The sequence below is a fragment of the Nonomuraea angiospora genome, assembly GCF_014873145.1.
GTDB classification, from domain to species: Bacteria; Actinomycetota; Actinomycetes; order Streptosporangiales; family Streptosporangiaceae; genus Nonomuraea; species Nonomuraea angiospora.
On record NZ_JADBEK010000001.1, the window covers coordinates 7,941,947 to 8,051,180 of the forward strand.

The 109,234-nt window shown below is 69.3% G+C and carries 119 protein-coding genes, 4 tRNA genes, 1 pseudogene and 2 riboswitches (2 of these 126 cut by a window edge); of the genes and pseudogenes, 50 read left to right on the forward strand and 74 right to left on the reverse strand.

Going from position 1 to position 109,234, the window contains the following annotated elements:
* From H4W80_RS36245 to H4W80_RS36260, 4 genes are all read left to right on the forward strand, one after another.
* On the forward strand, positions 1-232 hold the final stretch of the coding sequence (locus H4W80_RS36245) for a PadR family transcriptional regulator (RefSeq protein ID WP_192789183.1). It extends 341 nt beyond the left edge of the window; 232 of the gene's 573 nt are visible here — the last part of the coding sequence; its start codon lies off the left edge, out of view; its stop codon occupies positions 230-232.
* Positions 233-342: 110 nt separating this feature from the next.
* Positions 343-720 carry an SgcJ/EcaC family oxidoreductase gene (locus tag H4W80_RS36250; RefSeq protein WP_192789184.1) on the forward strand — a complete coding sequence of 126 codons (378 nt, stop codon included), beginning with the start codon at positions 343-345 and terminating at the stop codon, positions 718-720.
* Positions 717-1,052: a hypothetical protein gene (locus tag H4W80_RS36255; RefSeq protein ID WP_192789185.1), complete on the forward strand. Its 336-nt coding sequence runs from the start codon at positions 717-719 to the stop codon at positions 1,050-1,052. Before H4W80_RS36250 ends, H4W80_RS36255 begins: the two co-directional genes overlap by 4 nt.
* 10 nt (positions 1,053-1,062) lie before the next feature.
* Positions 1,063-2,022, forward strand: coding sequence for a GNAT family N-acetyltransferase (locus tag H4W80_RS36260; protein WP_192789186.1), 960 nt, complete (start codon positions 1,063-1,065; stop codon positions 2,020-2,022).
* Here H4W80_RS36260 and H4W80_RS36265 read toward each other — a convergent pair.
* From H4W80_RS36265 to H4W80_RS36275, 3 genes are read right to left on the reverse strand one after another with little or no spacing between them, the layout of a single operon-like run.
* Positions 2,009-2,392: a Rieske (2Fe-2S) protein gene (locus H4W80_RS36265; RefSeq protein WP_192789187.1), complete on the reverse strand. Its 384-nt coding sequence runs from the start codon at positions 2,390-2,392 to the stop codon at positions 2,009-2,011. The genes H4W80_RS36260 and H4W80_RS36265 overlap by 14 nt on opposite strands.
* A gap of 37 nt (positions 2,393-2,429) precedes the next feature.
* A complete protein-coding gene (locus tag H4W80_RS36270; protein WP_192789188.1) occupies positions 2,430-3,821 on the reverse strand; it encodes a sensor histidine kinase in 1,392 nt (463 codons plus the stop codon).
* Positions 3,818-4,489: a response regulator transcription factor gene (locus H4W80_RS36275; RefSeq protein ID WP_192789189.1), complete on the reverse strand. Its 672-nt coding sequence runs from the start codon at positions 4,487-4,489 to the stop codon at positions 3,818-3,820. The genes H4W80_RS36270 and H4W80_RS36275 overlap by 4 nt, the downstream gene beginning before the upstream one ends.
* A 124-nt stretch (positions 4,490-4,613) precedes the next feature.
* Between H4W80_RS36275 and H4W80_RS36280 the strand changes: the two genes are divergently transcribed.
* Positions 4,614-5,135, forward strand: coding sequence for a hypothetical protein (locus H4W80_RS36280; RefSeq protein WP_192789190.1), 522 nt, complete (start codon positions 4,614-4,616; stop codon positions 5,133-5,135).
* A gap of 1 nt (position 5,136) precedes the next feature.
* Here H4W80_RS36280 and H4W80_RS36285 read toward each other — a convergent pair whose 3' ends face one another.
* Entirely contained in the window at positions 5,137-6,213 is a 1,077-nt protein-coding gene (locus tag H4W80_RS36285) for an Rv3169 family protein (protein WP_192789191.1), read from the reverse strand.
* A gap of 148 nt (positions 6,214-6,361) precedes the next feature.
* The gene (locus tag H4W80_RS36290) at positions 6,362-6,784 is read right to left on the reverse strand and encodes a YtxH domain-containing protein (protein ID WP_192789192.1); all 423 of its coding nucleotides are present in this window, start codon (positions 6,782-6,784) and stop codon (positions 6,362-6,364) included.
* Positions 6,785-7,019: 235 nt separating this feature from the next.
* Between H4W80_RS36290 and H4W80_RS36295 the strand changes: the two genes are divergently transcribed.
* Together H4W80_RS36295 and H4W80_RS36300 are read left to right on the forward strand one after the other, a co-directional pair.
* A complete protein-coding gene (locus H4W80_RS36295; RefSeq protein ID WP_192789193.1) occupies positions 7,020-7,556 on the forward strand; it encodes a peptidylprolyl isomerase in 537 nt (178 codons plus the stop codon).
* Between the two features lie 824 nt (positions 7,557-8,380).
* Complete coding sequence (locus tag H4W80_RS36300; RefSeq protein ID WP_225963853.1) at positions 8,381-9,265, forward strand: rhomboid family intramembrane serine protease; 885 nt, start codon at positions 8,381-8,383, stop codon at positions 9,263-9,265.
* Positions 9,266-9,299: 34 nt separating this feature from the next.
* On the opposite strand, the gene H4W80_RS36305 is transcribed toward H4W80_RS36300, so the two are convergent.
* A complete protein-coding gene (locus H4W80_RS36305) occupies positions 9,300-9,545 on the reverse strand; it encodes a cell division protein CrgA (protein WP_192789194.1) in 246 nt (81 codons plus the stop codon).
* A 143-nt stretch (positions 9,546-9,688) separates the two neighbouring features.
* Here H4W80_RS36305 and H4W80_RS36310 point away from each other — a divergent pair, with 143 nt between their 5' ends.
* From H4W80_RS36310 to H4W80_RS36320, 3 genes are read left to right on the forward strand one after another with little or no spacing between them, the layout of a single operon-like run.
* Positions 9,689-10,291 (forward strand): class E sortase, encoded by a 603-nt coding sequence (locus H4W80_RS36310; RefSeq protein WP_192789195.1) that lies wholly within the window; start codon positions 9,689-9,691, stop codon positions 10,289-10,291.
* 1 nt (position 10,292) lies between these two features.
* Complete coding sequence (locus H4W80_RS36315) at positions 10,293-10,451, forward strand: hypothetical protein (protein ID WP_192789196.1); 159 nt, start codon at positions 10,293-10,295, stop codon at positions 10,449-10,451.
* Positions 10,448-11,020, forward strand: coding sequence for an anthranilate synthase component II (locus H4W80_RS36320; RefSeq protein WP_192789197.1), 573 nt, complete (start codon positions 10,448-10,450; stop codon positions 11,018-11,020). The genes H4W80_RS36315 and H4W80_RS36320 overlap by 4 nt, the downstream gene beginning before the upstream one ends.
* 144 nt (positions 11,021-11,164) lie before the next feature.
* On the opposite strand, the gene pknB is transcribed toward H4W80_RS36320, so the two are convergent.
* The 7 genes from pknB to H4W80_RS36355 form a co-directional block, all read right to left on the reverse strand.
* Positions 11,165-13,039, reverse strand: a complete 1,875-nt coding sequence (gene pknB, locus H4W80_RS36325) for a Stk1 family PASTA domain-containing Ser/Thr kinase (protein WP_192789198.1) — start codon at positions 13,037-13,039, stop codon at positions 11,165-11,167.
* A gap of 83 nt (positions 13,040-13,122) precedes the next feature.
* Positions 13,123-14,472, reverse strand: a complete 1,350-nt coding sequence (locus tag H4W80_RS36330; RefSeq protein ID WP_192789199.1) for a protein kinase domain-containing protein — start codon at positions 14,470-14,472, stop codon at positions 13,123-13,125.
* Between the two features lie 21 nt (positions 14,473-14,493).
* Complete coding sequence (locus H4W80_RS36335) at positions 14,494-15,954, reverse strand: peptidoglycan D,D-transpeptidase FtsI family protein (RefSeq protein WP_192789200.1); 1,461 nt, start codon at positions 15,952-15,954, stop codon at positions 14,494-14,496.
* Complete coding sequence (locus H4W80_RS36340) at positions 15,951-17,345, reverse strand: FtsW/RodA/SpoVE family cell cycle protein (RefSeq protein ID WP_225963854.1); 1,395 nt, start codon at positions 17,343-17,345, stop codon at positions 15,951-15,953. The genes H4W80_RS36335 and H4W80_RS36340 overlap by 4 nt, the downstream gene beginning before the upstream one ends.
* Positions 17,346-18,641: a Stp1/IreP family PP2C-type Ser/Thr phosphatase gene (locus H4W80_RS63930; protein ID WP_192789201.1), complete on the reverse strand. Its 1,296-nt coding sequence runs from the start codon at positions 18,639-18,641 to the stop codon at positions 17,346-17,348.
* Positions 18,638-19,108: an FHA domain-containing protein FhaB/FipA gene (locus H4W80_RS36350; RefSeq protein ID WP_192789202.1), complete on the reverse strand. Its 471-nt coding sequence runs from the start codon at positions 19,106-19,108 to the stop codon at positions 18,638-18,640. The genes H4W80_RS63930 and H4W80_RS36350 overlap by 4 nt, the downstream gene beginning before the upstream one ends.
* A gap of 17 nt (positions 19,109-19,125) precedes the next feature.
* Positions 19,126-19,866: an FhaA domain-containing protein gene (locus H4W80_RS36355; protein ID WP_185069709.1), complete on the reverse strand. Its 741-nt coding sequence runs from the start codon at positions 19,864-19,866 to the stop codon at positions 19,126-19,128.
* 199 nt (positions 19,867-20,065) lie between these two features.
* Here H4W80_RS36355 and H4W80_RS36360 point away from each other — a divergent pair.
* Positions 20,066-20,148 (forward strand) — tRNA-Leu (locus tag H4W80_RS36360).
* A gap of 323 nt (positions 20,149-20,471) precedes the next feature.
* Here the strand turns inward: H4W80_RS36360 and H4W80_RS36365 are convergent.
* Entirely contained in the window at positions 20,472-21,494 is a 1,023-nt protein-coding gene (locus H4W80_RS36365) for a hemolysin family protein (protein ID WP_192789203.1), read from the reverse strand.
* On the reverse strand, positions 21,491-22,840 hold the full coding sequence (locus H4W80_RS36370) for a hemolysin family protein (protein ID WP_225963855.1): 1,350 nt from the start codon (positions 22,838-22,840) through the stop codon (positions 21,491-21,493). Before H4W80_RS36370 ends, H4W80_RS36365 begins: the two co-directional genes overlap by 4 nt.
* Before the next feature lie 242 nt (positions 22,841-23,082).
* On the opposite strand from H4W80_RS36370, the gene H4W80_RS36375 reads away from it, so the two are divergent.
* Complete coding sequence (locus H4W80_RS36375; protein WP_318787225.1) at positions 23,083-24,375, forward strand: LCP family protein; 1,293 nt, start codon at positions 23,083-23,085, stop codon at positions 24,373-24,375.
* A 6-nt stretch (positions 24,376-24,381) separates the two neighbouring features.
* On the opposite strand, the gene H4W80_RS36380 is transcribed toward H4W80_RS36375, so the two are convergent.
* The gene (locus H4W80_RS36380) at positions 24,382-25,038 is read right to left on the reverse strand and encodes a GOLPH3/VPS74 family protein (protein WP_192789204.1); all 657 of its coding nucleotides are present in this window, start codon (positions 25,036-25,038) and stop codon (positions 24,382-24,384) included.
* 23 nt (positions 25,039-25,061) lie between these two features.
* On the opposite strand from H4W80_RS36380, the gene H4W80_RS36385 reads away from it, so the two are divergent.
* From H4W80_RS36385 to H4W80_RS36405, 5 genes are all read left to right on the forward strand, one after another.
* Complete coding sequence (locus H4W80_RS36385; protein ID WP_192789205.1) at positions 25,062-25,667, forward strand: TenA family protein; 606 nt, start codon at positions 25,062-25,064, stop codon at positions 25,665-25,667.
* Positions 25,668-25,713: 46 nt separating this feature from the next.
* Positions 25,714-26,592: an Fpg/Nei family DNA glycosylase gene (locus H4W80_RS36390; protein ID WP_192789206.1), complete on the forward strand. Its 879-nt coding sequence runs from the start codon at positions 25,714-25,716 to the stop codon at positions 26,590-26,592.
* 5 nt (positions 26,593-26,597) lie between these two features.
* Positions 26,598-27,008: a winged helix-turn-helix transcriptional regulator gene (locus H4W80_RS36395; protein ID WP_192789207.1), complete on the forward strand. Its 411-nt coding sequence runs from the start codon at positions 26,598-26,600 to the stop codon at positions 27,006-27,008.
* On the forward strand, positions 27,005-27,328 hold the full coding sequence (locus tag H4W80_RS36400; RefSeq protein ID WP_185069715.1) for a rhodanese-like domain-containing protein: 324 nt from the start codon (positions 27,005-27,007) through the stop codon (positions 27,326-27,328). The genes H4W80_RS36395 and H4W80_RS36400 overlap by 4 nt, the downstream gene beginning before the upstream one ends.
* A gap of 54 nt (positions 27,329-27,382) precedes the next feature.
* Positions 27,383-27,498, forward strand: a riboswitch (TPP riboswitch).
* Positions 27,489-28,820, forward strand: coding sequence for a purine-cytosine permease family protein (locus tag H4W80_RS36405; RefSeq protein WP_192789208.1), 1,332 nt, complete (start codon positions 27,489-27,491; stop codon positions 28,818-28,820). Its footprint overlaps the riboswitch before it by 10 nt.
* Here the strand turns inward: H4W80_RS36405 and H4W80_RS36410 are convergent.
* Complete coding sequence (locus H4W80_RS36410) at positions 28,789-29,358, reverse strand: methylated-DNA--[protein]-cysteine S-methyltransferase (RefSeq protein ID WP_192789209.1); 570 nt, start codon at positions 29,356-29,358, stop codon at positions 28,789-28,791. The two genes, H4W80_RS36405 and H4W80_RS36410, sit on opposite strands and share 32 nt — an antisense overlap.
* 94 nt (positions 29,359-29,452) lie before the next feature.
* Between H4W80_RS36410 and H4W80_RS36415 the strand changes: the two genes are divergently transcribed.
* Both H4W80_RS36415 and H4W80_RS36420 read left to right on the forward strand, forming a co-directional pair.
* Positions 29,453-31,303 (forward strand): PAS domain-containing sensor histidine kinase, encoded by a 1,851-nt coding sequence (locus H4W80_RS36415; protein WP_318787226.1) that lies wholly within the window; start codon positions 29,453-29,455, stop codon positions 31,301-31,303.
* A 281-nt stretch (positions 31,304-31,584) separates the two neighbouring features.
* Complete coding sequence (locus tag H4W80_RS36420; protein WP_318787227.1) at positions 31,585-32,016, forward strand: ATP-binding protein; 432 nt, start codon at positions 31,585-31,587, stop codon at positions 32,014-32,016.
* On the opposite strand, the gene H4W80_RS36425 is transcribed toward H4W80_RS36420, so the two are convergent.
* The 3 genes from H4W80_RS36425 to H4W80_RS36435 all read right to left on the reverse strand — a co-directional run bounded on the left by H4W80_RS36425 (position 32,000) and on the right by H4W80_RS36435 (position 33,090).
* Entirely contained in the window at positions 32,000-32,641 is a 642-nt protein-coding gene (locus H4W80_RS36425; protein ID WP_192789212.1) for a YidC/Oxa1 family membrane protein insertase, read from the reverse strand. The genes H4W80_RS36420 and H4W80_RS36425 overlap by 17 nt on opposite strands.
* Positions 32,642-32,719: 78 nt before the next feature.
* Positions 32,720-32,920, reverse strand: a complete 201-nt coding sequence (locus H4W80_RS36430) for a DUF6412 domain-containing protein (RefSeq protein WP_192794451.1) — start codon at positions 32,918-32,920, stop codon at positions 32,720-32,722.
* On the reverse strand, positions 32,917-33,090 hold the full coding sequence (locus H4W80_RS36435) for a hypothetical protein (protein ID WP_185079462.1): 174 nt from the start codon (positions 33,088-33,090) through the stop codon (positions 32,917-32,919). The genes H4W80_RS36430 and H4W80_RS36435 overlap by 4 nt, the downstream gene beginning before the upstream one ends.
* 94 nt (positions 33,091-33,184) lie before the next feature.
* Between H4W80_RS36435 and H4W80_RS36440 the strand changes: the two genes are divergently transcribed.
* Together H4W80_RS36440 and H4W80_RS36445 are read left to right on the forward strand one after the other, a co-directional pair.
* On the forward strand, positions 33,185-33,883 hold the full coding sequence (locus H4W80_RS36440) for a response regulator transcription factor (RefSeq protein WP_192789213.1): 699 nt from the start codon (positions 33,185-33,187) through the stop codon (positions 33,881-33,883).
* Positions 33,883-34,986: a sensor histidine kinase gene (locus H4W80_RS36445; RefSeq protein WP_192789214.1), complete on the forward strand. Its 1,104-nt coding sequence runs from the start codon at positions 33,883-33,885 to the stop codon at positions 34,984-34,986. Before H4W80_RS36440 ends, H4W80_RS36445 begins: the two co-directional genes overlap by 1 nt.
* 41 nt (positions 34,987-35,027) lie before the next feature.
* Here the strand turns inward: H4W80_RS36445 and H4W80_RS36450 are convergent, their stop codons facing one another.
* Positions 35,028-35,438, reverse strand: coding sequence for a hypothetical protein (locus tag H4W80_RS36450; RefSeq protein ID WP_192789215.1), 411 nt, complete (start codon positions 35,436-35,438; stop codon positions 35,028-35,030).
* A gap of 187 nt (positions 35,439-35,625) precedes the next feature.
* Here H4W80_RS36450 and H4W80_RS36455 point away from each other — a divergent pair, with 187 nt between their 5' ends.
* From H4W80_RS36455 to mptB, 3 genes are all read left to right on the forward strand, one after another.
* On the forward strand, positions 35,626-35,973 hold the full coding sequence (locus H4W80_RS36455) for an STAS domain-containing protein (RefSeq protein ID WP_192789216.1): 348 nt from the start codon (positions 35,626-35,628) through the stop codon (positions 35,971-35,973).
* A 760-nt stretch (positions 35,974-36,733) separates the two neighbouring features.
* Complete coding sequence (locus H4W80_RS36460) at positions 36,734-37,468, forward strand: glycosyltransferase family 2 protein (RefSeq protein WP_192789217.1); 735 nt, start codon at positions 36,734-36,736, stop codon at positions 37,466-37,468.
* 156 nt (positions 37,469-37,624) lie between these two features.
* Positions 37,625-39,490, forward strand: coding sequence for a polyprenol phosphomannose-dependent alpha 1,6 mannosyltransferase MptB (mptB, locus tag H4W80_RS36465; protein WP_318787228.1), 1,866 nt, complete (start codon positions 37,625-37,627; stop codon positions 39,488-39,490).
* 35 nt (positions 39,491-39,525) lie between these two features.
* Here the strand turns inward: mptB and H4W80_RS61510 are convergent, their stop codons facing one another.
* Positions 39,526-41,853 (reverse strand): hypothetical protein, encoded by a 2,328-nt coding sequence (locus tag H4W80_RS61510; protein ID WP_318787229.1) that lies wholly within the window; start codon positions 41,851-41,853, stop codon positions 39,526-39,528.
* Between the two features lie 1,122 nt (positions 41,854-42,975).
* On the opposite strand from H4W80_RS61510, the gene H4W80_RS36475 reads away from it, so the two are divergent.
* The 4 genes from H4W80_RS36475 (at position 42,976) to serS (ending at position 47,094) form a co-directional block, all read left to right on the forward strand.
* Positions 42,976-44,166 (forward strand): glycosyltransferase 87 family protein, encoded by a 1,191-nt coding sequence (locus H4W80_RS36475; protein WP_318787230.1) that lies wholly within the window; start codon positions 42,976-42,978, stop codon positions 44,164-44,166.
* A gap of 22 nt (positions 44,167-44,188) precedes the next feature.
* Complete coding sequence (locus tag H4W80_RS36480; RefSeq protein WP_318787231.1) at positions 44,189-44,608, forward strand: DUF4446 family protein; 420 nt, start codon at positions 44,189-44,191, stop codon at positions 44,606-44,608.
* 147 nt (positions 44,609-44,755) lie between these two features.
* Positions 44,756-45,676, forward strand: coding sequence for a prephenate dehydratase (pheA, locus tag H4W80_RS36485; protein ID WP_192789218.1), 921 nt, complete (start codon positions 44,756-44,758; stop codon positions 45,674-45,676).
* 155 nt (positions 45,677-45,831) lie between these two features.
* Positions 45,832-47,094: a serine--tRNA ligase gene (serS, locus tag H4W80_RS36490; protein ID WP_192789219.1), complete on the forward strand. Its 1,263-nt coding sequence runs from the start codon at positions 45,832-45,834 to the stop codon at positions 47,092-47,094.
* Here serS and H4W80_RS36495 read toward each other — a convergent pair.
* Together H4W80_RS36495 and H4W80_RS36500 are read right to left on the reverse strand one after the other, a co-directional pair.
* Positions 47,058-48,413 carry a hypothetical protein gene (locus tag H4W80_RS36495; RefSeq protein ID WP_192789220.1) on the reverse strand — a complete coding sequence of 452 codons (1,356 nt, stop codon included), beginning with the start codon at positions 48,411-48,413 and terminating at the stop codon, positions 47,058-47,060. The genes serS and H4W80_RS36495 overlap by 37 nt on opposite strands.
* A gap of 140 nt (positions 48,414-48,553) precedes the next feature.
* Positions 48,554-48,757, reverse strand: coding sequence for a cold-shock protein (locus H4W80_RS36500; protein WP_093173019.1), 204 nt, complete (start codon positions 48,755-48,757; stop codon positions 48,554-48,556).
* A gap of 250 nt (positions 48,758-49,007) precedes the next feature.
* Here H4W80_RS36500 and H4W80_RS36505 point away from each other — a divergent pair, with 250 nt between their 5' ends.
* Positions 49,008-49,778: an HAD family hydrolase gene (locus H4W80_RS36505; RefSeq protein WP_318787232.1), complete on the forward strand. Its 771-nt coding sequence runs from the start codon at positions 49,008-49,010 to the stop codon at positions 49,776-49,778.
* A 23-nt stretch (positions 49,779-49,801) separates the two neighbouring features.
* Here H4W80_RS36505 and H4W80_RS36510 read toward each other — a convergent pair whose 3' ends face one another.
* Both H4W80_RS36510 and H4W80_RS36515 read right to left on the reverse strand, forming a co-directional pair.
* Positions 49,802-50,317: a bacterial proteasome activator family protein gene (locus H4W80_RS36510; protein WP_192789222.1), complete on the reverse strand. Its 516-nt coding sequence runs from the start codon at positions 50,315-50,317 to the stop codon at positions 49,802-49,804.
* Positions 50,318-50,322: 5 nt separating this feature from the next.
* Positions 50,323-51,279, reverse strand: coding sequence for an NAD(P)H-quinone oxidoreductase (locus H4W80_RS36515; protein WP_192789223.1), 957 nt, complete (start codon positions 51,277-51,279; stop codon positions 50,323-50,325).
* A gap of 114 nt (positions 51,280-51,393) precedes the next feature.
* Here H4W80_RS36515 and H4W80_RS36520 point away from each other — a divergent pair, with 114 nt between their 5' ends.
* Positions 51,394-53,520 (forward strand): nucleotide-binding protein, encoded by a 2,127-nt coding sequence (locus H4W80_RS36520; protein ID WP_318787233.1) that lies wholly within the window; start codon positions 51,394-51,396, stop codon positions 53,518-53,520.
* Between the two features lie 10 nt (positions 53,521-53,530).
* Here the strand turns inward: H4W80_RS36520 and H4W80_RS36525 are convergent.
* Positions 53,531-53,617 (reverse strand) — tRNA-Ser (locus tag H4W80_RS36525).
* 36 nt (positions 53,618-53,653) lie between these two features.
* Here H4W80_RS36525 and H4W80_RS36530 point away from each other — a divergent pair.
* The gene (locus H4W80_RS36530) at positions 53,654-53,995 is read left to right on the forward strand and encodes an STAS domain-containing protein (protein WP_192789224.1); all 342 of its coding nucleotides are present in this window, start codon (positions 53,654-53,656) and stop codon (positions 53,993-53,995) included.
* A 42-nt stretch (positions 53,996-54,037) separates the two neighbouring features.
* Here H4W80_RS36530 and H4W80_RS36535 read toward each other — a convergent pair whose 3' ends face one another.
* Genes H4W80_RS36535 through H4W80_RS36560 form a run of 6 tightly spaced genes read right to left on the reverse strand, consistent with a single transcriptional unit; the run spans position 54,038 to position 58,670 of the window.
* Entirely contained in the window at positions 54,038-54,883 is an 846-nt protein-coding gene (locus H4W80_RS36535) for an NUDIX hydrolase (protein ID WP_192789225.1), read from the reverse strand.
* A 12-nt stretch (positions 54,884-54,895) separates the two neighbouring features.
* Positions 54,896-55,636 (reverse strand): M15 family metallopeptidase, encoded by a 741-nt coding sequence (locus tag H4W80_RS36540; protein WP_225963856.1) that lies wholly within the window; start codon positions 55,634-55,636, stop codon positions 54,896-54,898.
* 29 nt (positions 55,637-55,665) lie between these two features.
* Positions 55,666-56,205, reverse strand: coding sequence for a universal stress protein (locus H4W80_RS36545; RefSeq protein WP_192789226.1), 540 nt, complete (start codon positions 56,203-56,205; stop codon positions 55,666-55,668).
* Positions 56,156-56,458: a hypothetical protein gene (locus H4W80_RS36550; RefSeq protein WP_192789227.1), complete on the reverse strand. Its 303-nt coding sequence runs from the start codon at positions 56,456-56,458 to the stop codon at positions 56,156-56,158. The genes H4W80_RS36545 and H4W80_RS36550 overlap by 50 nt, the downstream gene beginning before the upstream one ends.
* Complete coding sequence (locus tag H4W80_RS36555; RefSeq protein ID WP_192789228.1) at positions 56,455-56,868, reverse strand: hypothetical protein; 414 nt, start codon at positions 56,866-56,868, stop codon at positions 56,455-56,457. Before H4W80_RS36555 ends, H4W80_RS36550 begins: the two co-directional genes overlap by 4 nt.
* Positions 56,865-58,670 carry an MDR family MFS transporter gene (locus tag H4W80_RS36560; RefSeq protein ID WP_192789229.1) on the reverse strand — a complete coding sequence of 602 codons (1,806 nt, stop codon included), beginning with the start codon at positions 58,668-58,670 and terminating at the stop codon, positions 56,865-56,867. The genes H4W80_RS36555 and H4W80_RS36560 overlap by 4 nt, the downstream gene beginning before the upstream one ends.
* A gap of 110 nt (positions 58,671-58,780) precedes the next feature.
* Between H4W80_RS36560 and H4W80_RS36565 the strand changes: the two genes are divergently transcribed.
* The 3 genes from H4W80_RS36565 (at position 58,781) to H4W80_RS36575 (ending at position 61,883) form a co-directional block, all read left to right on the forward strand.
* Entirely contained in the window at positions 58,781-59,326 is a 546-nt protein-coding gene (locus tag H4W80_RS36565) for a TetR/AcrR family transcriptional regulator (protein WP_192789230.1), read from the forward strand.
* Positions 59,327-59,466: 140 nt separating this feature from the next.
* Positions 59,467-60,795: a glycoside hydrolase family 6 protein gene (locus H4W80_RS36570; protein ID WP_192789231.1), complete on the forward strand. Its 1,329-nt coding sequence runs from the start codon at positions 59,467-59,469 to the stop codon at positions 60,793-60,795.
* Positions 60,796-60,902: 107 nt separating this feature from the next.
* Complete coding sequence (locus H4W80_RS36575; RefSeq protein WP_192789232.1) at positions 60,903-61,883, forward strand: LLM class flavin-dependent oxidoreductase; 981 nt, start codon at positions 60,903-60,905, stop codon at positions 61,881-61,883.
* A gap of 225 nt (positions 61,884-62,108) precedes the next feature.
* Here the strand turns inward: H4W80_RS36575 and H4W80_RS36580 are convergent, their stop codons facing one another.
* Together H4W80_RS36580 and H4W80_RS36585 are read right to left on the reverse strand one after the other, a co-directional pair.
* On the reverse strand, positions 62,109-62,510 hold the full coding sequence (locus tag H4W80_RS36580; protein ID WP_192789233.1) for a hypothetical protein: 402 nt from the start codon (positions 62,508-62,510) through the stop codon (positions 62,109-62,111).
* Between the two features lie 40 nt (positions 62,511-62,550).
* On the reverse strand, positions 62,551-63,294 hold the full coding sequence (locus H4W80_RS36585) for a PAS domain S-box protein (RefSeq protein ID WP_192789234.1): 744 nt from the start codon (positions 63,292-63,294) through the stop codon (positions 62,551-62,553).
* A gap of 143 nt (positions 63,295-63,437) precedes the next feature.
* Here H4W80_RS36585 and H4W80_RS36590 point away from each other — a divergent pair, with 143 nt between their 5' ends.
* Positions 63,438-64,223, forward strand: coding sequence for a MerR family transcriptional regulator (locus H4W80_RS36590; RefSeq protein WP_192789235.1), 786 nt, complete (start codon positions 63,438-63,440; stop codon positions 64,221-64,223).
* A 4-nt stretch (positions 64,224-64,227) separates the two neighbouring features.
* Here H4W80_RS36590 and H4W80_RS36595 read toward each other — a convergent pair whose 3' ends face one another.
* On the reverse strand, positions 64,228-64,887 hold the full coding sequence (locus tag H4W80_RS36595) for a macro domain-containing protein (protein ID WP_192789236.1): 660 nt from the start codon (positions 64,885-64,887) through the stop codon (positions 64,228-64,230).
* Positions 64,888-65,090: 203 nt separating this feature from the next.
* On the opposite strand from H4W80_RS36595, the gene H4W80_RS36600 reads away from it, so the two are divergent.
* Positions 65,091-66,707 carry an ADP-ribosyltransferase domain-containing protein gene (locus H4W80_RS36600; RefSeq protein WP_192789237.1) on the forward strand — a complete coding sequence of 539 codons (1,617 nt, stop codon included), beginning with the start codon at positions 65,091-65,093 and terminating at the stop codon, positions 66,705-66,707.
* A 105-nt stretch (positions 66,708-66,812) separates the two neighbouring features.
* Here the strand turns inward: H4W80_RS36600 and H4W80_RS36605 are convergent, their stop codons facing one another.
* From H4W80_RS36605 to H4W80_RS36625, 5 genes are all read right to left on the reverse strand, one after another.
* The gene (locus H4W80_RS36605) at positions 66,813-67,205 is read right to left on the reverse strand and encodes a hypothetical protein (RefSeq protein ID WP_192789238.1); all 393 of its coding nucleotides are present in this window, start codon (positions 67,203-67,205) and stop codon (positions 66,813-66,815) included.
* Positions 67,206-67,358: 153 nt separating this feature from the next.
* The gene (locus H4W80_RS62995) at positions 67,359-68,543 is read right to left on the reverse strand and encodes a PucR family transcriptional regulator (RefSeq protein ID WP_192789239.1); all 1,185 of its coding nucleotides are present in this window, start codon (positions 68,541-68,543) and stop codon (positions 67,359-67,361) included.
* 165 nt (positions 68,544-68,708) lie between these two features.
* Positions 68,709-69,611, reverse strand: a complete 903-nt coding sequence (locus H4W80_RS36615) for an aminoglycoside phosphotransferase family protein (protein ID WP_192793959.1) — start codon at positions 69,609-69,611, stop codon at positions 68,709-68,711.
* A 75-nt stretch (positions 69,612-69,686) separates the two neighbouring features.
* A complete protein-coding gene (locus H4W80_RS36620) occupies positions 69,687-72,839 on the reverse strand; it encodes an AfsR/SARP family transcriptional regulator (RefSeq protein ID WP_192789240.1) in 3,153 nt (1,050 codons plus the stop codon).
* Positions 72,840-73,045: 206 nt separating this feature from the next.
* Complete coding sequence (locus tag H4W80_RS36625) at positions 73,046-73,216, reverse strand: hypothetical protein (RefSeq protein WP_192789241.1); 171 nt, start codon at positions 73,214-73,216, stop codon at positions 73,046-73,048.
* A gap of 84 nt (positions 73,217-73,300) precedes the next feature.
* Between H4W80_RS36625 and H4W80_RS36630 the strand changes: the two genes are divergently transcribed.
* Positions 73,301-74,302: a LysR family transcriptional regulator gene (locus H4W80_RS36630; RefSeq protein ID WP_192789242.1), complete on the forward strand. Its 1,002-nt coding sequence runs from the start codon at positions 73,301-73,303 to the stop codon at positions 74,300-74,302.
* 325 nt (positions 74,303-74,627) lie between these two features.
* Here H4W80_RS36630 and H4W80_RS36635 read toward each other — a convergent pair whose 3' ends face one another.
* The 4 genes from H4W80_RS36635 to H4W80_RS36650 all read right to left on the reverse strand — a co-directional run bounded on the left by H4W80_RS36635 (position 74,628) and on the right by H4W80_RS36650 (position 77,438).
* The gene (locus H4W80_RS36635; RefSeq protein WP_192789243.1) at positions 74,628-74,921 is read right to left on the reverse strand and encodes a hypothetical protein; all 294 of its coding nucleotides are present in this window, start codon (positions 74,919-74,921) and stop codon (positions 74,628-74,630) included.
* Positions 74,922-75,338: 417 nt separating this feature from the next.
* The gene (locus tag H4W80_RS36640) at positions 75,339-75,710 is read right to left on the reverse strand and encodes a DoxX family protein (RefSeq protein ID WP_192789244.1); all 372 of its coding nucleotides are present in this window, start codon (positions 75,708-75,710) and stop codon (positions 75,339-75,341) included.
* Positions 75,711-75,791: 81 nt separating this feature from the next.
* The gene (locus tag H4W80_RS36645) at positions 75,792-76,472 is read right to left on the reverse strand and encodes an SDR family NAD(P)-dependent oxidoreductase (protein WP_192789245.1); all 681 of its coding nucleotides are present in this window, start codon (positions 76,470-76,472) and stop codon (positions 75,792-75,794) included.
* 27 nt (positions 76,473-76,499) lie between these two features.
* On the reverse strand, positions 76,500-77,438 hold the full coding sequence (locus H4W80_RS36650; RefSeq protein ID WP_192789246.1) for an NADP-dependent oxidoreductase: 939 nt from the start codon (positions 77,436-77,438) through the stop codon (positions 76,500-76,502).
* 321 nt (positions 77,439-77,759) lie between these two features.
* On the opposite strand from H4W80_RS36650, the gene H4W80_RS36655 reads away from it, so the two are divergent.
* Positions 77,760-78,155, forward strand: a complete 396-nt coding sequence (locus tag H4W80_RS36655) for an OsmC family protein (RefSeq protein ID WP_192789247.1) — start codon at positions 77,760-77,762, stop codon at positions 78,153-78,155.
* 272 nt (positions 78,156-78,427) lie between these two features.
* Here the strand turns inward: H4W80_RS36655 and H4W80_RS36660 are convergent.
* Positions 78,428-78,500 (reverse strand) — tRNA-Arg (locus H4W80_RS36660).
* A 193-nt stretch (positions 78,501-78,693) separates the two neighbouring features.
* Between H4W80_RS36660 and H4W80_RS36665 the strand changes: the two genes are divergently transcribed.
* Together H4W80_RS36665 and H4W80_RS36670 are read left to right on the forward strand one after the other, a co-directional pair.
* A complete protein-coding gene (locus H4W80_RS36665; RefSeq protein WP_225963858.1) occupies positions 78,694-79,953 on the forward strand; it encodes a sensor histidine kinase in 1,260 nt (419 codons plus the stop codon).
* Positions 79,950-80,582, forward strand: a complete 633-nt coding sequence (locus tag H4W80_RS36670) for a response regulator (RefSeq protein ID WP_192789248.1) — start codon at positions 79,950-79,952, stop codon at positions 80,580-80,582. Before H4W80_RS36665 ends, H4W80_RS36670 begins: the two co-directional genes overlap by 4 nt.
* Before the next feature lie 11 nt (positions 80,583-80,593).
* Here H4W80_RS36670 and H4W80_RS36675 read toward each other — a convergent pair whose 3' ends face one another.
* A complete protein-coding gene (locus tag H4W80_RS36675; protein WP_192794452.1) occupies positions 80,594-80,845 on the reverse strand; it encodes a hypothetical protein in 252 nt (83 codons plus the stop codon).
* A gap of 24 nt (positions 80,846-80,869) precedes the next feature.
* Positions 80,870-81,328 carry a MaoC family dehydratase gene (locus H4W80_RS36680; RefSeq protein WP_192789249.1) on the reverse strand — a complete coding sequence of 153 codons (459 nt, stop codon included), beginning with the start codon at positions 81,326-81,328 and terminating at the stop codon, positions 80,870-80,872.
* Positions 81,329-81,591: 263 nt separating this feature from the next.
* Between H4W80_RS36680 and H4W80_RS36685 the strand changes: the two genes are divergently transcribed.
* A complete protein-coding gene (locus H4W80_RS36685; protein WP_192789250.1) occupies positions 81,592-82,773 on the forward strand; it encodes an AAA family ATPase in 1,182 nt (393 codons plus the stop codon).
* Between the two features lie 103 nt (positions 82,774-82,876).
* Here the strand turns inward: H4W80_RS36685 and H4W80_RS36690 are convergent, their stop codons facing one another.
* Together H4W80_RS36690 and H4W80_RS36695 are read right to left on the reverse strand one after the other, a co-directional pair.
* Entirely contained in the window at positions 82,877-83,671 is a 795-nt protein-coding gene (locus tag H4W80_RS36690) for a MauE/DoxX family redox-associated membrane protein (RefSeq protein WP_318787234.1), read from the reverse strand.
* Positions 83,672-83,678: 7 nt separating this feature from the next.
* A complete protein-coding gene (locus H4W80_RS36695) occupies positions 83,679-84,623 on the reverse strand; it encodes a hypothetical protein (RefSeq protein WP_192789251.1) in 945 nt (314 codons plus the stop codon).
* 216 nt (positions 84,624-84,839) lie between these two features.
* On the opposite strand from H4W80_RS36695, the gene H4W80_RS36700 reads away from it, so the two are divergent.
* Positions 84,840-85,349, forward strand: coding sequence for a SigE family RNA polymerase sigma factor (locus tag H4W80_RS36700; protein WP_192789252.1), 510 nt, complete (start codon positions 84,840-84,842; stop codon positions 85,347-85,349).
* Between the two features lie 27 nt (positions 85,350-85,376).
* Here H4W80_RS36700 and H4W80_RS36705 read toward each other — a convergent pair whose 3' ends face one another.
* Positions 85,377-85,874 carry a MarR family winged helix-turn-helix transcriptional regulator gene (locus tag H4W80_RS36705; protein WP_225963859.1) on the reverse strand — a complete coding sequence of 166 codons (498 nt, stop codon included), beginning with the start codon at positions 85,872-85,874 and terminating at the stop codon, positions 85,377-85,379.
* A gap of 172 nt (positions 85,875-86,046) precedes the next feature.
* Between H4W80_RS36705 and H4W80_RS36710 the strand changes: the two genes are divergently transcribed.
* Together H4W80_RS36710 and H4W80_RS36715 are read left to right on the forward strand one after the other, a co-directional pair.
* Entirely contained in the window at positions 86,047-86,613 is a 567-nt protein-coding gene (locus tag H4W80_RS36710) for a YceI family protein (RefSeq protein ID WP_192789254.1), read from the forward strand.
* A 162-nt stretch (positions 86,614-86,775) separates the two neighbouring features.
* A tRNA-Ser gene (locus H4W80_RS36715) sits at positions 86,776-86,865 on the forward strand.
* An 89-nt stretch (positions 86,866-86,954) separates the two neighbouring features.
* Here the strand turns inward: H4W80_RS36715 and H4W80_RS36720 are convergent.
* The 8 genes from H4W80_RS36720 to H4W80_RS36750 form a co-directional block, all read right to left on the reverse strand.
* Positions 86,955-88,301: a tyrosine-type recombinase/integrase gene (locus tag H4W80_RS36720; RefSeq protein ID WP_225965656.1), complete on the reverse strand. Its 1,347-nt coding sequence runs from the start codon at positions 88,299-88,301 to the stop codon at positions 86,955-86,957.
* A complete protein-coding gene (locus tag H4W80_RS63000; protein WP_264086020.1) occupies positions 88,301-88,432 on the reverse strand; it encodes a hypothetical protein in 132 nt (43 codons plus the stop codon). Before H4W80_RS63000 ends, H4W80_RS36720 begins: the two co-directional genes overlap by 1 nt.
* Positions 88,433-88,500: 68 nt before the next feature.
* Positions 88,501-90,111 (reverse strand): replication initiator, encoded by a 1,611-nt coding sequence (locus tag H4W80_RS36725; RefSeq protein ID WP_192789255.1) that lies wholly within the window; start codon positions 90,109-90,111, stop codon positions 88,501-88,503.
* The gene (locus tag H4W80_RS36730) at positions 90,108-90,263 is read right to left on the reverse strand and encodes a hypothetical protein (protein WP_192789256.1); all 156 of its coding nucleotides are present in this window, start codon (positions 90,261-90,263) and stop codon (positions 90,108-90,110) included. The genes H4W80_RS36725 and H4W80_RS36730 overlap by 4 nt, the downstream gene beginning before the upstream one ends.
* The gene (locus tag H4W80_RS36735; protein WP_192789257.1) at positions 90,256-90,456 is read right to left on the reverse strand and encodes a hypothetical protein; all 201 of its coding nucleotides are present in this window, start codon (positions 90,454-90,456) and stop codon (positions 90,256-90,258) included. The genes H4W80_RS36730 and H4W80_RS36735 overlap by 8 nt, the downstream gene beginning before the upstream one ends.
* Positions 90,456-91,880 carry an FtsK/SpoIIIE domain-containing protein gene (locus H4W80_RS36740; RefSeq protein ID WP_192789258.1) on the reverse strand — a complete coding sequence of 475 codons (1,425 nt, stop codon included), beginning with the start codon at positions 91,878-91,880 and terminating at the stop codon, positions 90,456-90,458. Before H4W80_RS36740 ends, H4W80_RS36735 begins: the two co-directional genes overlap by 1 nt.
* 84 nt (positions 91,881-91,964) lie before the next feature.
* On the reverse strand, positions 91,965-92,279 hold the full coding sequence (locus H4W80_RS36745) for a hypothetical protein (protein WP_192789259.1): 315 nt from the start codon (positions 92,277-92,279) through the stop codon (positions 91,965-91,967).
* Entirely contained in the window at positions 92,276-92,686 is a 411-nt protein-coding gene (locus tag H4W80_RS36750; protein ID WP_192789260.1) for a plasmid replication, integration and excision activator, read from the reverse strand. The genes H4W80_RS36745 and H4W80_RS36750 overlap by 4 nt, the downstream gene beginning before the upstream one ends.
* Before the next feature lie 236 nt (positions 92,687-92,922).
* On the opposite strand from H4W80_RS36750, the gene H4W80_RS36755 reads away from it, so the two are divergent.
* Positions 92,923-93,432: a hypothetical protein gene (locus H4W80_RS36755; RefSeq protein ID WP_192789261.1), complete on the forward strand. Its 510-nt coding sequence runs from the start codon at positions 92,923-92,925 to the stop codon at positions 93,430-93,432.
* Positions 93,433-93,563: 131 nt separating this feature from the next.
* Here H4W80_RS36755 and H4W80_RS36760 read toward each other — a convergent pair whose 3' ends face one another.
* From H4W80_RS36760 to H4W80_RS36780, 5 genes are all read right to left on the reverse strand, one after another.
* On the reverse strand, positions 93,564-94,280 hold the full coding sequence (locus H4W80_RS36760; protein WP_192789262.1) for a GntR family transcriptional regulator: 717 nt from the start codon (positions 94,278-94,280) through the stop codon (positions 93,564-93,566).
* A gap of 303 nt (positions 94,281-94,583) precedes the next feature.
* A complete protein-coding gene (locus H4W80_RS36765) occupies positions 94,584-94,919 on the reverse strand; it encodes a hypothetical protein (RefSeq protein WP_192789263.1) in 336 nt (111 codons plus the stop codon).
* Positions 94,916-95,239, reverse strand: coding sequence for a hypothetical protein (locus H4W80_RS36770; RefSeq protein WP_192789264.1), 324 nt, complete (start codon positions 95,237-95,239; stop codon positions 94,916-94,918). Before H4W80_RS36770 ends, H4W80_RS36765 begins: the two co-directional genes overlap by 4 nt.
* A gap of 304 nt (positions 95,240-95,543) precedes the next feature.
* Entirely contained in the window at positions 95,544-95,711 is a 168-nt protein-coding gene (locus H4W80_RS36775) for a hypothetical protein (RefSeq protein WP_192789265.1), read from the reverse strand.
* Positions 95,712-96,017: 306 nt separating this feature from the next.
* Positions 96,018-97,397 carry an MFS transporter gene (locus tag H4W80_RS36780; protein ID WP_225963860.1) on the reverse strand — a complete coding sequence of 460 codons (1,380 nt, stop codon included), beginning with the start codon at positions 97,395-97,397 and terminating at the stop codon, positions 96,018-96,020.
* A gap of 373 nt (positions 97,398-97,770) precedes the next feature.
* On the opposite strand from H4W80_RS36780, the gene H4W80_RS36785 reads away from it, so the two are divergent.
* Positions 97,771-97,959, forward strand: a complete 189-nt coding sequence (locus tag H4W80_RS36785; protein ID WP_192789267.1) for a hypothetical protein — start codon at positions 97,771-97,773, stop codon at positions 97,957-97,959.
* Between the two features lie 184 nt (positions 97,960-98,143).
* Here H4W80_RS36785 and H4W80_RS36790 read toward each other — a convergent pair whose 3' ends face one another.
* The 4 genes from H4W80_RS36790 to H4W80_RS36805 all read right to left on the reverse strand — a co-directional run bounded on the left by H4W80_RS36790 (position 98,144) and on the right by H4W80_RS36805 (position 102,194).
* Entirely contained in the window at positions 98,144-98,539 is a 396-nt protein-coding gene (locus H4W80_RS36790; protein WP_192789268.1) for a hypothetical protein, read from the reverse strand.
* Positions 98,540-98,666: 127 nt separating this feature from the next.
* The gene (locus H4W80_RS36795; protein WP_192789269.1) at positions 98,667-99,242 is read right to left on the reverse strand and encodes a DoxX family protein; all 576 of its coding nucleotides are present in this window, start codon (positions 99,240-99,242) and stop codon (positions 98,667-98,669) included.
* Between the two features lie 796 nt (positions 99,243-100,038).
* Complete coding sequence (locus tag H4W80_RS36800; RefSeq protein WP_192789270.1) at positions 100,039-100,668, reverse strand: GNAT family N-acetyltransferase; 630 nt, start codon at positions 100,666-100,668, stop codon at positions 100,039-100,041.
* Between the two features lie 7 nt (positions 100,669-100,675).
* Positions 100,676-100,774: riboswitch (SAM riboswitch) on the reverse strand.
* A gap of 238 nt (positions 100,775-101,012) precedes the next feature.
* Positions 101,013-102,194, reverse strand: a complete 1,182-nt coding sequence (locus H4W80_RS36805; RefSeq protein ID WP_192789271.1) for a L,D-transpeptidase — start codon at positions 102,192-102,194, stop codon at positions 101,013-101,015.
* Positions 102,195-102,720: 526 nt separating this feature from the next.
* Between H4W80_RS36805 and H4W80_RS36815 the strand changes: the two genes are divergently transcribed.
* Both H4W80_RS36815 and H4W80_RS36820 read left to right on the forward strand, forming a co-directional pair.
* Positions 102,721-103,398 (forward strand): hypothetical protein, encoded by a 678-nt coding sequence (locus H4W80_RS36815; protein ID WP_192793963.1) that lies wholly within the window; start codon positions 102,721-102,723, stop codon positions 103,396-103,398.
* An 86-nt stretch (positions 103,399-103,484) separates the two neighbouring features.
* Positions 103,485-104,342 carry a class I SAM-dependent methyltransferase gene (locus H4W80_RS36820; protein WP_192789272.1) on the forward strand — a complete coding sequence of 286 codons (858 nt, stop codon included), beginning with the start codon at positions 103,485-103,487 and terminating at the stop codon, positions 104,340-104,342.
* Here the strand turns inward: H4W80_RS36820 and H4W80_RS36825 are convergent, their stop codons facing one another.
* From H4W80_RS36825 to H4W80_RS36845, 5 genes and pseudogenes are all read right to left on the reverse strand, one after another.
* Complete coding sequence (locus H4W80_RS36825; RefSeq protein ID WP_192789273.1) at positions 104,343-105,053, reverse strand: hypothetical protein; 711 nt, start codon at positions 105,051-105,053, stop codon at positions 104,343-104,345.
* Positions 105,054-105,196: 143 nt separating this feature from the next.
* Complete coding sequence (gene xylB / locus H4W80_RS36830; protein ID WP_192789274.1) at positions 105,197-106,600, reverse strand: xylulokinase; 1,404 nt, start codon at positions 106,598-106,600, stop codon at positions 105,197-105,199.
* Positions 106,597-107,181: pseudogene (locus tag H4W80_RS36835) on the reverse strand (apurinic/apyrimidinic endonuclease family protein); the annotation flags it as partial. The gene xylB and the pseudogene H4W80_RS36835, both read right to left, overlap by 4 nt.
* Positions 107,182-107,226: 45 nt before the next feature.
* Entirely contained in the window at positions 107,227-107,415 is a 189-nt protein-coding gene (locus tag H4W80_RS36840; protein ID WP_192789275.1) for a hypothetical protein, read from the reverse strand.
* 60 nt (positions 107,416-107,475) lie between these two features.
* On the reverse strand, positions 107,476-107,925 hold the full coding sequence (locus H4W80_RS36845) for a MarR family winged helix-turn-helix transcriptional regulator (protein WP_318787235.1): 450 nt from the start codon (positions 107,923-107,925) through the stop codon (positions 107,476-107,478).
* A gap of 64 nt (positions 107,926-107,989) precedes the next feature.
* Here H4W80_RS36845 and H4W80_RS36850 point away from each other — a divergent pair, with 64 nt between their 5' ends.
* Both H4W80_RS36850 and H4W80_RS36855 read left to right on the forward strand, forming a co-directional pair.
* Positions 107,990-108,499 (forward strand): VOC family protein, encoded by a 510-nt coding sequence (locus tag H4W80_RS36850; RefSeq protein WP_192789276.1) that lies wholly within the window; start codon positions 107,990-107,992, stop codon positions 108,497-108,499.
* Between the two features lie 44 nt (positions 108,500-108,543).
* The gene (locus H4W80_RS36855; protein ID WP_192789277.1) at positions 108,544-108,777 is read left to right on the forward strand and encodes a hypothetical protein; all 234 of its coding nucleotides are present in this window, start codon (positions 108,544-108,546) and stop codon (positions 108,775-108,777) included.
* Here H4W80_RS36855 and H4W80_RS36860 read toward each other — a convergent pair.
* Positions 108,774-109,234: the end of a TIGR04013 family B12-binding domain/radical SAM domain-containing protein gene (locus tag H4W80_RS36860; RefSeq protein ID WP_318787236.1), read on the reverse strand. 820 nt of this gene lie beyond the right edge of the window; only the last 461 of its 1,281 coding nucleotides appear in the window; its start codon lies off the right edge, out of view; its stop codon occupies positions 108,774-108,776. The genes H4W80_RS36855 and H4W80_RS36860 overlap by 4 nt on opposite strands.

Here is a 109,234-nt window from a genome sequence, read left to right on the forward strand (position 1 = left end):
GCTGCCCGAGGCGCAGCGGGCGCTGCGGGGACGCGCGGCCACGATCGAGGGCGTCCTCGCCGGGATGGAGGCCCACCTGCGAGCCATGGCCGACAGCGGCCTGCCCGCGATCCTCATGCTGGAGGTGGAGTGCGAGCAGGCGCTCTACACCGCCGAGCTCGGCTGGATCAGGGGGCTGCTCGACCGGCTCGACAAGGGAGAGCTCGACTGGGAGACCACGGTCGAGATGTGAAAGGCCGCCGAGGTGCGCCAACACCCCGGCGGCCGGAAATCCGAACAAGGCGCCTGCCCTGCCCGAACTCGCATTCACAGGATAGGCGCCGCGACAGAGGGAGCAGTGCCATGTCCGCAGAGATCATTCGATTGCTCGCGCGGATCCCGGAGACCTGGAACTCCGGGGACGCCGAGGGTTACGCCGGACTCTTCACCGAGGACGCCGACTACATCACGTTCTTCGGACAGCACCTGGAGGGCCGCCAGGCCATCGAGGAGGCCCACCGGGAGCTGTTCAAGCTCGACATCAAGCTCGGCGGGAGCGGCGGCGCGCCGCTGGTCAAGCCGCTCAGCGACGACGTCGCGCTGGTGATCGTGGGCGGCGGTTCGTCCGTGAACGGCGAGCCCGACCCGAGCCGCCAGTCCGTCATCACGCTGACCGCCCTCCGCACGCCCGAGGGCTGGCGCTTCGTCTCCTTCCAGAACACGAGGGTGAGCACGCCGTGAGCAGGCGGCTCATCACCGAGGTCGCCGGAGTGATCGAGGCCCCGGTCGAGCGGGTGTGGCCGGAGATCGTACGGGCCATACCGAGGACGGAGCTGGGCGAGCACCGCCTGGCCTACCAGGGCGGCTGGTGGTACCGCGGCGAATGGTCGGTCACCGCCGACCCCGAGGGCACGCGCCTGGTCCACCGCGTCTACGACGTGGCGGGCAACCACTGGGCCGTCGCCCTGGCCAACCGGCTGTTCATCGGGTTCCGCGAACGTACGCGCCGGTCGTTCGCCGAGGGCCTGGCCGACCTCGGAAACCGGTTGGGGTGCGCCACCAGGCTCGCCTAGGCTGCCGGTCATGGAATGGGGACCGCTGACCGGGGACGACGCCGAGGCTCTGGCCGAGCTCTGGGCCGCCATGGAGGCCGAGGACAGGACCGGCGAGATCCAGGACGTCGACGACGCGGCGGATCAGGTCTCCAGCCACCTCGTCGATCTGGACGCGGGCACGCTCGCGGCCAGGGACGGCGACCGGATCGTGGCCTTCGGCTACCTCCCCGTCAGGCAGACCGCCGACGACCTGCACATGATGCGCCTGTCGGGCGGCGTGCACCCCGCCTACCGCGGGCAGGGGCTCGGCAGGCGCATCATCGACTGGAGCGTCCGGACGGCGCCGGGAGTGAGCGAGCGGGCTCACCCCGGCGTCCCTCTGGAGCTCCACGTCGACGTCCTCGACGCCCGGTCCGGCCTCGCCGCGCTGGTGGAGGGTGCCGGGTTCACGGCCGTACGGTGGTTCGCCCGCATGGAGCGGAGCCTGTCGGGCGGCCTGCCCGCGGTGCGGCCGCCGGAGGGCGTCTCCATCGCCGCCTGGTCGCCCGAGTTCGACGAGGGCGCCCGCCAGGTGCGCAACGAGTCGTTCCGCGACCATTGGGGCAGCGTGCGGCACACGTCCGAGAGCTGGCGGGCCATGATGACCGGCACCAGGAACTTCCGCCCCGAGTCGTCATTCGTGGCCCTGGCCGACGGTCGCCCGGTCGGGGTGCTGATCACGCACTTCTTCGAGGCCGCCGCCGCCCGGCGCGGCGAGCGCCAGGCGTGGATCCAGATCATCGGCACGCTGCGGGAGTGGCGCGGCAAGGGCGTGGCGAGCACGCTGATCGGACACGCCCTTGCCACGTTCGGGGATCAGGGCTACGAGAGCGCCGGGCTCGGGGTGGACGCCGACAACCCCACGGGGGCCGTGAGCGTGTACGCCCGCGCCGGCTTCGAGATCACCAGGCGCAGCACCACCTACGCCTTGCCGATCAAGCCAGCCTGATCTTCCCCTTCGACACCTTGATCTTCTTGTCGGCGAGCGGCTTCTTGGCGGGGCCGTTCACCACCGCGCCCGTCGAGGCGCTGAACTTGCTGCCGTGACACGGGCAGTTGATCGTGCCGCGGCTGACGCTCGCCACCGTGCAGCCCTGGTGGGTGCACTTGGCGCTGAAGCACTTGTAGACGCCCTTCCTCGGCTGGGTGATCACGTACTTGCCCTGGACGATCTTCCCGCCCCCAACCGGGATGCTCTTGGTGGTGGCGAGGACGGGCTTGGCCGCCTCCGCTTCCGCCTCTGCCGGGCGCGGCCACAGGAACACGACTCCTGCGCCCGCGGCGCTGCCTCTGGTGATCAATGCGCGGCGTGTGAGCATTGTTGCCTCCTTCAACCACTCACACGTTTGCAGATCTTCAGCGGTTCAGCGGAAATTTGGCGATAAATCCGGAATCTGCGTACACGAGCGTGCCGCCGTGCAGGTGCGCGATGTCCCGCGCGATCGCCAGCCCCAGCCCGGCGCCGCCCGCGTCCCTGGCGCGCGCCTCGTCCAGCCTGGTGAACCGGGCGAACACCGCCTCCCGCTGCTCCGGCGGGATCCCGGGCCCGTCGTCCTGCACCTCCAGCACGGCCTGCTCCTCCTCGGCGTGTACGCGTACCCGCACGGTGGAGGCGGCGTGCCGGACGGCGTTGTCGGCCAGGTTCGTCATCAGGCGGTCGAGGTGGGCGCGGGAGCCCTTCATCACCACGTCCGGCTCGATGTCCAGCTCCAGCCGCACCTCGGGCCGCCGCCTGGCGCGTACCGACTCCTCGGCGGCCACCTGGCCCAGGTCCAGCTCGGCCGCGCGCAGCGGCTCGCCGGCGTCCAGCTTGGCCAGGATGAGCAGGTCGGCGGCCAGGGACTGCAGGCGTTCGACGTCGGCGAGCGCCTCCCTGGTCAGCTCGCTGGGCTCGGCCAGCTCCAGGCGGGCGCGCAGGGTGGCGATGGGGCTGCGCAGCTCGTGCGCCGCGTCCGCGACGAACCGCTTGTGCGTGTCCACGGCCGTCTCCAGGCGGTCGAGGGTGCCGTTCACGGTGGTGGCCAGCGCGGCGATCTCGTCCTTCGAGCCGGGTACGGGCACGCGCTGGTGCAGGTCGCGGGCCGTGATGTCGGCGACCTTGGTGCGGATGGCGGCCACGGGGGCCAGCGCGCGGCCCACCGAGATCCACGTCATCCCGGCCACCACGAGCAGCACGGCGGGCACGCCGGGCAGCAGCGCGCTATAGAGCGTCTGCAGCGCCTTCTCGGCGCCCTCCAGGGGGACCCGCGACCAGACCATGGCGGGGCCGCTCGCGGTGGCCACCTTGACGCCGGCGACGGCGTACTTCTGGGGGGCCGCCCACTCGGTGGCGGAGGCGCTCTTGTCGTCGGTCAGCAGGAGGTCGGGGTCGGCGATCGTGGCCGTGATGCCGTCGCGCAGCTGCACCTTGCCGCTCTTCCCGACGACCGCGACCGGCCCGCCGTCGCCCTCCTTGGTCACGTCTTTGGTCATGTCTTTGGTGATGGCGATCGAGCTCTCGCCGGGCGGTTCGACGACGCGCGAGAGCGGGGTGGCGGGCATGAGCTCCATCGTCTCCGCGTACGGCGCCGCCGCGACGGCCTTCCTGGTGGCCTCGGCGTCGGCGTTGTTCTGCAGCGTGCCGCGCAGCACGGCCACCAGTGCCAGCGCGGCCAGGCCCAGGGCGAGGGCCACCACCAGGGTCGCGGCGGCGGTCGCCCGCAGCCGCACGGACGAGAGCGCGGCCGACGCCTTCCGCAGGGGGCTCATGCCGCCTCCAACCGGTAGCCGGCGCCCCGGACCGTCATGAGCGTCGTCCGCCCGAAAGGCGTGTCGATCTTGCGGCGCAGGGCGCTGATGTAGACCTCGACGATGTTCGGGTCGCCGTCGTAGGAGAAGTCCCAGGCCTGGGCCAGCAGCTCGCCCTTGGACACGACCTCGCCGGACCGGCGGGCCAGCGCGTGCAGCACCGCGAACTCCTTGGGCGTCAACCCGATCTCCACCTCGCCCCTGCGGCACTTCAGCGCGGCCGGGTCGATCACCAGGTCGCCCACGGTGATCGACACGGGCCGCTCCCGCCCGCCCCGCCGCACCAGCGCCCGTAACCTGGCCAGCAGCACCACGTACGAGAACGGCTTGGCCAGGTAGTCGTCGGCGCCGTTGTCGAGCGCCTCGGCCTCGTCGTAGATGCCGTCCTTGGCCGTGAGCATCATGATCGGCGTCCAGTCGCCGGCCTCGCGCAGCTTGGCGCAGACCGCGTAGCCGTTCATCCTGGGCAGCATCACGTCCAGGACGATCACGTCGTACGTGTTCTCGGTGGCCATCCACAGGCCGTCACGCCCGTCGTGGGCCACGTCCACGGCGAAGCCCTCGCCCGCCAGGCCGCCCTTCACCAGGTCGGCCAGCCGCTCCTCGTCCTCCACCAGTAGCACTCGCACACCGACCAGGGTGCCTCAGGTCACCTAAAGCCAACCTGAAGATCATTTAGGGCCTCTTCAGGATCACTTCAGGTACGCCGGGCCAGTCTCGGAGGCGTTCGACCGATCTCAGTGAGGAGAACCCATGTTCAAGCGTCGTCTCGCGCTGCTCGGCGCGGTCGCCGTACTCGCCATCACCGGCCTGACCGGCTCCGCCCTGGCCGACGAGACCCCGGCCACCGCCGGCGCGAAAGTGACCTGCAAGACGGCCGACGGCAAGACCGTCGAGGTGGCCGAATTCGCGCGGCCGGCCCCGGTCGGCAAGGTCGTCGGGCCTGACGGCAAGGTGCGCGAGTTCAAGCCCAGCGACACGGTGAAGGTCGACGCCCTTCCCGACGGCGAGGTGCCGCAGGACGTGACCGAGGCCGGGCCCGCCCTGCCGGACGGCGTGGAGGTGACGAAGACCGTGCCCCTTCCGGAGGACGGCAAGCTGCCCGACGGCATGCGGGCCGTGCCCGCCCAGCCGGGGAAGCCCGGCGAGAAGGTGGACGCGCCGTCGGTCGCCATCGAGGCCGTGCCCGCTCAGCCGGGGAAGCCCGGCGAGAAGCTGGACGGGCCGTCGGTCGCCATCAAGGCAGTGAAGATCATCTGCGAGAAGACCGACTAGATCATTCCGGGAAGGACGGGTGCGGTCCGAGTGCCCAGTACTCGTAGAGGCCATGGCCGACGAGCCCGTCGTACTCGAAGCGCCCGACGGCGTCCACCATGCCCCACATCCTGGCGGCGTCGTCGGGCAGCCGGTACGTCACGCCCTGCACGACGGGCCCCTCGCCCTGGTACATGCCGTGCTTCCAGTCCGGTTCCAGGCCGTACCCGGTGCCGACCATGAGGTGCACCGGCAGGATCGGGGTGCAGCGCACGTCGAACGGCTTGCCGCCGGGAGGCGAGAAGGTGATCGTGGCCTCCACGACGTCGCGGGTGCCGGGGGCGTAGACCGGGCGGTACTCCGGTCTGCCGAGGTATTCCTCCTCGCGGCCGTCGGACCAGACGCGTACGGCCTCCTCCAGCATCCGGCGGCCGCGCTCGTCCTCCTGGACGATGCAGAGGATGGCGTGGTCGTCGAACTGCATGGGCGTGTAAAGCCAGTAGAACGTGCCCGCGTTCTTGGTCTGGATGCCGGGCGGCTCGGGCTCGCCGACCGGCCTGATGCCCCAGGAGCGGTCCCTGGTGCCCTGCCAGCGGTCGGGCGTGACCGGGATGTCCTCCTCGCCGATCCTGATATTTCCGGACCAGCGCCCCGTCTGCGCCAGGCGTACCGAGTCGAACATGACCCGCTCCTGCCACCGCAGGAAGTGCCGGGGCTCCAGCGTCGCCGGGATCGTGCCCTCCCAGAGCAGGTCGAAGGACAGGCCGTGCTCGTTCGGCTCCAGGACCACCCTGAGCCGCTTGAGCCCTTCGAGCACCTCGACGCGGAACGGGCCGATCTCGGTGTTCATCCGGTCGGGGCCCAGCTCGCGGGAGGCCCGTACGACGCGGTGCAGGTCTGCGTGGCGTACGCAGGCGAAGGCGTCGGTGACGCCCAGGTTGGGGTACTGGCCGAGGCCGACGATCAGCATGAGCTCGTCGGTGCCGGGGTGGCAGTTGAAGTAGTAGCGGTCGTAGAAGTTGCGGTCGGAGGTGGCGACGTGCCGCATGACCTGGGCGGCCTGGTGGACGGGGTAGTCGTCTAAGGGAGACAGCGCCATGCCGGGTTTGTAACAAGCGCTTGGTGGCTCGTCAACAGGTGCCCGAAGAGGGCGCCCTGAAAAGGGGGCCCTGAAAAGGGGGCCCTGAAAAGGGGAGCGCGCCCTCGGGATCAACCCGAGGACGCGCTCCCCTTACGGCAGCACCGGATCAGGACATCTTGCGAGATGCCTCATCGGCCTTGTCGGACACCCGGCCCGCCATCCGGTCCGTGGACTCGGCGGTCCTGTCGGCCTTCTCACTGACCCAGCGGGACGCATCGGAGGCGGAGTCCTTCATGTGCTCGGTCCACTGCTGGGCGTTGCGGCGGTAGAACATGTAACCGATCGCCCCCACCGCGAGGCCGGTCAGCAGAACGAGCGTCGGCCATCGCCGCGACCGCGTGGGCGTGGGATCGATCTTCCTGGCCGCCGTGATCAGCATGGAGCTGACCCTCGGCGCGACCTGATCCTCGAACCCGTGCGCCGCCGAGTGAAGCCGCGGCGCCGCCCAGTAACGGGCGTCCTCGACGCGCTGGGCGGCGGCCATCTTGGCCTGGTCCGCCACGGGCGCCATCAGTTGGCCGGTTCGCACGGCCCGGGCCTTCATACGGCCCGACCACGTGGTGGGTACCTCTATGACCACGCGGCGTCTTTTCATTGTCAGGGACACGACAACCTCCCCTGTCGTTGGGGCCCCGAGCCTGACCTTCCCTGGACAAGGCGGCTCAATCATGGCGAGCCGTGGGAGGATGGCTCTGGAGGCCTTACGGCCATAGTCCTTAAAACATCACAGAACCAACCCTGTACATAGAGGGGGCGGCTGTCTCGTGGCTGAGAAGCTGATCGCAAACCTGCAGACCAACCGTGGAAATATCAAGGTGGAGCTCTTCCCCAACAGAGCCCCGAAAACGGTGCGCAACTTCGTCGAGCTCGCAGAGGGCTCGAAGGAGTGGACGCACCCGGGCACCGGCGAGAAGAGCACCGCGCGCTACTACGACGGGACGATCTTCCACCGGGTGATCTCCGGATTCATGATCCAGGGCGGTGACCCGCTCGGCCAGGGCATCGGCGGCCCGGGCTACGAGTTCGACGACGAGATCCACCCGGAGCTCTACTTCAACCGCCCGTACCTGCTGGCCATGGCCAACGCGGGCGTCCGCTTCGGCAAGGGGACCAACGGGTCCCAGTTCTTCATCACGGTCGTGCCGACGCCGCACCTCAACGGCAAGCACACGATCTTCGGTGAGGTGGTCGAGGGCCAGGACGTCGTGGACGCCATCGCCAAGACCCGCACCGACAGCCGGGACCGCCCGGCGGAGGACGTCGTCCTGGAGTCCGTCACCATCGACCGCATCCCCGCCTGACCCACCACCCACCCCCCGCCCCACCCACAAGGCTCTGGGGCGGCCCACCCATGCCCAACCGGCCGCTCACCGGGCGGCCTCGGGCCCATGCCCCCGCACGGCGCTCTGGAAGCGGCTCAGGGGCGCGCCCCGCGCCGGGCGCTTCGGGAGCGGGGACAGGAGCGCTTCCCGCGCCGGGCGCTCCAGGCGCGGCACGCGGGCGCTCCCCGTGCCGGGCGCTCCGGGAGCGGCACAGGGGCGCCTGCACTGGGAGCTCGGGGAGCGGCTCAGGGTCACGCCTGTGCCGGTGCTCTACGAACGGCTCAGGGGCGCTCCCACGCCGGGCGCTCAGGGACGCCTGCACCGGGAGCTCCGGGAGTGGCTCAGGGTCACGCCTGCGCTGGCGCCCCTAGGGGCGGTTTGGGGAACGCCTGCGCCGGTGTCCCTGACGGGCACCCTCACGACCCGAGGCGACGCCACAACCGAGCCCGCCCGCCGGCCGCCGCACGAGAGCGCCGGGCTCCGTCGCACGCCGTCTCGCCGACGCGGCGCGGTGAGGGGCGGGCGTGGCGTCCCGAAGGCGCGTGGCGGGACCGTCCCGCGGTGGTGCAAGCTCTGGGGCCGCCGGGCCGTCCCGCGGTGGTGCTGGCTCCTGAGACGTCGTGCTCAGCCCACCCGCCGTGCTCCGCCGCGCCGGGCGGTCCCGAGCGGCATGCGGTCGTGCCTACGTCGGCGTTCTGGGGAGGGGACGGCGGCCCGGGTCGCGCTTCCGCCTGGTCGTCCTCCTCGCAGGGGGCGAGGGCGGGGACACGCGGGCACGGCGTGGAAGCCATAGGCTTTCGGTCATGACCAGCCAGCCGCCCAGCCCGCCCCAGCAGCCCGAGCAGCCCGCTGAAGCGGTGCCCACGTGCTACAGGCACCCCGAGAAGGAGACCTGGGTCCGGTGTCAGCGGTGCGAGCGCCCCATCTGCCCTGACTGCATGCGCGACGCCGCCGTGGGCTTCCAGTGCCCTGAGTGCGTGGCCGAGGGCAACAAGGGCATCCGTCAGGCCAGGTCCACCTTCGGCGGCAGCGTGGTGAGCACTCCGATCGTGACGTACGCGATCCTGGCGCTCACCGTCCTGGTCTTCGGCGCCCAATACCTCACCGACAACGCAGTCGGCGCGGCGCTGGCGATGTGGCAGCCGGCAGTCGCGGACGGCCAGTATTACCGGCTGATCACCGTCGCCTTCGTGCACAGCACCGACAACCTTCTCCACATCCTGTTCAACGGCTGGGCCATCTTCGCGATCGGTCCATACCTCGAACGAGCCTTCGGGCATCTCCGTTTCGCGGCCGTCTATCTGCTCAGTGCGCTCGGCGGTTCGGTGCTCGGTCTCTGGCTCGACCCGCTGCCCACGGCCACGGTCGGCGCCTCGGGAGCCGTCTTCGGCATGTTCGGCGCCATGTTCGTCGTGGGCCGCAAGCTGAAGCTGGACGTGCGAGGCATCACCCTGGTGATCGGGCTCAACCTGGTCATCACCTTCGTCATGCCGGCGATCTCCGGTCTTCGCATCAGCTGGACCGGCCATGTCGGCGGCCTGATCGTCGGGACGTTGCTGGCGGCGGCGCTGGCCTACGCCCCCAAGAGCAACAGGACCCTGTGGCAGGTGCTGGCGATCGTGGGAGCGCTGGCCGTGCTCGCCGTGCTCGTGATGGTCAGAGTGTCGGCCATCATGGGCGCGGGCTGACTTCCCCAGGCTGTGGAAAAGACTGTGGAAAGAACTAACGCCAGCGGGTGGAAAGAACCACCCCGAAGATGATGAAAACAAACCCGATCAGCAGGTTCCAGTTCTGGAGGTCGCTGAGGAAGGGCGCCCGTGGTGCGACGTAATAGATCGCGATCCACAGGATGCCGATGATCCACGCCGCGACCATCGTGGGTGCCAGCCAGCGCGGGCTGACCTTGACCTGCTGCGATCTCTGCGGCGGGGTGTAGACCGCCTTCTTGCGAGCCTTGGACTTGGGCACTGGTAACTCCTGCTGAGGGCCTGGGCTTCCGGATCGTCCACAGGCTCTTCGGTAAGCCTAATTGAAGTGTGGCCAAGGATAGCCGCCACGCGCGGGGCATGGCGATCCCCAGTTGCCGCTTCTGACCCGAATACGCTGGTCGCATGCGGGCCACGCTGCGGGCCGTGGGAGAGACGAGCATCACCGCGGGCCTGATCATGATGCTGTTCTGCGCCTACCTGCTCTGGGGCACCGGTGCGTACACCCAGAGCCAGCAGCGGCTGCTCCAGCGCGAACTGGCGGCGCGCAAGGCGGTCAAGCCCGAGCCGGGCAAGCCCATGGCGCTGCTGCGCATCCCCAAGCTGGGCCGTGACTACGAGTACGCCGTGGTCGAGGGTGTGGACACCGAGGCCCTGAAGAAGGGCCCGGGACACTACCCGGACAGCGCCCTGCCGGGCCAGGTCGGCAACTTCGTGGTGTCGGGGCACCGCACCACGTACGCGGCCCCGTTCAACGAGATCGACGAGCTCGAACGCGACGACGAGATCGTCGTGGAGGCCGGCGGAACCACGTACACGTACCGGGTGACCTCTCAGGACATCGTGAAACCCGACGAGGTCGATGTGTTCGCCCCCGTGCCCGGCAAGCCCGACATCCGCCCCATCCGGGCCTTCATCACGCTGTCCACCTGCCACCCCGAATACTCGGCCGCCGAGCGCCTGATCGTCTACGGGGTGCTCAAGGACACCACCACGGATGAGGAGTGACATGTACGCCTGGATCTGGCGCAAGCTGCCCGGCACCGCGCGGACCAAGGCGCTGACGGCCGCCGTGATGGTCGCCGCCGTGGGGGTCGTACTCTGGTATGTCGTGTTTCCGCTACTCGAGCCCATGGTGACGCTCGACGAGGTGAGCGTGAGGAAATGAGCCGCGTGCTGGTCGTGGACAACCATGACAGCTTCGTCCACACCATCGTGCAGTACCTGCGCGGGCTGGGCGCCGACTGCGACGTACGGCCGCGCGACGACGTACGCGTGAGCGACGCCGACGGCTTCGACGGCGTCCTCATCAGCCCGGGCCCGGGCACCCCCGAGGCGGCCGGGGTGAGCGTGCCCCTGGTCCGCCACGCGGCCGAGAGCCGCCGCCCGCTGCTCGGCGTCTGCCTCGGCCACCAGGCCATCGCCGTCGCGTACGGCGCCACCGTGTCCCGCGCGCCCGAGCTCGTCCACGGCAAGACCAGCCCCGTCACCCACGACGGCAAGGGCGTGTTCGAGACGCTGCCCTCGCCCGTGCGGATGACCCGCTACCACTCGCTCGCCGTGCTGCCCGAGACCGTCCCCGACGTGCTCGACGTGACCGCCCGCACCGGCGACGGCGTCATCATGGGCCTGCGCCACCGTGAGGCGCCCATCGAGGGCATCCAGTTTCACCCCGAGTCCGTGCTGTCGGAGCACGGCCACCGGCTGCTCCAGAATTGGCTGCGAGGAATCTTGTAACAAATGTCCCCCGGCGAGCGACTACCAAGTGAACGTCCCCGCCGTTGCCCCCGAGCGGCGGGGGCGTTCTCGTGTCAGCGACGACATGAAGAGCGACGACATGAAGAAGGGCCACCCGGAAAACGGGCGGCCCTTCTTCATGTCTCAGTTGCCGGTCCCTCCGAGGCCGTCGTCACCGATCGGGTTGTCGTCCGTCGGCGGCTCGTCGTCGGACGGGAAGTCCGTCTGGTCGTCCGTCGGCGTGTCCGTCGGCACTTCGGTGGTGGGCTGCGGGTTGCTCGTGTCCAGGCTGGGACCCGTGGACACCACGATGGTGATCGTCGTGCCCGGTGCCTGCTTGGCGCCCTCACCCGGGTTCTGCTGGATGACCGTGCCCTCGGGCTCCTGGCCCGGCTGCTCTACGACCCTGGGCTTGAAGCCGGCGGCCTTGATCTGGGCCGAGGCGTCCTTCACGGTGAGCCCCATCACGTTGGGCACCTCACCGAGCTCCTTGGGCACGTAGAGGGTGACCGTGCCGCCCTTCTCGATCTCGTCGCCCGCCTTGGGATTGGTGTCGATGACCGTGCCCTGCGACTTGCTGGAGGCCTTGGTCTTGACCGTGCCGCGCAGGCCCGCCTCCTCCAGCGCCTTCATGGCGTCTTCCTGCGACTGGCCGACGAGGCCGTCGGGCACCTTGACCTTCTCCGGGCCCTTCGAGATCACCAGCTTGACCGTGGAGTTCTGGTCGACCTTGGTGTTCGCGTCGGGTTCCGTCCTGATGACGCTGCCCTTGTCGACGTCGTCGCTGGGCTCCTGCACCACCTGGACATTGAGCTTGAGGTTCTTGAGCTGCTCTTCCGCGTACGCGCGCTCCTGGCTGGCCAGCGACGGGATCGTGACCTGCGTGTCGGCCGGCGTGTTCTTCGACCCGAACACCGAGTAGCCGACCCCGACGAACGCGCCGATGATCAGCAGCGGGACGATGATCCACAACGCGGTCTTGACGGCGTTGTTCCCACCGCCGCCGCTCGCCCTGCGCCGCCCGCCGCGGCCACCGCCGCCGCCACCGTCGTCGTACTCGTACGGGGGGACCGCGGTGGTGCGCTGCGTGGCCGAGCCCTGCCCCGCCTGGGTCGCGGTCATCACCCGCGTGCCCTGGTTGAAGTTGCCTTGCATGGCCATCGTCTGGGCGTCGGTCGGCATCCCGGACATCGCCCGCTGGATGTCGGCCCGCATCTCGCCCGCGCTCTGGTAGCGGTGGGCGGGGTCCTTGGCCATGGCCTTGAGCACGATCGCGTCGGCCCACGGGGGGATGTCGCGGTCGATCTGCGACGGCGGGATCGGGTCCTCGCGCACGTGCTGGTAGGCGATCGCGACGGGAGAGTCGCCGGTGAACGGGGGCTGCCCGGTCAGCAGCTCGTAGAGCAGGCAACCGGTGGAGTAGATGTCGCTGCGCGCGTCGACCCGCTCGCCCCGCGCCTGCTCGGGAGACAGGTATTGGGCGGTGCCGATCACCTGCGCCGTCTGCGTCATCGTGGCCGCGGAGTCGGCCATCGCGCGCGCGATGCCGAAGTCCATCACCTTGACGTCGCCGGCGCGCGTGATCATCACGTTGGCCGGCTTGATGTCGCGGTGCACGATGCCGCCGCGGTGGCTGTAGTCGAGCGCTCGCAGGATGCCGTCGACCAGCTCGGCCGCGCGCTCCGGCAGCAATCGCCGGTCCTGGCGCAGCAGGTCGCGCAGCGTCCGGCCGTCGACGTACTCCATCACGATGTACGGCACGGGCGTGCCGTCGGTGGTGTCCTCGCCGGTGTCGTAGACCGCGACGACGGCCGGGTGGTTGAGGGAGGCTGCGGATTGCGCCTCGCGGCGGAAGCGGGCCTGGAAGGTGTGGTCGCGCGCCAGGTCGGACCGGAGGGTTTTGATCGCGACTATGCGGTCCAGCCGGATGTCTCGGGCACGATACACCTCGGCCATGCCGCCGCGCCCGACGACACCGTCGAGCTCGTAGCGACCTCCGAGTAGCCGAGGCTGAGTCATTTCCTGCACTGTCCCTTACCGTTCATCTTGGGTACCGGCCTGCTCGGGGGGCCGCCGGTGTCCATCATCGACCCCATAGCGCATCACGTCTCCTCCTTGGGCGGGTTTGTATCACCCGGGTCCGGCGAGGCGGTAGGTGTCGGAGTTTTGGGTGTAGTGGTGGGCGTTGGGGTCGGTGTTGGTGTAGGGGTACGGGTGGTCGGGGTCGGTTTCGGTGTCGGCTTCTTGGTGGGAGTTGCCGACTTGCTTACCGTAGCCGACCGCGAGGGTATAGGCCTCGGTGACTTCACCGGAACCACGGAAGGCCGCTTGGTGCGTCTCTTGGTGGGCGAGGGTGTCGCCCGGTCCGGCGGCGCCACCGCCGACCTGGTGGGCTCGGCCACGTCCGGCGGCGGCTGCGGCAGCTGCCGGTCGGCGAACGTGATGGCGCTGAGCCCCACCGCGGCCGCACAGCCCGCGGTGGCGACCAGGGCCAGCGTCCTCCTGTGGCGCTTCCCGGTGGCCGGCTCCTGTGGCGTGGTGGCCGAGTGGAGGTGGTCCGTCTCCTGCTCGTCCTCCGGAGCCGGCTCGCGTACCCGGAAACCTCCCGGGTCGGTGAGCATGCTGAGGTCGGCGCCCTGCTCGGCGCTGGCCAGCGACTCGCGCAGCAGGTAGGCCCGGTCGGCCACCTCCAGCGCCGAGGCCGGACGCCGCGCGGGGTCCTTCGACAGCAACGACATGACCAGCTCGCGCACCGGCGCGGGCACGTCCACCCCGAGGGGCGGCGGGTGCTCGTTGAGGTGCTGCAGCGCGATCGCCACCTGGCTGTCGCCGCGGAACGGCGTGCGCCCGGCCAGACACTCGTAGGCCACCACGCCCAGCGAGTAGAGGTCGGTCGCGGGAGTGAGCGGGAACCCCTGGGCCTGCTCGGGGCTGACGTACTGGGCGGTGCCCAGCACGGTGCCCGTCTGCGTGACCGGAGCCGCCTCCAGGGCCCGCGCGATGCCGAAGTCCGTGACCTTGATGGTCCCCTCGGAGGTGACCAGCAGGTTTCCCGGCTTGATGTCGCGGTGGATGATCCCGGCGGTGTGCGCGGCGTGCAGCGCCTTGGCCGTCTGGCCGACCACGTCGAGCGTCACCTCGGGACCGATGGAGCGGTTGCGCGCCAGGATGGCCGACAGCGGCTCGCCGTGCACCAGCTCCATCACGAGATAGGCCAGGTCGCTCTGCTCGCCGTAGTCGAAGATCTGCGCCACTCCCGGGTCGGACAGGGCCGCGGTGATGCGCGCCTCGTTCCTGAACCGCTCACGGAAACTCGGGTCGGCGTAGATGTGGCTACGCAGGATCTTCACCGCCACCTCGCGCCCGAGCAACTCGTCACGGGCACGCCAGACCTCTCCCATACCGCCTGTGGCGATGCGGGAGATCAGGAGGTAGCGGTTACGGAGCCGCATGACCCAGCAGGTTACCGTCACTCACTTGTTCAGCACCGCCTCCAGCACGGCCTTTGCGATCGGCGCGGCGGTGTGGCCGCCGGTCGCCTCCGCGCCGACGTTGGCAGCACCGGACTCGACGATGACCGCCAGGGCCACCTTCGGATCCTCGGCAGGCGCGAAGGAGATGAACCAGGCATGCGGTGGCTGGCCGTCGGCCGTCTCCGCGGTGCCCGTCTTACCCGCTACTTGGACGCCTGGGACCTGCGCCAGGTTTGCGGTGCCGTTCTGGACGACGCTGACCATCATCTCACGCAGCTTGCCCGCCGTCTCGGAGCTGACCGCTTCCGACAGCTCCTCGGGCTTGGCCTGATTGATCGAGTCGCCCTTGGCGTCGGTGATCTTGTTGACCAGGTACGGCTTCATCACCTTGCCGTCATTGGCGATGCCCGCGGCGATCATGGCCATCTGCAGCGGGGTCATGCGGTTGCTGCGCTGCCCGATCGAGGCCATGGCCAGGGCCGCCTTGTCCTCTTCCGGGCCGAAGTCGCTGGCGGTGACCGACATCGGCACGGAGACCGGCTGGCCCATGCCGAACTTCTCGGTCTGCTCCTTCATCTTGTCGTAGCCCAGCTCCATGCCCATCTTGCCGAACGGCGTGTTGCAGGACTTCTCCAGCGCGAAGGTCAGCGTGACCGAGCCGGAGCCGCAGGCCGCGCCGCCGTAGTTGGGCAGGCTGATGTTCGTGTTGGGCAGGGGCAGCCGCTGTGGCGCGTCCACGTTGGTCTGCGGCCCGCGCGAGGAGTCGTCCTCGAGGTAGGCCGCCATGGTCACGACCTTGAACGTCGAGCCGGGCGGGTAGGTCTGCGCGATCGTGCGGTTGAGCAGCGGCTGGTCCTTCTGCTTGGCCAGCTCGTCGAAGCGGGGGAAGACCTTGCCCTTGTCGGTGCCCGACAGCTCGGTGGGGTCGTAGGTGGGCAGCGAGACCATCGCCAGGATCCCGCCCGTCTTCGGGTCGAGAGCCACGAGCGCGCCGCGCTTGCCGCTCTGCCGCAGCGCGTCGTAGGCCGCCTTCTGCGCCTTGGGGTTGATCGTGAGATCGACGTTGGCGCCCTTGGTCGGCTCGCCGGTGAACAGGTCGATGCTCCGCCGCAGCAGCAGGTCGGCGCTGGAGCCGTCGAGCAGCTGGTTCTCGGACCTCTCGATGGCGCTCTCGCTCTCCGGCGAGAAGAAGCCGGTGACGTGGGCGTAGAGCCTGGCCTCGGGATACTGCCTGATGAACCTGAACCGCGGGTCCTTGGTCTCGACCGACTGCGCGAGCACCTTGCCGCCCGCCGTGATGCGACCGCGCTCGATGGCGTAGCGATCGTAGAAGTTTCGGGTGTTGCGGGGGTCGCCGCGCAGGCCCTCCGCTTTCACGGCCTGCAGGTAGTTCACGTTGATCATCAGGAGCGCGAACATGGCCAGGCAGGCCACTGCCACGCGCTTCAGAGGGCTGTTCATCGCTGGAACACCTGCGTCAGTCCTTCGTTCTGGATCGCCTGGGGCGGAGGTCGCCGCGCCGTATCAGACATGCGTACCAATAGGGCGATAAGGATCCAGTTAGCCAACAACGCCGAGCCACCCTGGGACATGAACGGGGTGACGAGGCCGGTCAGGGGGATGAGATTGGTCACACCGCCGACGATGATGAAGACCTGCCAGGCCAGGATGAACGACAGGCCGCCCGCCAGGAGCTTGGAGAACGGGTCGCGGGCCGCCAGCGAGGCGCGCAGGCCGCGCTCGACCAGCAGGGCGTAGATCATGAGCAGCGCCATCAGGCCGGTCAGGCCGATCTCCTCGCCGGTGGCGCTGAAGATGAAGTCGGAGAAGGCCAGCGGGATGAGCTCGGGGTGTCCTTGGCCGAGCCCGGTGCCGAGGATGCCACCGGAGCCCATGGCGAACAGGCCCTGCATGAGCTGCTCGCTGCCGCCGACCGCGCGGAACAGCTCGGGGTCCTCGGGATTGAGGAAGACCACGAAGCGCTGGTGGACGTGCTCGAAGATCGTGCCGGCCAGGATCGCGCCGCCCGCGAAGAGGAGAATGCCGATGATGACCCAGGAGACGCGCTGGGTGGCGACGTAGAGCATCGCGATGAACGTGCCGAACAGCAGCAGCGAGGAGCCCAGGTCCTTCTGCATCACCAGGATGCCCAGGCTGACGCCCCAGATGATGAGCACCGGGCCGAGGTCACGGGCCCGCGGCAGGTCGATGAACAGCAGCCGGCGCCCGGCGAGGGCGAGCACGTCGCGCTTGGCCACCAGGTAGCCGGCGAAGAAGATGACCAGCGCGAGCTTGGCGAACTCGGCCGGCTGGAGCTGGCCCAGGCCGGGGATGCCGATCCAGATGCGGGCGCCGTTGATCTCCTGGCCGAGGAACGGGATCAACGGTGAGACCAGCAGGAACAGGCCCACGGCGCCCGCGGTGTAGGTCAGCCGCTGCAGGACCCGGTGGTCGCGCAGGAAGATCAGGGTCAGGCTGAACAGCACGATGCCGATGAACGTCCACAGCAGCTGGGAGCTGGGTGAGGCGAGCTTGGCGGACGGCAGGTTCGAGTCGGACACGGAGAGCCGGTAGATCATCACCAGGCCGAGGCCGTTGACCAGCGTCACCAGCGGCAGGATCAGGGGATCGGCCCACGGGGCGAACTTGGCCAGCACCAGGTAGGCGGCCAGCATCAGGCCGCCCAGGCTCAGGCCGTACGTCAGCATGCCCACGGGGACCTCGCCGGTCATGGCCAGGCCCACGTTGGCGTAGGCGCCCATGATGATCAAGACCGCGAGGGCCAGCATGACGAGCTGGGCCACGCGGCGCTTGGCCGGCATCGGGACGGGGGATTCTGCGACTTCGCTCATTTACCGTTGCTTCGTCTTGGTCGCGCTCACGGATGGCGTGGGCGACGAGCTGGCGGTCGTGGCGGGGGTGTCGCCGTCCTTGTCGTCCTCCTGGGCGAACTTCAGGGCGTTGATCTTCGTGATGCCTTCGTCGACATTGGTGACCGGAATGCCGCTCTTGATCAGCGCCTGGTCGGCATCGGACAGTTTGGAGAGCTGCCGGCCGGTGGACCTGCGGACCTCGAAGAGCTGGAAGGGACCCAGCTCTCTCTGGATCCCCTGGAACACGACCACTTCGTCGCCCCTAGCGCCGACGAAGAACTGGTCCTGGGTCCACTGGTATCCAAAATAGCCGCCGACGCCGACGGCGACGACGCCTATGCCGAACACGGTGACCAGCACGGGCCACACGCGACGACGCCTGCGCCGGGGCGCCTCGGCGACCGGCTCCTCGAAGTCGTCGTCAGTGAGGACCGGCTGGGGCGCGGTCACCGCGTGGGCTCGCCCCGGCTGGGTCTCCTGGGGGTTGCCGCGCAGCCGGGTCATGCCCGCGGCGCCGACGATGGCGGCCTCGGTGGGCACCTGCTGCCCATCGGTGATCTCCAGGACGTCGGCCAGCACGCAGGTGATGTTGTCGGGCCCGCCACCTCTGTTCGCCAGATCGATGAGCTGGCGGACGACCTCTTCGGGGTCGTCGATGTTGGTGAGCGTGGCGTGCAACGTCTCCGCGCTCACCACGCCCGACAGGCCGTCGGAACACAGCAGGTAGCGGTCGCCGATCTGCGCCTCGCGGAGGGTCAGGTCGGGATCGACCTCACCGCTGCCGTCGAGCGCGCGCAGCAGGATCGAGCGCTGCGGATGCGTGGCCGCCTCTTCCGGCGTGATGCGTCCGTCGTCGACGAGCTGCTGCACCAGCGTGTGGTCATGGGTGATCTGGTAGAGCTCCCCACGCCTGAGCAGGTAGGCGCGCGAGTCGCCGACGTGCACCAGGGCGACCTGGGTGCCGTGCCAGAGCATGGCCGTCAGAGTCGTGCCCATGCCTTTGAGGCTGGGATCCCGCCCCACCATCTCGTGCAGCTTGCGATTGGCGTCGCGTACCGCTGCCTCGATGGCGTTGAGCAGGTCACCCCCCTGTTGGGCCTCTTCCAGAGAGGCCATGGCGGCGATGGCGACTGAGCTCGCCACCTCGCCGTGTGCGTGCCCGCCCATGCCGTCTGCGACGGCCAGCAGGCGGCCGCTAGCGTACGCCGAGTCCTCGTTTCCTTCGCGGAGGAGGCCGACGTCCGAGCGGGCGGCGTAGCGGAGTGCGATGGTCATTTGCGCAATTCAATGACTGTTTTGCCGACGCGGATCGGAACACCGAGCGGCACCGGGGTCGGGCGGGTGACTTTCGAGCGGTCGAGATACGTGCCGTTGGTGGACCCAAGATCTTCCACGATCCATTGACCGTCCTGGGGAAAGAGCCGGGCATGCCGGCTGGAAGCGTAGTCGTCGGTGACTACCAGCGTGGCGTCATTGGCCCGGCCAATGGTGATGGGCGTCTCCGTGAGGTTAATGGTGGTCCCCTGCAAGGGGCCACCGGTAACGATGAGCTGGCGTGGCTCGCCCTTTTTGTTCTTGGGCTTCGCCGCCGGTTTGGCGGGTTTCATGTCTTTGCGTGGACCCGCGGGAGCCGTGCGTGAACCGAACAAGTCAGTCCGGATCACGCCGACTGCGGCAATGACGAAGAACCACAGCACCGCCAGGAAGGCGAGCCGGATCAGCAGCAGCGTGAGCTCGGACATGGACCGCTTGTCTACCCCTAATCGCGCCGGAACACCAGGGTCGTGCGCCCCAACGTCACTCGCGTGCCGTTCTGGAGCTCGATCCTGCGTACCGGCTGGCCGTTGACGAAAGTGCCGTTGGTGGACCCGAGATCGACGAGGACCACCATCTGGCCCTCGACCCGCAACTCCGCATGGTGCCGCGAGACTCCCGGATCGACCAGACGAAGATCGCAGTCGGTGCCCCTGCCGAGCAAGGTCACCGGAGTGGTGAGCTCGTAGGAACGGTCGCCCTGCGGGTCGTCCTGAGTGGAGACGAGCAGCCTGGGCCGCCCGTTGAACGCATTCGGCCTCGACGGAGGCAGGTCGCTCGCCGGCTGGCGAATCTCGTCCTGCTCGACCGTCGCGCCGCGGATGACGCCGGACCTGATGCGGAACAGCCCCACAGCCAGATCGCCGGCGGTCTCGAAGCGGACCCGGACCGGTCCCACAAAGGAGTAGCCCTGTTCCTTGGCGTACTCCCTGGCGAGGTTGGCCAGCTCGTGACTGATGCTGTCGGCGTAGACCTCAAGCCGTTCGCTGTCGGTCGTGGACAGCTCAACCACGAAGTCGTTGGGCACGAGCGTGCGACCTTGAGCGACGATCGCCGCACGCTCATCCATCTCCCGCTGAACCGCGCTGGCGACCTCGACCGGCTGAAGGTCAGATTTGAACGCCCGCGCAAAGGCCCCCTCAACCAAGCCTTCGAGCCTTCGCTCGAAGCGCTGAAGGACTCCCACCGGGTACCTCCCTTCCTCCGTGCATATGATCGCGGCCCCCAGACGCGTCCGGCGCCCGGTTCCCGCTCGTTCCACGTCACGGCATCCCTGGCGCTCGTCGGCTGTCGCGCCCAGCTCCTCCGCTCCCGTGTCTTATGCGATCGTATCCGGGTTCAGTACCAGTGGCTGTTCCGTGCTAGTGTTCTTTCCGCACCCACAAGGGCGGGTGGCGGAACGGCAGACGCGCACGGTTCAGGTCCGTGTGTCCGAAAGGACGTGAGGGTTCAAATCCCTCCTCGCCCACTTCGGTGACTGGGGACTCCTGGTCGCAAGCCTTTCAGGCTTGCTCCCGCGAGTCCCTTCGTCATTTCTCCCGGGGGATAACCCCCGGACCCCCAGCGTTTTCCGGGGGAGATCCCCCGGACCCCCCTGTCTGGGAGTGGGCTCCCAGACCCTCCATCGCTGCGTCTGTCGTCTGTCATGGCAGACCCACATTGGCGAAGTGTTTGAGGGATCGCAAGAGGGGGCGTCTCTCTTTTCAAGAACCTGTTGGTAACGGGCGTGCCGTGTTTTGACGGTACGCCCGTTTGGTTGCAACCTGCTTTCGGGTGACTTGTCGGTGTGTTTTACGTCACAGTGGCCAGGGTTCTGGTGTCCAGGAGTTCGCCCAGGAGGTCTGTGAGGCTCACCATGCCGATGACGTCGCCTGATTGAGCCGTCACCAGGACCAGGTGGGCTCTTGCCTCCTGGAGGGCTGTCACCGCCTCAGGGACCTGGGTTACGCAGGGGAGCTTCGGGAGCGGGCGGCAGAGGTCTTCTGCCTTGCTTTCCGGTTGCAGGAGGGCGTCTCTGGCGTGGAGGGCGCCTCTTACGTCGCCGGGGGTGCCCACCAGGAGTCTCAGGTGGCCGCTTTTGGCCGCTGCTTCTCTGATCTCTGCTGCGTTCGCCTGGGGCGGGACCATCACCGCCTGGCTGATCGGGATCATCAGGCGTTCTATGCCCTCGTCGTCCAGGCGGAGGGCGCGGGTCAGGAGGTCGTGCTCGTCGCGGTCCAGGAGGCCCATGCGGCCCGACTCGCCCACCAGCATGGCCAGCTGGCGGGGGGTCCTGGTCGTGACCAGCTCGTTCCTGGGCTGGACGCCGAACAGGCGCAGGATGAGGTTGGTCAGGCCGTTCAGGGACGACAGGAGCGGGCGCATCACCCAGGTGAAGGCGCGGAAGGGGACGGTCAGCAGCAGGGCCGAGCGTTCCGGGTGCGTCAGGGCCCACGACTTCGGCGCCATCTCGCCCACCACCATGTGGAGGAAGGTCACCAGGGCCAGGGCGATCGTCAGCGCGATGGGCATGCGCAGGCCCTCGGGGACGCCGAGGGCGGCGAAGACCGGCTCCAGGGTGTGCTCGATCGCGGGCTCCGTCACCTGGCCGAGGCCCAGGGTGCACAGCGTGATGCCCAGCTGGGCGCCCGCCAGCATGAGGGAGAGCTGCTTGGTGCCGCCGACCGCCGACCTGGCCGCCACCCTGATCAGGCGGTTGTTGCGGGAGGCGATCTCCTCCAGGCGGTGGCGCCTGGCGGAGACGAAGGCGAACTCCGCGGCCACGAAGAGCGCGTTGAAGGCCAGCAGTGCGAGGCTGACGACGAGCATGGTCATCGGGCCGCCTCCGCGTGCTGGACGGGGGCCACGCGGACCCACTCGGGCACTCTGCGGTTGAGAGATATCACTGTCAGCTCTGCCAGGTGTTCCTGCTCGTCTTCTGCGAAGGGGTCGGTGTCCTGTTCGATCGGCACCGTGACCGTGTCGCCCTCGTCGGGCATCCTGCCCAGCTTGGCCAGGACGAGGCCCGCGAGGGTGTCGTAGTCGTCGCTCTCCGGGAGCGCGACGCCGGTGGCGCGCTCGACCTCGTCCAGCCGCAGCCTGCCCGGGACCTCCCAGATGCCGCCCGGGTGCTCCACCACGCCGGCCGGCTCCGGGTCGTTCTCGTCGACCAGCTCGCCGACCAGCTCCTCGGCCAGGTCCTCGACCGTGATGACGCCGGCCAGGCCGCCGTACTCGTCGATGACGCAGGCGATGTCGTCCTTGGCCACGCGCATGCGGTCGAGCACGGCGGGGAGCGGGACCGAGTCCGGGACCAGCAGGGCGGGGCGGGTGATGCTCGCCATCTCGCCCTCCTGCAGGCCCGACGAGAGGAACTCTCGTACGCCCGTCACGCCTATGACGTCGCCGTCCTCGTTGAGGACCGGGTAGCGGGAGTGGCCGCAGCTGCGCATGATCTCGATCAGGTCCGAGATGGGCTGCTCGGAGCGCAGCACGACGACGCGCGGGCGGGGGACCATGATCTCCTCCGCGGTGCGGTCGCCGAACTCCAGGGCCCGTTCCAGCAGGTCGGAGAGTCTCGGCGGGAGTTCGCCCGCCATGGTCGACTCCTCGATGATGCGGGAGAGCTCCTCGGGCGTCGCGCCGTGCTCCACCTCCTCCACCGGTTCGATGCCCACGCGTCTGAGCAGGCCGGTCGCCGCCGAGTCGAACAGCTTGACCACCGGGCCCACCACGGCCAGGTAGACCAGCGTCGAGCCCGCCAGGAACTTGGCCACCGGCTCCGGTCTGGCGATGCCCAGGTTCTTGGGCGCGAGCTCGCCCAGCACCATCTGGACCACGGTCGCCACGAAGACGCCGATGGCGACCGAGAGTCCGGTGATCATGGTGTCGGACAGTCCGGTGTCGGCCAGCCATGGTCGTACGATCGTGGCGATCGCGGGCTCGGCCAGGAAGCCGACCAGCAGTGCGGTCACGGTGATGCCGAGCTGGGCGCCGGAGAGCATGAAGGAGAGGCGGGATGTGACCTGGAGCGCTTTTTCGGCGGCCTGGTCACCCGCCGCCGCCTGCTCGCGGAGCAGGGCGCGGTCGGCGGCCACGAAGGCGAACTCCTGAGCGACGAAGTAGCCGGTCGCCGCCGTGAGGAGGATGAGGGCCAGCAGGCCCAGATAGGCGCTCACCATGGTGAGCTCTCAGAGGAACCCGTGCTGGCGCACGGGCAAAGACTCCACGGGTCCGGAGCGGACACGATCTTCCCTTCGATAGAGGTCGTCCATAACCGTAACGATGCTGGTGGCATCTATGTTTCCGGCGGTGACTCTTCCCTGGTTCCGCGTACTTTTCCATAGGAAAACCTTGGCCGAGTGTCTTCACTGGTGGGGGGTTCGACGTAGCGTTTATGACAAATCGAAGGGAAGAAGGCGAAGTGTCTGAGGACGACCGGACGCGGGCCATGCGCTCGCCAGGCGACGGCCGCCCGCTGCCGCCGAGGCCGGGTGACGGCCTGCGCGCCGGGGGCGCGCCGGGCCACCAGGTCCCGTCCGCGCCCGCCGGGGGGGCGGGCGCGCCCACGCACAAGCTGCCTGTGGCCCCGCAGTACCCCGAGCCGGGGTCAGGCGCCGCCTCTCCCGGCTCCGCCCCGCCTGAGCCGCCCCAGGGCCGTTCGCGCGTGTACGGCCGGGCGCGCTCCGGCAGCAGCCCGATGGAGCCGCTGCGGTCGAGGCGCGGTCCCTCGGACCCCTCGAAGCCCCGCAGGCGGGTCTCCGGCAAGACGATCCTGAAGATCGTCGCCGGGCTCCTGGTCGTGCTGCTGGTGGCGGGCGTGGGCATGTTCTTCTGGATCAACTCCAGGATCGCCGGCATCGACGGCGTGCTCGACGAATACACGGGCCGTCCCGCCGACACCCCCGGCACCAACTGGCTGCTCGTCGGCTCCGACAGCCGCAAGGGCCTGTCGGCCGCCGAGCGCAAGAAGCTCGCCACGGGCCGGGCGACCGGCGGCAACCGTACGGACTCGATGATGCTGCTGCACATCCCCGAGGGCAGCGACAAGCCGACGCTGGTCAGCCTGCCGCGCGACCTGGCCGTCGACATCCCGGGCAAGGGGCGCAACAAGCTCAACGCCGCCTACAACGGCGGGCCGCAGCTGCTGGTCCGCACCGTGGAGTCGGTCACGGGCGTGCACGTCGACCACTACATGGAGATCGGGTTCGCCGGGTTCGTCGGGATCGTGGACGCCATCGGAGGGGTCGAGATCAACGTACGGGCCGCCGTGGACGACCCGAAGGCCGGGCTCAAGCTGAAGAAGGGCACGCAGGTGCTCAACGGCGCCCAGGCCCTGGGTTACGTACGGACCAGAAAGGGCGGCGCGCTGCCCGACTTCGAGCGGACCAAGCGGCAGCGGCAGTTCCTGGGCGCGGTCGTGAAGAAGGCGGCCAGCCCCGGCGTGCTGATCAACCCGTTCACGTCGATCCCGCTGGCGATGAGCGCCACCGACGCGGTCTCGGTCGACGGCGGCACGGGCGCCTTCGACCTGCTGTCGCTGGGGCTGGCGATGGGCGACAGCCCCGTGACGACGGTGGTCCCCTTCGGCGGCACCGAGCGGCTGGCGGACGGCGGCGACGCGATCAAGTCGGACCGGCCCAAGGCGCTGGCCCTCTTCAACGCCCTGAAGGCGGACAAGGCGGTGCCGAAGGACGTCATCGACACCGGCAACTAGCGCGGCTCACCCGGTCGTGGTGGTCGTCGCGGCGACGGTCGCCGCGGTGATCGTCGTGATCATGACCGCGTTGATGGCGGCGATGGTCTGGGCGACCGCGTCGGCCGTCCAGGCACCTTCCGCGATCTCCTTGACGCGCTTCCTGCTCGCCTCGGGGAAGGCCTTGCGGTCGAGCTTGGCCGCGTGCGCGATGGCGATCAGGACGGCCGTGCGGGCGTCGGGGTCGGCGCCCGCCAGCGCGCCGGCCACCCGGTCCCTGACCGCGGCCTCCACGTCGGGGCTGGCCTCGGGCCAGCGCGTCGTGGGGAAGACGCCCAGCACCTTGCCGCGCTGCTCGGTCAGCACGCCCGACTCCGCCAGCCTGGTGAGCAGGCGCCTGCGCAGCTTGGCCGACTGCAGCCGCTGGACCCACCAGGCGGGCTTGCGCTCCTTGCCCTCCTCGGCGATGCGGGCCAGCGTGGCGTCCAGCTCGGAGTCGCCGAGGGGGGACGGGTCCGTGACCGTCACCTTCTTGTCCGACAGCTCCAGCCGGCCGTTGACGGCCAGCTCGGCGAGGAGCGCGCCGGCGAGGGCCGGGTCGAGCTGGGTGCCGGCGACGAGCGGCGTGCCCTTCTCGTCGTGGAGGGCGAGCAGGAGCAGCTCTTCGGCGATCGTCACAGTCATGCTTCGACACTAACCTCCCAGCCATGACTATCTCGGAGAAGTTGCACGCGGTCGGCCGCCCGCTGCTGCGGGCGCAGCTCGAGCATCCGACCGTGGCCGGCATCGCGCGTGGCGACCTGCCCGAGCCGGTGTTCAGGTCGTGGCTGGAGCAGGACTACCTGTTCCTGCTCGACTACGTACGGGTGTTCGCGCGGCTGGCCTGGCAGGCGCCCGACGGGCATCTGGGTGACCTGGTGGACCTGGCGCACACCACGTACCACGACGAGTTGAGGCTGCACAGGTCGTTGTCGGCGGAGTTCGGCGCCGATCTGGAGGGGGCGGTGAAGGGGCCGGCGTGCGTGACGTACACGGCGTTCCTGCTGGAGTCGGCGGCGTCGTACGGGGAGGGGTTGGCGGCGCTTTATCCGTGTATGTGGGGATATTCGAGTCTCGGACAGATATTGGCGGAAAATTCGCCTGCTGAGTCGAGATATCGGGCGTGGGTGGACACGTACGCGGATCCGGCGTTCGCGGCGCTCACCGCGCGGATCGCGCAGATGATCGACGAGGCCGCGCCGGACCCGGCGCGGGCCGAGGAGCTGTTCGCCGAGGGGATGGCGCACGAGCTGGCCTTCTGGAGCGTGCCGTAGCCGTCCACAGGCTGTGGACGGCCGGACGCGCACGTACCCTGGGGACATGCCGGAACTTCCCGAAGTGGAGTCGCTCACCCATTTCCTGCGCGAACGCGCCGTGGGCCGCACGGTCCTGGGTGTCGACGTGGTGGCCATCCAGGCGCTCAAGACGTTCGACCCGCCGGTGACCGCGCTCGGCGGGCTGACGATCACCGGCGTGGCGCGGCACGGCAAGTTCCTCGACCTCGACTGCGACGGCCTCCACCTGGTCATCCACCTGGCCCGGGCGGGGTGGCTGCGCTGGCGCGACGACCTGTCGGGCGCCAAGCCCGTACGTCCAGGCAAGGGTCCGCTCGCGGTACGGGTCCGGCTGGCGCCCGACGAGGAGGGCCTGGCGCCCGGGTTCGAGCTGACGGAGGCCGGCACGCAGAAGCGCCTGGCCGTCTACGTCACCAAGAACCCGGACGACGTCCCCGGCGTCGCCGCCCTCGGCCCCGACCCCCTCGACGAGTCCTTCACCGTCGACGCGCTCAAGCGCATCGTGGGCGGCAACCGCACCCAGATCAAGGGGCTGCTGCGCGACCAGAAGATCATCGCCGGCATCGGGAACGCGTACTCGGACGAGGTGCTGCACGCGGCCAGGATGTCCCCGTTCAAGATCGCGGCCACGCTGACGGACGCGCAGATCGCCGACCTGCACGAGGCCATCGTGACCACGCTGGCGGAGGCGGTGGAGCGGGCGCAGGGGCTGGCGGCCAAGGACCTCAAGGCGGAGAAGAAGTCGGGACTGCGGGTCCACAACCGGGCCGGGCAGCCGTGCGACGTCTGCGGCGACACGATCCGCGAGGTGTCGTTCGCGGACTCCTCGCTGCAGTACTGCCCCACCTGCCAGACCGGCGGCAAGCCCCTCGCCGACCGCCGGCTGTCCCGCCTTCTCAAATGAGCGAGATGGAAGAAGGCACTGTGGAACCGCTCGACGACTACGACGTGCGCCAGTGGGACACGCGCGAGGACTGCGAGGTGCGCCAGATCCTCGACCGCATCGCCGACAAGTGGTCGCTGCTCGTGATCGCCCTGCTCGACTGCCAGAGCCTGCGCTTCACCCAGCTCCGCCGCGAGATCGACGGCGTCAGCCAGCGCATGCTCAGCGTGACCCTGCGCCAGCTGGAGCGCGACGGCCTGGTCAGCCGCACCGTCCATCCCGTCGTGCCGCCCAGGGTGGACTACGCGCTCACACCGCTCGGCCGCACGCTGCACGAGACCATCAAGTCGCTGGTCACCTGGACGGAGACGCACCAGGAGGAGATCGCCGCGGCGCGTGCGGCCTACGACGCCAGGCGCGAGATGATGGAGTCATGACCGTTCCTGAGATCGAGGCCAGTGCCGTTCCGGCAGACGCTTACCTGCTCGACGTCCGTGAGCAGGACGAATGGGTCGCGGGGCACGCCCCTGAGGCCGTGCACATCCCCATGACGCAGATTCAGGGGCGGGTGGACGAGGTGCCCGGCGACCGCACGGTCTACGTCGTCTGCCGGGTGGGCGGCCGGTCCCTGCAGGTCGCGGCCTGGCTCAACCAGCTCGGGCGCGACGCCGTCAACGTCGGCGGCGGCATGCAGTCGTGGGAGTTCGCGCGCCGCCCGATGGTCAGCGAGACCGGGCAGCAGCCTTTCGTGGCGTAGAAAGACCCCCTGTGGCGGTTTCGCCGCCACTGAGGCATGATGAGGGCGCCAACTGCAGATCGTCGCGGGAGCTCGGGGTGTGCCGGGCTGAGAGGGCAGTCATAGATCCGCTGCCGACCGCCTGAACCTGTCCGGGTAATGCCGGCGTAGGGAGTGTGCGATGACGCATGTCGTCGACGAAGTTCCGCTGACTCTCGAAGGCAGGCCGCCGAAGACCCTGGGCGTGCTCGATCAGGGTGCGCTCTGGGCGAACCTCGGAGTCAGCCTCCTCGGCTTCTCCGGCGCGCTGCTCCTGCTCAACCCCGTGCCAGGCGCTCCGCTCAGCCTGACCGCCGCGCTCCTCGCGACCGTGGTCGGCAGCCTGATCGGCACCGCCATGGTGGGCCTGTCCGCCGTCCCCGGCACCCAGACGGGGCAGCCCGCGATGGTGCTGCTGCGGGGCCTGTTCGGGGCGCGGATCTCGTACGTCCCCACGGTCCTGAACATCGTCCAGATGCTCGGCTGGGCCGCGTTCGAGCTGTGGGTGATCGCCAAGGCGGCCAGCGCCATCTTCGGCGCCGTGCCGTACCAGGTGTGGGTGATCGCGGCGGGGGTGCTGACCACCGCGCTCACGATCTGGCCGCTCGGGTCCGTCAGGCTGCTGCGGCGGTACGTCACCATCGGCGTGATCGTGTCGATGGTCTGGTTCGCCTGGTTCTTCCTGACCAGGGCGCCCGCGCAGACCGGCGGGTCCTGGACGGCGTTCGCCCCGGCGGTGGACTACGTGATCGCGCTGTCGGTGTCGTGGGTGCCGATGGCGGCCGACTTCGCCCGGCACTCCAGGTCGAGCAGGGCCGCGTTCACCGGTGTGGTCGGCGGCTACACGCTGGCCCAGGTCGCCTGCCTGGGCCTGGGCGTGTTCGCGGTGGCCGTGGCCGGGGCCGACAAGGTGGCGGCCGACGGGACGTCGGTGTTCGGCGCGTTCGTGGCGGTGCCGCTGGGCGCGCTGTTCTTCGCGATCCTGGTGCTGCGGGAGACCGACCAGTCGTTCGCCAACGTCTACTCCACCACGGTCTCGCTGCAGAACCTGATGCCGCGGGTCGACCGGCGCCTGTTCTCCGTCGCCATCGGCGTGCTGAGCGTCACGATCGCCCTGGTCGTGGACGTCAACTCGTACGGGGCGTTCCTGGGGGTGATCGGGGCGGTGTTCGTGCCGATGTTCGCGGTGCTGGCCGTGGACTACTTCGTGCTCGGCGGCTCGCGGAGCTGGAACACCGCGGAGAACGCGCCCTCGCGCTGGTCGCGGCTGGTGCCGTGGGCCCTCGGCTTCGTGGCGTACTGGCTGACGACCTCCACGCCCACGGTCGGGCCGTGGGACGGCTTCTGGCAGCAGGTCCGCGACGCCATCGGCTTCACCCGGCAGCCGTGGATGAACGGGGCGCTCGGCGCGGCCGTCGTGGCCGTGCTGGTCACCCTGCTGATCAGCTGGTCGACGCGCGCTTTTCGACGTTGAGCAGGTGCTGCTTGGCGGCCGCGCCGCCCGCGTAGTCGCCGAGCGCGCCGTCCTCGCGCACCACGCGGTGGCACGGCACGATCACGCACACGGGGTTGGAGGCCAGCGCGTTGCCGATCGCCCGCAGCGCGCGGGGCCTGCCGATGCTCGCGCCGATCTCCTCCAGCGTCGTGGTGGTGCCGTACTGGACCGCTATCGTCTTCTGCAGCACCGTGCGGGCGAAGGATGTCGCCAGCGTCAGGTCGACGGGCGTGGCGAACGCGCGCAGGCGGCCCGAGAAGTAGGCGTCCAGCTCCCTGCGCACCGGGTCGAGCCGGCGCGGATCCGGCCCGATGAAGCTGCCCACGTGCCTGGTGACCAGCTCGTACACCGCGTTTTCCGGCTCGAAGCTGCACGCCGCGATGCCCTTGCCGGTGACCGCGAGCACCAGCCTTCCGACGGCCCCGTCATAGGTGCCGAACGCGATGTCAGGATGTGTCTCACCTCGATAGGTGCTGGAGGTCACGCGCAACAGGGCATCGAGATCGCCGCTCGACATGCCACCAGCCTCCCTGCCGCCGAGAATCACCGTGACCGCAGCGTATCGGACGGATCGCCCGACGCACTCACCACGCCACGTGCACTATGGAGGAGTGGGGGACGAATGGGCCGGTAGTGACGACGAGATAGCTCGCGCTGCCCTCGCCGGTTCGCCCAACGCCGTCGTGGTCGTCGACCGTGATCAGAGCGTACTGGTCTGGAACGAGGCGGCCGAGCGGCTGTTCGGGTGGACGGCGGAGGAGATGCTCGGGCGCCGGGCGCCGATCGTGCCGGGCGAGCTGACCGCCGAGCACAACGCCGTGCTCGAACGCGTGCGCACCGGCGGCCAGGTCTCGGTCCGCACCAAGCGCTTACGCGACGACGGGACCGTGCTCGACGTGCGCGTCGACATCAGCGCGCTGCGGCTGGGCAGCTCCGTGGCCGGGTACGTCTGCGTGCACCACCTCGCGCGGGCCGACCAGGTGGCCAAGGACCGCATGGCGCGCCGGGCCAGGCTGGTGCGCCGGCTCACCGACGTGGTCGGCGACATCAACTCCGAGCTGGAGCTGTCGGCCGTGCTCGACCGGATCTCGGCCAGCCTCACGGAGCTCACAGGGGCCGACGCGGGCGGGTTCGTGCTGATCGAGGGCGAGCGGTTACGGCTGGTCAGCACGTACCAGCTGCCGGAGGCCATCAGGGGCACCACCACGGACCTGCGTACGAGCCTCGTCGACAAGCTCTTACGCACCGGCAAGACCGTCATGCTGGAGTCCAACGGGCTCGAGGACCTGGTCTGGGCCCGGCTGAAGGGGCTGCACACGATCGCGCTGGGCCTGGCCGCCGTCGGAGGGCGCCCGTACGGGGCCCTGTACGCGCTGTTCGCCCAGAGCACACCCGGGCACCTCGAACTGGAGCTGCTGGAGCTCCTGGCCGGCCACGCGGGCATCGCCGTCGGCAACGCGGTGGCCTACCAGGAGGCGGTCCGGCAGCGGGCGCACGAGCAGGCCGTCTTCGACGCCAGCGCCGACGGCATCGCCGTGCTCGACGGATCGGGGCGGGTCGTCCGGTGGAACCCGGCCGCCGCCGAGCTCACCGCGTTCCCGGCCGAGGCCGTCATCGGCGGGCCGCCGCCGTTCCCGCTGCCCAAGCCGGGCGAGAAGGTCACGTTCCAGATGGAGACCGGGCGGTGGCTGGACGTGGTGAGCGCGCGGATCGAGGAGACCGGCGAGGTGGTCATCGACTTCCGCGACGTCACCACGGCCAAGGAGCTCGAGGAGGCCAAGGACCTGTTCCTGGCCACGACCAGCCACGAGCTGCGTACGCCGATCACGATCGTGCGCGGGTTCGCCAGCACGCTCGACCGGCGCTGGGACAAGATGAGCGACCCGGAGCGCCGCTCGGCCGTGCACACGATCGCCGAGCGGGCCAGGTCGCTGGGCGAGCTCATGGACCACCTGCTGCTCGGGGCCAGGGCGGGGGCCGACGAGCTCAAGGTGCGGATCGAGGAGTTCGACCTGGCCGAGCGGATCGACGCGGCCACGCTCGGGCTGCCCGCGCTGTCGGACAAGCACCGGGTCGAGGTCGTCATCCAGGACGGGCTGCCGAACGTGCTGGGGGACGCCCTGGCCACGGACATCGTGCTGGGGCAGCTGCTGGAGAACGCGTTCAAGTACTCGCCCAAGGGCGGGCTGATCAGCGTGGAGGCCTGGCCCGAGGCCGGCAACGTCGTCGTGGTCGTGGACGATGAGGGGGTCGGTATCGCCCCGACTGACCGAGAGCGGATCTTTGAGAGGTTCGTCCAGGTGGACAGCGGCGACCGGAGACGGTTTGGTGGAGTGGGGCTCGGTCTCTACATAGTCCGCAGCCTCGCCAGGGCCCAAGGCGGAGACGTGAGCGCGCACCCGAGACCCGGAGGCGGCACACGAATGCGTCTCGAGCTGCGAGCGGCGGGTCTGAGCGAGTGAGCCGCCTCACGAAGTGAGGCCATGAGCTGCGAGGGAAGGCGGCGGGTCTGAGCGAGCGAGCCGCCTCACGAAGTGAGGCCATGAGCACGACCATCCGGGGGCTAGTTTCACTATCGGATCCGACACACCGAGGCGGTAACGAGGTGGTCACAGTTGAGCTGATCTATCGTCCAATGTGTACAAGCTGTGATCGAGATGCGGTTTCTGGGATCGAGTAACGGGGCATTTCGGTCGTACCGGGGAGTGTTCCCGCGGGGGGCACAGGGAACGGGGAGGTGGGTGTGTCAAGCGTGGTGCTGCTGCCGTACGCGCCGTCCAGCGTCGCCGTCGCCCGCCAGCGCCTGAGCACTGAGCTGCAGGACAGCGGGGTTTTTTCGACAGCGATCGACGACGCGGTGCTCGTGGTGAGCGAGCTGCTGAGCAACGCGCTGAGGCACGCGCATCCCCTTCCGTCGGGGATGGTGAGAGTTGCGTGGCTGCGCAGTGACGATCACATCGAAGTGGCGGTGAGCGACGGGGGCGCGGCGACCGAGCCGCGCGCGGGCCGCCCGACCCTGTCGTCGCTCGGGGGCCGGGGGCTCGGCATCGTGGAGTACGTGGCGGAGAGCTGGGGGGTCCGGCACGACGGCGACACGACCACGGTGTGGGCGATCCTGCCCGCTCCTCGCGCGTCGATGAACGGGCAGGTCACAGCCCTCAGAGAGGCCGGCTAGCCAGCACCGCCCGCTCGGTCGTGGCCCATGCCATGGACACGAGCAGATAGAGCCCGGCCGCGAGCGGCAGCACCAGCACGGCGAGCACGGAGCCGTACGGCATCCACGGCAGGAGCCGTTTCAACCAGTCCGGCTGGTCCTCGGAAATCGTGATGTTCCTGGCGGAGAACCATGCCACCACCACGACCAGCGCGATGACCAATACAAAGACCAAAAACGGCACACTTACCAGACCGAAATTGGCCATCACCCCGGCGACCTGCTGACCCAGCGGAGCGCCGAAAAGGGTGTGTCCGGCCAGCGCGGTCGGATGCGTGGCCACCCTGAACATCAGCCACATGAACGGAAGCTGCACCAGCATCGGCAGGAACCCCGCGAACGGCGAAGTGCCTTCCTTGGCGAAGAGCGCGGAGGTCTCCTTGGCCAGCCGCTCGGGGTTGCGCGCGTGGCGCTTCTGCAGCTCGCGCAGCTTGGGGGCGAGCCGCTGGCGGATCTTCATGGCTCGGGTCTGGCGGACGTTCAGGGGCAGCAGCAGGAGCCGTACGGCCAGGGTGAACAGCACGATGCCCAGCGCGGCACTGCCCCCGGACATGCTGATGACGAACGTGACAAGGGAATCGATCATGAGCCCTACCTGGAGTGAGATGAGGGAAAAGGGCTCACTCGTTCGAGGAGCCCCGCTTGACGAAGAAGCGGGGCATGCCTAAGGGGCTCGTGGACGCGAGCGACCGGCCGCGTCAGGGTCGCGCTGCCGCTGGAAGGCCGTGCGGCGCGCGTAACTCAGCGGAAAGCTCGGCGGCTCCCCACTGAGGATGGGCAGAATCGTCGCTGCCCACGTGGCCAGCAGCAGGATCGCCAGCATGGTGATCCCGACCAGCCACGGGTCGAACAGCAGGAACGTCAATGCGACCGGGAGGACTTGCCCACCACGGTGACCGCGACGAAGACGAGCAGAGCGATCACCCCGATGATCAGAGCGATCTTGACCAGGCCCACCAGCATCGGCAGCAGGAAATTGAACAGCACGAAGAGACCCAGCAGGGTCCCCAGCACGAGCATCACGACTCTACCCATGGAGCCACCGTACGTCCTCCGGCCATGATCCGCGAGGCTTACGAAGCAATGACGTGCCTGACGGTTACCTGCTCCGCGGTCGTACCGTGAAGTCGTGAACACGCGCATCCTGGTGGTCGATGATGACCCGACCGTGTCCGAGGTCGTCGCGCGCTATCTGGAGCGCGACGGTCACGAGGTCGAATGCGTCGGCGACGGGGTGGAGGCGCTGCGCAGGGCGCTGGCCCATCCGCCCGACCTCATGGTGCTGGACCTGATGCTGCCCAAGCTCGACGGGCTGCAGGTGTGCAGGAAGCTCAGGGAGCGCTGGCCCGTACCGGTGATCATGCTGACCGCGCTCGGCGAGGAGATCGACCGGGTGGTCGGGCTGGAGACGGGGGCCGACGACTACGTGACCAAGCCGTTCAGCCCGCGGGAGCTCGCGCTGCGCGTGCAGTCGGTGCTGCGGCGGGCGCGGGGGGCGTCCGTCACCGGCGGCACCGGGGTGCTGCGTGACGGGGACCTGGTGGTGGACGTGGGGGCGCACGAGGTCCGGCTGCGGGGGGACGAGGTGATGCTGACGGCGCGGGAGTTCGATCTGCTGGCGCACCTCATGCGCAATCCGCGGCAGGCCTTCAGCCGCTCCGCGCTGCTGAATCAGGTGTGGGGGTGGTCGTTCGGCGACTCCTCCACCGTGACCGTGCACGTCAGGCGGCTGCGGGAGAAGATCGAGCCGGATCCGACCGAGCCGCAGAGGATCGTCACGGTGTGGGGGGTCGGCTACCGGTATGAGCCGATGGAGGGTGGTTCCTGATGCCGCGGCCCGGTGACCTGCCCATGGTCCTGGCGGTGGCGGCCGGGCTCGGGCTCGTGGTCGCGCTGCTGGGCATCGGGGTGATGTGGCGGCTGCGCACCAGGTCCATCGGGGTGATGATGGCCGTCGTCGTGGTGGTCGCCGTGACGGCCACGCTGGCGGGGGTCGTGGCGATCATCATGAAGATGATCATCGAGGGTCCCGTCAAGGACTTCGTGCTGAGCGTGGTGGCCGTGGGCGGGCTGGTGGGGCTCGGGGTGGCGTTCGTGCTGGCCAGACGGGTGGTCTCGGAGAGCCGGCGGCTGGTGGACGCCGTGCGCGCCGTGCCGTTCACCGCGCCCCTGGGGCTGCCGGCCGAGCTCCAGACCATCGCGAACACCCTGGAGGAGGCGTACGCGCGGGAACGGGCCCTCGAAGGGGCGCGGCGGGAGCTCGTCGCCTGGGTGAGCCACGATCTTCGTACGCCGCTGGCCGGGATGCGGGCCATGGTCGAGGCGCTGGAGGACGGGGTGGTGTCCGATCCGCTGACGGTCGCGCGCTACCACGCCCAGATCAAGCTGGAGGTGGAACGGCTCTCGGGGATGGTGGACGACCTGTTCGAGCTGTCGCGGATCCACGCGGGGGCGCTGCGGCTGTCGCGTTCGCGCATCGGGCTGGCCGATCTCGTGGCCGACACCGTCGCCGGGGCCGAGCCGCTGGCCAGGGCCAAGGGGGTGGTCCTGACGGCCGAGGCGCCGGCGTCCCTGCCGGTGGAGGGCGACGCGGGGGCGCTGGGGCGGGCCCTGCGGAACCTCGTGGTCAACGCCATCCGGCACACGCCGTCGGACCGGACGGTGGTGCTGCGGGCCGGGGTGGACGCGGAGGGGATGGCTTGTCTGTCGGTCGCGGACTGTTGCGGGGGGATTCCTGAGGAGGACCTGCCGCGGGTGTTCGAGGTCGCTTTCCGGGGGGAGGCCGCTCGTACCCCTACGGCCGACGGTGGGGCGGGGCTGGGGCTCGCCATCGCGCAAGGGATCGTGGAGGCGCACGACGGGGTGATCGGGGTGGTCAACGACGGGCCGGGGTGCCGGTTCGAGATCCGGCTCCCCCTGGTCGCCGGCTGACCGCCCCGGGCACTCGTTCCTGACCTGGGTCTTCGGAGCCCTCAGGCGTTCTCCGGGAGCTCCGGCTCCGCCGTATCCCTGGAGGTGCCGAACGACTCCGACATCGCTCGAAATGTCGGGCAGGGCCAGCGCCACATGCAGCTCCGGCACCGCAGGATCGGATGCGCCGCGTCGCTGGTGATGCCTCCCGCGTCCCGCGGCTGATGGAGTTCGAGCAACCTCAGCCCCAGCTCCAAGAACCTGAGCAGATCAGCCCGGGCACCGCCCAGGAAGTCGAGGTCCTCGATCGCGAGCCGGGTGCGGATGGGGACGTAGCCTTCGCGGTTGACCAGGCTGCGGAGGCGCTCTGCTTCGTCATGCCATGAGGTGGCCTTCTCCGTACGGATGAGGATGTTCTCCAGGCGCTCTCGGAGCCCTTGACGCTGAGGGTCTTCAGGTTTTTCTGCTTTCATCGTCGCGGGACCCGTCTGTCGTGCCCCAGCCCCTCCTTCGCCGTGAAGTCGTGCCGTGTCCGGTGTCACGCTGTCAAGCTTCGCGTACTCTCCGTTTCCATGGAGCCCAAACGGAGGACAAAAACCGGTGGTTGCCCTATCGGCGTGACAACGTGACCGGAAGCCTCCGCGCCGCTAGCCTGCCCATGTGGAGCTCAAGGTCTCGACTCGATCACATGCCGGGTGCGCACTCGTTGCCATCACCGGAGAAATCGACCTCTATACGGCGCCTCACCTGCAGTCCGAGTTCACTCGGCTGCTGCAGGAAGGACCCAGCCGAGTGGTCATCGACATGTCCGCCGTGGATTTCTGCGACTCCACGGGGATGAACGTCCTGCTGTCTGCGCTCAAGCGGATGAAGGAGCAGGGAGGCGCGCTCGACGTGGCCGCCCCGCGTCCTGCGGTCCGCAAGATTCTGCAGGTCACCGGGCTCGACTCGGTGTTCACCGTGTACGACGAGGTGCCGCAGGAGTTCCTCATATCCGAGGGCTCATGACGGGATCCGTGTGCGGATCCGAGGACGTACAGAGCGGGGTCGCCTCGACCCCGGCCGCAGGGGCGGCGCGCTGGACGGCGGCGCCGCTGCTCGCGCATGCAGCACACCGGACACCTGCGGCGCGCTCTGAGGACGCCTCGCCCAGGACTCCGGCGACGCGACCTGGGGACACGCCGCGCAGGAGCACAGCACCGCTTCCTGGGGGCGCGTCGCCGTCGCGCGGGACATTAGCACCGCGACCTGCGAAGACATCCTGCGTGACAGCGGCGTTCTGGCCCGCACCTGGGACATACAGGACAGCAGCGCCGCGGCCTGCGCATGGGCCGCGCAGGACAGTAGCGCCGCGCCCCGCCCATGGGACCCGCAGGACAGTAGCGCCGCGGCCCGCCCATGGGACCCGCAGGACGGCAGTGCCTCAGCCTGCGCATGGGACGTCAAGCGCGGCAGCGCTCCCGCCTCTGCACGCGGCCCTGCATGGGGCCCTGCATGGGGCCCTGCACGGGGTCGTGAACGCGGCCCTGCGCGAGGCGGTGAATGCCGCCAGATGTGGCGCGTCGCAGCCGCCTCACAACGTGCTGTGCTGCCGCCGCCGTACCGACCGTGGCCGGAACGTCGGCTACGGTGGCAATGACGGCCCGAGTCGGGTCGCGAGTCACGGCCTGGGTCGAGTCGCCGGGCGCGGCCCGGACGTCGTCCTCGGCCTCGGCCCCGGCGCTCGGCTGAGGAGAAACGGAAGCGTCGTGTGCGGAGGTGGCGCTCGGTGAGCAGCAGCGGCGACACAGCGGTCATCATCCCGGCCGCCAACGAAGCCGATCGCATCGCGGCCACCGTCAAGGCCGCCGCGGCCCTGCCCGGCGTGGACCTGGTCGTGGTCGTGGACGACGGTTCGAGGGACCAGACCGGCAGAGTGGCCCGTGCGGCCGGCGCCAAGGTGGTGCGCCACAGCCGCAACAGAGGCAAGGCCGCCGCGATGGAGACCGGCGCGGAGGCCGTCCGTCTCCTCGACGAGGACGCCGCCCCCCGCCACCTGCTCTTCCTCGACGCCGACCTGGGCGAGACGGCTCACGCCGCCGCACCCCTCATCGAGCCCGTACGGGCGGGCAAGGCCGACATGACCATCGCGGTCTTCACGACCAGGGTGAAGCTGGGCGGCCACGGCCTGGTCGTACGCCTGTCGAAGGAAGGCATCCGCCGGGCCACCGGCTTCGAGCCCGCCCAGCCGCTCAACGGCCAGCGCTGCCTCACCAGAGCCGCTTTCGAGGCGGCCCGTCCGCTGGCGCACGGGTTCGGGGTGGAGACGGCGCTGACGATCGACCTGCTCCACAAGGGGTACCGGATCGTGGAGGTCGAGGTCGACATGGCCCACCGCGCCACGGGGACGGACTGGCGAGCCCAGCTCCATCGAGCGATCCAGCTCAGGGACGTGGCCCTTGCGCTAGCCACGCGAGAGCCGCTAATCGCCCAAAACCTCAACAAAATCCGCCCCAATCACTGACCATCTCCACACCTGGTGACGACCACAAGGCCCTTTTCCCTTCTCGGACCAGGGCGGTGGCCTTCCCCTCCACAGGCAACCACGGCCTGATCCCGGTTATCCACAGGAGGGTCCCGTCCGGCCGAAGCCCCCTCGCGAGTGTGCTGGAATTTGCCGGTGACTTCGGAGAAGCGGCACGAAAAGGCACGGGGCCGGCTCGCAGGGCCGGCCACGGCGGCGATCGGCGCCTCGATCCTGCTGACGATCGTCATCGGCCTTCTCGGCCCATCCCCGATGGTGCCCGCGCTGACCGGCCCGAGCTGGCAGCCGCCGTACTCTCTGGACGTTCACCCCAACCCCTACCTGGTGATCGCCTTGGCCGCCGGCGCGATCATCCTGGGCGGCCTCGGCCTCCTGACCGCCCTCACCCTGACCCGCTCCCCAAAGCTCCCCGAGCATGGGGCACTGTCGAGCAGGCTGTGGACGCCGCCTAACGCCCGCCTCATCGTCCTCATCGGCTGCACAGCCGCCGCAATCCTGGCATTCCTCCCGCCGTCCGGCTCCGGCGACCACCTCAACTACGCCGCCTACGGCCGCATGGTGACACTGGGCCTCAGCCCGTACACCCATGGCGCGGTGGACCTGCCGGGCGACCCCATCGCGGACGCGGTCGAGGAGCCCTGGCGCGAGGAGCCGAGCGTGTACGGCCCGGTGGCCACGGCCGTGCAAGCGGTGGCGAGCTGGATCGGCGGCGACTCCCTCCGCCTGACGATATTCGTGCTGGCCCTGTTCAACGCCGCCGCGTTCATAGCGACGGGCCTGCTCATCGACCGTTTCACCAGAGACGACCCGGCCAGGCGCCTGCGCGCCGCGCTCCTGTGGACGGCCAACCCCCTCCTGCTCTACCAGCTGGTGGCAGGAATGCACGTGGACACCCTCGCCATCGCCTGCATGGTCGCCGCCCTCCTGGCCAGGAGCCGTCCCACAGGGTCCGGCGTCCTGCTCGGGCTGGGCGTGGCGATCAAGGTCAATGCCGGCCTCGTGGCCCTCGGCCCCGCCTGGGAGCTACGACGCCGCCCCGCCCGCCTGGCCCTCATGGCGGCCTGCGCACTCGCCGTGGTGGTCATCGGGTACGCGATCGTCGGCCCGGAAGCGATCGCCCCGATGACGCGCACCAGCAAGTCGATCTCCCACGCCTCGTTCTGGAAGCTCGTCCAGGGCTGGCTCCAGTCCATCGTGGGCACAGGCAGCGCCTACCGAGGAGAGATCCAGATCGGCTCACTCCTGGTGCTCGCACTCCTCGCCTGGTCCCTGCTCCGCCTGGCCTCCCGCTCCCGCCGACCAGGCCTCCCTCCGAGCAGCGAGGCAGCCCCCCTCCCACCGAACGGGCCCGGCCACCACACGTCCCCCACAACGAGCCACCAGGCGGCGAGCGAGCCGGGCAACGCCACATCGAGCGCAGTGACCCACCCACCGACAATCGGACCAGGAAAGTCCGTCTCAAGCGGAGCGAGCCACCATACGCCGGGCCGGATGGGTGACGTCCCACCAGGCGCACCGAGTGACGACCCACGAAGCGGACCTGGTAACGACGCAGACAGTGGGGGGCGTAACGACGCAGACAGTGCGACGAGCAACGGCGCAGGTCGCTGGTCGAACCGCTGGACGGCACCGCACGCCAACGGCGGGCTTGAGGCACCGGTCGTGGCGGCCGGCCTGATGGTCGCCTACGTATTCGCCACGCCGTACATCCTCCCCTGGTACGACGGACTGGCCCTCGGATTGCTGGCGCTGGTGGCGGCCTCCACAGTGGACAGGTTCGTGGTCGCCCACCTGCTGGTCCTGTCGTTGGCCTACCTCCCGGCCAGAGTGGAGGGGCAGCCGGAGGATCTCGACTGGCTCAGGGAGGTGGTCCGGCCTCAACTCGCGTGGCTGCTGCTAGCCCTGACGGCGGCATTGGCCCTGTGGGCATGGCGAGCTGCCAGACTCGAACGCCTCCCGCCGGCGGCGGCTCCGGCTCGGGCGCGGCGCGTCCCAGGGTGAGCGCTCATCGTGGGCGTCGGCGTTCGGCTCAGCCCTCAGTCCGTAGGAACGGTGGTGAGTTGAAGGGCGCGGACGCAGGCGGCCAGGGTCAGCGGCACGGCCACCGTCAGGGCCATGGCGGGGATGGCGATGCCGGAGTCGTTCATGAGGAAGCCGACGAAGGCACACGTGAGGGCGCCGAACAGGCCGGCGCGCAGGGTGGGGGCCAGACGGTAGGCCTGGCCGAGAGCGGAGGCGCCCCATCGCGAGGGCCGGTCGAGTATCAGGAACAGGAAGGCCAGTGCGACCAGCGAGAGGAGGGTCAGTGACCAGTTTCCGACGGTTACGCCGATCATGGCACTGAACTTGCGCCCGACGACGGTCCACGCCTGGCCGTCGATGATCTGCTGAACGAAGTTGCCCAGGTGGGTGCGCTGGGATTCGGGGCGCAGCCAGTCGAACACCGACAGGGCCCCCACGAGCGCGATCCCCACGACCCCGACGAGCAGGAGCCTCAACAGCGATACGCGTTTGCCGGAGAGCAGGATGAGGAAGACCGCCATGCCGATCACGAACGCCGGCACACCGCCGAAGTCAGCTCCCCACGAAGGCCATCCGTCCGCGAAGACCGCGAGCCCCCCGTAAAGGGCGCACGCCGCCACGACCACGACCCTGGACACCCCCCGGCTGAGCAGCCACTGGGCCACGCCTGCGAGTCCGAGGATGGTGCCTGTGGCGTAGACGGCGAAGGCGATGTTGCTGAAGCCGTAGAAGCGACCCCCGGTCACGGGCTCGTAGCCCGTCACTGCGTTCACCTGGAGCTTGGAACCGGTCATGACGTCGATGAGGAGCGCGAGGGAGGTGACGGCGGCGACCACGGTGAGCGGGCCCAGCACGTGCGCCCGCCACGGACCGGCGAAGGCCAGAGCGGTGATCAACCCGGCGATGGCCACGATCGTCACGATCACCGACAGCATCGGTACGGGCAGGGTCCACCAGGGCACCAGCTGGGCCAGGAACGTGGAGATGGGGATGGCCCCGCTGATCACCGCGACGATCTGAACGGATCTGAGGAGCTTGGAGGTGCTCGCGAAATCGCCGCCCGGAGTGCCGAGTGCGGAGGTGCCTTCCTGCGTGGTGGACGAGCGCCCGATGGGAGACCGCTCGCTGGACGGGTGTTCGGCGGACGGCGGTTCCGTGGGCGGGAGGTTGGTGGCAGGGGGTTGCGTGGATGGATGGTCGGCGATCGAGGGGCCGGTGATTGAGGAGTCGCTGGGCGAGGACTCGGCGGCTGGGAGGTTGGTGGCGGGGGGTTCGGTGGACGGGAAGCTGGTGGAGGGAGGCGTGGTGCCGGGAGGAGCGGAGGAAGCGGTGTCTCGGCGGCGGCGGAGGGCCAGGGCGGCGAAGGCGTAGAAGAGGAGCTGGACCGTCACGAGGACGGCGAAGAACGGGCCGCGTACTTCTCGGAGCACCTGGCTGGCCAGGTCGCCGTCCGCCAGTTCCGCCACCGTTTCGGCCGGTGTGGCGGCGGTTGGGCCGTTGGGTTGCCAGGGGCGGCCGACTACCTGGCGTGGGGCGGGGAGGCCCAGGAGTTGGATGGCGGTGGCGGTGAGGTCGGTGATGGTGACCAGGGCGTCCTGGCGGGTGGAGGTGGCCGTGAGGTAGCCGTGGTCGTACGGCCGGCCGCTCGGTGACGGGCCCTTGGCGATCGCCACGTGGAGGTGGGCGAGCGGGGACACGTCCGAAATGCCGGCGACGAGGGTGGTGGTGTTGGGGGGCAGCTTGGCGATCAGGGCGCCGATCTGCTGGTCCGCCTTGGTCACGGCCGCCTGGCGGGCTGCGGCCGGGAGCGGGGTGGGGACGCCGTACTCGTCCAGCGGCTGCGCGGTCCAGGCGGTTGCCAGGTCGGCGGCGTCCATGATGATCAGGTTGTACGGGGTCAGGTCGCCGGCGGCGTCAAGGGAGGGAGCGTATTTGGCGATATTTCCTGACTTGTCGGCTCCGGCGAGTGCGGCGCCTGGGCCAATGGCGGCGACCTTGCCTCCGTTGTCCGTAACCAGCTGGCCCAGCGTGCCGAGCTGGGCGTCGAACCCGGTTTCGGACTGGTACGCGGTCAGGGCGGGCCAGTTCGGGATCTTGGCTGCTTCCCCGGTGAGTTGGGGGGTGGGGGGTTGGAGGCAGCCCTTGCCTGCCGTACCGGCTCGCTGGCCTGCTGAGACGGTCAGCCAGCCCGCTGTGGGGCAGGTGATGCCGCGGTCCGGGGGTGGCACGGCTCGCGTGGACAGGGAGGCGGAGGCGCCCTGGCTGAGGAGAGACCACAGGTTGGGGGTCCGGGATGGGTTGAGGTCGCTCCATTCGAGGCCGGGCACACCGATGAGGGCCACGTGGGCTTGATCGAGGCCTTGGGCGAACTGCTGGTGCTGCCGTGCAACGGTGGCGGATGAGTCCTCGGCTGCTGTTGCTGGGGTTGCTGCTCGGGCCGGCGTGCCGGGGGATGTCGTGGCGGCGGAGGCAGGGGATGGGGTAAGGCATAGGCCGGTTGCGGTGGCCAGGCCCAGCGCCAGAGTGAGGGCGAGGGTGCGAAGAGTGCGGCGGCTCGCTTCGGCGGCGAGGGTAGGCGGAGTGCGCAGGCTTGCTTGGGTGGCGAGGGTGGGGGAAGTGCGGCGGCTCGCTTCGGTGGCGAGGGTGGAGGGAGTGCGGCGGCTCGCTTCGGTGGCGAGGGTGGGCGGAGTGCGGCGGCTCGCTTGGGTGGCGAGGGTGCCGAGAGTGCGCCGGCTCGCTTGCGTGGCGGGGGCGCGCTTGGGTGCTCCTGCCTTGGAGGTCGGCTGGAGCACAGAGCTGGCGGAGACGTGCGCGGGCGTGAGCCTGGCGGCGGCGTAGGCGGCTGAGGTGTGGTGCTTCGGCGTTAGCGCGCCGGGGTGCACGGTGGCTTGCGTGGCGACGCCATGCCGGGTGGCGTCCGTAGCTGCGTCGTAAGTGGCGGCGTGCCCGAAGGCGTCTGCGGCTGCGTGAGTGGCGGCGTGCCGGAAGGTGTCTGCGGTTGCGTGAGTGGCGGCGTGCCCGAAGGCGTCTGCGGCGTTCGTGGCGGTGTGCTGGGTCGCGTCAGCGGTTGGGTGATGGGCGGTGTCTGCGGCTGCGTGAGGGGTGGTGAGGGCGGCGATGCCATGCCCGGCGACGTCCGCGCCTGCGCTGTGAGCGGCGGCGTGCCCGAAGGCGTCTGCGGTTGCGTGAGTGGCAGCGTGCCGGAAGGCGTCTGCGGCGTTCGTGGCGGTGTGCTGGGTCGCGTCAGCGGTTGGGTGATGGGCGGGGTCGGCGGCGGCCTGGGTAGCGGCTCGCGCGGTGGTGTGCTGAGCGGCGGCAGGCGTGGGGGCCGGGGTGATCGTGGTGATCGGGGCGGGGGTGGGTTGTGCGGGGTGGGCGCCGTCCCGGGTGGGCGTGGCGTGTGGCATGTACGGACCCCCATTGTTTGCCCTCGATCAACAACAGCCACGGTAACGTGCCACATCGTGACAAGTGGCGAGGTGCGGGTGGTACGGCGGCAGTGGTGGGCGTGGGCGGTCGTGGTGCTCGTGGTCGCGGCGGCCGTGGCGCCCCTGGTGGTCGTGTGGCTCACCAATCCGGATGACCAGCGGCTGGTCGACCTGGACGTTTACCGTACCGGGGGGCAGATGCTGCTCGAGGGCCGGCCGGTGTACGACTATGTCACACCGGCTCCGCAGCTGTTGCCGTTCACGTATCCGCCTGTCGCGGCCATGCTGGCCGTGGCGCTGGCCGAGATGTCGTGGGGGACGGCCCAGTGGGTCTGGACGGCCGGGATATTCGCGGCGCTGGCCGTGACCGTGTGGCTGTCGTTCAGGCAGGCGCTCAGGAAGTACGTGCCCTGGGTGTTCGCGCTGCTCATGGTGGCCTGCACGTACCTGATGCCGATCAGGGACCAGGTGCGGTTCGGGCAGGTGGACATTCTGCTGGTCGCGTTGTGCCTGGCCGACTGCGTGGTCAAGCGGCCCTGGTGGCCGCGGGGGTTCCTGATCGGGCTGGCCACGGCCGTGAAGCTCACACCGGGCGTCTTCCTGATCCACCTGCTGGTCACGCGGCAGTGGCGGACGTTCTTCATGGCGGCGTTCACGACGGCGGTGCTCACGCTGCTGCCGTTCGCGGTGATCCCGCGGGACGCGTCGCAGTTCTGGTTCTCGGCGCTGCTCGATCCCGAGCGCCTCGGCTCGAACGCGGGCACCACCAACCAGTCGATCCGCGGCATGCTGATCCGGCTCTACCTGCCTGAGACGGCGACAACCGTGATCTGGGTGGTGATCGTGGCCGTGGTCGGGTGGTACGGGTTCCGCGGCGCGCGGGAGGCGTACCGGGCGAATGACCAGCTCACGGCGGTCGCCCTCGTCGGGCTCATGGCCGTGCTGCTCTCGCCCGTCGCCTGGATCCACCACCTCGCCTGGGTGGTCGTGGTGCTCGGCGCGATCGTGGGCGACGGGCGCGACCCGGTCAGGCTGCGGGTGGCGGCGGGCGTGTGGCTCTATTACGTGCTGCCGATCCCCTGGTGGGGCGTCTCGTTGAAGGCGGCCGACATCCCGGGGGTCAGCCTGGTGCTCGGGAAGATCGTTCAGAACGGGTTCGGGCTCGGGGCGCTGGTCCTCGTGTGGTTGTTGGTGTCCTGGTTGCCGAAACGGCGTCAGATCGCATGACCTAGCCATTACTGTCTGTGCCGTGCTCGTTACCACATGGGTCATCGTGGGCGTCGTCGCCGGGGTCAGCGGCGTATTCCTCGGGTATCTCTCGCTCCGGCAGGCCAGAGCGGCGGTGGAGGACTGCCAGCGGATGCTCGCCCGGCAGACCGGCGAGGGCATGGGCGATCTCAAGGCCATCAGGGACGTGGCCGTCTGCCGGTACGACGCGCTCTCCGAGATGACCGGGCGGCTGTCGTTCTCGGTGGCGATGATCAACGGGCTGGGCGACGGCATCGTGCTGACCTCGATCAACGGGCGTAGCGAGACCCGTACGTACGTGCGGCCGGTGGTGGGCGGGAAGGGGCGGGAGCCGCTGTCGCCCGAAGAGGAGGAGGCGGTGCGGGCGGCCAGGTTGGGGCTCGGGCCGATGATCCTGTCCCGGGCGTCCGGCCCGTTGTAGGCGGACAGCGGAGGGGGCTGTTGTCGGCGGGTACGTCGCGGGGTGAGGACGGCATGGTGCTGCTGGGCCGGTCGGGGCCGATTTAGGCGGGCATGTCACTGGGTGAAAGGGGCGCGGGGGGCGTCCACCTGCGGATACTCTGGGTGCATGCCCAGACTCGCCTATCTCGGACCGGAAGGCACCTTCACCGAAGAGGCCCTGCGGCTCCTCGACCCCACGGCCGAGCGCCTGCCCTGCGCCAACGTGCCCGCCGCGCTCAACGCCGCTCGCAGCGGCGAGGCCGACGGCGCCGTCGTGCCGCTGGAGAACTCCATCGAGGGCGCGATCACCACGACGCTCGACGAGTTCGCGTGGGGCGAGCCGTTGCTGATCACGGCCGAGCTGCTGCTGCCGGTGCAGTTCTCGCTGCTGGCCCGGCCCGGCACCGAGATCCCCCACATCAAGCGGGTCTACACGCATCCCGCGGCCATCACCCAGTGCCGCGCCTTCATCACGCGCGAGGTGCCCGACGCCGTCGTGGTGGCCGCGCCGTCGACCGCGGCGGCGGCCCAGGAGGTCTCGCTGCCCGGCTCGCCGTACGACGCCGCCATCGCCGCCCGCATCGCCGGCGAGCACTACGGGCTGGTGGAGCTGGCCACGGACATCGGCGACAGGTCCGACACCGTGACAAGGTTCGTGCGGGTGGCCCGGCCCGGGCCGCTGCCCGAGCCGACCGGGTCCGACCGCACCACGCTGGTCGTCTTCCTCGCCGACGACCACCCGGGCGCGCTGCTGGAGATGCTGACGGAGTTCTCCGTACGCGGGGTCAACCTGACGCGCATCGAGTCGCGGCCGACCGGTGACGGCATCGGGCGCTACTTCTTCCACTTCGACTTCGAGGGGCACGTGGCCGACGCCCGGGTCGGGGAGGCCCTCGCCGGGCTCCACCGCATCTGCGGCGAGGTGCGTTTCCTGGGCAGCTACCCGCGTGCCGACGGCATCGCGCCGCAGATCAAGCGGGGCACGTCGGATTCCGAGTTCGCCGAGGCGGGGGGCTGGCTCGCCCGGGTCCGGGCGGGTCAGGTCTGAGGCGGGCGACCGTCCGGGCCAGGTGATTGAGCGCGGGCCGGGCTGAGGCGGCGGCGGGCGAGTTGGTGACCGAGTGCAGGTCGGGATCGATCGAGTCCGCGTGTACGCGGTAATACGGGGGCGGGCTGCTGCCCAGCGCCGGTAGCCTTTGGCTTGTGATTGACCTGCGTACCCTTCGTGAGGATCCCGACCGGCTACGGGCGTCGCAGCGTGCCCGCGGTGAGGACGACTCCGTCGTCGACACGCTGCTCGACCTGGACGAGCGCCGCCGATCCGCGCTGACCTCGTTCGAGTCTCTGCGCGCCGAGCAGAAGAGCATGGGCAAGTCGGTCTCCAAGGCGCAGGGCGAGGAGAAGGCCGCGCTGCTCCAGCGGGCCAAGGACCTCGCGAGCCAGGTCAAGGCCGCCGAGGCCGAGGCGGAGAAGCTGACGGGCGAGCTCGACGAGCTCGTCCAGGCGGTGCCCAACATCGTCGAGGAGGGCGCGCCCGAGGGTGGTGAGGACGACTACGTGGTCCTCGAGACCCATGGCGAGCCGCGCCAGTTCGACTTCGAGCCCAAGGACCATCTGGAGCTCGGCGAGGCGCTCGGCGCCATCGACATGGAGCGGGGCGCCAAGGTGTCCGGCTCGCGGTTCTTCTTCCTCAAGGGCGTCGGCGCCCGCCTGCAGCTCGGCCTGCTCAACATGGCCATGCAGCAGGCCATCGAGGCCGGGTTCACCCCGATGATCACGCCGGTGCTCGTCAAGCCGGAGACCATGCAGGGCACCGGCTTCCACGTGGCCCACGACAAGGAGATCTACCGCCTCCCCGAGGACGACCTCTACCTCGTCGGCACCTCCGAGGTCTCGCTGGCCGGCTACCACGCCCAGGAGATCCTCGACGGCGGCGACCTGCCGCTGCGCTACGCGGGCTGGTCGTCGTGCTTCCGCCGCGAAGCCGGCTCGTACGGCAAGGACACCAGGGGCATCATCCGCGTCCACCAGTTCGACAAGGTCGAGATGTTCTCGTACGTGCGCCCTGAGGACGCCCACGAGGAGCACCTGCGCCTGCTCGGCTGGGAGAAGGAGATGATGGCCAAGATCGAGGTGCCGTACCGGATCATCGACACGGCGGCGGGAGACCTCGGCATGTCGGCGGCCCGCAAGTTCGACTGCGAGGCGTGGATCCCGACCCAGGGCCGCTACCGCGAGCTGACCTCGACCTCCAACTGCACGGAGTTCCAGGCCCGGCGGCTCGCCGTCCGCTACCGCGACAAGGACGGCAAGCCGCAGCACCTGGCCACGCTCAACGGCACGCTCGCCACGACCCGCTGGATCGTGGCGATCCTGGAGAACCACCAGCAGGCCGACGGCTCCGTGGTGGTTCCCAAGGCGCTGCGGCCCTACGTGGGCCTTGACGTGCTGGAGCCGTCCAAGTAGGCGCGGCGGGCGTCGTACCTGATGAGGACGGCGCCCCCGAGCACGGCCAGGCCGGTCAGCAGCACGGCCAGGGCGACGGCGACCCAGTACGGGCCCGGCGTGCCCACCGACCAGCCGTAGAAGGGCGTGTAGACGGTCACGTACACGAGCGGGGCCGCCAGCACCCCGACGGCCGCGGGGGTGGGCCGGGCCCGGCCCGCCACCGCCAGCACGAGGCACACCACCGTGCCCACCACGGTCGCGAGCACGCCCAACAGGCTCAGTAGAGCCGTCTCCATGCTCACGCCGACGGCGAGCGGGGCGGGGCTGTTGAGCGCGGTGAAGAGGCCGAGGCCGGCGGCCGCGGCGAAGCCGATGTACGCGCGCTGGTAGCGCTGCAACCCCGCTGCGGCGCCGCCGAACAGCATGCACACCGCCAGGAAGATCGCCACATTGCTCTCCGGCGACAGGTCGACCTCGCTGAACTCCGGCGAGCCGGGCCAGCCGACGCGCCGCCACTCGCCGGACATGTCGCGGACCACGATCCCGTCCAGGCCGTTCGCGACGACCACGACGTGCCCGCCGGGACGGGGCTGCACGGCCAGCGCCATCGAATGCTGCCTGGCCCAGGACGGGTACCGCCGGGCGAGCCGCTCGCGGTCGTCCGCGGTGAGCGCCCACGACGGGCCCCAGGTCTTGCCGCCGTCGTCGGACTGCTCGACGGCGATCCGGTCGGGCATCACCCGATAGCACCGCGTCGCCTGCATGGGGACGCAGGCGGCGCTCTGCAACGGCCTGCTCGCGTCCCGCGAGCCGTCGTCATCCGACCAGGTGACCCCGCCGTCGTCGGAGACCTGGTCGATGCCGTCCCCGATGTGGACGACGATCGAGCCCCCGTCCACCTCGACGGAGTCGGCGCTGGGCATGGGCGCGGCCGACGTGGCCGTCACCGCCAGTACGGCCAGCGGCATCGTGACGATCACGCGCCAGCGCGCGGAGTACGACTCCAGGCTGCGGCGGCGTACCCACCAGGCCAGGGCGAGCGCGGGCAGGGCGAGGAGGTCCGTGGGATCGGCCAGGACGCGCGATGGGCCCGCCACGAGGGTCCAGACATGGGAAGCGAGCTCAGCGCCCGTCTCCGTGGTTTTCACGAGCGTGAAGAGCACCCCGGTCAGCACGGTGGCCGCCAGATCGGCCCGCCGCCAGAAGAGCAGGGCCACCAGCGCGGGGGCGACGAGCAGCCCCGCGACGTCGCTGAGCTTGCCCGTGACCGGTCCGGGCCAGGTCTGTTTGAGCAGGTGGTCGTTGATGAAGAGCACGAACACCCCGGCAACGGTCACGGGGTGACATAACCAGGCGTACCTCATGTAGGGGTGGATGGCCGCGAAGCCCAGAAGGTTCGCGGCCGTGACCAACCCGGAACAAGCAAAAGACCGAGGCCCGCTGGAAGCGAACCCCGGCCTGTCTCGCTGCTACAAGGTCAGATGGCGCGGACCTGGGAGGCCTGCGGCCCCTTCTGGCCCTGCGTGATCTCGAACTCGACCCGCTGACCGTCTTCAAGGCTGCGGTAGCCACTGCCTTGAATCTCGGAGAAGTGCACGAACACGTCCGGCGCACCGCCGTCCGGGGCGATGAAGCCGAAGCCCTTCTCGGCGTTGAACCACTTGACGGTTCCCTGAGCCATAAAAGCTCTCCCTCAGGATGTGAATCTATGGGACCCACACCTCGTGGGTCCCGGTGTGTCGTACAGCAAGCACCCGGGGTGGCTCAGACAAAGTCATGCTGGTTTTCACTACGGGATCAGCTAATACAACGCCATCACATCTAACACCATTCTGGCGCGTTGGTGTTCCCGTACCAACGAAGATTTCTGTCAGGCGGCATCACCGGGCAAACTGGAACCTGTTATGCATAGCCTTCCCGCACCCCGTCTTGTGGCCACCGACCTCGACGGCACCGCGTTGCGTACTGACGGAACCGTGTCTCCCCGCACAGTGGCGGCCTTCGGCAGAGTCGAGGAATCCGGTGCTGTGCTCGTGTTCGTGACGGGGCGGCCGCCCCGGTGGATGGGCGGGGTCGCGGGTGCCGTACGTCACCGTGGGCTCGCAATCTGTGCGAACGGGGCACTGATCTACGATCTCCATACCGAACGGATAGTGGAATCTCACCTGATCACGGTCGAGGTACTCGAGGAAGTCGTGGATCAGCTAAGAGCGAACGTGTCCGATCTCGTATTTTCGGTCGAGTATGAAGCGGGTTTTGCGCATGAGTCAGAATTCCTCCTGGGCGGCCTGGACAGGGGGGCCCTAACGGCACGCGTCGACTCCGTGACGGCGCGTCCATGCGCCAAGCTGCTGGCCCTGCACCCCGGGATGAATGCGGACGAACTGCAGGCCACCGTGGAAGGGCTCGTGGGGCATCTCGTGACCGCGACCCATTCCAGCCGCAGGGGGCTGATCGAGATGAGCGCCCAGGGTGTGACGAAGGCCACTGCCCTGGCGGCGCTCGCCGGGCAGCACGAGATCAAGCCCTCGCAGGTGATCGCGTTCGGTGACATGCCGAACGACCTGCCCATGCTGAGCTGGGCAGGCACGTCGTACGCGGTCGCCAACGCACATCCGGACGTGATCGCGGCCGTTGACCACGTGACCGCGGCCAACGACGACGACGGGGTCGCTCAGGTGATCGAGCGGCTCTACAGATAGCCGCGACCGGCGGCTCTCCGGCTTTACAGGTACGGGCCGGAGCCGCCGGGCGGGCGGTGCTGGTCGTCACCCTGCGGCACGCCGGGCAGCGCCCTGCGCATCTGCTCCAACTGGGCACGGGCGGCCATCTGCTGCGCGAACAGCGTGGTCTGGATGCCGTGGAACAACCCTTCGAGCCAGCCGACCAACTGGGCGTGCGCGATGCGCAGCTCCGCCTCGCTCGGCGGCGCGCCGTTCTCCTCCGTGAACGGAAGGGACAGCCGCTCCAGCTCATCGACCAGCTCAGGAGCCAGGCCGTCCTCGAGCTCCTTGATGGAGGACGCGTGGATGTCCTTCAGCCGCTTGCGGCTGGCCTCGTCGAGGGGCGCGGCCCGGACCTCGTCGAGGAGCTGCCGGATCATGCTGCCGATGCGCATCACCTTGGCGGGCTGCTCGACCAGGTTGGTGACCGATCGATCCTCTTCGCCGCTATCGCCCTGACCTTGGAAGTCAGGGCCCACCACCACGATGTGAGGGGTGTTGTTGTCCTCAGCATTCATAACACTCACCGTACTAGCAGGATCTTGCCGACGTGCTCCCCCGAATCCAACATTCGGTGGGCTTCGGCGGCCTCGGACATCGGGAGTTTCGCGTGCACCACAGGACGCACGGCCCCGGCGCTGACCAGGGGCCAGACGTTGTCCACAACACTACGGACGATTGCCCCCTTCTCGTCCACCGGACGTGAGCGGAGCGCGGTCGCGTGCACGGAGGCGCGCTTGCCGAGCAGGGCCCCCAGGTCGATCTTTCCCTTGAGGCCGCCCTGCAGCCCGATGATCACCAGTCGGCCGCCGGTGCGGAGCGCCCGGACGTTTCCGGCAAGGTATTTGGCGCCCATGATGTCGAGGATGACATCCGCGCGCACTTTGTCGGCGAAGTCTTCCTCGCGGTAGTTGATGACCTCGTCCGCGCCCAGCTCCCTGACCCGTTCGCCCTTGGCCGCCGAGCCGACCGTCGCGACGACCTGCGAGCCGAGGGCCTTGGCGAGCTGCACGGCGAACGTGCCGATCCCGCTGGCCCCGCCGTGCACCAGCAGCGTCTCGCCCCTGCGCAGCCGCCCGACCATGAAGACGTTGGACCACACCGTGCACGCCACCTCCGGCAGCCCGGCGGCCTCCACCAGCGGCACCCCGTCCGGCACCGGCATGACCTGCTCCCACGGAACGGCTACGCGCTCAGCGTAACCGCCGCCCGCGAGCAGCGCGCACACCTGGTCACCAGGCTTGAACTGCTCGACGTCCGCGCCGACCTCGGCCACCACCCCGGAGACCTCCAGCCCCGGGTACGGAGACGCGCCGGGCGGAGGCGCGTAGAACCCCTGCCGCTGCAGGACATCGGCCCGATTGACCGCCGAGGCGGTCACGTCGATGAGGACCTCTCCCCGCTCGACCCGGGGATCCGGCACCTCGCGCCACTGAAGCACCTCTGGTCCGCCCGGCTCGACGATCTCAATGGCTCGCATGCGAACTACGGTAGCCGGGCAAAGAAGTTGTGGGTTGCCGAGCTGTGTGGTTGCCCATGGCGTTAATCTGCAAGGTATTTGCTGCCCCTTTAGACCCACCCGAGGGGGAACACGGTGGCAAGACACGATCGAGAGGAATCGCTCGAGGAGCAGCTGGCGTGGCTCGACGCGATCAAGGAGACGGAGGAGGCCCCCGTCTCTGTGAGCGCCTCGACAGCGGCTGCCGACGAGCCGGTCGCCTCGCCGTACCCCCAGGACCCGTGGCGGATGGTCCCCACGCAACCCGACACGCCGACGCCGCCGCTGTTCCGGGCGGCCGTCGACTCCGTGTACGGCGCCGCGGCGGCCGAGGACCTGCCCGACGGTGAGATGGAGGCCGCAGAGTGGCTCGGCACGGCCAGCGCGGCCACGAAGGAGCCCCCGGCATTCCCACCGCCGAGCCCGCCGCGTGCGGACGACCCGTTCCATGCTCCGTTGAAGCCGCTGCCGCGGCCCGACGACACCGACACGTACGCGCTGTCGTTCACCCCGCCCGAGCCGCCGGCGCCGTCGGACCAGGACACGCAGGACACGTCCTGGTCGTCCGTGCCCGAGTGGGCGCGGGCGCCTGAGCCGCCCCGCGAGGAGCCGGAGAAGGAGACCGCCCGAGCGGAACCGGCGGAAGCCGAGCCCGCCGCGAAGAAGGACGACGAGCCCGCCTCCGAGGACACCTCTCCGAAGCACGAGCGCCCGCAGTGGCCGGATCCGTCGGACACCCTCCCGACGATCCAGCCTCCCAAGTGGTCGGAGCCGGCTGCCGCCAAGGAGCCCGAGCCCGAGGAGCGGCCGTCGTGGTCGGCGGACGAGCGCGCCGAGCTCTCGTGGCCGAAGGACGAACCCGCGAAGCCGTCGGGGCCCAAGGGCGAGCCCACGGAGCCGCCGTGGCTGAAGGACGCCGAGCCGTCATGGCCGAAGGACGCCGAGCCGCTGTGGTCCAAGGATGCCGAGCAGTCGTGGCCGAAGGCCGAGCACGCGGAGCCTGAGGAGCGGCGCGAGGAGCGGCCTTCGTGGTCGGAGCCGGCTCAGGAGGAGCGGTCCTCGTGGTCGGAGGCGGCCCCGCAGGAACGGTCCTCGTGGTCCGAGCCGACCCTGCAGGAGCGTCCCTCCTGGTCGGAGCCGGCTCAGCAGGAGGAGGAGCCCCCGCAGCCGGCCGAGCAGCACGAGTGGCGCCCCGCGGAGCGCGAGATCCCGCCGCCCTCGGAGCGGCGGCGCCGCCCTGCCCCGATCCCCGTGTTCAACGCCCCGCCCAGGCCGCCGATCACCGGCCGCCCCACCGCCGACAGCCTCGACCCGGAGTCCCTGCTACGCGGACGGCGTAACGCCCCCTCCAAGGGCTGGCGCCGCCTGATCTACAAGGCGTCGGGAGGCTGGATCAAGCCGGGCGAACCCCCGGAGGTCCGCCGCCGCCGCGAGCTGGTGAGCAGGGCCCGCACCCCGGTCACCGCAGGTCACCACCGCGTGGCCGTGCTGAGCCTGAAGGGCGGCGTGGGCAAGACCACGACCACGGTCGGCCTCGGCGCCACCCTGGCCCAGGTCCGCGGCGACCGGGTCATCGCCGTGGACGCCAACCCCGACCGCGGCACCCTGTCCGACAAGCTCGTCCTGGAGACCTCGGCCACCGTGCGCGACCTGCTCAACGAGCGCGACCAGGTCAAGCGCTACGTGGACATCAGGGCGTTCACGTCGCAGGCGCCCTCACGGCTGGAGGTGCTCGCCTCCGACCGCGACCCGTCGGTGTCGGAGGCGTTCAGCGGCGCCGACTACCAGGCCGTCTCCCAGGTGCTGGAGAACTTCTACTCCATCTGCATCACCGACTGCGGCACCGGCCTGCTCCATTCCGCGATGGGCGGCGTGCTCGGGCTGGCCGACCAGATCGTCCTGGTCAGCTCCCCGTCCGTGGACGGCGCCAGGGCGGCCTCCGCGACGCTCGACTGGCTGGAGGCGCACCACTACGGCGACCTGGTGAAGAACGCGACCGTGGTGCTGTGCAGCGTGCGGCCGCGCTCGAAGTCGGCGGTGGACATCAAGAAGCTGGAGGCGCACTTCGCCGCCAGGTGCCGCGCGGTGGTCCGGGTGCCGTACGACCCGCATCTGGAGGAGGGCGCGGAGATCGACCTCGACCGGCTGCAGGAGCCGACCAGGGACTCCTACCTGCAGCTCGCCGCCTGCGTGGGCGACGGGTTCGCGGGCCTGCGCGAATGAGGTGAGTGAGCGGAGGGTGTGGGATTCGAACCCACGAGGCCATCGCTGACCTGGCCGCTTTCAAGGCGGCTGCACTCGTCCACTATGCGAACCCTCCTGTGCGGAAACCACGATAGCGGCTGCGGTGACAGGGGTGTACGTTCAGGAGGTGGCGGATCTCAACGTCGAGGTGGAGCGCGGCCGGTCGGCGGCGCTCGTCCGCCTCGACGGAGATCTCGACAAGCTCACCGCGCCGCAGCTCAAGGAGTGTCTGGGCAGGCTGCTCGCCGAAGGGCTCGTGCGGGTCGACATCGACGCGAAGGCGCTGGAGTTCTGCGACTCCAGCGGCCTGTGGGTGCTCGTGGAGCACCAGCGCCGGGTCTCCGCCCAGGCCGGCACGTTACGCCTGGTCGGGGTGCACGGGGTGCTTCAGCGCGTGCTCGACGTGACGGGCCTGAAGGCCGCCTTCGACGCCGTGCTCGCCACGGAACGCTGAGGACAGGTCAGCCGGCGAGCTGCGGTGAGCCCGCTCGTGGGCTCAGTCGGCCAGCTGCGAGAGCAGCCACTTCGGGCCCACGGTCTCGGCGCCCAGCTCGTGCACGCGTTCCTTCAGGGCTCGGTCAGCGGTGACGACGAGCACCCGTTCCCACGGCTTGGCCAGGCGCACCACATCGACGATCGCGTCGTCGCCGCTCCCGGTGGCCGCGACCACCTGGACCCCGGGCAGCTCCGGCGCGCTCCTGGCGGCGCCCTCCACGACCGCCACGACGCGCGGATACCACTGCGCCAGCACCGGATGCGTGAGCCTGAGCCGCGACACGGCCTCCAGCAGCCGGGTCGCCGCGCCCAGGCGGTCGCGCCACCAGCCGCGCTCGGCCCGCGCGCCCACGATGTTGGCCACGTCGAGCACGAGGGTCTCCGGCCTGATCTCCCCTTGAATGTCGTCCCAGGTGGCGGCGAAGCCGGGATGCAGCTTCCGCTCGGTCACCTTCGGCAGCGGGAGCCAGCGCATCTCGCTGCTCTCCGCGTTGGCGGGGGCGGCGGCCAGCAGCTCGGACGACGCGGCGATCACCGTCTCGAACGCCCACCCGCCGTGATCGTCGCGGTAGACGCCCTGCACCCGCAGCCCGTCGCCGGTGAGCGCCGCCTCCTCGCGGGCCTCCCGCAGCGCGGAGGTGACGGCGTCCTCGTGGCTGTCGCGCGCCCCGCCCGGCAGCCCCCAGGTGCCGCCGTGGTGGCTCCACCAGGAGCGTTTCTGCATGAGCACGTACGGCGTGCCGAGCTCGTCATGGTGGACGACGAGCAGCCCCGAGGCGCCGTGCAGCCCCCAGTGCCTGTGGCCTTGGGAGCACTCGATCCAGCCGTCGCCGTCCTTAGCCGCCATGGGGCGATTCTCTCAGCCTCCGCCCTTGCTGAAATGCTGCAGGTCCTTGGCTCCTGACCAGTAGCCGCCCCACTCCCAACCAACCTGGTCAAAGGCCTTAACTACCTTGTCACCAGGATTTATTACGCCCTTTCCCTTCATGGGGCGTTTTGTGAACTTTTTGGATGCTTGGTGTGCTGTGCTACCGCTTGCGGTGACATATGGGTTCTGTATGGGATTGACGTCTATCGCTTGTCCGTACGCGTGCTTGGACCAATGCGTGGACCCGGTCGCTTGACGGCAATTGAAGGCCGAGGTGTTGTTGGCCTCGATCGAGTCGAAGTCGTCGCCCTTGTACGCGTCCACCAGCTTCATCCGCTCGATCGGCCAGCGCCAGCCGTACAACTTCTTGAAGACCGTCACGATGTCGTCGGTGACCGCCTTGTTCACCACCAGCTGCCCGGTGTGCGGCTTGTCGTCGAAGCCCCAGTACGTCATCGTGACCAGCCGCAGGTCGCGGTAGTGGACCGGGCAGCCGGGCCGCCACGAGTACGGCAACTGCTCACGGGAGAGTCGCGAGACCTTGGCGCTGAAGGCCGGCGGGGCGGTCGAGCCGGGCGCGCCGGTCGTGGTCGAGGGGGAGGGCGTGGGCGAGTCGAGGCTCTCGAAGGCGGGAGCGGTCTCCGGGGAGACGGAACCCGTGACGGCAGGCTTGCCCGTCCCGCACGAAACGGACGCGAGCACCACGAACGCCATGGCGGCAGCACGTTTCATCTCGCCACCATATGCGACGTCCGACCAGCTCAGGGCACTATCAGCACAGTATGGCGAGCCCGTTTCGCCAGCCCGACCGCCACCGAGCCGTGCCAGGAGGAACGCGAGCGGCCCACCACGATGGCGTCGGCCATGTGCGCGCTGGCCAGCGTCTCCAGCTCGCGCGCCGCGTCACCGCGCACGCTGACGAACTGCCACGGAACGCCCGCGCCCCTCAGCTCGTCCCGCAGATCCTCGGTCAGGTCGGCCGCCGCGTCGGGGATGATCGGCGACCCGGCGAAGAACCACAGCGCGGCGCTGTTGAGCGACTCCACGAAGGCGATGAGCAGCGCCGCGTTGTCCCGCCGGGCGAGCCCGGCCGCGTACGCGAGCGCGTTGCGGCTCGGGCCCGATCCGTCGAAGCCCACCACGAGCAGGCCGGCACCGTCCTTGCCGATCTCGAACTGCCCGGCCGGGAGCCTGCCGGTCAGTGGCTCCCGTCCGGGTTCTGTGTCACCGCCGAACACGGCACGTCTCGCGTTAGGAGTCGGCGTGCCGCGATGGACCCGCAGCGGAGCGAGGACGTCCATCGCGGCCCTCCGAGCGGTGCTCGGCGATCAGCACGTCGCGGTGGGCCAGCTCACGCAGGGCGTCGGCCGCGTAGATCACCAGGGACACGAACGAGACCGCGGCGATCGCACCGCCGAGCCACAGGTCGTTGATCGTCGCGTCGACGTAGGCCGCGCCCCTGCCCTGGTAACCGACCGCGAACGGTGCGGCGACCAGCCACAGGCCGCCGAGGAACAGCAGGACGAGGGCGGAGACGCCCAGCTTGGCCTTCATCGGTGGTCCTCCACTCCGACCAGGGAAGCCTTGCCGTTGCGGCGGTGCTCACCCGAGTTGTTCATGTCCTCGCGCAGCGCCTCGACGAGGGGGGCCAGCAGGCTCGCCAGCTCGGCGGACGACGCCTGGGGCGCGGCCGGCACGGGCTCCGGCTCCGGCTCGGGCTGCCGCTGCCGGACTTCCACGAGGCCCCGCGCCACGAGCTCCTCGTAGATGGCCAGCACGAAGCAGATCGCGCCGATGAGCCCCACGACGGCCACGCCGAGGCCGGTGAAGAACTCCGACTGGGTGGTGTTCGTCCAGTCGGCGTCCTCCGGCTGGGAGCCCAGGGCGAAGGGGGCGATCATCAGCCACAGCCCGGCCAGGACGGCCAGGGCGGCCGCGACGGCGCCCACGAACTTGCGAATCACTGTGAGATTCCTCCTGATACGAGGTCTTTCTGCGGGGGTGCGGCCTGCGCGATGAGGGCGCGCGAGGTCGGCCGCAGCACGTTCTTGGCGACGGACCGGGCCCGCTCGCGTTCCGGGCGGTCGTCCGGTGGCGCCATCTTGGCGACCGCGGTGAGCAGGGCGGACGGTTGGCCGTTGCCCCGCTCGATGCGCTGGGCGATCAGTTCGAGCAGCAGCCCGGCCAGGACCAGGTCGTCCTTGCTCAGCGGGTTCGGCGCCGGGGGCGGCGTCGAGGAGCCGCGCAGCGGCAGCTCCTTGAGGAAGATCGTCGCCACGAACCCGAGCAGCGCGATGGGCACGCCCACCATGAACACCGTCTCCAGGCCCCTGGTGAACGCCTCCAGCACGATGTTCTTGATCGGCGTGGGCAGCTGCTGGATGGCGCTCGGGCTGCCGAGCTTGACGTTCGAGCCGCCGGGCAGCGCGATGTGCGCGGCCCTGAGCATGTCGGCTATCTCGTCCCTGAGGCGGTTGGTCAGGATCGCGCCGAAGGCCGCCACACCGACGGCGCCGCCCAGCGAGCGGAAGAACGACACGCCGGACGTGGTGGAGGCCATGTCACGCAGTTCGGAGCCGTTCTGGGCGGCCAGGATGAGCATCTGCATGGACAGGCCGAGCCCGGTGCCCAGCACCGCCACGTCGAAGCCGATGAGCCATTCGCTGGAGTCCACGTGCAGCCGGGACAGCAGGAACAGCCCGACCGCCACGACCAGCAGGCCCACGACCGGGAAGATCTTCCACCGGCCGGTCTGGGTGACGATCTTCCCGGAGATCACGCCGGCCAGGAACAGCGCCACCACCATGGGCAGCGTCATCAGGCCGGACTCGGTGGGGCTGAGGCCCTTGACGATCTGCAGGTACTGCGGCAGGTAGATCATCGCGCCGAACATCGCCATGCCGACGAACAGCGAGGCGAGGCCGGTGAGCACGAACGTACGGTTGCGGAACAGCCGCGGCGGCAGGATCGGGTTGCGCGCGGTCCGCTCCGACAGCACCGCCAGGGCCAGCATCAGCAGGCTGAGCGCCGCCAGGAAGTACGTCCAGAGCGAGTTCCACTCGAACTCGACGCCGCCCAGCGTCAGCAGCAGCATGAGCGCGCTCGCGCTGGCCGTGATCGTCGTCGCGCCCCAGATGTCGATCGAGGTGCTCCGCTTGATCTTCGGCAGCTTCAGCACCTTCTGGATCACGATGAAGGACACCAGGGCGAACGGCACCACGACGTAGAAGCACCAGCGCCAGCCGAGCCAGTCGGTGTCCACCAGGAACCCGCCGAGCAGCGGCCCCGCGACCGTGGAGATCCCGAAGACCGCCCCCATGTAGCCGGAGTAGCGGCCACGCTCGCGGGGGGACACGATGTCGCCCAGGATCACCTGCGCGAGCGCCGACAGGCCACCCACGCCGAGACCCTGTACGGCCCGCGCCGCGATGAGCTGTCCCATGTTCTGCGACAGACCGGCCACCAGCGAGGCCGCGACGAACAGCCCGAGCGCGGTCTGGAAGAGCAGCTTCCGCCCGAACAGGTCGGACAACTTGCCCCACAACGGCGTGGACACCGTCATGGTCAGCATGGTCGCGGAGGCGACCCATGAGTACTGGTCCTGACCGCCCAGCTCACCCACGATCGTCGGCAGCGCCGTGCCCACCACCGAGGTCGAGATCATCGACGTGAGCATGGCGAGCATGAGCCCGGACATGACCTCGAGGATTTCGCGGTGGGTGTACTGCCGCCTCGTGGGGGCTGCGGCCTGAGCGTGCGCTACCAAGACACCATCATCCCCTTTACTACAGTTTTGCGAACTTGAGTATACGCCTGTTTACTAGCCGCGCGGCAAGTGGGGGTGGGTTCAGTAGAGTTCGGGATGTGGATGCCCAGGTGTCTGAGGTCAGGCCCCGCGACCGCGAGGCCACTCGCGAGCGGATCCTTCGTGCGGCCCGCACGCTCTTCGGCGAGCAGGGGTACGAACAGGTGACCGTCCGCATGATCGCCGCTGCCGCGGACGCCAACATCGCCCTGGTCGGCCGCTACTTCGGCTCCAAGGCTGGCCTCTTCGGCGCGGTCCTGGACGGGGAGCCGACCATAAGAGACCTGTTCGGCGGCGACCGCGAGAGCCTGCCGCGCCGCCTGGCGGAATACGCGGCCGAGCGCATGGAGCACCCGCCGGAGAGCCCGATCCTGCGCACCCTCGAACGCTCCGCCGGCGATCCGGAGATCCAGGCCGTGGCCCGCGAGCGCCTGATCACCGCGTTGCTCGACCCGCTGGAGGAGCAACTGAGCGGCCCGGACGCCCACGCCAGGGCCCGCATGGCCACGGCGGTCTTCCTCGGTATCGGCGCCATGCGCCGCCGCCTCGGCCCCGAGGCGCCCGGCCCGGCCGACGTCGACCGCCTGACCGCGGTCTTCGAGGCCTGTCTGCGCTGAAAGTTTCACCTCCTGTCAGGGGTCTGACCTGGGGAGACGTGGATGGCAGCGATCGGATGTCTTTGAGCGGGCACTGACCGTTACCTACGATCCGGGGAGCCGGTGGGAGCGCTCCCACATGACGGACGGAGTGTATTTTCATGTCTCGCAGCAGGCCCGTCCTGGCGGTGCTCCTCTCGGCGGCCGCCATGGCCGCGGCGGGGGCGATCGTCCTGTCCTCGTCCACCGCGGAGGCCGCCGACTCCGCTTTCTACGTGGACCCGCAGACGAATGCGGCCAAATGGGTCGCCGCCAACCCGAACGACAGCCGCACCCCAGTGATCAGGGACCGGATCGCCGCCGTGCCCCAGGGCCGGTGGTTCGCCACGTACAACCCCGCCACCGTGCGCAGCCAGGTCGACGCGTACGTCGGCGCCGCCGCGTCCGCTGGCAAGATCCCGATCATGGTCGTGTACGACATGCCGAACCGCGACTGTGGCGGCGCGAGCGCGGGCGGCGCGCCGGACCACGCGTCGTACCGGGCCTGGATCGACCAGATCGCGGCCGGTCTCGGCGGCCGGCCCGCCACGGTCGTGCTGGAGCCGGACGCGCTGGCGATCATGACGAACTGCATGAACGCCTCGCAGCAGGCCGAGGTCAAGGCGTCCATGGCGTACGCCGGGAAGAAGCTCAAGGGGACGTCGTCCCAGGTCAAGGTCTATTTCGACATCGGGCACGACGCCTGGTTGTCCGCCTCGGAGGCCGCGTCCAGGCTGAACGGCGCGGACGTGGCCAACAGCGCCGACGGCATCGCCGTCAACACCTCCAACTACCGCTCCACCCCGGGCCTGGTGTCGTACGCGAAGAGCGTCATCGCGGCGACCGGCGTGTCCAGGCTGAAGGCGGTCGTCGACACCAGCCGCAACGGCAACGGGCCGCAGGGCAGCGAGTGGTGCGACCCGGCGGGCCGTGCCACCGGCATCTGGAGCACCACGAACACGGGTGACCCGGCCGTCGACGCCTACCTCTGGGTCAAGCCGCCCGGCGAGTCGGACGGGTGCATCGCGACCGCGGGACAGTTCGTGCCGCAGCGGGCCTACGACCTGGCCATGGCCGCTCCGCCGCCCACCGTCGGCCCGACCGTGACGCCCACGGTCACTCCCACCGTGACGCCTACCACGGGTCCCGCGGGTTGCGCGGCGACGTACAAGGTGACGAGCCAGTGGCAGGGCAGCTTCCAGGGTGAGGTCACCGTGAAGAACACGGGCTCGTCCGGCATCGCCGGCTGGAAGGTCGGCTGGACGTTCCCGAACGGGCAGACGATCACGCAGCTCTGGAACGGCAACCTCTCGGGCAGCGGCACCGTCACCGTGACGAACCTCAACTGGAACGGCGCCCTCGGAGCCGGGGCGAGCACCACGTTCGGCTTCGTCGCCAACTGGAGCGGCCAGAACGGCGTCCCGTCACCGGTGACCTGTTCGGCCTCGTGAGGCTCGATGGGCCCCTGCGCCCGCCAGGGGCCCATCGGTGAAATAACGACGCCTTCGCGGCTGTTGTCCACAGCCAGGTCGAACCGCTCTGCGAAAGGCGTGTACTCATGGCTCTGCCGCTGTCCATCCTTGATCTGGCGTTCATCGGCGAGGGGGAGACGGCGGCGGACAGCTTGACCGCCAGCGTGGCCCTGGCCCAGCGGGCCGAGGACCTGGGCTACCGGCGGATCTGGTACGCCGAGCACCACAACATGGCCAGCATCGCCTCCTCGGCGACCAGCGTGCTCATCGCCCACGTCGCCGCCCACACCCGGACGATCCGCCTCGGGGCGGGCGGCGTCATGCTTCCGAACCACGCCCCGCTCACCATCGCCGAGCAGTTCGGCACGCTCGAAACCCTGCATCCGGGACGCATCGACCTGGGCCTCGGCCGGGCCCCCGGCAGCGACCAGCAGACCATGCGCGCCCTGCGCCGCAACCCGTCGGCCGCCGACACGTTCCCGCAGGACGTCCTGGAGCTGCAGGGCTACCTGTCGGGTGAGTCCCGGATCCCGGGCGTGGACGCCACGCCCGGCAAGGGCACGAACGTGCCGCTCTACATCCTCGGCTCCTCGCTGTTCGGGGCCCAGCTCGCCGCCGCGCTGGGGCTCCCGTACGCGTTCGCCTCGCACTTCGCCCCGACGGCGCTGGAGGAGGCCGTGGCGCTCTACCGGCGCGACTTCCAGCCGTCGGCGCAGCTCGACCGTCCCCACGTCATCGCCGCGCTCAACGTGATCGCGGCGGACACGTCGGAGGAGGCGCAGGAGCAGTTCCTGGCCTCGAAGCGGCTGAGGGTGAGCAGGTTCCTGGGGCGGGGGCGCACGTTCACGACCGAGGAGGCGGACATGATCCTCGAGTCGCCGGCCGGGCAGCAGATCGTGCAGATGGCGAAGTATTCGGCGGTCGGGGACGCGGCGGAGGTCAAGGAGTATGTCGACCGGTTCGCCAAGCTCGCCGACGCCGATGAGCTGATCGTGGCCTTCTCGGCCACCGACAGGAAGGTCTGGCTGCGCTCGGCGGAGCTGCTGGCCGAGGCACACGGGCTCTGACCGGCCCGAGCCGGCGGGACCAAGCGGCCGGGACGGCGGACGAATCGGCCGGGTGCGACGGCGGAAGCGGCCAGGCGTGGCGGACGTGGCGGCGGAAGCGGTCGGGCGTGGCGGTGGAAGCGGTCGGGCGTGGCGGGCGTGGCGGGCGTGGCGGCGGAAGCGGGCGGGGGGAGCCCGATCATTCGGTCCTGCGCCGGCCGGCGGTCGGCGTCGAGGGCTGGTCTTCTATCCTTCGCCGAGCAGGCGTCCGCGCAGGTAGGGGCCGGTGGCCTCGGACGTGGGCACGGGAGCCATCCCCGCGGCGACGAGCTGGGCGCGCAGGGCGACGACCGTGCGTTCGAGCGCGCGGATCTGGGCCTGGAGCCGGCCGATCTGATCGCGCATCGCCGTGGCCGTGCTCTGCTCAGTGATCAGGTCGGTGCTGAGCTGGGAGGCTTGGATCTGCACCCTGCTCAGCTGCTTCTCCATCTGGCTGAGCGCGTCCTCGTAGATCGTCTTCGCTCTGAGGAAGGCCTCGGCGTCCACCTTGGAGCGCTCTAACTCGGCTTGACGCTCGGCCTGGAGGATGGCGGTCTGCTGGGTCTTCTTGTTGGCGTCGGTGGCGGAGCGGAAGGCCAGGTATGCCACGCCGAGCGGGACGATCCCGAGGGCGACCTGGATGAGGATGTCAGTCAGCGTGGCCTCCTTCCACTGGGCGTATCACGCCGGTGTATGTCATCCCGTCGTCGCTGTGCCAGGCGTTGACGGTCAGCGCGATGGCGAACTCCGTGCCGTCGCGACGCAGGCCGACCAGCGGAATTATCCGGCCGGACAGCTCGGAGTGGCCGTTGGCGCGGACCTTGGTCAGCCCCATGTCGTGCCTGTCGCGGAAGCGCGCCGGCATGAGCATCGTCAACGGCCGTCCGACCGCCTCGTCGGTGCTCCAGCCGAACATGGCCGCGGCCTGCGGATTCCACGACTGGATGATCCCGGCGGCATTGGCGACGATCACCGCCGAGCCGGAGCCCGGGAGCCGGTCGAGCGTGACGGCCTCCGGCCAGGTCGCGATCAGCGTGATCCAGCCGCCGAACGCCAGCCACACCGCACCCCCGACCCAGCCGCGCGGATTGTCTCCGGTGAACGTCGAGGCCAGGAACACCAGGCCGTACAGCAGGACCAGCGCGGTGGCGGCGGCGAAGGCCATCCGGTCGATGCGCAGGAACATCTGCACCAGGCACAGCGTGCCGGTGGCGAGCCAGAGCGCCGCCCAGACGTCGAGCGGTGCGATGGAGGCCAGCACGGCATAGGAGGGGGTGGCACGCTGGCTCGCCGGCGCGAAGGCCAGCGAGGCGGCGATGGCCAGAGATAACAGGCCGACGAACGCCAGGGACGCGCCGCGCCGCCCGATCCGCCGGAGGACTCTGTTACTCACGGTGGCAAGACTAGTGCAGGGAGTTAATCTTTCGCGGGATTGTCAGCCCAGAGCCGAAGCGCGAGCTGGGCCTGCTCTGAGGCTCACGCCGGGAGCCGGCGGACGGTGCCGTGCGCCCTGATCCGGTGCGCGATACTGAGCTGATGGCCATCCTCACCGTTGGCCGGGCGGCCGCGCTCGTCGGGGTCAGCGTCAAGACGCTGCACCACTGGGACACGATCGGCCTCGTACGCCCGAGCGGGCGCACCTGGGCCGGATACCGGGTTTACTCCGACGACGACGTCGCCCGGATCCACAGGGTTCTCGTCTACCGGGAGCTGGGGTTCCCGCTCGCCGAGATAGGCCGGGTCCTCGACGATCCGGACATCGACGCGCGCGCTCACCTGCGGCGGCAGCGGTCAGAGCTCGTGGAGCGCATCTCCCGATTGGAGAAGATGGTCAGCGCGGTCGACCGCATGCTGGAGGCGTCGAAGGCCGGGATGCGGTTGACCCCGGAGCAGCAGGTCGAGATCTTCGGCGACGACTGGCAGCCCGCCTGGGTCGAGGAGGCCGAGGAGCGCTGGGGTGACAGCGCGCAGTGGGCGCAGTACGCCGAGCGGGCCGCCGGGATGACCCCGGAGGACTGGAAGGGCATCGCGGCCACGACCGAAGCTCTCAACGCCGACCTCGCCGCCGCGCTGCGCGCCGGCGTCGTGCCCGGCTCCGACGACGCCAACGCCCTCGCCGAGCGCCACCGCGCGCTGATGTCGACGTACTTCGACTGCACGCACTCGATGCAGGCGTGCATGGGGCGGATGTTCGCCGCCGATCCCGGGTTCACCGAGCACTTCGAGGGGGTCGCGCCGGGCCTGACCGCCTGGTTGCGCGAGGTGATCTTCGCGAACGCGAAGGCGCACGGCGTCGACCCGGAGTCCGCGGTGTGGGAGTGACCTCTCAGCCGCGGGGCGGCACGATCCGGACCCGCTCCTCAGGGCGGCTGTCGATGTCCTCGAGCTGCTCGCGGATCGTCTTGCGCAGGTCGTCGTAGTCCTGGAAGCGGTGGTCGTTGAACAGCGTGTAGCCGGTCCACATCAGGTTGGCGCACACCTTCGGCGGCACCTGGCCCGTCGCCGCGCCCATGCCGACCAGCGCGACCGACTTGATGCTGTCCGGCTCCTTCTCGTTCTGCATGTGGATGGCCTGGAACGCGGCGGCGCAGGCCATGGCCACGTTCAGCGTCTCGCTCACGTCCTGCGCCGACAGCTCCATCGTCGGCGTCGAGATCAGGAACTTCGGGTTGGTCGCCCCTGACGGCACGCACACGGCGCTGCCCACCGGCAGCGATCCGTCGAACCGGTCGCGGATCGCCCGCTGGACGCGCAACTGGATCCCGGCCCCGAGGTGCCGCTTGATGACCGCGTCGACCCCGCCGTCCATCCGCCCGCGGGAGTTGGTCGGGCTGACCCAGGCGTCGACCTGCTCCGAGACGATCGAGCCCTTGTGGATCTCGACCTCAGGGGTGTCGGCGAACGCGGCCAGCCACTCTTGCACCACCTTCGCGTTGACGTCCACCAGGACCACCTTGAGCGGCGGCTGCACGGGATTGACGGTCATGGCTTGCTCCAGGCGAGGGGAGGGACGTTCTCAGCGGACACGAACATACAGCTCAGCAACGACAAAACTGGATCTTCCTGGGATGTGTTAATGATCTCCGCGTATGCGAACGCATCACATTCGGGATCTTCACGCGGCACAATTCCCCCACCTCAGTCCCTCGTGCCGCCACCGGCACGCCTCGCCGACCCGGGAGCCCCTCGATGCGCGACGACGCCACCCCCACCTCGCCTGACTCGAATGACCCCCTGGCCCTCGCCGAACTCTTCAAGGGCGGCGGCGAGCCGTGGCTGCCGCTCCTGAAGCCGGTCATCGAGGCACAACCGGCCGCCGCCACCTTCATCGGCCCGAGCCGCAGCCCCCAGGTCGTACCCGTCCGCGAACTGACCTTCCAGGCGCTCAAGCCCAACCCGCCGCACAAGTGGAAGGTCGTCGTCTTCGGGCAGAACCCGTACCCGCGGGCCGAGAGCGCCACCGGCATCGCGATGTTCGACAACACCTTCCACGACTGGGCCGACAGCACGTTCGGCAAGGTCATCACCATCCGCTGCATCATCAAGGCGGCGGCGATGTGGAAGCACGGGATCCCCAAGAAGACGCCGATCGCCGACATCCGCAAGCTCCTGAAGCAGCATGACACCGTGCAGCCGCCCGAGTGGTTCCAGGCGATGCTCACGCAGGGCGTGCTGCTGCTGAACGCGGCGCTCACCGCCAGCGGCGACGGCGCCATGGGCACCGACCAGCACACCGCGTTCTGGCGGCCCGTCGTCGAGAAGCTCGTCGAGGAGATCCTCAAGGCCAAGCAGAACGCCGACGAGGCGGATCGGGGCGTGGTGTTCGCGTGGTGGGGGGCTCACGCGCGCAGCCTGAAGGAGGTCGTACTCCGGCTCCAGAAGAAGTACCCCGAGGTGGAGGTACGGCACATCGACCACCCCAACCCCGCGGCACAGGGCGACATCTTCTGCGACGGCAACCACTTCGCCGACGTGAACGCGGCACTCGCGGCGCTCGGCGCCGACGAGATCGACTGGCTGCCCAGCAAGGGGTGGAACAAGCTCGCGGCGCAGGGCGGCGGGGCGGACGCGGACACGGCCGACCGCATGGGGGCGTTCATCGCCTCCACGATGGAGCTGCACAAGCTCTACCTGGAACGGCTCGCCGGCGTCAAGGACGAGGGCCTGGTGCTGCCGGCGATCACCGGCGTGTTCGACACCCCGCTCATGGACTTCCGCGAGGCCGTCTCCCCGGTGGCCAAGCTGCTGTCGGGGCTGGACTGGCACACGGAGCAGTCGTACCGGTTCGGTGAGAAGCAGTCGGCCGGCGCGACCGACGGCCTGTCCGCCGACGAGATCGCGGCCCTCTACCTCTACACCTGCGAGTCGGCGTTCTACCGCCAGATCAACGCCACCCTGCGCAATCCGGACCGGACCCGCATCGTTCCGTACCTGCCTTACCTGCGACTCCTGTTCTCGGCCGTGTCGCGCCTCCCGGTCCGCAAGGAGCCGCTGTGGCGCGGGGTGTCGCTGGACCTGCGGGCGCAGTACCCGCTCGGCCGGACCGTGACGTGGTGGGGCGTGTCCTCGTGCACGTCGGAACTCGGCGTGGCCCAGGCGTTCCTCGGCCGCCGCGGCAAGCGCACCCTCTTCGAGGTGCACCCCGCCCGGGCTGTCGGCATTCGCAGCTTCTCCGCGTTCACCGGCGAGGAGGAGTACATCCTGGCGCCGGGCACCCAGCTCAAGGTGACCGACGTCAAGGCGGAGCGCGGCGGCCTGTGCACCGTGACGCTCACCGAGCTGGCCGAGCAGCAGCTGGTGGCCTGAGCGCCGCCGCCCCGGAGGGCCTTGTCACCTGGCGCCGCACTTGAGGGCGCTGCCGGCACAGAGCCACCCGGTGGTTCCGGGTGGCTCGGAGAACGGATGGATCAGTTAGAACACCGTCTCGGCGTTGGCGGAGCGTACGGTCCACGGCGGCCCGCACGTGCCGCGCCCGGTGAACCGGTTCCCGGCGAAGATGATCGGGCTGGCGAACTGGTAACCGTCGGAGCAGGTCACCAGGATCCTGATGGCCCCGGTGAACACCGAGCAGTCGATGTCGATGTAGTACGCCGGGATCGGGACGCTCCGGGAGCACGAGTAGGTGGCGGCCAGCGCGGCCCCGCCGTCCTTGCCCTGGGCGTCCTTGAGCGCCGTGGTCGACTGGTCGGTGAACCCGCGTTCGGGCGCCGCCGCGGCCGAACCCGTGTGAAGCGCGACAGAGAACAGCAGCGCCGTGATCGCGGCCAGCACGCCGACGAGCATTCTTCTCGCATGTACTGCCATGTGATCGAACCTTTCGCTGGATTTCCCTTTCGGCCCGGCCGAGCCTTACCAGTGCTACTTTCGCCAAGCCAGGAACGCCGGTCATCGTCACTTCACGAGAAGCTCGCCAGGGCGCCGGGCGGGCGTTTGTCACTGATGTCAAAATGAGCCTCGTCAGGCAAAGCCGTGCTCGTTCCACGCGCCTGCCAGCAGCCGGGTGACGGTGGTGCTCAGCACCCGGACGCCGTGCGTGGAGCCCGGCTCGATCCCCACCAGCTCCCGCACCCGCCGCAGCCGATAGTCGAGCGTGCGCGGATGGATGTGCAGCGATTCGGCCGTACGCAGCCGGTTCATGTCGTTGCGGTAGTAGGCGTCCAGTGTGGGCACCAGGTCGGGCCCGTCGCCGAGCCGCCGCGCCGTCTCCCGCAACCACTGGTCCACCTGCGGCGTCTCCACCGCGCCCAGCTCCGCGAACACGTCGGCCACCCCGTACGGCCGGCGCGGCACCCGCTCGATCGGCGCCACCCGGCTGACCTTCCGCGCCAGCGCGGCCGCCTGGACCAGCGCGCGGCGGCGCCCGTGGGCGGTGCCGACCGAGCACGGCCGCCCCACGGCCTCGGCGACCGTCCGCGCCAGCGCCAGCCCGGCCCTCTCGGCCGCCGCCCGGTGCTCCGGCCCTGTCCCGTGATACGGCACCAGCGCCACGAACTCGTCCGGTTCCTGCCACCCGAACGGCAGGCGGTGCCGCTGCAACAGGGTGCCCACGACCTCCTCCCGGCACTGCTCCGGCGGCTCCGTGGCCACCCGCACCACCGTGACCAGATAATGCTCGGTCACCGGCACCCCGAGGCTGCCGGCCAGCTCGCCGGCCATCGGGTCGTCGTGCAGCACCATGGTGGCCAGCAGGTGGACGCGCGAGGCCGTCGGCAGGAACCGCTCGTACCCCCGGAAGTAGCCGCGGGTGTAGACGGCCTGCGCCGCCGTGCCCTGCCCGGCCAGCCAGTCGATCATGCGCATCGTGTCGGTCAGATCCCCGGGTCCGGCCGCCTCGGAGATCTCTCGCAGCGTGAAGGCGGCGTGCAGCGCGAGCGCGCCGCGCTGGCAGCCCGGCGCCACGCCCTGCGTGCCGCGCTGCTCGCCGACCGACTCGATGAAGGCCAGGTCGCTGTCCAGCAGCGGCTCGCCGGAGGCGGCCAGCTCGGCTGTCCGGCGCCGTACGACGACCGCGAACTCCATCATCGAGGCCCGCGATCCGGACTCGATCGCCTGGAAACCGGCGATCTCGCCGACGCAGGCGTCCACCACCCTCCTCGCGTTGTCGTCGGCCCGGCGTTCGAGCATGCCGAAGAGGTTTCCCATGTCGAATTCTCCCCGTGACGTCGCCGTCGTTCATGACTCCCTGAAACGCTTCGCCGGCGGGGTGGGCTCGTATCAGAGAGCTTTTCGGCGGTTTCCGTCAGCCCTTGGAAAGGGGCGCGTGGCCAGGTGTGAAAGGGACACCACTGGATTTCGGGCGTGAAAGTTTCAAGCTCGGACGGTCGATCGGTCTGCCAGGATGCGGTCCAGAGTGCGCCGGCCCATCCGGCACATGGGCGGGTTGGTCCTGACGTAGTACCAGACGAGGCCCATCGCCTGGATGAAGGCCCACGCCTTGCCGCGCTCCCATTCGAGGTCGTCGCACGCGAGGTGCAGACGGAGCACCTGCCGCGGCCCGGCCTCCAGCAGGTGCCAGGCGCTCACGAGATCCAGGGCGGGGTCGGCCGGTCCGAAGCCGCCGACGTCGAGAACCCCGGCCAGCCGGCCGGCGGACACGAGCACGTTGCCCGGAATGAGATCGCTGTGGGTCATCACGTCGGCGTCCTCGCGCGGCAGGCTCCGCAGGTCTTCCCACAGCCGGCGAAGCCGGGGAACGTCGAGGAGCTGCTCGCTGTGCTCGAAACACGTCTCCATCCACGCGTCATGGGCCTTGAGGTCGCCTCCCCGGCCTTTGCCGGCGAACGTACGGCCACGCGTGTCGATCGTGCGCAGGTCATGGATGAGATCGGCCAGGTCGTGGGCGAACGCGACCGATTCGCCCGGGTCCTCATCGGTGGCGACGGCACCGGGCAGCCAGGTCTGCACCGACCATGGAAGCGGGTATCCCGGGCCGGGCTCGCCGAGCGCGACCGGCTCGGGCGTGGGAAAGCGCGTGCGACCTGCCAGCTCGCGGGCGGCTTCCGCTTCGGACTCCAGCCAGTCGCGGATCGAGTCGACCTGCCCGGCCTGCAGGGGGAACCGAGCCGCGAAGCGGTCGCCGATGCGGAAGATGGCGTTGACCGTCCCATGGGCCGCGATGCCGGTGATCGGCAGGCCCCGCCACTCAGGGAACTGTTCGTCCACCAAGGCGCGTACTGTCTCCGGCGACACCGTCAGCTGGTTGGCGTGCATATCCACGCTGGCAGCGTTCCGCGTCCCCGCCTGCTCCCGCAACGCCTTTTCCGCCCGGGAAGCGGCGGGCGTCGTTCAGGAAGCGAGCATGCTCTCGGCCAGCTCGCGCCAATCCCGCCGCGCACCGTCCCGAGTCGCCTCCGCGAACAGGGTCTCACCGAGGCGATCACGCGTGTCCTCGGCGATCCTGGAAGCGTCCGGCAGCGAACGGTCCGGCGTACCGCGCACGCTGTCGCTCGCCCCGAGCAATCGCGCGGCCTGCTCGTACTCTCCCTGGCGCAGCGCGAGGTCCGCGATCCCGATCAGCACCTCGGCGATCGCCGGTGGATACGCCTGCTCGACAGCCGCGCGGAACGCCTCCGTCCGATGCGCGCGGGACTGCTCGAGATCCTCGGTGAGGTAGCCGTACTGGTCCATCGTCTTGGCCCGGATGGACCCGATCTTGTCCGCCTCGCCCAGCACGGCCCGCACCGTGGCCAGGTGCTCGTGCGCCTGCTCCGGCTCGCCGCGCCAGCGCGCCAGCTCAGCCCTGGAAAGCGCCAGCTCGGCGAGCGCGTCCGGCCACGCGATCCCGCCCGCGCACCGCTGCGCCTCTGCCGTGGCGGACGCGCTGGATCGCTCGTCGCCGAGCAGCCAGTACAGCTGAGCCTGCCGCGCCCGCAGGCCGATCACGTCCTCGGTCGCGCCTATCTCGGTCATCGCCACGGCCGCGTCCTCGTAGTGCTCACACGCGCGGGTGAACTCGCCGCGCATGGCGAGCCGATCGGCCAGGAAGGTCAGCGCCAACGAGATCCCCCACCGGTCACCCAGCGCGCGGAACTCGGAAAGGGCGATCTTCGCGTCGGCGTCCACGTCGGTCTCGTCACCGCCGAGCGTGAGCCGGAACCGGCCACGGGTGAGCCTGGCCTGCGCGCGCACCCATGGATCGTCGTCGGTGATGAGCGGCTCCAACGCGGGCAGGAACTCCGCCGGGCCCTGCAGAATCCGCTCCAGCAGCGCGACGAACCCGAGCAGCGGATGGCGATACCCGCTGCGCTGGGACAACCGGTACGCCTCCTGGATCCACTCCCGCGCATGATACTGATCGCCGCCGACCCCGGAGCTCAGGAAGATCGTCACGATCAGGCACGCCAGTGCCCGCACCTCATCGGACACCTCACCGGGCAGCGAGGCCGCCGCGATGCTCAACTCGGCGCCCTCGGCCCTGTGCCTGCCGAAGTAGTACCAGCCCGCGGCCCCGACCAGCCGCATCGCCTCCTGGGCCCATCCCTCGGCGATCGCCCCGCGCAGGGCCGCGCTGATGTTGTCGTGCTCGGCCTCGAGCGTGGACAGCCATTCCAGTTGCTCGGCCCGACGCAGGTGCGGATCGGCCGTCTCGGCCAGCTCGGTGAAGTACGCGAGGTGCGCCCGGCGCGCCGGCTCGGTCTCCCCGGCTTCGGCGAGCCGGTGCGCCGCGTACTCCCTGATGGTGTTGAGCATCCGGTAACGCGGCGTGTCCTCGCCGTCGGCGAGCAGCAGCGACTTCTCCATCAACGCGGTGAGCACGTCGAACACCTGCTCCCCGGCGAACACCTCGCCCCCGCACACCCGTTCGGCCGCCTCCAGGCTCGCCCCGCCGCTCGTGCCGCCGGAGAACACCGACAGCCGCCGCAGCACGCCACGTTCGGCCTCGGTCAACAGGTCCCAGCTGTAGTCCACGACCGCGCGCAGCGTTTTGTGCCGGGAGAGCGCCGTACGGCTGCCGCCGGTCAACAGACGGAAACGGTCATCGAGCCCGCGTGCCAGCTGATCGACGGACATGGTACGCAGCCGTGCCGCGGCCAGCTCGATCGCCAGCGGCATGCCGTCCAGCGCCCGGCAGATCCGCGCCATGGTCGACAAGGTGTGCGCGTCGGAGCCGATGTCCTTGCGCACCAGGCCCGCGCGGTCGCGCAGCAGCCGCACCGCGGACGACGACCCGACCTCGGAGGGGTCGGCTCCCTCCGCGGGCAGCGCGAGCGGCTCGACCCCCCACAGCACTTCCCCGAAGATGCCGAGCGGTTCCCTGCTCGTGGCCAGGATCCGCAACCTCCGGCACTCTCCCAGGAGCCGATCCGCGAAGGCCGCGGCCGCCTCGATCACGTGCTCGCAGTTGTCCAGGATCAGCAGCATCGTGCGCTCCCGGAGCGCGGTGATGAGCCGATCCATCGGGTCCCCGGCCCGCGCACCGCCGAGCAGGGCCTGGTCACGCAGGCCGATCGCGGTAAGGACGGCCTGCGCCAGCTCACCGCCCGCCCCCACCGAGGCCAGCTCGACCAGCCACGCCCCATCCGGCAGCTCGGTGAGCATCGTCCGCGCGGTCTCCGTGGCCAGCCTGGTCTTGCCCGAACCGCCCGCCCCCGTCAAGGTGACCAGCCGGTGCTTGACGGCCAGGTCGGCGACCGCCGAAATGTCATCGTCCTTGCCGACGAAACTCGTCAGCTCGGCGCGCAGGTTCGTCCTGCGGTTGTCCGCCCGCTCGCCCAGCTCGCCACGGAGCAACGCGGTGTGCAGCGCGGAGAGCTCGGCCGACGGATCGGCGCCCAGCTCCTCGGCGAGCCGCTCGCGCGTCCGCTGGTACAGGGTCAACGCCTCGTTCCCACGCCCCGCCTCGGCGAGCGCCCGCATCAACGCCGCCACGAACCCCTCCCGCAGCGGGTACGTGGCAACCAGGTCGGTCAGCTCGGAGACCAGCTCCGAGCCCTGGCCGAGGCGGATGTCGGCATCCACCCGGTCCCCGAGCGCGGCGACGTAGAGCTCGTTCAGACGCGTGACCGCGGCGTCGAACGCATCGCTGCCTTGCAGCGCGATGTCCGCCATGGCCGTACCACGCCACAATGCCAGGGCCGAGCGCAGCAGCTCCGCCCGCGCCGCAGGCTCGGCGGCCCGGGCCTGACCGACCAGGTGCTCGAACCGGGACACGTCCACGGCGTCAGCAGCCAGGGCCAGCCGATATCCGCCGGAATCCGCCTCGATCACCCCGGTCGGCAACACCCTGCGCAGCCTGGACACCAACGCCTGCAAGGCATTCACTTCGTCGGCGGGCGGCTCTTCCCCCCAGATCCAGTCCACCAGCCTCGTACGCGTGACGATCCGGCCAGGTTCGAGAGCGAGCGCCGCCAGCAGTGCGCGCAGCCGAATCCCCGGAACCTCCACCACGGCCCCGTCATGGTTCCGGACCTCGAAGGGCCCGAGCAATCCGACTCGCATATCGGTAATTGTGCCGAACCGTGGCGACGACTACGCCACTGCGTGCATTCCGCAAACACCCCTGACCTTCGTCGAGCCGTCATCGCAGGTCGGGCGAACGCGTGGGATCGTCGGCGAACGCTACGGCAACTCGTGCGGCTTCGGGAGGCTGGGTTATCGCCTCGATCGGGAGGTGTACCGCTGGGAGACCGGCGGTACGGCCGGTCTCACGTCGTGCTTCTGCTGAGCTTGCCGCGCTTCGACTTCTTGAACTTCGCGGGCGACCCGCTTGCGACGTTCTGAGCTGTCAGCCCCGGCGGGTGGACCAGGCTCAGGAGGACGCCGATCTGGGCGGGCGACAGCGGCATGCCGCTGAGCAGCTCTTTCATAGGGATCATGGATCCAGCCTGACGGAGATTGCGACGCCGGGTCCAACACCGGAAAGGCCGGGATTAACGCGGATCTGTTGTTAATGTTGCCGCGTGGACCTGCATCCCCGGCTGCTCAGGGTGTTCGTGACCGTCGCCGAGGAGCTGCACTTCGGCCGCGCCGCGGCCCGCCTGTACGTGGCCCAGCAGGCGCTCAGCCGCGACGTCCGGCGGCTGGAGGACCAGCTCGGGCAGGCGCTGTTCACCAGGTCCACCCGCCGCGTGGAGCTGACCCCGGCGGGAGCGCGCCTGCTGCCCGGGGCCAGACGGCTGCTCGCGCTGCATGACGAGCTGGTCGCGGAGGTCTCCAGCGCTCGGGGGCCGCTGCTCGTGGACGTCAACATGCAGGGGCACGAGCCGCCGCGACCGCTGGTCAGGGCCAGGGAGCTGGCGCCGGGCGTGGAGATCCTCGCCCGCTTCCACGGCGGGCTGGCCTCCGGGGCCGCCGCCATGCGGGAGGGGCGTCTCGACGTGTCGTTCGGCCGGTTCGCCGGACTGCCCGCTTCCGTGCGCAAGGGGCTGGTCCAGGTGCCCGTACGGCTGGATCCGCTCGCCGTACTGGTGCCCGAGGAGCATCCGCTGGCCGCGCTCGAGGAGGTGCCGCTCGGCGTGCTGGCCGATTTCCCGCTGGACGCCATGGCAGGCAACCCCGCCACCACCGAGTGGACCGACCTTGGTGAGCGCCTGGCGGAGGAGTTCGGGCTCACCCCGGCCACGCCACACGCGCCGCCGGTCGGCACCCACGAGATGGGCCTCTACCTGCAACGGCACCGCGAGCCCGTGCTGGCCACGGCGAAGGTCGGCGGAATCCCCGGCGCCGTGGTGCGGCCTCTGATCGATCCCGTGCCGCTCGCCCTGGAGAACCTCGTCTTCCCCGAGGGCCTGCGGCATCCGGGTCTCGACGCGCTGCTCCAGGCCGTGACGGAGATCAGAAGCGCGGAACGCTGGCTCCGCCGGCCGCCGCACTCCTGGCTGCCCGAGGCCGACGAGGCGCTGCTGAGGCAGCCGGGACATGGTCAGGGGGACGGCGTCTCTGGGGCGGGACGAGGTCCGTGACGGTGGTCGACATGACCGAGGCGAGCCGCAACGACGTGGACGGGCACGCCCGTCGATTGCCCTGACAAATACGAAGGCCCGCTCCAGGATTTCCTGGTAGCGGGCCTTTCTGCTGTGCGCGGCCGAAAGGACTCGAATCCCTAACCTTCTGATCCGTAGGGAAGGGCAGGCAGCACGCCCATCCCTGTGTTGCAGATCTGACCAGCAGCATTAGACGGCAGGATCGCTCCGACATCCGGTGAAAGGAGCAATCGTCAAGATTTGATGGTCACCTGAGAACTACGAGATTCCTGATGATCTGATCGCTGCCCAGCGCGCCTCTTGATCAGGGGATGTACACCTCGTAGTAGAAGCCCGGCAGATAAGGGCCACCTCCGCGGAACCAGTGACAGCCGACGAGCCCGGTGTATTGACCGTTCTGGGCAGCGTCCTCGAAGGCGAGGTCGCAGTCGGCCAGGGTCTGGTAGGGGCCCTGCAGGTACCAGTCCGGTGCCGGCCAGCCCGCGGTGGCCACGGCTGTGCTGGTCCGGGTGCCGGCGAAGGCCGGTGCAGCACTGGCCAGGACACTGGCGCCGAGCGCCACGGCGAGTACAGCGGAATGTAATCGGCGGGTCTTCATTGTGGGTGACTCCTCACATTCGGGAAGGAGAATACCTTTAGGTCATCACCGGCCACGAGCAATCGTCAAGACCCGCAATCAACGCAGCATCCCCCGCCACTGGTCATAGCGAACAATCGCCAAGACCGCTGGCTAAAGAGCTTTAGCCGGCTATTCTCGGGCCGTTCGACGAGCTTGCCTTTGACGAACGTGGACCCTGGGCCACTACACCCGAGGACAGGCGCACCCGCAAGCGCGCCTTCGAGACCCACTGGCGCCGAGCGGGCGTGCCCGCATCCGCGTCCACGACACCCGGCGCATAGGAGCTGCTGGACGAGCAGGCGACCGATGCCGCCGGTCGCACCGAAGACGGTGACATGCATGAGGTGGGTGACTTCCCGCGGCAGAGGCAGAGGTAGAGGCTGAAGCAGGGCGGGGTCAGAAGCCGTAGGGGCCGAAACGGCCCCAGGCGACGAACGCGGCCAGCACGAACAGGACCGCGTTGAAGGCGATCGCGGACGGTTCCTTGCGACGGACATGGGCGAGCGCGGCCAGGACCATCACCACGGCCAGGCCAGTGGCGGCCAGCGGGGTCAGGACGGGCGCGATGCCGGAGAGCGCGGGCAGGATCAGCCCGAGCGCGCCGGCCAGCTCGGCGATGCCGATGAAGCGGACGGTGCCGGCGGAGAAGTCCTCCACCCACGGCAGCTTGGCAGCGAGCTTGTCCTTGGGCTGGGTGGACTTCATCACTCCGGCCATGCCGAACATGGCGGCCAGGACGGCCTGCACGATCCACAGGACGACGTTCATCGAAAGATCTCCTTGACGGTAGGGGGTGAGAGGGAGCCCGGCGCGCGGTGCTCCCGCCCGGCGGGGGTGCGGTCGGCCGCTTCAGCCGTTGAAGACGAGCTCGGGCTGGTCGCGGCGCTCGTACAGGTCCCAGTACAGGGGGGCGATCTGCTCGGGCGTGGCCGCGGGGATACCCTCGGGGCCGCCCTCGCCGATCCAGGTGTTGATCGCGACGTGCGCGGCGTGCACGCCGCTGCCGGCCAGCTCGTTGTGCAGGTTGAGCACCCAGTTGCGCAGCGCCGCGGCGGCGGCGTTGACGTTGCCGAGCATGGGGACGGGGTGCACCGAGCCGCCGCCGGTGGTGAACAGCAGCGTCCCGGCGCCGGCCTGCCGCATGGCGGGCAGCACCGCGTGGGCGGCGGCCAGCGCGCCGTAGACGGTGTATTCGATTTGCGGCTGCAGGTTGTCCACTGTGACCTCGGTGGGGACCGCCATGGTGAGGCCGGGCACCGGCGAGTGCGGCGCCGGGGAGTACTCCAGCACCTCGATGCCGCCGAAGCGGTCGGCTGCCGCGTCGAGGGCGGCGGACAGGGAGGGCCGGTCCAGCACGTCGGCGGGGAACGCCGCGGCCGTGACGCCCTCTGCTTGGAGCTGGGCGACCAGGCTCTCCAGCTTGTCCTTGGTACGGGCGATCAGAGCGACGTCGAAGCCGCGGCCGCCGAAGGTGCGGGCGATGGCCAGGCCCATGCCGGGCCCGGCACCGACGATGGCAATGGTGGGCACGATCAGGTCCCTTCCGTAGGCGAGGGTTCAGGAGCAGGTGACGGCGAGCTTGCCGAGCGCGCCGGCGCCGAAGGCGGCGAACGCCTCCGGGGCCTGCTCCAGCGAGTACGTGGCGGTGACCGGGACGCGCAGCGCGCCCGAGGCGGCCTGGGTGGCCAGGGCGGTCAGGGTCTGCGGACTGGTGTCGGCCATGATCGTGTGGACGGTGACGCCGGAGACCTCGACGGCGTCGGCGGTCAGCCCGATGGTGGAGGCGAGGCGGCCGCCCGGCCGCAGCAGGCTCGCGAGCTGGCTGCCGTCCCCCGCCAGGTGCAGTACGGCGTCCACCCCTTCCGGGGCGAGCGCGCGGACCTGAGCCGGCAGATCGCCGCTGAAGTCCACGACGTGAATCTCGGCGTCGGTGAGGCCGGCGACGAAGCCGGCCTCCGCGCCGGGGCGGGCGGTGGCGATGACACGGGCGCCGCGTGCGACAGCGAGCTGTACGGCCAGCGCGCCCACTCCGCCGGTGGCGCCGGAGATCAGCACGGTCTCGCCTTCGGCCGGGGCGACGGCGGTGATGCTGTCCAGCGCCGCGGTGCCGGCCAGGCCCAGCGCGCCCGCCTCCTGGACGCCCAGGCCCTCCGGGATGGGGGCGATGCCGTAGCCGGCGGGCACGGTGACGTACTGGGCCAGCGAACCGGTGCCCAGGAACGGCTTCATCACCACGCCGAAGACTGCCTGCCCGGCCGTGAAGCCCTCGACGCCCTCGCCGAACGCCTCGACGGTGCCGGCGAAGTCCTTGCCCACCACCAGCGGGAAGCGGTGCTCCATCGCCCCTTGTAGATAGCCGGCCGCGGTGGCGGCGTCGAAGCCGTTGATCGAGGAGACGGCGACCTTGACCAGCACCTCCCCGGCCTCGGGCTGCGGGGTGGGGACGTCGGCCACGGACGGGGTCGCGGGGACGGAGTTCAGTGTTACGGCACGCATGAGCTGCACCTTTCGAAAGTGGAACGACCTACCCGATTCCATGATGCAGCCTAGCAATGAAAATGGGTAGGCCGTTCCACTTGAGTAGGTCGGGGTTCATGACCTCCACCGCAGAGCCCCACTCGCCCGCCGACCGGCAGCCCGGGCCGGGACTGCACGCCGACGCCGAACGCAACCGCGAACGCATCCTCCACCGCACGACCCAGCGGCATGAGCGGCTGTTCCCGCGCGAGGGAGTGCTGTCTTGCCGGTTGGCGGCTGCGACGTGTAGGACGGCTCTTGTCGTCGTGTCCGTACGCCCGAGGTGCCGGGAGCTGAATCATGGATGATCGTTTCGACGTGATCGTGAGCGCAGGATCGCTGAAGGTGACGGACGAGCACGCGGTGCATTTCCCTCATCGGTGGACGCCCGAGGGCGTGAGCGTCAGGGCGGACTTCACCGGAGGACATCTCCTCCACCTCGCGGCGGCGGGATGCGTCCTCAACGACCTTTACCGGGAGGCCGCCGCACTGGGGATCGAACTCCTGGGAGCGCGCGTTTCCGCAGCCGGCGGCTTCGATACCGAGAGCTGGCGGTCAACCGGGATCACCTACACCGTCGACGTCAGCTCCACTGCTCCAGCCGAGAGCATCGCCCACCTGATCGACATCGTGGACTCCGTCGCCGAGATCCCCCGCGCCATCCGACAAGGTGCGACCGTGCAGAGGATCAGCTGACCGACCATCCAGGAACGCAGCCAACGAGGACTTCCACACTGCTACGGCGGCATGATCAGGGGGTGGTGTGCGCCGGCCTTCCGCGTCGACAAGACCCCCGGCAGCTATCTGGCCGGTCTTCATCTACGCGGGGCCATCCTGCGGGAAGCCTTCGGCCGATCTAAAGATCCGAACTCCGTACAGGCCAAAGGTGTTAGCAAGATCCCGAGATTGTCCTGACAAGCACGAAGGCCCGCTCCAGGTTGTCCCTGGTGGCGGGCCTTTCTACTGTGCGCGGCCGACAGGAGTCGAACCCGTAACCTTCTGATCCGTAGTCAGATGCTCTATCCATTGAGCTACGGCCGCTCGCTGCGTAAGCAAGCATAGCGGGTTCTGCGGAGTACCTCGAACCAGATATGGCAATCATGTGCCCGCCCCTCCGTCCCGCCCTCCCGGATGGAGGGTGATCTCGCTGGTCGGCCGGGCGTGGCGGTACATCGAAGGGTGTATCCACAGGCGGGTCCCGCGCAGGAGGGAACCGGGCGTGTGGGGTGGTGAGATGGGGGACATGAAGCGGGAGGCGTTGGGGGCCGGGGTGGCCTTTGCGATGGGGGACATGAAGCGGGAGGCGTTGGGGGCCGGGGTGGCCTTTGCGATGGGGGTGGTTCTCATCGTGGGTGGGGCCGCGCTCCAGCGGGGCGTGCCGGTCTGGCTGCTGTGCGTGCCGCTGGCCATCACCTGTGCCGGGGTGCTGGTGCGGCGGCGGGCGCCCCTCGCCTCGCTGGGGTTGGGGGTCGTCGCGATCACGATCGACGCGTTCGTGGGGCCTTCGCTGGCGACGGTGCTGATCTTTACGGACAACCTCTATGCCGCGGCGCTTTATGGGCCGGCGCGGTTCGCCCGGTGGCTGCTCGGGATCACCGCCGTGCTGGCGGTCGCGGCGGGGGCCGTGGCCGGGTTCCTCGCCGAGGACTGGTGGATGCTCGCTGTCATGGGGGTGCAGGCGGGGCTGGTGCTGGTGACGCCCGTCACCACGGCGCTGGTGCTGCGGGAGCATCGGGATCGGGCGGCGGCGGAGCGGGAGCGGGCCGAGCAGGTGGCTCATCTGGCCGAGCTCGATCGGCAGGCGGCCGTCGCGGCGGAGCGTACGCGGATGGCTCGCGAGCTGCACGACATGATCGCCAACCATTTCAGCGCCATCGCCATCCAGTCCACCGCCGCGCTTTCGCGTAAGGATCTCGATCGGGCGACCGTCCGGAAGGTCATGGAGTCCGTACGGGAGAACAGCGTGAAGGGGCTGGCCGAGATGCGGACGATGATCGGGCTGCTGCGGCAGGAGGGTGACGATCCCGCTGAGGCCATGCGGCCCCGGCTGGCGGATGCGGAGACGCTGGTGGAGCGGGTCACGCGGGCCGGGCTGGTCGCCGAGTTGCGGGTCGCGGGGGAGCCACGGGAGCTGCCCGCGCCGGTCGATCTCGCCGGATACCGGATCCTGCAGGAGGCGCTCACCAACGCGCTCAAGCACGGGGAGTCGCCTGTCCGGGTCGTCGTCACGTACGAGGCGGGGCGGGTTCTGATGAGTGTCGAGAACGCGGTCGGCGGGCGTGCGGCGCGGCTGCCTGGGGCCGGGGCAGGGTTGATCGGGATGCGGGAGCGGGCGTTGTTGGTGGGCGGTTCTTTCGAGGCCGGGGCCTCGGATGGCGGTGAGCTGTGGCGGGTGTCGGCTGAGTTGCCCACCGGTGATGAGCAGATGGTGCCGTACGCGGCCGTCCTGGGCTTTGGGCCCCGGGACAGGGAGTCGGGGGTCGAGGCGCGGTGACGATCAAGGTGTTGGTGGCCGACGATCATGCGGCGGTCCGGGCGGGGATCGTGCTGATTCTGGACGGGGTCGAGGACATCGAGGTCGTCGGCGAGGCGGCGGACGGGGAGCAGGCCGTGGCCATGGCCCGGGAGGTGCGCCCGGACGTGGTGTTGATGGACGTGCGGATGCCGCGGCTCGACGGCATCTCGGCCACGCGGGAGCTGGCGGGGGTCAGTGATGTGCTGATCCTGACCACGTTCGATCTCGACGAGTACGTCTTCGGGGCGCTGCGGGCGGGGGCCGCCGGGTTCCTGCTGAAGAACACCGACGCCGAATCGCTGGTCGAGGCCGTGCGGCTGGTGGCGCGCGGGGATGGGCTGATCTCGCCGGGGGTCACGCGGAAGCTGATCGCGGCGTTCGCCGGGCAGGCGCCGCGGAGGGAGCCGGTGTCCGATCCGGGGGGTTTGACGCCTCGGGAGCGGGAGGTGCTGGCCTGCATCGGGCGGGGGCTGTCCAACGCCGAGATCGCCAGAGAGCTGGACATGGCGGAGGCCACGACGAAGACGCATGTCAGCCGGGTGCTGAACAAGCTGGGGTTGAAGAGCCGGGTGCAGGCGGCGATCTACTACTCGGGGGAAGGGGGGTAGCGGGCGTCCTGTCACCGGGGTACGGGTGCCGGGTTCAGGATGATGTACTCCTTGGCGTCCTGCACCCTCGACCCGGCGTGCCAGGAAGGCGGCGTCGAGTATCCGTTTTCGGGGTGACGATCCGGTTCTGGATCGCGGGGGAGCCCGTGCCCGCCGCCCAGGGCCTCCTGGACGAGATCGGCCGCGTCCTCGGAATTTCCGGGCGGCACGAAGCCGTACCGGAGCAGCCCGTCGCCCCGGGCTCGGACGAACCCAGGGATCACACGGGACGCGCTTCTGTCGCGAACCTACTCGGCGGGAACGTACAGGCTCAGCGTCTCGGCGATGCAGGCGGGCCGCTTCTCGCCCTCGATCTCGATCGTCATCTTCAGGCTGGACAGGTAGCCGGCGGGGGTGCCCTTCACGTCCGTCAGCTCGCCCACGGCCCTGATCCGCGCGCCGACCATGATCGGCCGGGGGAAACGGACCTTGTTGAGGCCGTAGTTGACGCCCATGGCGATGCCCTCGACCTTGACCATCGAGAACATGAACGACGGCAGCAGCGACAGGCTCAGGTAGCCGTGGGCGATCGTGCCCCCGAACGGCCCCTCCTTGGCCCGCTCCACGTCGACGTGGATCCACTGGTGGTCGTCGGTGGCGTCGGCGAAGAGGTTGACCTGGTCCTGGGTGACGGTGCGCCACTCGGTCGGGCCGAACTTCTCGCCGACGGCCGCCTTGAGCTCCTGAACATTCGCGAAGGTCCGCATGGATCCGAACGCTATTGCGCAGGCGGGACGGCTGCCAAGTTCGGCGCCGCCGCGACGCGCTGCGAAGATCTTTACTCGAAACCATCGCATAGGTGTTCGAGTCCGCGCTACAGTTCTGTGTACCGCAATCGAACAAGGGTTCGGCCTGGTGAGAGGGGGTGTGTCCGATGACGGTGCTCGCGACCGCCCCTGCTCGGACACGCCGTAGCACTTTCTTCCCAAATCTAAGACGGCCGCTATATCCGGCAATAAAGTCCGAGAGCGTGGACCCTGTGCGAAACCCCTACGCTCCCGGCGCCGGGCAGCGTCCGCCGGAGCTCGCCGGGCGCGACCGAGAGCTGCAGCAGTTCGAGGTCGTGCTGGAGCGAGTGGCCCGCGGCCGTCCCGAGCGCAGCATGGTCGTCACCGGCCTGCGAGGCGTCGGTAAGACCGTCCTGCTCAACACGTTCAAGTCCATGGCCATGCAGCGGCTGTGGGGCACGGGCAAGATCGAGGCCCGGCCCGACCAGTCGATCCGGCGCCCCGTGGCGGCCGCGCTGCACATGGCCATCCGGGAGCTGGCCCCGCGCCACCGCGCCCCCGAGCGCATCGAGGAGTTCCTCGGCGTGCTCAAGGCGTTCGCCATGCGCGATCCGGCGGCGGCCAAGGGCACCTCTCACTGGTCGCCCGGCATCGAGGTGCCCGCCAGCCGCGGGCGCGCCGACTCCGGCGACCTGGAGATCGACCTCACCGAGCTGTTCGTCGACGCCGCGAGCGTGGCCACCGACCTGGCCGTGGGCATCGCGCTCTTCATCGACGAGATGCAGGACGTCCCGGCCGCCGACGTCTCCGCGCTCTGCGCCGCCTGCCACGAGCTGTCCCAGACGGGCGGGCCGCTGATCGTGGTGGGGGCCGGGCTGCCGCACCTGCCGAGCGTGCTGTCGGCCAGCAAGAGCTATTCCGAACGGCTCTTCCGCTACGCGCGCATCGACAAGCTCGACCGCGAGGCGGCCGATCTCGCGCTGATCCTGCCGGCGCGGGAGGAAGAGGTGGAGTTCACCCAGGAGGCCCTCGACGCCCTCTACGAGGCGGCCGACGGCTATCCCTACTTCGTGCAGGCGTACGGCAAGGTCGCCTGGGACCTGGCGCCGCGCAGCCCGATCACCATCGACGACGTCAAGGTCTCGGCGCCGGAGGCCGAGGAGGAGCTCGCGGTCGGGTTCTTCGGCAGCCGCTACGAGCGGGCCACCCCGGCCGAGCGCGACTACATGCACGCCATGGCGCAGATCGGCGACGAGCCGGTCGCCACCGCGGAGGTGGCCGACGCCCTCGGGCGAAAGCCGTCCAGCCTCTCACCCGCCCGTGACAGCCTCATCAAGAAAGGGCTCATCTACAGCGCCGAGCGCGGCCTGATCGCGTTCACGGTGCCGCACTTCGGGAAGTTCCTGCGCGCTCAGCCGGTCTGAGCGGCGCCCCTAGACCTCTATTGGGCTGTCTAGTGGGGAAGCTAGACAGCCCAATAGAGCTGTATCGCCATGCCTGTCGAGCGGAATCTAACGCTCTCTAGCGTCAGGCCGATACTGGCGTATATTCCGGCAGAGGCCCGCTGTCCGCCGCGCTGACCACGGCCATCCGCACCGGCGGGCGCCGGCCGCTGAGGTAGACGGCGAAGACGACGTCGTCCGCGTCGTGGTTGTGGAAGGCGTAGAAGCGCCAGCACAGCTCGCGCCAGCTGTCGTACGGCTCGGCCGAGGTCAGCTCGCCCGCGTGGGCCCGCCAGGTGCCGCTCGACCTGAGCCTGGCCAGCGTGACCGACTCGGCGGGGCCGCGGCGCTGCTCGCAGGGGGCGCGGAACCGTACGCGGTCGATCAGCTCCTCGATCTCCGGGGAGAGCAGCGCGAGCACGGCCACGCCCGCGGCCGTCAGCCACGACGGGTGGATCACGGCCGCCCACCCCGGCACCGGCGCCCACACCGACAACCCGGCCATCCCGGTCAGCGCGACCGTCCGGCCGAGCGAACGCAGTCCGACCGGCGCCGAGCTCACCTCGCCGAAGCAGCCGCAGCCCGCGTCCGGCCGGCGTCTGCGCAGCTCCAGCAGCACGTACGTGGACAGGGCGAAGAAGGCGACCGTACCCCACCGGAAGAACGGATGCGTCGTGACCAGCAGTCCCACCGCCAGGAACAGCTCACCCGCCGCGCAGACCAGCAGCGCGACGGCCTGCATCCGACGCCCCGGCACCAGGACCGCGGGCCCCAGCCTGGACAGCGAGCCGGGTTCGCCTCCCGTGCGCACGGTGATCAACTTGGCCACCATGCCCAAGAGGAGCAGCGCGATCAGAAGCGGCAGCTGCGATTCGAGCACGTGCCCGTCACCCCAATCCGATCTGAGCGTTGAAACAGCCTTTGACCAGGTCGCCGCCGAGCTCCACGTAGGAGAACGGCGACAGCTCCACGATCCGCCCGCGCGGCGAGGTGTCGCACTCGACGCAGCGGTCGCAGAAGCGTCCCGCCACGCATCCGCACGCCACCACGGGGATGTTGGTGCTCCGCTGCGAGCACAGGTTCCTGACCTGGAGCAGCGACCCTACGGCGAGGTACGGCAGCCCGGTGCACGACACCCCGGCGTCGGGGCAGCCGGTGTCGGAGCGCTCCAGCATCGGGTACGCGGCGCCGCGCTCTTCCTCGTCGAACGTGTCCGACCAGGTGGCGGGGCCCGAGATGCGGGACTGCAGGCCGGCGTACGCGGGCGGCGGGGTGGGCACCGCGCGGGCCGGATAAGGGGGCTGTGAGGTCGCGGGCAACATGGCCAGGCTCGTCCCGTCCTGCCTGATCCCGATCGCGTCGAACAGGTAACCGGGCTCGAACTTGGGATGCCGCACCTGCAGCCGCCCCGACGCCCGGTAGGGGATGACGATCGTACGGTGGCCCCGGTGCGGGCCGCAGTCGAGCTCGACCGTCAGGTCCCGGCGCCCGCTGATCGACAGGATCGTCCCGGTGATGCGGGTGGTGTCCGCCCAGATGCGCTCCACCACGCGTCCGTCGCGCGTGCGCATGACGACCATGGAACCCGCGGGGAGGTCGGAGGGCGCGGCGTCCTTGCCGTGCCAGGCGGTGGCCCAGGGGGCGATCACGAGCCGCTCCTCGGCGCCGTCGGGCGTCTCGATGATGATCAGATGCGGGCTGACGTCCTTGATCTCGCCGGCGACGGCGCGTAAAGGCTCCCCATTGTCCGGGTCAGGACCGGGAACGCCGGATTCGCGACCGAGCGCGGCCGCGGCGAGCACCCGGCGGCGCTCAACGCTCGGATACCCCATCGGCCCCTCCCTCGTCGGTACTAGATTCACACGACTTGGGCGTAGGTCACACCGTAGCGGCGCAGACGGGATCAAAATACGCATCCCCGGGGAAGTGAGATGACACCCGGCGTCGAACAAACCGCCACCGACCTTGACCTACCTTTATCGTCGGCGGGCCGAAACCTGAATTCTGGTTCAGGCTCAATAGAGCATCCGGCTGCGATTCTGGCCACGATGCAGACCACCGGTTGGGAAGACGAGTTCCGCGAGTACGTGAGGGCGCGCGGTCCTGCTCTGCTGCGCGCGGCCAACCAGCTCACCGGACACCCGCTGGACGCGGAGGATCTGCTGCAGAACGCGCTGACCAAGACGTACCTGGCCTGGGACCGCATCGAGGACCGGGGGGCGCTCGACGGGTACGTGCGGCGGGCCATGGTGAACATCAACATCTCGCAGTGGCGGCGGCGCAGGCTGGAGGAGTACCCCTCGGACGATCTACCCGAGGTGTGTTGCACCTCCGAGGAGCCGCACGGGGACGTTCACGAGCAGCTGGAACAGGCCCTGGAGGAGCTGCCGGAGCGGATGCGGGCGGCGATCGTGCTGCGGTATTACGAGGACATGACCGAACCGGAGATCGCCAAGACATTGGGGATCAGTGTGGGTACGGTCAAGAGCACGGTGTCGCGCGCGATGGCCAAGCTCAGGAAGGCGCTGGGCCTCCCGCCCCACGGGCCCGGCTCATGACCTCCGCGTTGACCCTGCAGCTTTGACCTACGACCCCGCCGCCGTACCCCCCGCTGGGGCCGCGGCTTCTTCCGCCTGCACTGCGGCCATCTCCGCGCATGCTGCGGCGGCCTGCGCCCCAGCTGCCCCACTCGCGCCTGCGGTGGCGCAGGGCCGTACCACGTCCCTGATCTTCCGCAGCGTAGCCAGGAACGCCTCCAGCTCCTCCGCCCCCAGCAGCCCGGTGAACCAGTCGTCGATGTCCTGCACGTGCTGTGGCAGCACGGCCTCCAGCCGCGCCCGCCCGGCCTCGGTGAGTACGGCGTAGGAGGCCCTGCGGTCGCTGGCGCACGCCTGCCGGGTCACCAGCCCTTCCCGCTCCAGCCGGTCGACGACCCTGGTCACCCCACTCGTCGACAGCTCGGTCTGCGCGGCCAGGTCGGTCATCCGCAGCCGCTGCCCCGGGGAGCGGCCCAGCCGGAGGACGGTCTCGAAATCGATCTCCGACAACCCCGCGCCGCTGAGCACCGGCTGGAGTCTGGCCAACAGGCCCCCATGCACCTCCGTCAGAAGCCCAACGGCCGTCAGCCGGTGGTCGTCAAAGTTCATCACCCTCATAGCGTAACTGACGATAGTTGACGCGCGGAATATTCCTCGTGTAGAAATTTGTTGCCGCAGACATCCGCACAGCAACGAACCCCAATCGAGGAGAACCCCGATGACCACCACCCGCACCTGGGAGTCCCTGACCATCCCCGCTGTCGGCACCTACAACCTGGACGTGGCTCACACCCGCATCGGTTTCATGGTCAAGCACATGATGGTCAGCAAGGTCCGTGGCCACTTCGGCTCCTTTAGCGGCTCGGTCACGATCGCCGAGAACCCGCTCGAGTCGACCGCCGAGCTCACGATCCAGGCCGACAGCATCGACACCGGGGTCGCCGACCGCGACGGCCACCTGCGCAGCGACGACTTCCTGGCCACGGAGAAGTTCCCGACGATCACCTTCAGGAGCACCCGCGTGGTCGGCCACTCCGGCGACGAGTTCACCGTCGTCGGCGACCTGACGGTCCGTGACGTCACCAAGGAGGTCGAGCTCACGGTCGAGTACGGCGGCGCCGGCACCAACCCGTGGGGCGCTCCGGTCTGGGGCTTCTCGATCACCACGGAGTTCGACCGCGAGGAGTTCGGCCTGACCTGGAACCAGGCCCTGGAGACCGGCGGCGTCCTGGTGGGCAAGAAGGTAAAGATTGAGATCGAGGGCGAGGCCAACCCGGCCGCGTAACCTGGTTATCCACAGCCTCGAAGCCCGTCCACGCTCTGGGCGGGCTTCATCCACAGGCAGTTACCCACAGGCTGTTGATAACTCTTGGCGAAGGACGGGGATCAATCACTTTGCCGCCTCGCCAGAAGGCCGGTACGCTGTCCTGAGCCGCGAAGGCTTCCAGGAGGATTCGCCTAGTCAGGTCTATGGCGCCGCACTGCTAATGCGGTTTGGGTTTACCGCCCATCCGGGGTTCAAATCCCCGATCCTCCGCAGGTGAGAGGCCCTCTCCCCAGTTTTGGGGAGAGGGCCTTTTTGATCTCTGTGGGCGTCAGGGTTGCAGTTTGGGTTGCAGTTGCCCGTCAGGGCGTGCCCCAGAGGGCCTGGTCCATGCGGTTGCTGGCGTCCTTCATCTGGAGCGTGGCCACGTGTGTATAGCGCTCTGTGGTGGTCACACGGGTGTGGCCGAGGATCTCCTGTACGACTCGGATGTGGACGCCCTGTTCGATGAGCAGGGTTGCTGCGGTGTGCCTGGCATCGTGGACTCGGGCGTCCCGTACGCCGGCTTGCTTGAGGATGGACTTCCACTGCTTCCAGTCCTCCGTGCGCTCGATCGGGCCGCCGAGCTGCGTTGTGAAGACCAGATCGTGATCGGTCCACTTATCCCCAGCCTTGAGCCGTTCGGCGGCCTGGAGCTTCTTGTGGGTTCGTAGCAGGGCCAGGAGCGCCGACGGGCACTGGAGGGTGAGCTTGCTCTTGCCCTTGCGGTGTCGAAAGACCAGGCCACCGCCGGTGCGCTTGAGGCACTTGTCCGCGTGGCCGGTGCAGTCCTTGAGGCAGGGCCGCTTGTAGCAGAGGTGGCCCGGCTTGGCGCAGCCCGGCTTGCACGTCGGCCGGTGTCCGTGGATCTTGCATCTCTTGTGGCACGGCGGGCGGTGCCACTTCTCGCCGCAGGTGTGCGGGTCGTCGCAGCCGTGCCGCCATTCCTGGCGCTGCACCTGAAACCAGGCTCGGATCTCGCCCGTGTCCATGTCGATGTACGACCAACGGAGCCCAAGGGCCTCGCCCTGGCGGATGCCGAGCGCCAGCGCCACCGACCAGCGGACGGCGTTCCTCTTGGTCTTGGCTACGTCGAGGATGCAGCGAGCCTCCTCGCGTGTCAGCGGCTCGATTTCGGCTTCCGCGGCTGTGGGCGCCTCCACGAGAGTGGCCACATTCCGCGTGACCTTGTCGCGGCGGACGGCCACCTTGAGGGCACGGGAGAGAATGCGGTGCACCTTGAGGACCGTACTTGTGGACAGGCCCTTGTCGAGCATCGTCGTGTACGCCGTGTCGAGGTGCTCTGGGGCGAGCCGGTTCAGCCTGTGTCGGCCGAGGAGCGGGATTATCCAGTGGCGCGTCTTGGAGCGGTAGTCGACCAGCGTGCGCGGAGCCATCTTGCCCGAAGCGACGAGGCGTTCACAGATCACGTCGAGGTACTCGGTCATCCACTCGGCGACGGTGGGCACACGGCCCGGCTTGGTGACCTGCCCGGACTCGCGGTTGCCCTCCAATTCAGCTACCTTGCGAGTTACCTCGACCTCCGTCTTGGCCATCCGGTGACGACGATCAGGTGAGCCGTCGGGCTTGATGCCGATGGTGACCCAGCCGTGCCAGTAGCCATCCTGGCCGAGGTAGATGGAGGGGCGCCCGTTCGGCTTCTTCGCCATCACGCCGCCTCCTCCTCTCGCACGAGACCTGCTTTCAGTTCCAGAGCCTGAGCGAACTCGATCAGCGCCCAACGAGGAACGAGGCGGTAGCCGTCGTCTTTGATGGACTTGAGTTCGCCGGTTTTGATCAACCGGAAGACTGCGGTCCGGCCCCGAGCAGCACGGCCGCGTCCTTAGGTCGGTAGAACAAGGGCTCCATCTACGCTGCCTCCTCTCGGATTGCCGAATGATCTTGGCCGTCTGCTTGGGCTTGAAGTCGCGCCATGTGGGCGCGCCAGCGTTGCCGTTCAGCGACAGTCCGAAGAAGGCGTATGGCCAGCGGAGCCACGTTCTCGTCACTGGCCGGTACGGGCTTCCAGACGTAGCGGTGCGGGTGGGTCGGCTCGTCTTGTTGGCCGAGGGCTTCCAGGACCCAGGTGCGGCGATCCTGCTTGTGTTCGGCGAGGGTCTTGTTGGACCACTTGCGGGAGACCAGGACGCGCCGTCCGGCGTAGCCGAGGTGGTCGGGCTTGTGAGCCTTGCCCCGGCACTGGCCGGGAGTCATGCCCGGCTTGGGGTTCTTGGGCTGGACGCCGTAGCGCAGCCAGTTCGGGCAGGTCGGCGAGCAGGGCTCGAAGCGCAGCGCCTCAGTCATCCGTGCGGCGTGGTCGCGCTGGGCCTGGTCGTCGGGGTCGAGGCTGTCGCTGATCGACTTGGTGAGGTACTTGGACAAGTAGCGGATGCACTGGTCGGCGTCCGGGGTACCGGCGAGCATGCCTTGCACGTCCACCTGGACGCCGAAGCGGATCACGTGCAGGGGTTCGGCCGCCTCGTCGGTGTCGAGCTGGTCGAGTGCCTGATCCCAGGTGGGGAGCACCTCGCCGGTTGCCGGGTCGAAGTAGCCCGTCCCGTCCTCCCAGGCAGGTAGACGGTCACCGTCGAAGATCACCCGATTAGCCGGCGGCCACCACACCTGGTGGTAGGTGGCGGCGGCTATCTGCTTGATCTCCGCTCGCGGAAGGGTGCCCCTGATGGCCATGTGCAGGTGCGGCGCGAGCCGCTTCTGAGGTTCCACGGCCGCGAAGTACTGCACGTCATAGCCCGCGACGCGGCGCAGGTTCTGCACGAAGCGATCGACCAGCTTGGAGAAGTGCAGCGCGTCACGGGCAGCTCGCGTGTAGTCGTAGGTCTCCGGATCCATGGGGACGCCATCACGCACCTTGCCGTAGGAGGGGAGGGTGAGGGTCACGAACAGCGACGGCCGGTAGACCTTGCCGTCCGAGCTGGTGAAAGTCCGCCCGAGCGTCGTTGCCGCCATCTTGCGCTTGGGCAGGTCGGGGGCGTCCTGACGTCGCCGGGTCGAGCGGTTGCGCTTGGGGCAAGTGCGGCCGAGGACGTTGCCGCGCATACCCGCCGCGTTGATCTCCTCATCCAGGCCGGTGATCAGTTCGTCCAGGTCAGTGGTGTCCTGGCCTGCCTGGTCGGTCTGGTCGCGTTGGGCTTGGAGGTCGGCGCGGAACTCCACCAGCCAGCGCTGTTCGTCGTTCGGCTCGTCCGGTGTGATGGTCGGTTCGGCCTCCAGGTGCCAGCCTTCCCGGCACTGGGCCATGCGGAGCTGCCGGTTGCGCTTGGCGCACGGCGGGCACTTGGCCTCCAGGGTGGCACCGCACGGGACATCGACGATCTCCCACCTACCGGTGTGGGTGTCGAGCCGCTTGAGCGGGACGGGCCGGATGCACACGCCGTACTCCTTGGCGACCTCTTCGGCCACGTCGCGGGCCAGGGGCATGGCCAGCCGTTCGGCGCGGGGCAGCGCGCGGTCGTAGGTCATAGCTCCTCCTCGTCGTGGTCGGGGTCGATGAGGGCGCCTTGGCCGCACTCGCGGCACTCGACCAGGCCAGCCGCCAGGTCCAGCCAGAGCGTGTTGCCGCCCAGGCAGACCGAGCAGCGCAGCCCGTCGAGGAGGTAGGCGAGGTCACGCATGGTCGCTGCCCTCCGTCTCGGTCAGGTCGGCGCACAGCCGGTAAAGGCCCTGGTAGGGGTGGCGGCTGATGTGGGTGTGGAAGACCTCGAAGGCCCGCACGCGGGGAAGGTCACGAACGGTGAGCATGACCAGGACCGAACGGCCTGCCACGAGCTCGATCTCTTCGGCGGTGCCGTGGAAGCAGACCTTCATCAGGCGTCCCCTCCGGCGGCAAAGGCGTCGGCCATCTGTCGGATGTCAGTGTCGGAGACGTAGGCGGCGCGGACGCGGATCGGGTCGGGGCTGGCCTCCAGCCGGACGTATCCGACGCCTGCACCCAGTTCGGGGACGGGTGAGATGTGGTCGGCCAGGGCACCCCGGTCTCGTGCGCCGTCGCCGAGGACCATGTCCACCTGTTCCGACTCGTCCAGCCGGAGTGCGATCTTGTCGGGGAACAGGTTGCGGATGTTCATGACCTCTTTGCGCGGGTCTTGGAGGGCGGCCAGGACGCCCAGGCCCACCGCGCGGCCTTGTGTGGTGAGGGTGGCCAGGGCTGCGGAGATCCGGCGTCTCAGTTCTCTGTCGGACTGGTAGGCGGTCAGGAACGCCACTTCGTCGACCACGATCAGGACGAAGGGGTCTTCCACGGTCGGGGTGTGGGAGCGCTGGACGCCGGCGAAGCGGGCCGCGCGCTCCTGCATGACGGTCACGGCCTGGTCGAGCAGGTCGGCACAGTCCTCGGGAGTGGCCGCGTACCGTTCGCCGAACAGGGCGCGTCCGTAGGACAGCTCCATCAGCTTGGGGTCCAGCGCCCAGATCTCGACCAGGCCCGCCCGGACGGCGGGGAGCAGGGCGCGGATCGTGGACCAGATGATCGAGCCCTTGCCCGCCCCGGTGGCGCCCGCGACCAGGACGTGAGTGCCGTGCACCTTGAGCAGCCACGGCCGCCCGTCCTCCTGCTTGCCGATCTCGACCGGCCCCGCGGTTGGCGTGCCAGGAACGGGGAGTGCCGGGATGCGTTCGGCCAGCGGGTCATGACGCGGGAAGGTCAGGGTGAGGCGACCGCCCCGAGACAGCGCCACCCGGCACGACGCGGAGCCGAATCCCTGGGCGAGGTGGTCGAGCCGATCGGACCAGTCCTTGACCGACTGCCCCTTGAGCATCTGAACGGTGATCAGGTCGGCCCACGCCGTGCAGGTGACCTTGCCGAGGCGTGGCAGGTAGTCGCGGCCCCAGAGATGCCTGCCGAGGCCGGAGACGATCATGACGGGTTGCCAGTGCCGCCGGTAGACCCAGACGAGCCGCCACCAGGCCAGCAGCCGCCGGCCGATCAGGCGGACGAAGATGTTCCAGTTGGTCAGGGCCCAAGCCGCCAGCCCTGCCGGAACCGGTGTGGTGAGCAGGATCGCGGTCTGCCAGCCGTACAGCAGCGTGAGGACGCCGGGGGCGAGCGTCGCGAGCATGGCGACGGGATGGCGCCACAGGAGCCGAACGAGACCGGCGAGGAGACGCCAGGCGAAGATGATCAGGGTCAGGATGGCGGGGGTCCGGATGACGGCCGGGCGGAAGACGACGGCCGTGTCGGGCGTGGTGGTGACGAGGTTGCGTGTCTCATCGCCAGGCAGCCGCTTGAACATATGCTTGAAACCTCTCGTGAGTGAGATCAGGGAGAACCGAGGGGCCGCCGGAAGTTGCCGCTTCCAGCGGCCCCGCCTTGTCTGTCAGGCCGCCGTCTGCTCGGTGGCCTTGCCGGTGATCGACTGCTGGCCGTGCAGGCGCTCGCAGTCGGCCAGGTAGTGAGCGGCTGCGTTGTAGATCTCGCGAGCCAAGGTCAGGTCGGCGTCGGTGACCGGCCCGCCGCCCGTGGTGGAGACCGAGACGTCCGCCTCCGATGTGGTGAATGCCAGGTACGGGCGGCGCTCGTCGATCACGCTGGAACGGACCCGCAGGTCGCTGGTGTGGAAGGAGACGTTCAGGCGCGGACTCTGCGGGTGAGCTATCGAGAGCGTGACGTAGGTGTACGGGCCGAGGCTCACGCCGCCGCCTTCTTGCTGACCGGGGTCTGCTTGGTACGCGGCGGGCGCATCCCCGTCGCGCGGATGGAGTAGGCCAGTCGCCCGGTCTGGCCGACGTACGGCGTGACGGTCATCCCGACGAACTCCACGGGAGTGATCGGGAGACCGGCCGCAGCGGGCGGCGCGGTGGGCTCGGTCGCGGACAGGATCTTGACCGCTACCGTCTTCTGCGACGCCTTGACGGTCGGGTCGCCGTCCATGACCGGGACCTGCCAGACCAGTTCTCCGGTCGTCTTGTCCTTGGCGTAGACGGTCCTGCCGTTGGTCGAGGCGTCGAAGTCCTTGACCTGCTCGACCTGGCCCACGATGTAGCAGCCGTGCGGGAAGACCTGGTCGAAGCCGATCGGGATGGGGCCCTGGATTGCCATGTGATTCCTCTCGTCAGCGGGAACAGCGCTTATTCGCTCGTCCACTTGTCCGCATGAGTTGAGAGTATGTCCGGCCACTCGTCCGCACAAGTGGTTATGACGAAGGTGAGGGGTAAGACTTAGCTAACCTTGAAGACACCCTCAAGCTCGTACAGGCTGCCGGGCAGCGCCAGACTCACGTCTCCCGTTGTCGCGTCCGCTCCGCGCTGATGCTGCCCAATGTCAGGATGTCGGGCATGGATACCGCGGACATGACAGCTGCCGCCCACGAGGTACATCGCCGATGGCGTGCCCGGGAGGCGCCTGACGGGGACTTCATCGTGTTCGCCGATGGTTCTCTGTCAGTGATGCGCCTCATGCGCTTCTCCCAACCAGGCCAACTCCACGGCCTACGGGCCGAGAAATGGCAGTGGGTGGAGCTCCTACGAGCCACCGCGTGGACAGCCAACGATTGGATAGACGTCGACTGTGTGCTCGCCTCGTGCACCTACGCCGATGGCCGCGCCTTGGCGGGAGAATCAGCTGCCCACGGCAGTATCGGCTGGGTCGCCCTAACACGAGACGATGACGAAGGCACCTTGGAATGGATCGCGGTCTCCAGCGAGGCCAATCCGTTCGCCGAGGTCGCCTTAGATGCGACCACCGTGACGGCCACCAGTACCGCAGGGCGTGTCTGGGCCTTCCCCCGCAACACCCCTCAGCAGGTGAAGATCACTGAAGATCCGGCCGATCTCTCGTACCAGTAAACACTGACCGTCGAGGATGATCCTCTGGCTCGCCGGCCCAGCGGATTACAAGGAGATTCAGGCCACCCGAAGTAGAGCATCCGGTTCGGCTCTCGGCCTACACGGGCAAAGCCGGAGTAGGACGGCAAGGCTCACCCGACCTTGTAGACATCCTCAAGTTCGTGCAGGTTACCGGGCAGTGCCAGGCTCATGGCCAGCAGCACGGCTCCCGAGGGGTCGTGCACGGACGCCAGCACGCCGAGCACCGGGTTGGACGAGCCGAGCAGTTTGGCTTCCTCCTTGGTGGGCTTACGGGCCGACAGCCGCTCCGTGATGTGATCGAACCGCAGGTGCTTGACCGCCTGGAGATGCCGGCGGATGCCGTTGCGCAGCGGCTCGGGCTTGTCCAGGTCGGTGCCCACCGCGATCTCCAGTGGAATCCACACGGTCTCCACCGCGGACGGGACCTCACCCTGCCGGGCCACTCGCCTACGCACGATCACCGGCGTCCGCTCGGCCACGCCGAGAAGCCGGGCCACGTGCCGAGGAGCCGCAACGCGCGCCACCTCCATCAGGCTGCCAGCGCTCTCGCCCTGCTCCGTCGTGCTCAGACTCGGCCGGACGCGCTCGGCCCCGCTGTCGGGACGGCCCTTCACGAACGAGCCGCGCCCATGCTCTCGCTCGATCCAGCCCTGCATGGCCAAGGTCTGGAGAGCCCGCACCACCGTGGTACGGCCCACGCCGAGTTCGCGCACCAACTGCGTCTCGGACGGCAGCATGTCGCCAGGGGCGTACTCGCCCGACTCGATCCGCTCCTGAATCGCCCGCATGACCTGGGCATATTTCGGCGGGGCGAAGTCCATGCTCATCTTGGCCGTCCGTTCACTCTTGCGCTCGTCCGCACAAGTACAGTACTGGCTAAGACATGGCCTGTCAGGGCCCTTTCACGGCAGTCTTCCGTGACGTCTTGGCGGCCTGCTCCCACCGCTCGGTGCATTCCTGGCAGGAGGCCGAGCCGGTCGGGACGAAGGGCAGATGCCAATTGCCGATCATCACCGGCTGGACTGACGCCCCGCACCACGCCGTCGTACCGTGCGTCCGTACCGCATGCTGCACCAGCACGGAGTCTCGCCGGACGCTCTCCACCCCGCACCCCCAGAAGGCCGTATCGCTCATGGCTCGACCTCACGCACGAAATCAGCCAGCGGCCCCTTGCCCGAATGCGCGGCCCGCAGGTCTGCATACTGCATGGAGATACGGTGAGCGGCCCGGACCGGATCAATCGCCGGATGCCAGGCATAGATGACGCGCCGACGCGTGGCATTCCATCCCGTTCGCCACCAGAAGTGCCGGCCATCGCACCACACCACCAGACCGACCCAGACCGATACGAGCGCGAGCCCGTAGCCGTCGTGAACGTCGGCGGCGATCCCTTTCCCCGCCGGCGCTTGCCGGAGAAGTTCGGCCGAATGGCGCGGATCAATCGTGATCAATGTCGGCGCGTTCATTCGGCCACCCGCTCGAACCGCACCATGCCCGCCGGGTCGAGGGAAGCGCGGAAGATCTCGCGGCCGGAGCGGTCGTCGGGGGCCGCACCGAAGTCGCAGACGCTGTGCACGATGCGCCCCCGCACGCAAGCACCGTCAGGCATGCCCCGCATCGCCGTGCGCAGCTCGTCCATGGAGGTGGCCTGGAACGGGCTCGACCCGCAAGGGCCCAGCTCGTCACCGTCGCCGATGCGGACTTCCCACTCGAACAGCTCGCCCAGCACGCTGCCCTGCCCAGGGCCGTCGCAGTACAGGCAGTCTTCCTTTGCGGACGAGGCCATGCCCAACCTCGATGCCGCCACGTGACCGCGCCGAGTGACGATCTTCCATCCTCGGCCGTCGCATTCGGTACACCTGACCGGAGTTGTCATGCCCGACAGCATGAGCAGCCAGACCGTTTATACATATCCCACGGCGTTATACCTCGAAGCCATATAACGTCTGCGGCACATCAATACACCACCTGGAAGCCGATTTCCGGAGGTCCACATGCGCAGAAGCGCTTTCGACCCCATCGACATACCAGAATGGGTGTGGGATCGCGATGAAAGCCGCGAAATCCTCCAAAAGCGCGACATCACCGGGCTATTCCGGATGGCCGCTAAATACGGCGGTCTCAGCCAGGTACGCATCGCGACAGCAACCGAGATCGCACAACCCCGCGTCAACAAGATCTTCAACGGGACAGCCGGCCCCATCGAGGAACTGGCGGTATTCGAGCGCATCGCCACCGGACTCGGTCTGCCCGACCACGCCCGAATGCTTCTCGGCCTGGCCCCGCTCGACCTCGCCTCACCAACAGGCGATCACGACGACGAGCACCAGGAGCAGACCAGCGAACTGGCTGCCCGCTTGGACGCCGCCGCAGCCATCGACCCCACCATGGTCATGATCCTCACGACGGACACCAACAACCTCCGCCTACAAGACCGCCGACTCGGCAGCATCGCCATCGCCGACAAGATGCGCGCCCAGATAGCCCAAATCGAATGCGCCCACCACCACGCCGTACGCCCCCACATCCGCGCCCAACTCGCCCACCTCCTCGCCGAGACCGCGTCACTGGCCGGATGGCAGGCCATCAACACTGTCGCCCTCAACGACGCGTGGAACCACTACGAACGCGCCAAGGCAGCCGCCCGCGAAGCTGACGACCCCGCTGTCCTCGCCTACGTCTCCGGCGAACAGGCATACGTACTCATGGACTTGGGGCGACCCGCCGAAGCTGCCGAACTGCTCCAGTACATCCACGCAACCCACCTCGACCACGTCCCCGCCCGCCTCAGAACCTGGCTCGCAGCTGCCGAAGCAGAAGCCGCCGCCGTCCTGGGGGACGAGGGAGCTTGCCGTCGCGCTCTCGACCAGGCCGCCGCAGTGTTGCCGAAAGGCGACGGCGACCCGGACATGCCGTACCTGTCGATCAACGTCCACCACTTCGCCCGCTGGAGAGGCAGTTGCCTTCTCCGCTTCGGCCTGCCGGGCGGGCACGTCCATCGACGACAGGCAGGCACGCCCGAGCAGGAGGGCGATCGCCAGCGGGAGGGAGGGAGCAAGCGGCACTGCGGCCAGCATGACGTTGGCGGGCAGGTGGGTGAAGACCATCGTGGGCAGCAGCCCGATCCGGTTGGCCACCCGCGGCGCGGCCAGCAGCGAGGCGGTCTGGAGTATCCCGGCCACGGCGAAGGTGATCCCGATCGTGTGGGTGGTGGCCCCGAAGCGGACCGCGAGCCAGTAACCGACATAGGCCTGAATGACGAACCCGCCGGCGAGGCTGTCGGTCGCGAACAGGCCCGCCAGGCGGGCCACCGGGCCGCGGGAGTGGGCCAGCATGCGCGATTGCGGTAGTCCGGGTGCCGGAGCCGCTGCCGGAGCTTCGACGGTGGCGGGTATCCGAAGGGTGAGGAGCATTCCGGCGGCGGCTGTGCCGGCCAGGACGCCGCCGAGCAGCCCCCGGTGGGCGGGCAGGCTCCCGAGGAGCGCGCCGAGCGTCCCGGCGATGGCGGCGATCGCGTTGTAGAGGCCGAATCCCCGCACGATCTGCTTCTGGGGGCGGCCGCTGCCGGCCAGCATGACCTGTTCCAGCGTGGTGAACGGCCCGGACTCGATGACCTCGACCGACATCGCTCCGCTGAAGGCGGCCACGGCCAGCAGCCACCAGGGCAGTCCGGTGGCGATGATCAGGCCGCACAGGAGCAGGGCGGCGTACAGGCCCGCGTAGGCACGGCGGCGGCCAAGGCGGTCGCCCCACCGGGCCAGGGCCAGACTGGTGAGAAAGCTACCGACCAGAATTGCCGCCAGCACCAGACCGACCTCGGTGGCCGACAGCCCATCGCTGCCCATGAGAGCGCCGAGCTGGACGGCGGCCACGCCGTACCCGAGACCGCGAAACGCCTGTGACGTCAGCAGTACCCACACGGTGCGGTCGTGGGCGGCGCTCATACCAGTGCGCTAGCCGACACGCTGGCTGGCGAGAGGAGGTACGGGAAGGTCCATGATCCCGATCATGTACCGAAACCCGTCTTTGTGACGACTGGTTTATGACGTTGATTCCGGATGAGGTTCATCGCCTCTGAGGACCTGGGCGCCCTACCAAGATCCCGGGTTCGGACGGCGGCGTGGCATCGGGCCGGTCGCCGTACGTCTGCCCCGCCGTACCGACCGAACGCGTCGGCCAGGTTGCCACGCCGCCGCACACCGGACACGGTCGGGGGCGATCGACGATCCAGGGTTCGTTCCTCACCTTGGCTCACCGCGTATCGGGGTTGATCATGGCGCTTGACCGGTGGACTGGCGGATTGCAGGGTGACGAACTATGGGCAGGAGACGCTACGTCGCCAGAGGCGTTCCCGGCGGCTATCGGATCTGGGACAACAAGGCGCGCCGCTGGTGGGGCGACCTCTACGAGTCGTGCCCTGACGACCTGCTCGACGAGCTGAACGGCGCGCGTGAACACGACAGAATCACGGCACTGCTCAAGCGTTATAGAGCTATGCGGCGGTAGGCGGCGCTCCCGCGAACACCAGACCAAGCCCACAATCCGGCTCTCATGGGACGTGAAGTCTCTCGGTGAGTTGTAGCCATCGGTCGTGAACCGCGGCGAACGCGTACGAATGCCAGTGGAGATCGTTCAGGCGCCTATGCGTCAGAAGGTGCGTGCCCGTTGCGACACCGACAGCGACGCCACCTCACTGCGGACGGGAGCGCAGGCGCCGGCTCACCACGACGATTAGCACTGTCTGGAGTACGAGCATCACCAATGCGAGCAGTCCCGAAGCGGCGGACATCTCCTCCTCCGAAAGGCCACCACAGTCAGTTATGTTGCCGCCCTCGTAAAGCACGACGCAGTCGCGCCCCAGGATGGCGGAAGTAACGAACCAGTTGGCCAGCAGAAGGGGAACCGCACCTAGAACAAGGGCTGGGGTGATGCGCCGGCCCTTGCCACCTGCCGGGTCCATCTTCTTCAGCACAGGTTCGGGACACCTGTCCTTATCCGAATCAGAACTCACGCCGAACACGTAAGCATAGGCAGCGATCGGGTGCCAGATCCGTGCCAGAACAGGCGGAGAGTCGCGGTCACTCACGGGCATTGGCGATCTGCCCCGATCCCGCCCGGAGCGACGGGCCGAGGACGCGCGGCGCAGGGCCGAGGCGCCGGCCGTGCAGTGCCGCGATCCGCGCCCGGCGCCCACTGCCTACCAGCGCAGGTGATCAAAACTGGGCGTTGGTCATCGTGTACCACGTCGGAGCGCATGCCAGCAGGGCCAGTGCGACCAGGACCGCGAACGACTTGAGTACGCGTGAGGTGGTGATGATCGCGGGTGCGATGGGCCTCAGCTTCCAGCGTCCGACCGCGATGAACGCCGCGACGCCTCCCAGCAAGAGATTCGCGGGCACCAATTCGTATTCGCCGCGCATGACATGAAAGCCGGCCGCGAGGATCATCGTCAGCGTCAGGCCAGCGGCGGCGAGCGGCGTGAGCTTCGGCTTGACTCCCGTCATTGCCGGCAGGATCAGGCCGACGCCGCCGAGTACCTCAAGGACCCCGATGAAGACGATCAGGGACTGTGGCACCGCGGCGTACCAAGCCACGGCCCGGGGCGCTGCCGCATACAGAGCTTCGTCGTACAACAGCACTTTGCCGAAACCGCTGCCGGCGAAGAAGAAGCCCCACAACGCTTGAAGTGACCAAAGTGCGCCGTTGAGCGTGAACCTCATTCCGCGCCTTTCGGGCTGCTGGTCGATGTCGTTGACGCCGAGAAGGTTCTCGCTGACGTGCTGGTTCATGTCCTGTCACTGCCTTTCTCGCCGGGTTGGCCGGGGAACTCACCGGCTTTGTTCGTTCCTTCGTCAGCACGTGGTGATCGCTACGTGGTGACAGCGCTCATCCGACCACCGCAGCGAGGTGGCGCGCACTGTCCGTGGGACAGGGTGGGACACGCGAGGCGCGGTCTACCTGCGAAAACAAGAGTTTTTACCGCGACTGCGGACTGGGACGGTTCCCGCAGTGCGGGTGCCCGTGAGGCTTGGGATCGCCGCGATGGTCGCGTCCGCGGCCGCTCGCGTGGCATAGGGAACGACGCTCGTCCACACGTCCGCCGTGAAGCTGTGGCGAGCGTGACGGCGTGATGGCCAGTGCCGGGGCCATCGGGGGTCCACCGACCTGCCGCCGTGGCAAACCGTGTACTGGTATTTCCAGCAGTGGGAACAGGCCGGCGTCACCGAAGCGCCGCCGATCGAGTTGCGTACCAAGGCCCCGCCCTGCTGTCGGCGTACCTCACCACCCTGATCCGGGACGTCTTCTCGCCGGGCTCCTGGTGGACTGGGTCCGTGACACCCTGCGCACCACCCTGGAGATCGTGCGCGAGCCCACCGGCCAGTGCTGATTCAGGGTGATCTCCGGCCGTTGGGTGGTGGAGCGGACCTTGGCCAGGCATCGCCGGCAATACCGCCCGGCAGGGTTGCAGTTCCGGTGGCGGGCCTTGAGAACGCTGCTGGAGGAGAGGCCCTCTTCGAGCAGCGGTGTCCAGGTGCTCAGGGGCGCCTCACCACCTGATCGCCACCATCACCCGGCAGAAGCTTCTCAGAGAGCCGGCGAACGGGAGGTCGCGGCGGTGAGACGGGCTTGCAGTACCGGCTTGACGGTAGGCCAGTCTTCGGCGACCACTGCGAACATGGCCGAGTCGCGGACCTTGCCCTCCTCGCCGCGCGCCCACGACATGGACCAGGCGCGCAGCACGCCCTCAAAGGGGATGCCGAGCCGCTCCAAGGCCCGGCGGCAGCGATGGTTGCGGGCGTCGGTCTTCAGATCGACGCGGGCAACGCCGAGCACGTCGAACGCGTACGAAAGCAGCAACAGCTTCGCCTCGGCATTGATCCCCGTGCCCTGCGCCGAGGCGGCCAGCCAGGTGAAGCCGATCTCGATCGCCCGCAGGCCGGCCCGATCCGGCCACTTGCGAGGATCCCACAGCCCGGTGCATCCCACCGCCTTGCCGTCGCTGAGTCGAACCTGCGCAAATGGGGTGAGCCCGTCGCGGGCGAGTTGTGCCGCCAGGTAGTCCAGCATCTGGTGAGCGCGAGGCACCAGCGTGAAGTCGTAGGACGACCGATCCTCCTCGGCCGCCTCCGCGAGATCCGGCGCATGCCGCATCGCCAGCGGCTCCAACCGCACGAGATCGCCCGCGAGGACAGGAACATCAAGCCGCACGCTCATCAGCTCTCCCTCATCGTTCCTGGCATTGGCACCTTTCCCGCGGATTCCCGCCGGGAGGTTGCCGGACCGTCACAGGGCCAGGTCCCTCAGATCCTCTGGATGAACTACTGAGTCGTGATCATGCCTGCACAGGCGGACACCGTCAATTCGCCGCAAGGGCGCCCATTCCGTGGATCGCGTCTTGAACTGGGCAGATGGGCTCTCCCTGGAAGAGCCGGGAGTGCAAGAACAACTGGACACATCCGGCACGGTCCGACTCTGAGACTCATAGCGGCCCGGGCATCGGAAGTGCTCACCACCAGCGGCAACCAACCTGCCCAATCCAACCGACGCGGTTTCTCCCATCAGGCGTTGATCGACTTGCCGAGGGCGCTGCCCGCCACCCAGTCGTCCCACGATTTCGCCCACGGCGTCGGCCCGTTGCCGAACTGGAGCTTCCGCGACGTCCCCGTGACCTCGATGATGTCCCCCCGCTGCGTGAAGTTGTAGAACCAGCGGGCGTTGGCCATGCTGGCGTTCACGCAGCCATGGCTGACGTTGCGGTTGCCCTGCGCGCCGGTCGACCAGGGCGCGGCGTGGAAGAACATGCCGCTGTAGGTCATCCTGACATTCCACTTGGTGCGGGCGTAGTACTCGCCGGGCCTGCCGATGGTGGCCGAGTCCATGAGGATGTCCGCGGCCTTCTCCTGGGCGATCATGACGCCGGACCAGCTGTCGTCCCCCGGCTTGCCCAGGCTGACCGGGATGGTCTTGACGACCTCGCCGTTCTCCCGCACGACCGCCCGATGGGTGGCATTGCGGATCTTGGTGATGTGCTCGTCACCGACGGTGAACGTCAGGCTGCGGTCCCTCGTGCCCCACAGGTCCCGCCCCGCCCGCACCCCGGCCAGGTGGGCGACCACCGTGACCTTCTCGCCGACCGGCCAGTACTCGCGCGGCCTGAACTGGACCTCGCGGTCGCTCACCCAGCTCCACGCGCCCTCGACCGGCTTGGACATCCGTACCTCCAGCGACCTCTCGACCGCGGCCCGGTCGCTCCTGGCGGTCACGGGGCGCGACAGCAGGAGCTGGACGGGCATGCCGACGCCGACCTTCTCGCCGTCCAGCGGGGACATGCCGCTCTCCAGCACCCGCTTCGGCTTGAGCGTGGTGAACGTGGCCCGCGCGGTGACAGGCTTGCCGTCCGTGCCGGTGGCCTGCGCGCTCACTGTGTACGCCGTCGAGGGCCGCAACGGCCACGTGGGGCGCCACGTCCCGTCCGCGCCCAAGGTGCCGCGTACCTCATGGCCCTTGGCGTCGGCGACGGTCAGCTTGGTGATCTTGCCGTCGGTGGCCTTGACGCTGACCCCGGCGTCCGGGGCCACCTTCTTCGCGCCGTTCGCCGGGGTGATCGAAAGCTTGGCCGCCGAGGCCCGCTCTCGTGGGCCGGCGGGCGGTGCTGGGTTCGAGCCACCCGAGGTGCAGCTTGCGGTCAGCAGCAGCGCAGCCGTGAACGTGCTGACGAGCATGGTCCGGCGGTTCCGCATCGTCGATGCCTCCACTCCCCGACAAATAGGCATCTTTCAGACAAGACGGCCTATTGATGATACGGAGAGCTATATGCCCATAACGGTCAGTAACAATACAAGGGTGCCTTGATCGATGCAGCAGGTTGCGAGGCAGGCGTGTCCGGAGGGCGTCTGCGAGATCGAGGAGTGGGACTTCGGGACGTGGCGCGCGCCCACCGCTGTTCACCGACGATGGTGCTTGCTTCTCCGTTGTGTGGGCGGTGGCTCTGAGCGCGGTGACCCCGTCCTGCTGGATGACATCGCTCGGGCCATGACCTGCCTGGTCCCGGGGGACATCGAGGTGTTGGCCGGGCTTGAGATGGACGGGATCCCGGTGGTCACCGCCCTCGGCAGGCATACCGGCCTGCCGTGCGCGTTCGTCCCGTAAGCAGGCCAAGGCGGCCCATCGGCAAGGGCCCTCTCTACGATCGTCACCCGTCCGGGGCAGGCAGAACAAGACTGTTTCTTCGGCCGGCGGCGTCGCCATGCTGTAACCGTGAACGCCATGAACAGCGACGTCTGGGATCCGTTCGGCACCTTGCGCAACGCCCTATGGATCGGAGGGGGACAATGGGCCGGTAAATCCACCGTCGCCCGGCTGCTGGCCGGCCGGTACGGGCTGACCGCCTATCACTACGACTACCACGACGCACGTGCGCACAATGACCGTCGGATCGCCCGCCGCGTACGGCTTGGCGAGCCCATCCCGGACCCTGACCCGGACGCCGTCTGGGTGAACACCAGCCCTCAGAAAATGGCCGAGGAGACGCTGGCCGGCTTTCCCACGCGGTTCGAATGGGCTCTGGATGACCTGCGCGGCCTGGTTTCGGGGCGACCGATCATCGCCGAGGGGTGGGGGTTGCGTCCCGAGCTGGTCGCGCCCATCATCGACTCACCCTCGCGAATGATCGTCATGGTGCCGAGCGAAGAGTTCCGCCGGCGTCAGGTTCGCGAGCTGCCCCGTGCCGTCGCCGTCGATCACCGAGTCAGCGATCCTGATCGAGCACAGCGCAACCGGCTCGCCAGAGATCGACTCGTCGCGGACGAGGCCGTTCGTTCCGCTCGCCGCTTGGGCATCCGGGTGCTGGAGGTGGACGGCTCCGAGAATGCGGAGGCTGTGGCAGACATCGTGGCCGATCACTTCAGTTCCTATCTGCCGCTTACGGACGTCTACAGGTCCTGACCATGTCCGATCGCTCTGCGGCGGCGATTAGGGGCTCCGTCTTAATTGGGTGGCTGTGGCGGTGACGTGGTTCCTATCGTGTCGGCATGCCTTTCTACGCTCACTCGCTGGCCTGGCTGCTGGGGCTGGAAGGGGTCGCGCTGTTGCGCGCGCAGGCCGGCGATCTGGGGGATGCGGCCTTTGTGGAACAGCGGATCGCTGAGATCCGCAAGATGGTGATCGACCCGGATCCGGAGCTGAGGGCGGGCGCGGTCGTCGGCCAGGCCTCCACCACGGAGGGGTACGCGCAGTGGGCCGAGCAGTACGACGGCGAAGGGAACCCGCTGATCGCCGTGGAGGAGCCGCTGGTGCGGCGCATCCTGGGCACGCTCGCGGCGGGGCGGGCGCTGGACGCCGCGTGCGGCACCGGCCGGCATGCCGCGTTCCTGGCGGGGCTGGGGCATGAGGTCGTCGGCGTGGACTCCTCGGCGGAGATGCTCGTCCGGGCGGAGGCCAAGGTTCCGGAGGGGGAGTTCCGCCAGGGGGACCTGTGCCGCATGCCGGTCCCGTCGAACAGTTTCGACGTGGTGGTCTGCGCACTGGCGTTGACCCATCTGCCCGCCCTGGGCCCGCCGCTGGTCGAATTGGCCAGGGCTGCCCGGCCTGGTGGACACGTGGTGCTGTCGGACATTCATCCGTTGTCGCTGTATCTGGGAGGAGTGCCCAGGGTGGCAGGACCGGACGGAGGCGTACGGGCCATGCCGGCCAGCAGGTTCCTGGCCAGCGACTACATCAGCGCCATCCACCAGGCAGGGCTGCGGATCGCGGCCTGCCACGAACCTCGGTGGGGCGAGTCGCCCGGCGGGCACGGTGGTCCTCTCGCTCAGCGGTGGTGTTCAGAAGCGGCGGCGGTGGCCTATCAGGACACTCCCGCCTTGATCGTCTGGCATCTCCGAAAGCCGTGATCACCAGCTCAGCGCTTTCGGCCGGCCGGTCGTGGTGGGCGGCCGGTCGCGGAGGATCCGCACGCCGAGCGGGACCAGGGCCACGCAGAGCAGGACGGTGACCAGTACGTCGGGGATGGAGGCGCCCTTCAGCACGCCCATCCACGTGCCGCCGGCCAGCAGCACCATCACGGCGCGGGCGGTGCCGAGCAGGCCCGAGCGCCAGGCGGCGATGGCGAGCAGGAGGGAGCCCGCGTACTGGCCGACCGAGGCCCAGACCGGCACCCGCCACGGTCCGTAGGAGATGTCCACATACTCCTTCATGATCGCGCTCGTCGCCTGGTCCAGGCCGATGACCTCGGTGAGCTGGAAGGCGGTCTGGTCGGCGCCGGCGAAGTACAGGCGGGCGAAGAGGCCGATGACCAGCAGTGTGGCGCCCCAGTAGGCGAGGTGGCCGCCCACCTGCTGGGCCAGGGTGACGAAGGCGGGGAAGAGCAGCACTGCTCCCAGCGCGAACACCGCGTAGGAGAGGGTGAGCAGGGCGGGTGCCGACGTGTAGGCGAGGAGCTGGCCGTAGGCGGCGAAGGGCTGTGCCTCGGCCCACGCCTGCTGCTGGAGGGTGAGGGCGGTGATCGTGCTCAGGTAACGCAGCAGGTATCCGGCGCACATGATCATCGGTCCCACGATGAGCGTCACGCCGCCGATCCATCGTCCGGGAAAGGGGGTGTTCATGGGAGCGAGCCTGGTGCCGGTGAGGTGGGTCCGTCATCGGCCGATGGTCAACCGGTGCCCCTGTCGAAAGTCAGGGGCAGGCAGGCAAGCAGGCGGTCGCCTTCCCCGCCGATGGCAGGGAAGGCGACCGGAAACAGCAGGGATCAGTCGAGGATGTGGGTGGTGGCGCGGGCGTAGCGGTCGCGGATCGAGGGGACGGCGTCCCCTTCGTACGTCTCCGTCTCCTCCGACCGCCAGTCCGGCGTGGTGACCAGCGTGGCGGCCTGGTACGCGGCGCCGTTGGCGACGTACTCGGCCGGCGGCGGCACCGTGATCGGGACGCCGAAGATCGTCGGGGCGATGCGGCGGACCGCCTCGGAGCGGGCAGCGCCGCCGATCAGCAGCACCCGCTCCGGCTTGGTGCCCAGCGCGTCGAGGGCGTCGGCGAGGCCGCAGAGCATGCCCTCGATGGCCGCCCGCGCCAGGTGGGCGGGGGTCGAGGTGGCCAGAGTCAGCCCGTGGACGGAGCCCGTCGCGGTCGGGCGGTTGGGGGTGCGCTCGCCCTCCAGGTACGGCACCAGCGTCAGCCCGTCGGCCCCCGGCGGGGCCTGGAGAGCCAGCTCGCTCAGGGCGTCCAGGCTCACCCCGGCGATGCGGGCGGCGGCGTCCATGACGCGGGCGGCGTTGAGCGTGCACACCAGCGGCAGGAACCGTCCCGTGGCGTCGGCGAAGCCGGCCACCGCGCCCGTCGGATCGGCGCTGGGCGACTCCGCCACCGCGAACACGGTGCCGGACGTGCCCAGCGACACCACGACGTCGCCGGAACGGGCGCCCACGCCGAGCGCGGCCGCCATGTTGTCGCCCGTGCCGGGGGCGATCAGCGCCGCGCCCCCTTCGTACGCCGCCTCGGCCGGCCCCAGGACCCGGGGCAGCAGGGGGACCGAGCCGAACGCCAGCTTCAGCAGATCCGTCCGGTACGCGCCCGTAGACGGCGACCAGTAGCCCGTGCCCGAGGCGTCCCCCCGGTCCGTGGCGAGCTGGTCGAGCGGTGGCACCGGGGAGTCGGCGGAGAAGGTCCCCGAGGCGAACGCGCCGGCCAGGCGCCAGGAGAGCCAGTCGTGCGGCAGGCAGACGGCCGCCGTACGGGCCGCGTTGTCCGGCTCGTGCTCGGCCAGCCAGCGCAGCTTGGTCACCGTGAACGAGGCGACCGGCACCAATCCGACGGCGGTGGCCCAGACCTGCGGCCCGCCCAGCTCCGTCACGAGGTCGGCGGCGGCCTGTGCGGAGCGGGTGTCGTTCCACAACAGGGCGTCACGTACGACATTTCCGGACTCGTCCAGGCAGACCATGCCATGCTGCTGCCCGCCCACACTGATAGCGATCACATCGTCCAGCCCGCCGGCTTCCTCGATGGCCCGCAACAACGCGTCCCACCAGTGCGACGGATGCACCTCCGTGCCGTCGGGATGCGGCGCGCGGCCCTGCCGGACCAGCGCGCCCGTCTCAGCGTCACGAATGACGACCTTGCAACTCTGCGTCGATGAATCGACCCCAGCGACCAGCGTCACCCACGAACTCCTAACAAGTGCTCCAGCGCAAACTGGTTGAGATGCGTGAAATGGTATCCGCGCGCGGCGGCGACGTCCGGACCGAAGTCGTCGGAGGCGAGATCGGCCGACACCCACACGTCCGAAGCGTCCTCCGTACGCGACGGCTTGTAGGCGAAGTGCCGCGGCCCGTCGTAGCCGCCGTGCCACGGCGGCGATGCCGTGGACGAAGTCGAGCCCGGCCATCTGCTCGTGGCCGACCTCGCGGTTGAGGCCGGCCATCTCCGGGTGCTCCAGCTCGCCGATGAACGCCAGGGCGTGGCCGATCGTGGGCAGCAGGCTGTCGCCGCGGGGCTCGTTCGGCTTGGGCTCGATGGCGAACCGGACGCCGTGGCCGCGCTCGCGCACATCGCCAGGTCGAGGTTGCGCAGGGCGTATCGCCGCACGTCACGGTCGTTGCCGGTGAAGGCCCCGTCGCGGAGGACGGGGTGGGTGAACAGGTTGGTGGTCGCCATGGGCACTTCGAGCCCGGTCTCGGCAAGCGCTTTCCTGAAGGCCGTGATCGCCCGGGGCTGGACGGCCACCAGGTCGTCGTGGAGGGTCGGCTGGCAGGCGCATGTCTCGATGCTCCCCTGGCGATCAGCTGTTCACAAGCCCGAGGGATCGCGCCCCACGCTGATCTCCTCGGCGATCTTGCGGATCTCCGCCACCTCGAGGCCCGGAGCCTTGGGCAGCTGGCGCAGCAACGCCTCCATCACCACGGGCACGGGCTGGCCGGCGAACCGCCCCGCGATGCCGTGGACCGCCCTGAACAGCGCCTCTTCGGTGTCGTGCATCGGCCTCTCCTTGTTCGGGTACCCGGAGAAACCTACGGCCTCGGCACGACAGTTCGCTCGCTACCCCTCCAGCGTGTTCCGCACTGCGACGCAAATCTCGTCGAGCCTGCGCACCTGCTCGGGCGTCAGCACGTCGAAGAGGCTGCGCCGTACCTCCTCGACGTGTCCCGGCGCGGCGGCGGCCAGCGCGGCGAACCCGTCGTCCGTGAGCACCGCGAAGCTGCCGCGCCCGTCGTCGGGGCAGCGCTCGCGCCGGACCCATCCGCGCTCCTCCAGGCGCGCCACGGCGTGTGACAGCCGGCTCTGGGAGCTCTGCGCCCTGGCGGCCAGCTCGCTCATCCGCATCGACCGCCCGGGCGCCTCGGAGAGCGCCACGAGGATCATGTAGTACGTGTGCGGCATGCTCGCGTCCCGCTGGAGCTGGCGGTCGAGCGCCTCGTTGATGAGCTGGGTCGCCGCCAGGAAGTTCCGCCAGGTGTGCTGTTCGTCCGCATCCAGCCATCTCGTCACGGGTCCCAATTTAGTTGAACTCTCATATACTTGAGACGGGACTCCGCCCGGAAAGGGGCACATCATGCCTGTTCAACGACTCAACCACGCGGTCCTTTACGTCCGCGACGTGGAACGCAGCGTCGCCTTTTACCGCGAGGCCCTCGGCTTCGACGTCGTGATGGGCATGCCGGGCGCCGCCTTCCTCCAAGCCGCCGGCTCGACGAACGACCACGACCTGGGCCTGTTCCAGATCGGCCCCGACGCGGATCCGTCCCCGGCCGGCCGCACGTCCGTGGGCCTCTACCACCTGGCGTGGGAGGTCGACACCCTCGACGAGCTGGAGCGGGTCGCGGTCAAGCTGAGCGAGCTCGGCGCGCTGGTCGGCTCGTCCGACCACGGCACCACCAAGGCGCTCTACGCCAAGGACCCCGACGGGCTGGAGTTCGAGGTGTCGTGGCTGGTGCCGGCCTCGCTGATCACCGACGAGGTGCTCGCCGCGCGCTCCAGCATCCGCCCGCTCGACCTGGCCGCCGACAAGGAGAGGTACGGCGCCCGGACCCGAGGCGGAGTGGGCGTGTCCATCCCGGTCTGAAGTACCGTAGTGGTGATACGACCCTTCTTTCACGGGGAACGGTCATGCCAAGCGATCCTGACCACGTGCTCGACGCCATCGACGGCGTCGTCGACGAGTGGGAGACGCTGAGCGCGGACGCCATGCGCTGGTCGCCTCCCGAAACCAAGAGTCCCGACTTCCTGACCGAGGTGACGGAGATCCTCAGTCCGCTGGTCAACGCGTTCGCTCAGGCGCTGCGTCCCGTCAGCGACGCGTTCGAGCGGGTCATGCACACCTTCGACGACGACGATCACTAGCCGGTGCGCCGGCGCCGTGCCCGCCGCGGGTAGGCCTTGGCCGTCTCGGCCAGCCGTACGGCGTGTTCGGCCTGCTTGCGCCAGTGCCCGTAGGCGTCGCCGCGCTGCGCCAGCCGGTCCAGCTCGCTCATGGTCGCCAGCGGGATGAACGCGGGCTCGGCGTCCCGCCACGGCGTGCCGGGCAGCGGCATGAACGTGTGGGTGTGGATGCGGGCGCCCAACTCGGCCAGGTCGGAGGCGAGCTTCAGCGACTGCTCCTGGTCCTCCTCGGTCTCGCCCGGCATGCCGAAGATGAAGTCGACGTTCGGCCGGAAGCCGTGCTCGACCGCGATCCTGACGGCGTCGCGCACCGGTGAGGTGTCGTGGCCGCGGCCCGAGGCGGCCAGCACCCTGTCGGAGCCGGACTGGGCGCCGATGATCAGGTTGTCGTTGGCCACGTAGCGCTTGAGCATGCGCA

Coding starts and splice junctions, on each gene's coding strand:
- H4W80_RS36310 (WP_192789195.1), top strand. CDS start 9,689: ATGCGGGCCACGCTGCGGGCCGTGGGAGAGACGAGCATCACCGCGGGC.
- H4W80_RS36300 (WP_225963853.1), top strand. CDS start 8,381: ATGACCAGCCAGCCGCCCAGCCCGCCCCAGCAGCCCGAGCAGCCCGCT.
- H4W80_RS36665 (WP_225963858.1), top strand. CDS start 78,694: ATGGGGGACATGAAGCGGGAGGCGTTGGGGGCCGGGGTGGCCTTTGCG.
- H4W80_RS36820 (WP_192789272.1), top strand. CDS start 103,485: ATGCCTTTCTACGCTCACTCGCTGGCCTGGCTGCTGGGGCTGGAAGGG.
- H4W80_RS36735 (WP_192789257.1), bottom strand. CDS start 90,456: ATGAAGGTCTGCTTCCACGGCACCGCCGAAGAGATCGAGCTCGTGGCA.
- H4W80_RS36825 (WP_192789273.1), bottom strand. CDS start 105,053: ATGAACACCCCCTTTCCCGGACGATGGATCGGCGGCGTGACGCTCATC.
- H4W80_RS36270 (WP_192789188.1), bottom strand. CDS start 3,821: ATGAGCCCCCTGCGGAAGGCGTCGGCCGCGCTCTCGTCCGTGCGGCTG.
- H4W80_RS36510 (WP_192789222.1), bottom strand. CDS start 50,317: ATGAATGCTGAGGACAACAACACCCCTCACATCGTGGTGGTGGGCCCT.
- H4W80_RS36570 (WP_192789231.1), top strand. CDS start 59,467: ATGTCTCGCAGCAGGCCCGTCCTGGCGGTGCTCCTCTCGGCGGCCGCC.
- H4W80_RS36765 (WP_192789263.1), bottom strand. CDS start 94,919: ATGAACGCGCCGACATTGATCACGATTGATCCGCGCCATTCGGCCGAA.
- H4W80_RS36695 (WP_192789251.1), bottom strand. CDS start 84,623: ATGGGGTATCCGAGCGTTGAGCGCCGCCGGGTGCTCGCCGCGGCCGCG.
- H4W80_RS36575 (WP_192789232.1), top strand. CDS start 60,903: ATGGCTCTGCCGCTGTCCATCCTTGATCTGGCGTTCATCGGCGAGGGG.
- H4W80_RS36545 (WP_192789226.1), bottom strand. CDS start 56,205: ATGGACGTCCTCGCTCCGCTGCGGGTCCATCGCGGCACGCCGACTCCT.
- H4W80_RS36400 (WP_185069715.1), top strand. CDS start 27,005: ATGACCGTTCCTGAGATCGAGGCCAGTGCCGTTCCGGCAGACGCTTAC.
- H4W80_RS62995 (WP_192789239.1), bottom strand. CDS start 68,543: ATGGGAAACCTCTTCGGCATGCTCGAACGCCGGGCCGACGACAACGCG.
- H4W80_RS36590 (WP_192789235.1), top strand. CDS start 63,438: ATGGCCATCCTCACCGTTGGCCGGGCGGCCGCGCTCGTCGGGGTCAGC.
- H4W80_RS36680 (WP_192789249.1), bottom strand. CDS start 81,328: ATGCGGACCTTCGCGAATGTTCAGGAGCTCAAGGCGGCCGTCGGCGAG.
- H4W80_RS36730 (WP_192789256.1), bottom strand. CDS start 90,263: ATGCGTGACCTCGCCTACCTCCTCGACGGGCTGCGCTGCTCGGTCTGC.
- H4W80_RS36635 (WP_192789243.1), bottom strand. CDS start 74,921: ATGAAGACCCGCCGATTACATTCCGCTGTACTCGCCGTGGCGCTCGGC.
- H4W80_RS36815 (WP_192793963.1), top strand. CDS start 102,721: ATGAACAGCGACGTCTGGGATCCGTTCGGCACCTTGCGCAACGCCCTA.
- H4W80_RS36285 (WP_192789191.1), bottom strand. CDS start 6,213: ATGGCGCTGTCTCCCTTAGACGACTACCCCGTCCACCAGGCCGCCCAG.
- H4W80_RS36760 (WP_192789262.1), bottom strand. CDS start 94,280: ATGAGCATGGACTTCGCCCCGCCGAAATATGCCCAGGTCATGCGGGCG.
- pknB (WP_192789198.1), bottom strand. CDS start 13,039: ATGACTCAGCCTCGGCTACTCGGAGGTCGCTACGAGCTCGACGGTGTC.
- H4W80_RS36615 (WP_192793959.1), bottom strand. CDS start 69,611: ATGCACGCCAACCAGCTGACGGTGTCGCCGGAGACAGTACGCGCCTTG.
- H4W80_RS36385 (WP_192789205.1), top strand. CDS start 25,062: ATGACTATCTCGGAGAAGTTGCACGCGGTCGGCCGCCCGCTGCTGCGG.
- H4W80_RS36265 (WP_192789187.1), bottom strand. CDS start 2,392: ATGCTCACACGCCGCGCATTGATCACCAGAGGCAGCGCCGCGGGCGCA.
- H4W80_RS36750 (WP_192789260.1), bottom strand. CDS start 92,686: ATGGCAATCCAGGGCCCCATCCCGATCGGCTTCGACCAGGTCTTCCCG.
- H4W80_RS36800 (WP_192789270.1), bottom strand. CDS start 100,668: ATGAGCGTGCGGCTTGATGTTCCTGTCCTCGCGGGCGATCTCGTGCGG.
- H4W80_RS36395 (WP_192789207.1), top strand. CDS start 26,598: ATGGAAGAAGGCACTGTGGAACCGCTCGACGACTACGACGTGCGCCAG.
- H4W80_RS36805 (WP_192789271.1), bottom strand. CDS start 102,194: ATGCGGAACCGCCGGACCATGCTCGTCAGCACGTTCACGGCTGCGCTG.
- H4W80_RS36445 (WP_192789214.1), top strand. CDS start 33,883: ATGCCGCGGCCCGGTGACCTGCCCATGGTCCTGGCGGTGGCGGCCGGG.
- H4W80_RS36795 (WP_192789269.1), bottom strand. CDS start 99,242: ATGAACCAGCACGTCAGCGAGAACCTTCTCGGCGTCAACGACATCGAC.
- H4W80_RS36405 (WP_192789208.1), top strand. CDS start 27,489: ATGACGCATGTCGTCGACGAAGTTCCGCTGACTCTCGAAGGCAGGCCG.
- H4W80_RS36320 (WP_192789197.1), top strand. CDS start 10,448: ATGAGCCGCGTGCTGGTCGTGGACAACCATGACAGCTTCGTCCACACC.
- H4W80_RS36550 (WP_192789227.1), bottom strand. CDS start 56,458: ATGAAGGCCAAGCTGGGCGTCTCCGCCCTCGTCCTGCTGTTCCTCGGC.
- H4W80_RS36605 (WP_192789238.1), bottom strand. CDS start 67,205: ATGGCAGTACATGCGAGAAGAATGCTCGTCGGCGTGCTGGCCGCGATC.
- H4W80_RS36340 (WP_225963854.1), bottom strand. CDS start 17,345: ATGAGCGAAGTCGCAGAATCCCCCGTCCCGATGCCGGCCAAGCGCCGC.
- H4W80_RS36540 (WP_225963856.1), bottom strand. CDS start 55,636: ATGAAACGTGCTGCCGCCATGGCGTTCGTGGTGCTCGCGTCCGTTTCG.
- H4W80_RS36595 (WP_192789236.1), bottom strand. CDS start 64,887: ATGACCGTCAATCCCGTGCAGCCGCCGCTCAAGGTGGTCCTGGTGGAC.
- H4W80_RS36740 (WP_192789258.1), bottom strand. CDS start 91,880: ATGTTCAAGCGGCTGCCTGGCGATGAGACACGCAACCTCGTCACCACC.
- H4W80_RS36330 (WP_192789199.1), bottom strand. CDS start 14,472: ATGCGGCTCCGTAACCGCTACCTCCTGATCTCCCGCATCGCCACAGGC.
- H4W80_RS36410 (WP_192789209.1), bottom strand. CDS start 29,358: ATGTCGAGCGGCGATCTCGATGCCCTGTTGCGCGTGACCTCCAGCACC.
- H4W80_RS36535 (WP_192789225.1), bottom strand. CDS start 54,883: ATGGCGGCTAAGGACGGCGACGGCTGGATCGAGTGCTCCCAAGGCCAC.
- H4W80_RS36710 (WP_192789254.1), top strand. CDS start 86,047: ATGACCACCACCCGCACCTGGGAGTCCCTGACCATCCCCGCTGTCGGC.
- H4W80_RS36260 (WP_192789186.1), top strand. CDS start 1,063: ATGGAATGGGGACCGCTGACCGGGGACGACGCCGAGGCTCTGGCCGAG.
- H4W80_RS36755 (WP_192789261.1), top strand. CDS start 92,923: ATGGATACCGCGGACATGACAGCTGCCGCCCACGAGGTACATCGCCGA.
- H4W80_RS36620 (WP_192789240.1), bottom strand. CDS start 72,839: ATGCGAGTCGGATTGCTCGGGCCCTTCGAGGTCCGGAACCATGACGGG.
- H4W80_RS36435 (WP_185079462.1), bottom strand. CDS start 33,090: ATGGGTAGAGTCGTGATGCTCGTGCTGGGGACCCTGCTGGGTCTCTTC.
- H4W80_RS36350 (WP_192789202.1), bottom strand. CDS start 19,108: ATGTCCGAGCTCACGCTGCTGCTGATCCGGCTCGCCTTCCTGGCGGTG.
- H4W80_RS36785 (WP_192789267.1), top strand. CDS start 97,771: ATGGGCAGGAGACGCTACGTCGCCAGAGGCGTTCCCGGCGGCTATCGG.
- H4W80_RS36280 (WP_192789190.1), top strand. CDS start 4,614: ATGTTCAAGCGTCGTCTCGCGCTGCTCGGCGCGGTCGCCGTACTCGCC.
- H4W80_RS36855 (WP_192789277.1), top strand. CDS start 108,544: ATGCCAAGCGATCCTGACCACGTGCTCGACGCCATCGACGGCGTCGTC.
- H4W80_RS36655 (WP_192789247.1), top strand. CDS start 77,760: ATGGATGATCGTTTCGACGTGATCGTGAGCGCAGGATCGCTGAAGGTG.
- H4W80_RS36720 (WP_225965656.1), bottom strand. CDS start 88,301: ATGGCGAAGAAGCCGAACGGGCGCCCCTCCATCTACCTCGGCCAGGAT.
- H4W80_RS36500 (WP_093173019.1), bottom strand. CDS start 48,757: ATGGCTCAGGGAACCGTCAAGTGGTTCAACGCCGAGAAGGGCTTCGGC.
- H4W80_RS36700 (WP_192789252.1), top strand. CDS start 84,840: ATGCAGACCACCGGTTGGGAAGACGAGTTCCGCGAGTACGTGAGGGCG.
- H4W80_RS36380 (WP_192789204.1), bottom strand. CDS start 25,038: ATGACTGTGACGATCGCCGAAGAGCTGCTCCTGCTCGCCCTCCACGAC.
- pheA (WP_192789218.1), top strand. CDS start 44,756: ATGCCCAGACTCGCCTATCTCGGACCGGAAGGCACCTTCACCGAAGAG.
- H4W80_RS36850 (WP_192789276.1), top strand. CDS start 107,990: ATGCCTGTTCAACGACTCAACCACGCGGTCCTTTACGTCCGCGACGTG.
- H4W80_RS36600 (WP_192789237.1), top strand. CDS start 65,091: ATGCGCGACGACGCCACCCCCACCTCGCCTGACTCGAATGACCCCCTG.
- H4W80_RS36365 (WP_192789203.1), bottom strand. CDS start 21,494: ATGACCATGCTCGTCGTCAGCCTCGCACTGCTGGCCTTCAACGCGCTC.
- H4W80_RS36390 (WP_192789206.1), top strand. CDS start 25,714: ATGCCGGAACTTCCCGAAGTGGAGTCGCTCACCCATTTCCTGCGCGAA.
- H4W80_RS36515 (WP_192789223.1), bottom strand. CDS start 51,279: ATGCGAGCCATTGAGATCGTCGAGCCGGGCGGACCAGAGGTGCTTCAG.
- H4W80_RS36725 (WP_192789255.1), bottom strand. CDS start 90,111: ATGACCTACGACCGCGCGCTGCCCCGCGCCGAACGGCTGGCCATGCCC.
- H4W80_RS36780 (WP_225963860.1), bottom strand. CDS start 97,397: ATGAGCGCCGCCCACGACCGCACCGTGTGGGTACTGCTGACGTCACAG.
- H4W80_RS36425 (WP_192789212.1), bottom strand. CDS start 32,641: ATGATCGATTCCCTTGTCACGTTCGTCATCAGCATGTCCGGGGGCAGT.
- H4W80_RS36840 (WP_192789275.1), bottom strand. CDS start 107,415: ATGCACGACACCGAAGAGGCGCTGTTCAGGGCGGTCCACGGCATCGCG.
- H4W80_RS36650 (WP_192789246.1), bottom strand. CDS start 77,438: ATGCGTGCCGTAACACTGAACTCCGTCCCCGCGACCCCGTCCGTGGCC.
- H4W80_RS36315 (WP_192789196.1), top strand. CDS start 10,293: ATGTACGCCTGGATCTGGCGCAAGCTGCCCGGCACCGCGCGGACCAAG.
- H4W80_RS63930 (WP_192789201.1), bottom strand. CDS start 18,641: ATGACCATCGCACTCCGCTACGCCGCCCGCTCGGACGTCGGCCTCCTC.
- H4W80_RS36370 (WP_225963855.1), bottom strand. CDS start 22,840: ATGGTGAGCGCCTATCTGGGCCTGCTGGCCCTCATCCTCCTCACGGCG.
- H4W80_RS36250 (WP_192789184.1), top strand. CDS start 343: ATGTCCGCAGAGATCATTCGATTGCTCGCGCGGATCCCGGAGACCTGG.
- H4W80_RS36450 (WP_192789215.1), bottom strand. CDS start 35,438: ATGAAAGCAGAAAAACCTGAAGACCCTCAGCGTCAAGGGCTCCGAGAG.
- H4W80_RS36640 (WP_192789244.1), bottom strand. CDS start 75,710: ATGAACGTCGTCCTGTGGATCGTGCAGGCCGTCCTGGCCGCCATGTTC.
- H4W80_RS36625 (WP_192789241.1), bottom strand. CDS start 73,216: ATGATCCCTATGAAAGAGCTGCTCAGCGGCATGCCGCTGTCGCCCGCC.
- H4W80_RS36770 (WP_192789264.1), bottom strand. CDS start 95,239: ATGGCCTCGTCCGCAAAGGAAGACTGCCTGTACTGCGACGGCCCTGGG.
- H4W80_RS36335 (WP_192789200.1), bottom strand. CDS start 15,954: ATGAACAGCCCTCTGAAGCGCGTGGCAGTGGCCTGCCTGGCCATGTTC.